The 111033-nt window shown below is 69.5% G+C and carries 113 protein-coding genes, 2 tRNA genes, 1 other RNA gene and 1 pseudogene (2 of these 117 running past the window's edge); 64 read left to right on the plus strand and 53 right to left on the minus strand.

Translation table 11 applies throughout. The annotated features are described in order from the left end of the window. Both Pph01_RS24295 and Pph01_RS24300 read left to right on the plus strand, forming a co-directional pair. Nucleotides 1-1236, plus strand: partial view of a CCA tRNA nucleotidyltransferase gene (locus tag Pph01_RS24295; protein ID WP_204075464.1) — the 3' portion only. The gene continues 201 nt to the left of window position 1, outside the view; only the last 1236 of its 1437 coding nucleotides appear in the window; the start codon falls outside the window, past its left edge; its stop codon occupies nt 1234-1236. A gap of 152 nt (nt 1237-1388) precedes the next feature. Further along, nucleotides 1389-2672, plus strand: coding sequence for an adenosylmethionine--8-amino-7-oxononanoate transaminase (locus Pph01_RS24300; RefSeq protein ID WP_239116970.1), 1284 nt, complete (start codon nt 1389-1391; stop codon nt 2670-2672). Between the two features lie 71 nt (nt 2673-2743). Here the strand turns inward: Pph01_RS24300 and Pph01_RS24305 are convergent, their stop codons facing one another. Further along, on the minus strand, nt 2744-4045 hold the full coding sequence (locus Pph01_RS24305) for an MFS transporter (protein WP_204075466.1): 1302 nt from the start codon (nt 4043-4045) through the stop codon (nt 2744-2746). A 109-nt stretch (nt 4046-4154) separates the two neighbouring features. Here Pph01_RS24305 and idi point away from each other — a divergent pair, with 109 nt between their 5' ends. Continuing rightward, nucleotides 4155-4736, plus strand: a complete 582-nt coding sequence (idi, locus tag Pph01_RS24310; RefSeq protein WP_204075467.1) for an isopentenyl-diphosphate Delta-isomerase — start codon at nt 4155-4157, stop codon at nt 4734-4736. A 108-nt stretch (nt 4737-4844) separates the two neighbouring features. On the opposite strand, the gene Pph01_RS24315 is transcribed toward idi, so the two are convergent. Both Pph01_RS24315 and Pph01_RS24320 read right to left on the minus strand, forming a co-directional pair. Beyond that, entirely contained in the window at nt 4845-5924 is a 1080-nt protein-coding gene (locus tag Pph01_RS24315; protein WP_204075468.1) for an inositol-3-phosphate synthase, read from the minus strand. A 25-nt stretch (nt 5925-5949) separates the two neighbouring features. Further along, a complete protein-coding gene (locus Pph01_RS24320) occupies nt 5950-6597 on the minus strand; it encodes a PadR family transcriptional regulator (RefSeq protein ID WP_204075469.1) in 648 nt (215 codons plus the stop codon). 126 nt (nt 6598-6723) lie between these two features. On the opposite strand from Pph01_RS24320, the gene Pph01_RS24325 reads away from it, so the two are divergent. The 4 genes from Pph01_RS24325 to Pph01_RS24340 all read left to right on the plus strand — a co-directional run bounded on the left by Pph01_RS24325 (nt 6724) and on the right by Pph01_RS24340 (nt 12995). Continuing rightward, a complete protein-coding gene (locus Pph01_RS24325; RefSeq protein WP_204075470.1) occupies nt 6724-7107 on the plus strand; it encodes a DUF5318 family protein in 384 nt (127 codons plus the stop codon). Nucleotides 7108-7436: 329 nt separating this feature from the next. Beyond that, nucleotides 7437-10166, plus strand: a complete 2730-nt coding sequence (locus Pph01_RS24330) for a transglycosylase domain-containing protein (protein ID WP_204075471.1) — start codon at nt 7437-7439, stop codon at nt 10164-10166. Nucleotides 10167-10313: 147 nt separating this feature from the next. Then, a complete protein-coding gene (locus Pph01_RS24335) occupies nt 10314-11621 on the plus strand; it encodes a glycosyltransferase family 87 protein (protein WP_204075472.1) in 1308 nt (435 codons plus the stop codon). 144 nt (nt 11622-11765) lie between these two features. Then, a complete protein-coding gene (locus Pph01_RS24340; RefSeq protein WP_204075473.1) occupies nt 11766-12995 on the plus strand; it encodes a glycosyltransferase 87 family protein in 1230 nt (409 codons plus the stop codon). Between the two features lie 85 nt (nt 12996-13080). Here Pph01_RS24340 and Pph01_RS24345 read toward each other — a convergent pair whose 3' ends face one another. Then, nucleotides 13081-13875 (minus strand): deoxyribonuclease IV, encoded by a 795-nt coding sequence (locus Pph01_RS24345; RefSeq protein WP_239116971.1) that lies wholly within the window; start codon nt 13873-13875, stop codon nt 13081-13083. A 176-nt stretch (nt 13876-14051) separates the two neighbouring features. Here Pph01_RS24345 and Pph01_RS24350 point away from each other — a divergent pair, with 176 nt between their 5' ends. Further along, nucleotides 14052-14231 (plus strand): hypothetical protein, encoded by a 180-nt coding sequence (locus Pph01_RS24350; protein ID WP_203884513.1) that lies wholly within the window; start codon nt 14052-14054, stop codon nt 14229-14231. 68 nt (nt 14232-14299) lie between these two features. On the opposite strand, the gene Pph01_RS24355 is transcribed toward Pph01_RS24350, so the two are convergent. Then, nucleotides 14300-14629: a hypothetical protein gene (locus Pph01_RS24355; RefSeq protein ID WP_204075474.1), complete on the minus strand. Its 330-nt coding sequence runs from the start codon at nt 14627-14629 to the stop codon at nt 14300-14302. Nucleotides 14630-14807: 178 nt separating this feature from the next. On the opposite strand from Pph01_RS24355, the gene rpsF reads away from it, so the two are divergent. The 7 genes from rpsF (at nt 14808) to Pph01_RS24390 (ending at nt 19341) form a co-directional block, all read left to right on the plus strand. Next, a complete protein-coding gene (gene rpsF, locus Pph01_RS24360; RefSeq protein ID WP_203952761.1) occupies nt 14808-15098 on the plus strand; it encodes a 30S ribosomal protein S6 in 291 nt (96 codons plus the stop codon). 93 nt (nt 15099-15191) lie between these two features. Beyond that, complete coding sequence (locus tag Pph01_RS24365; protein WP_204075475.1) at nt 15192-15728, plus strand: single-stranded DNA-binding protein; 537 nt, start codon at nt 15192-15194, stop codon at nt 15726-15728. Nucleotides 15729-15820: 92 nt separating this feature from the next. Then, the gene (rpsR, locus tag Pph01_RS24370) at nt 15821-16057 is read left to right on the plus strand and encodes a 30S ribosomal protein S18 (protein WP_061256131.1); all 237 of its coding nucleotides are present in this window, start codon (nt 15821-15823) and stop codon (nt 16055-16057) included. A 17-nt stretch (nt 16058-16074) separates the two neighbouring features. Then, nucleotides 16075-16521, plus strand: a complete 447-nt coding sequence (gene rplI, locus Pph01_RS24375; protein ID WP_204075476.1) for a 50S ribosomal protein L9 — start codon at nt 16075-16077, stop codon at nt 16519-16521. Nucleotides 16522-16712: 191 nt separating this feature from the next. Next, complete coding sequence (locus Pph01_RS24380; RefSeq protein ID WP_204075477.1) at nt 16713-17585, plus strand: ABC transporter substrate-binding protein; 873 nt, start codon at nt 16713-16715, stop codon at nt 17583-17585. After that, the gene (locus Pph01_RS24385) at nt 17582-18601 is read left to right on the plus strand and encodes an amino acid ABC transporter permease (RefSeq protein ID WP_239116972.1); all 1020 of its coding nucleotides are present in this window, start codon (nt 17582-17584) and stop codon (nt 18599-18601) included. Before Pph01_RS24380 ends, Pph01_RS24385 begins: the two co-directional genes overlap by 4 nt. Next, a complete protein-coding gene (locus tag Pph01_RS24390; protein ID WP_204075478.1) occupies nt 18598-19341 on the plus strand; it encodes an amino acid ABC transporter ATP-binding protein in 744 nt (247 codons plus the stop codon). The genes Pph01_RS24385 and Pph01_RS24390 overlap by 4 nt, the downstream gene beginning before the upstream one ends. Nucleotides 19342-19352: 11 nt before the next feature. Here the strand turns inward: Pph01_RS24390 and Pph01_RS24395 are convergent, their stop codons facing one another. Then, nucleotides 19353-20678, minus strand: a complete 1326-nt coding sequence (locus Pph01_RS24395; RefSeq protein WP_239116973.1) for an MATE family efflux transporter — start codon at nt 20676-20678, stop codon at nt 19353-19355. A gap of 300 nt (nt 20679-20978) precedes the next feature. On the opposite strand from Pph01_RS24395, the gene dnaB reads away from it, so the two are divergent. Continuing rightward, nucleotides 20979-22346, plus strand: a complete 1368-nt coding sequence (dnaB, locus tag Pph01_RS24400; RefSeq protein WP_204075479.1) for a replicative DNA helicase — start codon at nt 20979-20981, stop codon at nt 22344-22346. 138 nt (nt 22347-22484) lie between these two features. Here dnaB and Pph01_RS24405 read toward each other — a convergent pair whose 3' ends face one another. The 3 genes from Pph01_RS24405 to vanY-N form a co-directional block, all read right to left on the minus strand. After that, nucleotides 22485-23480 (minus strand): D-alanyl-D-alanine carboxypeptidase family protein, encoded by a 996-nt coding sequence (locus Pph01_RS24405; RefSeq protein ID WP_204075480.1) that lies wholly within the window; start codon nt 23478-23480, stop codon nt 22485-22487. A gap of 7 nt (nt 23481-23487) precedes the next feature. Continuing rightward, nucleotides 23488-23730, minus strand: a complete 243-nt coding sequence (locus tag Pph01_RS24410) for a M15 family metallopeptidase domain-containing protein (RefSeq protein WP_204075481.1) — start codon at nt 23728-23730, stop codon at nt 23488-23490. 201 nt (nt 23731-23931) lie between these two features. Next, nucleotides 23932-24654 (minus strand): D,D-peptidase/D,D-carboxypeptidase VanY-N, encoded by a 723-nt coding sequence (gene vanY-N / locus Pph01_RS24415; protein WP_239116974.1) that lies wholly within the window; start codon nt 24652-24654, stop codon nt 23932-23934. Between the two features lie 187 nt (nt 24655-24841). Between vanY-N and Pph01_RS24420 the strand changes: the two genes are divergently transcribed. From Pph01_RS24420 to Pph01_RS24430, 3 genes are read left to right on the plus strand one after another with little or no spacing between them, the layout of a single operon-like run. Beyond that, nucleotides 24842-25516 carry a response regulator gene (locus Pph01_RS24420; protein ID WP_204075482.1) on the plus strand — a complete coding sequence of 225 codons (675 nt, stop codon included), beginning with the start codon at nt 24842-24844 and terminating at the stop codon, nt 25514-25516. A 7-nt stretch (nt 25517-25523) separates the two neighbouring features. After that, complete coding sequence (locus Pph01_RS24425; protein ID WP_204075483.1) at nt 25524-27038, plus strand: ATP-binding protein; 1515 nt, start codon at nt 25524-25526, stop codon at nt 27036-27038. Then, the gene (locus Pph01_RS24430; protein WP_204075484.1) at nt 27035-27535 is read left to right on the plus strand and encodes a hypothetical protein; all 501 of its coding nucleotides are present in this window, start codon (nt 27035-27037) and stop codon (nt 27533-27535) included. The genes Pph01_RS24425 and Pph01_RS24430 overlap by 4 nt, the downstream gene beginning before the upstream one ends. Nucleotides 27536-27572: 37 nt before the next feature. Here Pph01_RS24430 and Pph01_RS24435 read toward each other — a convergent pair whose 3' ends face one another. Then, on the minus strand, nt 27573-27881 hold the full coding sequence (locus Pph01_RS24435; RefSeq protein ID WP_204075485.1) for a sigma factor: 309 nt from the start codon (nt 27879-27881) through the stop codon (nt 27573-27575). Between the two features lie 260 nt (nt 27882-28141). Between Pph01_RS24435 and Pph01_RS24440 the strand changes: the two genes are divergently transcribed. Together Pph01_RS24440 and Pph01_RS24445 are read left to right on the plus strand one after the other, a co-directional pair. Beyond that, entirely contained in the window at nt 28142-28576 is a 435-nt protein-coding gene (locus tag Pph01_RS24440; protein ID WP_204075486.1) for an ester cyclase, read from the plus strand. A gap of 157 nt (nt 28577-28733) precedes the next feature. After that, nucleotides 28734-29687: a DUF2637 domain-containing protein gene (locus Pph01_RS24445; RefSeq protein ID WP_204075487.1), complete on the plus strand. Its 954-nt coding sequence runs from the start codon at nt 28734-28736 to the stop codon at nt 29685-29687. A 2-nt stretch (nt 29688-29689) separates the two neighbouring features. Here the strand turns inward: Pph01_RS24445 and Pph01_RS24450 are convergent, their stop codons facing one another. From Pph01_RS24450 to Pph01_RS24470, 5 genes are all read right to left on the minus strand, one after another. Then, nucleotides 29690-30424 carry a metallophosphoesterase gene (locus Pph01_RS24450; protein WP_204075488.1) on the minus strand — a complete coding sequence of 245 codons (735 nt, stop codon included), beginning with the start codon at nt 30422-30424 and terminating at the stop codon, nt 29690-29692. Nucleotides 30425-30459: 35 nt separating this feature from the next. Continuing rightward, nucleotides 30460-30927: an SRPBCC family protein gene (locus Pph01_RS24455; RefSeq protein WP_204075489.1), complete on the minus strand. Its 468-nt coding sequence runs from the start codon at nt 30925-30927 to the stop codon at nt 30460-30462. A 74-nt stretch (nt 30928-31001) separates the two neighbouring features. After that, the gene (locus Pph01_RS24460) at nt 31002-31793 is read right to left on the minus strand and encodes a helix-turn-helix domain-containing protein (protein WP_239116975.1); all 792 of its coding nucleotides are present in this window, start codon (nt 31791-31793) and stop codon (nt 31002-31004) included. Nucleotides 31794-31879: 86 nt separating this feature from the next. Then, entirely contained in the window at nt 31880-32644 is a 765-nt protein-coding gene (locus Pph01_RS24465) for an ABC transporter permease (protein WP_204075491.1), read from the minus strand. A gap of 11 nt (nt 32645-32655) precedes the next feature. Then, nucleotides 32656-33519, minus strand: coding sequence for an ABC transporter ATP-binding protein (locus Pph01_RS24470; protein WP_204075492.1), 864 nt, complete (start codon nt 33517-33519; stop codon nt 32656-32658). 133 nt (nt 33520-33652) lie between these two features. Here Pph01_RS24470 and Pph01_RS24475 point away from each other — a divergent pair, with 133 nt between their 5' ends. The 3 genes from Pph01_RS24475 to dnaN all read left to right on the plus strand — a co-directional run bounded on the left by Pph01_RS24475 (nt 33653) and on the right by dnaN (nt 37000). Next, entirely contained in the window at nt 33653-35158 is a 1506-nt protein-coding gene (locus Pph01_RS24475; RefSeq protein ID WP_204075493.1) for a sensor histidine kinase, read from the plus strand. Then, nucleotides 35149-35796, plus strand: a complete 648-nt coding sequence (locus tag Pph01_RS24480) for a LuxR C-terminal-related transcriptional regulator (RefSeq protein ID WP_204075494.1) — start codon at nt 35149-35151, stop codon at nt 35794-35796. The genes Pph01_RS24475 and Pph01_RS24480 overlap by 10 nt, the downstream gene beginning before the upstream one ends. Before the next feature lie 112 nt (nt 35797-35908). Next, complete coding sequence (gene dnaN, locus Pph01_RS24485; protein WP_204075495.1) at nt 35909-37000, plus strand: DNA polymerase III subunit beta; 1092 nt, start codon at nt 35909-35911, stop codon at nt 36998-37000. A gap of 55 nt (nt 37001-37055) precedes the next feature. Here dnaN and Pph01_RS24490 read toward each other — a convergent pair whose 3' ends face one another. From Pph01_RS24490 to upp, 6 genes are all read right to left on the minus strand, one after another. Further along, on the minus strand, nt 37056-37745 hold the full coding sequence (locus Pph01_RS24490; RefSeq protein ID WP_204075496.1) for a FadR/GntR family transcriptional regulator: 690 nt from the start codon (nt 37743-37745) through the stop codon (nt 37056-37058). A 99-nt stretch (nt 37746-37844) separates the two neighbouring features. Then, on the minus strand, nt 37845-39173 hold the full coding sequence (locus Pph01_RS24495) for a helix-turn-helix domain-containing protein (RefSeq protein WP_204075497.1): 1329 nt from the start codon (nt 39171-39173) through the stop codon (nt 37845-37847). 136 nt (nt 39174-39309) lie between these two features. Continuing rightward, on the minus strand, nt 39310-39837 hold the full coding sequence (locus Pph01_RS24500) for a PH domain-containing protein (RefSeq protein WP_203884531.1): 528 nt from the start codon (nt 39835-39837) through the stop codon (nt 39310-39312). After that, nucleotides 39834-40010 (minus strand): hypothetical protein, encoded by a 177-nt coding sequence (locus Pph01_RS24505; RefSeq protein WP_204075498.1) that lies wholly within the window; start codon nt 40008-40010, stop codon nt 39834-39836. The genes Pph01_RS24500 and Pph01_RS24505 overlap by 4 nt, the downstream gene beginning before the upstream one ends. A 78-nt stretch (nt 40011-40088) precedes the next feature. Further along, entirely contained in the window at nt 40089-40307 is a 219-nt protein-coding gene (locus Pph01_RS24510; protein ID WP_203952782.1) for a three-helix bundle dimerization domain-containing protein, read from the minus strand. Nucleotides 40308-40420: 113 nt separating this feature from the next. Further along, nucleotides 40421-41059 (minus strand): uracil phosphoribosyltransferase, encoded by a 639-nt coding sequence (gene upp, locus Pph01_RS24515; protein ID WP_204075499.1) that lies wholly within the window; start codon nt 41057-41059, stop codon nt 40421-40423. Nucleotides 41060-41200: 141 nt separating this feature from the next. On the opposite strand from upp, the gene Pph01_RS24520 reads away from it, so the two are divergent. From Pph01_RS24520 to Pph01_RS24540, 5 genes are all read left to right on the plus strand, one after another. Then, entirely contained in the window at nt 41201-41689 is a 489-nt protein-coding gene (locus Pph01_RS24520) for a tRNA adenosine deaminase-associated protein (RefSeq protein WP_373315682.1), read from the plus strand. 14 nt (nt 41690-41703) lie between these two features. After that, a complete protein-coding gene (locus Pph01_RS24525; protein ID WP_204075501.1) occupies nt 41704-42186 on the plus strand; it encodes a tRNA adenosine deaminase-associated protein in 483 nt (160 codons plus the stop codon). Nucleotides 42187-42218: 32 nt separating this feature from the next. Next, complete coding sequence (gene tadA, locus Pph01_RS24530) at nt 42219-42653, plus strand: tRNA adenosine(34) deaminase TadA (protein ID WP_204075582.1); 435 nt, start codon at nt 42219-42221, stop codon at nt 42651-42653. Between the two features lie 94 nt (nt 42654-42747). After that, nucleotides 42748-42837, plus strand: a tRNA-Ser gene (locus Pph01_RS24535). A 313-nt stretch (nt 42838-43150) separates the two neighbouring features. After that, entirely contained in the window at nt 43151-44326 is a 1176-nt protein-coding gene (locus tag Pph01_RS24540; RefSeq protein WP_204075502.1) for an acyltransferase family protein, read from the plus strand. Nucleotides 44327-44386: 60 nt separating this feature from the next. Here Pph01_RS24540 and Pph01_RS24545 read toward each other — a convergent pair whose 3' ends face one another. Then, nucleotides 44387-45187 carry a helix-turn-helix transcriptional regulator gene (locus Pph01_RS24545; protein ID WP_204075503.1) on the minus strand — a complete coding sequence of 267 codons (801 nt, stop codon included), beginning with the start codon at nt 45185-45187 and terminating at the stop codon, nt 44387-44389. A 207-nt stretch (nt 45188-45394) separates the two neighbouring features. Between Pph01_RS24545 and Pph01_RS24550 the strand changes: the two genes are divergently transcribed. Beyond that, nucleotides 45395-46420: a methyltransferase gene (locus tag Pph01_RS24550; protein ID WP_204075504.1), complete on the plus strand. Its 1026-nt coding sequence runs from the start codon at nt 45395-45397 to the stop codon at nt 46418-46420. Between the two features lie 71 nt (nt 46421-46491). Here Pph01_RS24550 and Pph01_RS24555 read toward each other — a convergent pair whose 3' ends face one another. The 3 genes from Pph01_RS24555 to ypfJ form a co-directional block, all read right to left on the minus strand. Next, on the minus strand, nt 46492-46791 hold the full coding sequence (locus Pph01_RS24555; protein ID WP_204075505.1) for an MmyB family transcriptional regulator: 300 nt from the start codon (nt 46789-46791) through the stop codon (nt 46492-46494). 60 nt (nt 46792-46851) lie between these two features. Beyond that, on the minus strand, nt 46852-47148 hold the full coding sequence (locus Pph01_RS24560) for a type II toxin-antitoxin system VapB family antitoxin (RefSeq protein WP_203884540.1): 297 nt from the start codon (nt 47146-47148) through the stop codon (nt 46852-46854). A 64-nt stretch (nt 47149-47212) separates the two neighbouring features. Next, on the minus strand, nt 47213-48073 hold the full coding sequence (ypfJ, locus tag Pph01_RS24565; RefSeq protein WP_204075506.1) for a KPN_02809 family neutral zinc metallopeptidase: 861 nt from the start codon (nt 48071-48073) through the stop codon (nt 47213-47215). Between the two features lie 243 nt (nt 48074-48316). Between ypfJ and Pph01_RS24570 the strand changes: the two genes are divergently transcribed. Beyond that, a complete protein-coding gene (locus Pph01_RS24570; RefSeq protein WP_308441917.1) occupies nt 48317-49906 on the plus strand; it encodes a dolichyl-phosphate-mannose--protein mannosyltransferase in 1590 nt (529 codons plus the stop codon). A gap of 18 nt (nt 49907-49924) precedes the next feature. Further along, the gene (locus tag Pph01_RS24575) at nt 49925-50578 is read left to right on the plus strand and encodes a DinB family protein (protein ID WP_204075507.1); all 654 of its coding nucleotides are present in this window, start codon (nt 49925-49927) and stop codon (nt 50576-50578) included. 94 nt (nt 50579-50672) lie between these two features. Here the strand turns inward: Pph01_RS24575 and Pph01_RS24580 are convergent, their stop codons facing one another. From Pph01_RS24580 to Pph01_RS24595, 4 genes are all read right to left on the minus strand, one after another. Next, the gene (locus Pph01_RS24580) at nt 50673-51845 is read right to left on the minus strand and encodes a CU044_5270 family protein (RefSeq protein ID WP_204075508.1); all 1173 of its coding nucleotides are present in this window, start codon (nt 51843-51845) and stop codon (nt 50673-50675) included. Then, complete coding sequence (locus Pph01_RS24585) at nt 51838-52395, minus strand: RNA polymerase sigma factor (protein ID WP_204075509.1); 558 nt, start codon at nt 52393-52395, stop codon at nt 51838-51840. The genes Pph01_RS24580 and Pph01_RS24585 overlap by 8 nt, the downstream gene beginning before the upstream one ends. A gap of 192 nt (nt 52396-52587) precedes the next feature. Continuing rightward, nucleotides 52588-53844: a dienelactone hydrolase family protein gene (locus Pph01_RS24590; RefSeq protein ID WP_204075510.1), complete on the minus strand. Its 1257-nt coding sequence runs from the start codon at nt 53842-53844 to the stop codon at nt 52588-52590. A gap of 168 nt (nt 53845-54012) precedes the next feature. Further along, nucleotides 54013-55506, minus strand: coding sequence for an MFS transporter (locus tag Pph01_RS24595; protein WP_204075511.1), 1494 nt, complete (start codon nt 55504-55506; stop codon nt 54013-54015). 145 nt (nt 55507-55651) lie between these two features. Here Pph01_RS24595 and Pph01_RS24600 point away from each other — a divergent pair, with 145 nt between their 5' ends. The 4 genes from Pph01_RS24600 (at nt 55652) to Pph01_RS24615 (ending at nt 58999) form a co-directional block, all read left to right on the plus strand. After that, on the plus strand, nt 55652-56122 hold the full coding sequence (locus Pph01_RS24600) for a YciI family protein (RefSeq protein WP_239116977.1): 471 nt from the start codon (nt 55652-55654) through the stop codon (nt 56120-56122). Beyond that, nucleotides 56119-57330, plus strand: coding sequence for an RNA polymerase sigma factor (locus Pph01_RS24605; RefSeq protein WP_204075512.1), 1212 nt, complete (start codon nt 56119-56121; stop codon nt 57328-57330). The genes Pph01_RS24600 and Pph01_RS24605 overlap by 4 nt, the downstream gene beginning before the upstream one ends. Before the next feature lie 64 nt (nt 57331-57394). Next, complete coding sequence (locus tag Pph01_RS24610) at nt 57395-58387, plus strand: sigma-70 family RNA polymerase sigma factor (RefSeq protein ID WP_239116978.1); 993 nt, start codon at nt 57395-57397, stop codon at nt 58385-58387. A gap of 198 nt (nt 58388-58585) precedes the next feature. Next, nucleotides 58586-58999, plus strand: coding sequence for an SgcJ/EcaC family oxidoreductase (locus Pph01_RS24615; RefSeq protein ID WP_204075513.1), 414 nt, complete (start codon nt 58586-58588; stop codon nt 58997-58999). Between the two features lie 321 nt (nt 59000-59320). On the opposite strand, the gene Pph01_RS24620 is transcribed toward Pph01_RS24615, so the two are convergent. The 3 genes and pseudogenes from Pph01_RS24620 to Pph01_RS24630 all read right to left on the minus strand — a co-directional run bounded on the left by Pph01_RS24620 (nt 59321) and on the right by Pph01_RS24630 (nt 62054). Further along, on the minus strand, nt 59321-60097 hold the full coding sequence (locus tag Pph01_RS24620) for an ABC transporter permease (RefSeq protein ID WP_204075514.1): 777 nt from the start codon (nt 60095-60097) through the stop codon (nt 59321-59323). Continuing rightward, nucleotides 60094-61034 (minus strand): annotated as a pseudogene (locus Pph01_RS24625) (ATP-binding cassette domain-containing protein). The gene Pph01_RS24620 and the pseudogene Pph01_RS24625 overlap by 4 nt, the downstream one beginning before the upstream one ends. 42 nt (nt 61035-61076) lie before the next feature. Beyond that, nucleotides 61077-62054, minus strand: a complete 978-nt coding sequence (locus Pph01_RS24630) for a hypothetical protein (protein WP_204075515.1) — start codon at nt 62052-62054, stop codon at nt 61077-61079. Between the two features lie 205 nt (nt 62055-62259). Here Pph01_RS24630 and Pph01_RS24635 point away from each other — a divergent pair, with 205 nt between their 5' ends. Beyond that, nucleotides 62260-62949: a MarR family transcriptional regulator gene (locus Pph01_RS24635; protein ID WP_204075516.1), complete on the plus strand. Its 690-nt coding sequence runs from the start codon at nt 62260-62262 to the stop codon at nt 62947-62949. A gap of 267 nt (nt 62950-63216) precedes the next feature. On the opposite strand, the gene Pph01_RS24640 is transcribed toward Pph01_RS24635, so the two are convergent. Next, nucleotides 63217-63302 (minus strand) — tRNA-Ser (locus tag Pph01_RS24640). A 95-nt stretch (nt 63303-63397) separates the two neighbouring features. Here Pph01_RS24640 and ffs point away from each other — a divergent pair. Beyond that, nucleotides 63398-63493, plus strand: an RNA gene (ffs, locus tag Pph01_RS24645) — signal recognition particle sRNA small type. A gap of 44 nt (nt 63494-63537) precedes the next feature. Then, nucleotides 63538-65997 carry a DNA polymerase III subunit gamma and tau gene (locus tag Pph01_RS24650; protein ID WP_239116979.1) on the plus strand — a complete coding sequence of 820 codons (2460 nt, stop codon included), beginning with the start codon at nt 63538-63540 and terminating at the stop codon, nt 65995-65997. 6 nt (nt 65998-66003) lie between these two features. Here the strand turns inward: Pph01_RS24650 and Pph01_RS24655 are convergent, their stop codons facing one another. Next, nucleotides 66004-67410, minus strand: coding sequence for a helix-turn-helix domain-containing protein (locus Pph01_RS24655; protein ID WP_204075517.1), 1407 nt, complete (start codon nt 67408-67410; stop codon nt 66004-66006). Nucleotides 67411-67930: 520 nt separating this feature from the next. On the opposite strand from Pph01_RS24655, the gene Pph01_RS24660 reads away from it, so the two are divergent. The 5 genes from Pph01_RS24660 (at nt 67931) to Pph01_RS24680 (ending at nt 71835) form a co-directional block, all read left to right on the plus strand. After that, nucleotides 67931-68278 carry a YbaB/EbfC family nucleoid-associated protein gene (locus Pph01_RS24660; protein ID WP_203971754.1) on the plus strand — a complete coding sequence of 116 codons (348 nt, stop codon included), beginning with the start codon at nt 67931-67933 and terminating at the stop codon, nt 68276-68278. Nucleotides 68279-68283: 5 nt separating this feature from the next. Continuing rightward, a complete protein-coding gene (gene recR, locus Pph01_RS24665) occupies nt 68284-68883 on the plus strand; it encodes a recombination mediator RecR (RefSeq protein WP_204075518.1) in 600 nt (199 codons plus the stop codon). Further along, entirely contained in the window at nt 68876-69406 is a 531-nt protein-coding gene (locus Pph01_RS24670) for a DUF5063 domain-containing protein (RefSeq protein ID WP_204075519.1), read from the plus strand. The genes recR and Pph01_RS24670 overlap by 8 nt, the downstream gene beginning before the upstream one ends. Nucleotides 69407-69493: 87 nt before the next feature. Then, nucleotides 69494-70768: an aspartate kinase gene (locus tag Pph01_RS24675; RefSeq protein WP_204075520.1), complete on the plus strand. Its 1275-nt coding sequence runs from the start codon at nt 69494-69496 to the stop codon at nt 70766-70768. After that, entirely contained in the window at nt 70765-71835 is a 1071-nt protein-coding gene (locus Pph01_RS24680) for an aspartate-semialdehyde dehydrogenase (RefSeq protein ID WP_204075521.1), read from the plus strand. The genes Pph01_RS24675 and Pph01_RS24680 overlap by 4 nt, the downstream gene beginning before the upstream one ends. Before the next feature lie 67 nt (nt 71836-71902). Here the strand turns inward: Pph01_RS24680 and Pph01_RS24685 are convergent, their stop codons facing one another. Then, on the minus strand, nt 71903-72565 hold the full coding sequence (locus tag Pph01_RS24685) for a hypothetical protein (protein WP_204075522.1): 663 nt from the start codon (nt 72563-72565) through the stop codon (nt 71903-71905). A gap of 166 nt (nt 72566-72731) precedes the next feature. Between Pph01_RS24685 and Pph01_RS24690 the strand changes: the two genes are divergently transcribed. The 4 genes from Pph01_RS24690 (at nt 72732) to Pph01_RS24705 (ending at nt 76177) form a co-directional block, all read left to right on the plus strand. Further along, complete coding sequence (locus tag Pph01_RS24690; protein WP_239116980.1) at nt 72732-73379, plus strand: TetR/AcrR family transcriptional regulator; 648 nt, start codon at nt 72732-72734, stop codon at nt 73377-73379. A 63-nt stretch (nt 73380-73442) separates the two neighbouring features. Further along, on the plus strand, nt 73443-74402 hold the full coding sequence (locus Pph01_RS24695) for an LLM class F420-dependent oxidoreductase (RefSeq protein ID WP_239116981.1): 960 nt from the start codon (nt 73443-73445) through the stop codon (nt 74400-74402). A gap of 61 nt (nt 74403-74463) precedes the next feature. Next, nucleotides 74464-75462 carry a CE1 family esterase gene (locus Pph01_RS24700; protein ID WP_204075524.1) on the plus strand — a complete coding sequence of 333 codons (999 nt, stop codon included), beginning with the start codon at nt 74464-74466 and terminating at the stop codon, nt 75460-75462. Between the two features lie 190 nt (nt 75463-75652). Then, entirely contained in the window at nt 75653-76177 is a 525-nt protein-coding gene (locus Pph01_RS24705; RefSeq protein ID WP_204075525.1) for a GNAT family N-acetyltransferase, read from the plus strand. An 18-nt stretch (nt 76178-76195) separates the two neighbouring features. Here the strand turns inward: Pph01_RS24705 and Pph01_RS24710 are convergent, their stop codons facing one another. Continuing rightward, entirely contained in the window at nt 76196-76945 is a 750-nt protein-coding gene (locus Pph01_RS24710; RefSeq protein ID WP_204075526.1) for a hypothetical protein, read from the minus strand. Nucleotides 76946-77393: 448 nt separating this feature from the next. Here Pph01_RS24710 and Pph01_RS24715 point away from each other — a divergent pair, with 448 nt between their 5' ends. The 7 genes from Pph01_RS24715 (at nt 77394) to Pph01_RS24745 (ending at nt 84068) form a co-directional block, all read left to right on the plus strand. Further along, entirely contained in the window at nt 77394-77927 is a 534-nt protein-coding gene (locus tag Pph01_RS24715; RefSeq protein ID WP_204075527.1) for a YkvA family protein, read from the plus strand. Nucleotides 77928-78217: 290 nt separating this feature from the next. Then, a complete protein-coding gene (locus tag Pph01_RS24720; protein ID WP_204075528.1) occupies nt 78218-78943 on the plus strand; it encodes a DUF1684 domain-containing protein in 726 nt (241 codons plus the stop codon). A gap of 69 nt (nt 78944-79012) precedes the next feature. Next, nucleotides 79013-80539 carry an ABC transporter substrate-binding protein gene (locus Pph01_RS24725; protein WP_204075529.1) on the plus strand — a complete coding sequence of 509 codons (1527 nt, stop codon included), beginning with the start codon at nt 79013-79015 and terminating at the stop codon, nt 80537-80539. 76 nt (nt 80540-80615) lie between these two features. Then, the gene (locus Pph01_RS24730; RefSeq protein WP_204075530.1) at nt 80616-81581 is read left to right on the plus strand and encodes an ABC transporter permease; all 966 of its coding nucleotides are present in this window, start codon (nt 80616-80618) and stop codon (nt 81579-81581) included. Beyond that, nucleotides 81578-82456: an ABC transporter permease gene (locus Pph01_RS24735; RefSeq protein WP_204075531.1), complete on the plus strand. Its 879-nt coding sequence runs from the start codon at nt 81578-81580 to the stop codon at nt 82454-82456. Before Pph01_RS24730 ends, Pph01_RS24735 begins: the two co-directional genes overlap by 4 nt. Then, a complete protein-coding gene (locus Pph01_RS24740; RefSeq protein ID WP_204075532.1) occupies nt 82453-83277 on the plus strand; it encodes an ATP-binding cassette domain-containing protein in 825 nt (274 codons plus the stop codon). Before Pph01_RS24735 ends, Pph01_RS24740 begins: the two co-directional genes overlap by 4 nt. Further along, on the plus strand, nt 83274-84068 hold the full coding sequence (locus Pph01_RS24745; protein ID WP_204075533.1) for an ABC transporter ATP-binding protein: 795 nt from the start codon (nt 83274-83276) through the stop codon (nt 84066-84068). The genes Pph01_RS24740 and Pph01_RS24745 overlap by 4 nt, the downstream gene beginning before the upstream one ends. Here Pph01_RS24745 and Pph01_RS24750 read toward each other — a convergent pair. The 4 genes from Pph01_RS24750 to Pph01_RS24765 form a co-directional block, all read right to left on the minus strand. Beyond that, nucleotides 84065-85264 carry an amidohydrolase family protein gene (locus tag Pph01_RS24750; protein WP_204075534.1) on the minus strand — a complete coding sequence of 400 codons (1200 nt, stop codon included), beginning with the start codon at nt 85262-85264 and terminating at the stop codon, nt 84065-84067. The two genes, Pph01_RS24745 and Pph01_RS24750, sit on opposite strands and share 4 nt — an antisense overlap. A gap of 105 nt (nt 85265-85369) precedes the next feature. After that, nucleotides 85370-85936 carry a putative glycolipid-binding domain-containing protein gene (locus tag Pph01_RS24755; RefSeq protein ID WP_204075535.1) on the minus strand — a complete coding sequence of 189 codons (567 nt, stop codon included), beginning with the start codon at nt 85934-85936 and terminating at the stop codon, nt 85370-85372. Nucleotides 85937-85977: 41 nt separating this feature from the next. Next, nucleotides 85978-86763 (minus strand): SURF1 family cytochrome oxidase biogenesis protein, encoded by a 786-nt coding sequence (locus Pph01_RS24760; RefSeq protein WP_204075536.1) that lies wholly within the window; start codon nt 86761-86763, stop codon nt 85978-85980. 70 nt (nt 86764-86833) lie between these two features. Continuing rightward, nucleotides 86834-87298, minus strand: coding sequence for a winged helix-turn-helix transcriptional regulator (locus tag Pph01_RS24765; protein ID WP_204075537.1), 465 nt, complete (start codon nt 87296-87298; stop codon nt 86834-86836). Between the two features lie 222 nt (nt 87299-87520). Between Pph01_RS24765 and Pph01_RS24770 the strand changes: the two genes are divergently transcribed. The 3 genes from Pph01_RS24770 to Pph01_RS24780 are packed head-to-tail and all read left to right on the plus strand — an operon-like array spanning nt 87521 to nt 90647. Then, nucleotides 87521-88111 (plus strand): TetR/AcrR family transcriptional regulator, encoded by a 591-nt coding sequence (locus tag Pph01_RS24770; RefSeq protein ID WP_204075538.1) that lies wholly within the window; start codon nt 87521-87523, stop codon nt 88109-88111. 52 nt (nt 88112-88163) lie between these two features. Then, nucleotides 88164-89150: an NAD(P)-dependent oxidoreductase gene (locus Pph01_RS24775; protein WP_204075539.1), complete on the plus strand. Its 987-nt coding sequence runs from the start codon at nt 88164-88166 to the stop codon at nt 89148-89150. Nucleotides 89151-89174: 24 nt separating this feature from the next. Further along, on the plus strand, nt 89175-90647 hold the full coding sequence (locus tag Pph01_RS24780) for a DUF7059 domain-containing protein (RefSeq protein ID WP_204075540.1): 1473 nt from the start codon (nt 89175-89177) through the stop codon (nt 90645-90647). Between the two features lie 271 nt (nt 90648-90918). Here Pph01_RS24780 and Pph01_RS24785 read toward each other — a convergent pair whose 3' ends face one another. The 3 genes from Pph01_RS24785 to Pph01_RS24795 form a co-directional block, all read right to left on the minus strand. Next, nucleotides 90919-93912, minus strand: coding sequence for an AfsR/SARP family transcriptional regulator (locus tag Pph01_RS24785; protein WP_204075541.1), 2994 nt, complete (start codon nt 93910-93912; stop codon nt 90919-90921). 273 nt (nt 93913-94185) lie between these two features. Then, nucleotides 94186-94836 (minus strand): GNAT family N-acetyltransferase, encoded by a 651-nt coding sequence (locus tag Pph01_RS24790; protein WP_204075542.1) that lies wholly within the window; start codon nt 94834-94836, stop codon nt 94186-94188. 208 nt (nt 94837-95044) lie between these two features. Then, nucleotides 95045-96319, minus strand: coding sequence for a pyridoxal phosphate-dependent aminotransferase (locus Pph01_RS24795; protein WP_204075543.1), 1275 nt, complete (start codon nt 96317-96319; stop codon nt 95045-95047). 94 nt (nt 96320-96413) lie between these two features. On the opposite strand from Pph01_RS24795, the gene Pph01_RS24800 reads away from it, so the two are divergent. The 3 genes from Pph01_RS24800 (at nt 96414) to Pph01_RS24810 (ending at nt 99263) form a co-directional block, all read left to right on the plus strand. Then, nucleotides 96414-97400 carry a LysR family transcriptional regulator gene (locus Pph01_RS24800; protein ID WP_204075544.1) on the plus strand — a complete coding sequence of 329 codons (987 nt, stop codon included), beginning with the start codon at nt 96414-96416 and terminating at the stop codon, nt 97398-97400. 97 nt (nt 97401-97497) lie between these two features. After that, nucleotides 97498-98256, plus strand: coding sequence for a 3-oxoacyl-ACP reductase FabG (gene fabG, locus Pph01_RS24805; protein ID WP_204075545.1), 759 nt, complete (start codon nt 97498-97500; stop codon nt 98254-98256). A 59-nt stretch (nt 98257-98315) separates the two neighbouring features. Beyond that, nucleotides 98316-99263: an LLM class flavin-dependent oxidoreductase gene (locus tag Pph01_RS24810; RefSeq protein WP_204075546.1), complete on the plus strand. Its 948-nt coding sequence runs from the start codon at nt 98316-98318 to the stop codon at nt 99261-99263. Between the two features lie 406 nt (nt 99264-99669). On the opposite strand, the gene Pph01_RS24815 is transcribed toward Pph01_RS24810, so the two are convergent. Then, the gene (locus tag Pph01_RS24815; protein ID WP_204075547.1) at nt 99670-99822 is read right to left on the minus strand and encodes a hypothetical protein; all 153 of its coding nucleotides are present in this window, start codon (nt 99820-99822) and stop codon (nt 99670-99672) included. A gap of 1 nt (nt 99823) precedes the next feature. On the opposite strand from Pph01_RS24815, the gene Pph01_RS24820 reads away from it, so the two are divergent. The 3 genes from Pph01_RS24820 to Pph01_RS24830 are packed head-to-tail and all read left to right on the plus strand — an operon-like array spanning nt 99824 to nt 102799. Beyond that, the gene (locus tag Pph01_RS24820) at nt 99824-100087 is read left to right on the plus strand and encodes a hypothetical protein (protein ID WP_204075548.1); all 264 of its coding nucleotides are present in this window, start codon (nt 99824-99826) and stop codon (nt 100085-100087) included. Further along, entirely contained in the window at nt 100084-102144 is a 2061-nt protein-coding gene (locus Pph01_RS24825; RefSeq protein WP_204075549.1) for a sensor histidine kinase, read from the plus strand. Before Pph01_RS24820 ends, Pph01_RS24825 begins: the two co-directional genes overlap by 4 nt. A gap of 1 nt (nt 102145) precedes the next feature. Then, on the plus strand, nt 102146-102799 hold the full coding sequence (locus tag Pph01_RS24830) for a response regulator (RefSeq protein WP_204075550.1): 654 nt from the start codon (nt 102146-102148) through the stop codon (nt 102797-102799). A gap of 47 nt (nt 102800-102846) precedes the next feature. Here the strand turns inward: Pph01_RS24830 and Pph01_RS24835 are convergent, their stop codons facing one another. The 9 genes from Pph01_RS24835 to Pph01_RS24875 all read right to left on the minus strand — a co-directional run. Next, the gene (locus tag Pph01_RS24835) at nt 102847-103233 is read right to left on the minus strand and encodes an SCO5389 family protein (protein WP_204075551.1); all 387 of its coding nucleotides are present in this window, start codon (nt 103231-103233) and stop codon (nt 102847-102849) included. Nucleotides 103234-103446: 213 nt separating this feature from the next. Continuing rightward, nucleotides 103447-104379 (minus strand): ATP-binding protein, encoded by a 933-nt coding sequence (locus tag Pph01_RS24840; RefSeq protein ID WP_204075586.1) that lies wholly within the window; start codon nt 104377-104379, stop codon nt 103447-103449. 95 nt (nt 104380-104474) lie between these two features. Beyond that, entirely contained in the window at nt 104475-105950 is a 1476-nt protein-coding gene (locus Pph01_RS24845; RefSeq protein WP_204075552.1) for a serine/threonine-protein kinase, read from the minus strand. A 51-nt stretch (nt 105951-106001) separates the two neighbouring features. After that, on the minus strand, nt 106002-106394 hold the full coding sequence (locus Pph01_RS24850) for an RrF2 family transcriptional regulator (protein ID WP_204075553.1): 393 nt from the start codon (nt 106392-106394) through the stop codon (nt 106002-106004). A gap of 17 nt (nt 106395-106411) precedes the next feature. After that, the gene (locus tag Pph01_RS24855; protein WP_204075554.1) at nt 106412-107377 is read right to left on the minus strand and encodes a sulfate/molybdate ABC transporter ATP-binding protein; all 966 of its coding nucleotides are present in this window, start codon (nt 107375-107377) and stop codon (nt 106412-106414) included. Nucleotides 107378-107379: 2 nt separating this feature from the next. Continuing rightward, nucleotides 107380-108162, minus strand: a complete 783-nt coding sequence (locus Pph01_RS24860) for a sulfate ABC transporter permease (RefSeq protein ID WP_204075555.1) — start codon at nt 108160-108162, stop codon at nt 107380-107382. Then, nucleotides 108155-109015 (minus strand): sulfate ABC transporter permease subunit CysT, encoded by an 861-nt coding sequence (cysT, locus tag Pph01_RS24865; protein WP_204075556.1) that lies wholly within the window; start codon nt 109013-109015, stop codon nt 108155-108157. The genes Pph01_RS24860 and cysT overlap by 8 nt, the downstream gene beginning before the upstream one ends. Nucleotides 109016-109022: 7 nt before the next feature. Further along, entirely contained in the window at nt 109023-110030 is a 1008-nt protein-coding gene (locus tag Pph01_RS24870; protein ID WP_204075557.1) for a sulfate ABC transporter substrate-binding protein, read from the minus strand. A gap of 122 nt (nt 110031-110152) precedes the next feature. Then, nucleotides 110153-111033, minus strand: partial view of an LCP family protein gene (locus tag Pph01_RS24875; protein WP_204075558.1) — the 3' portion only. The gene runs 469 nt beyond the window's last position; only the last 881 of its 1350 coding nucleotides appear in the window; the start codon falls outside the window, past its right edge — the gene reads right to left on this strand; the stop codon is at nt 110153-110155.

Below are 111033 nucleotides of genomic sequence, written 5' to 3' on the forward strand. Positions count from 1 at the left end.
CGCGTACTGGAGATCGTCAAGGACTGGGCGGACGCCGTCTGGACGATCGGGATCGACTTCGGCACGGTCGGCGTCCGCAAGGGCGGCTGGCAACTGGAGATCACCACGTACCGCAGCGAGTCGTACGACCCCGCCTCGCGCAAGCCCGAGGTCTCCTACGGCGACACGCTGGAGGGCGACCTCCGCCGCCGGGACTTCGCGGTCAACGCGATGGCGGTCCGGGTGCCGAGCCACGAGTTCGTCGACCCGTTCGGCGGGCTGCCCGACCTGTCGGCGAAGGTGTTGCGCACGCCGGGCGCGCCGGAGGAGTCGTTCGACGACGATCCGCTGCGGATGCTCCGCGCGGCCCGGTTCGCCTCGCAGCTCGGCTTCTCGGTGGACCCGAAGGCCGTCGAGGCGATGACGGCGATGGCCGGCCGGATCGAGATCGTGTCGGCCGAGCGCATCCGCGAGGAGCTGGACAAGCTGATCTGCGGGGCCCATCCGAGGGAGGGCCTGGCCATGCTGGTGGACACCGGCCTCGCGGCTCACGTCCTGCCCGAGCTGCCCAAGCTCCGGCTGGAGATCGACGAGCACCACCGGCACAAGGACGTCTACGAGCACACGCTGATCGTGCTGGAGCAGGCGGTGGGGCTGGAGACCTCCGGTCCCGACCGGGTGCTGCGGTGGGCGGCGCTCCTCCACGACGTCGGCAAGCCCAAGACCCGGCGCAACGAGCCCGGAGGCCGCGTCTCCTTCCACCACCACGAGGTGGTCGGCGCCCAGATGGCCAAGAAGCGGCTGAGCGAACTCAAGTTCCCCAAGGACGTCGTGGCCGACGTGTCGCGGCTCGTCGAGCTCCACCTGCGCTTCCACGGGTACGGCCTGGGGGAGTGGACGGACAGCGCTGTGCGCCGGTACGTCCGTGACGCCGGGCATCTGCTGGAACGCCTGCACAAGCTGACCCGGGCCGACTGCACGACCCGGAACAAGCGGAAGGCGGCCGCCCTCTCGCAGACGTACGACCAGTTGGAGGATCGAATCTCCCGGCTGGCAGAGGAGGAGGAGCTGGCGAAGATCCGGCCGGAGCTCGACGGCAACGAGATCCAGGAGATCCTCGGCCTGGCTCCCGGTCCGGTGATCGGCAGGGCCTACAAGCACATGCTGGACATCCGCATGGACGAAGGCATGATCGGCAAGGAGGCCGCCAAGGAGGCCCTCCTGAAATGGGCCCACGCCCAGGGCATCCTCCCCTGACCTCGGTCCCCCCAACACCCCCCGCGTGATCATGATCATGCCCGGCGGGTATGCCTGCGAAGCCGTGCATGATCACCACACGGGTTTTTGGCGGATCGCACTCCCCGATCCTGTGCATGATCACGCTGGGGGGCGGCTCTAGGGTGGGGGGAATGAATGAGGGGGAGATCCTTCGGCTGGATGAGGACCATGTGTGGCACCCCTACACGGCAGTGCCGTCCACGGTCCCCGTCCACGCCGTCCGTCGCGCGGAGGGCGTGCGGCTGACCCTGGCCGACGGCCGTGAGCTCGTCGACGGCATGTCGTCCTGGTGGGCGGCGATCCACGGGTACAACCACCCACGGCTCAACGCGGCGGTGCGCGACCAGCTCGACGACATGGCCCACGTCATGTTCGGCGGCCTCACCCACGAGCCCGCCGTCCGCCTGGCCGCGACGCTGGCCGGGATGACGGGCCTCGACCGGGTGTTCTTCGCCGATTCCGGCTCGGTGGCCGTCGAGGTGGCCGTCAAGATGGCCTTCCAGTACGCCTCGGCCACCGGTCGCGCGGGCCGTTCGAAGCTGCTCACCGTCCGCGGCGGCTACCACGGCGACACCTTCGGCGCGATGTCGGTCTGCGACCCGGTCAACGGCATGCACCATCTGTTCTCCGGCCTGCTGCCGCAGCACGTGTTCGCGCCGATCCCGCCAGGGGAGTACGGCTTCCGCCCGGGAGAGGCCACGCAGGCCGGGCCCGACCCGGCCTATCTCGGCGAGTTGGAGACCCTCGTCGCCGCGCACGCGCACGAACTGGCCGCGATCATCGTCGAGCCCGTTGTCCAGGGCGCCGGCGGCATGCGCTTCTATCACCCGGCCTACCTCCGCCGGCTGCGTGAGCTCGCCGACGTACACGGCATCCTGCTCATCGCCGACGAGATCGCCACCGGCTTCGGCCGGACGGGCGAGATGTTCGGCTGCGACCACGCCGGGATCAGGCCGGACATCATGTGCGTCGGCAAGGCCCTCACCGGCGGCTACATGACCCTTGCCGCGACGCTCACCACCGCGGAAGTGGCCGACGGCATCGGCGTCCTGATGCACGGGCCGACCTACATGGGCAACCCGCTCGCGACCGCCGTGGCCGGCGCCTCACTCGAACTGCTGGCCGAGCGGCCGTGGCGGGAGGAGACCAAGCGCATCGAGGCCGGTCTCCTCGACGGCCTGGCGGAGGCCGTACACATGCCCGGTGTGCACGACGTCCGCGTGTTGGGTGCGATCGGGGTCATCGAGACGGTCGATCCCGTGGATGTCGCGAAAATTCAGGACATCGTGATGGGGCATGGCGTCTGGCTCAGGCCGTTCGGGCGCCTGATCTACACCATGCCCCCGTACGCCTGCCGGCCCGAGGAGATCGCGATGATCACCGAGGCCATGGTGTCCGCCGCCGCGAGCCTGTAACCCCGCAACCCCGTGACGCCGCAGACACTGCGACGCCGCGGGGCGCTGTGACGGCACGCGAGCCGACGGGGTCAGTCCGTGGCGACGGCGGGCTCGCGGCCGGCTCCCGTGCCGGAGACGGTGATCCGGTAGATCAGGGCGCCCACCAGATAGCCGAGGCCGATGACGATCAGCACGAAGAACGACTTGCCGTTCGGCGGGAGGAGGAGCGCGGCGATCACCGCGCCGAGCACGGTCATGCCGTTGAAGAGCATGTCGTAGATCGAGAAGATCCGGCCCAGGTAGACCTCGCCGATCTCACGCTGGACCACGGTGTCCGCGCAGATCTTCACGCTCTGACCGGCCACGCCGAGCACGAATGCCGCGAGGTTGAGGCCCACCTCGCTGAAGGTGGAACACAGCAGGAAGCCCAGTACGCCGCAGGTGACGAGCATCACCGGGATCCAGGTCTCGATGCGGTACCGCTGGGTGGCCCAGGGCGTGAGCGGCACGGCGAAGAAGAAGCCGGCGCCCGAGGAGGCCAGCACGATCGTGATGCCGCGCAGCGCCACGTCGGGGTCGGTGGTGAAGTAGTAGCGGTACAGCATGACCACCATCGCGGTCAGCATGCCGTACAGCAGGCGGTGGGTGGCCATGCCGCCGAGCGCGGCGGCCGCCCCCCTCCGGTGCGCGATGTGCCGGGCGCCGTCGACGAGCCCGCTCACGACGTTCCGTACGGCCTCGCGGACCTGGGGGAGCGAAGGGTCGTAGGCGGGGCCGAGCAGGGACCTGCTCATCGTGCGGGCGATCAGCGCGCTCAGGCCGAAGATGACCCCCGAGGTCACCAGCAGAAGGGCCGTTCCGCCGGTGCCGGACCCGAACACCACCCGCAGCACGAACCCGGCTCCGGCGCCGACGAAGGTCACGACGGTGCCGGACGTGGGGGTGACCGCGTTGGCCGTCACGAGCCGTTCTCTGGGGACGACGTGGGGGAGGGCCGCGCTGAGGGCCGAGAGGAAGAAGCGGTTCACGCCGAGAACGCCGAGAGCGGCGGCGTAGAAGACCACGTCGGACGCCCCGCCGGCCACGAGGGCGGCCGCCACGAGGAGAAGGCTCCCGCGGACGATCGGCGCGATGACCAGGATCTGCCGCCTCGACCAGCGGTCGATGAGCACCCCGACGAAGGGCCCGAGAACGCTGTACGGCAACAGCAGCACGGCGAATCCCGCGGCGATCTCGGCCGCCGTGGCCTGACGCTCGGGACTGAAGAAGGCATAGCCTCCGACCGTGAACTGGAAGATCCCGTCTGAGAACTGGGAGACCAGGCGGGTGCCGAAAAGACGGCGGAAGTTCTGCCCCTGCAGAACCACGCGCAGGTCGGAGACAAATGACACGGCGACAGCCTACGCGGGTAGATCAGTCTCGCCATCAGGGTCATCCCTGACCGCCCACTGATCGCGCGTCGGCCTGCCGGAACGCACATGATCACGTACTCTCTGTTGAGTGACCTATGACGAACATGTCGTGCTGGTCGATGGCGAGGGAAACCCGATCGGCACCGCTCCCAAGTCCACGGTTCACGGCGTCGAGACACCTCTGCATCTCGCGTTCTCGAGTTATGTCTTCGACAGGCAGGCCCGTGTGCTGCTGTCCAGGCGGGCGGATCACAAGATCACCTGGCCTGGCGAGTGGACCAATAGTTGTTGCGGCCATCCGTTGCCCGGTGAGCCGCTGGAGTCCGCGGTGCTCCGCAGGCTCGACTTCGAGCTCGGGCTGCGCGTCGACTCGATCGATCTGCTGCTGCCCCGCTTCTCCTACCAGGCCGTCATGGACAACGGGATCATGGAACACGAGCTCTGCCCGGTCTACCGAGTGATCGTGTCCGCCGATGCCGTGCCGAACGCCGAGGAGGTCGGCGCGATCCGGTGGGTTCCGTGGAAGGAGTTCGCCGACGAGGTGCTGAGCGGTGAGATGCAGATATCTCCCTGGGCACGCGAGCAGGTGCCGCTCCTCGTCGCACTCGGCCCTGATCCGCTCACCTGGCCGACGGCCGATCCGGAGAACCTGCCGCCGGCGGCCCGCTGACGCGAGGACGTCCGCCGGATCCGATCACATGTCTGGACGGCAAGATGCCCCGGCTCGCCGTTGAGCCGGGGCATCTTGTGATCAGGAGACTTGCGTACGCGAGTGTCTCTAGCGCTCCACCTGGCCGCGGATGAACTGCTCGACGGCGTCACGGGCGGCGTCGTCGGAGTACTGCTCCGGCGGCGACTTCATGAAGTAGGAGGACGGCGACAGCAGCGGCCCGCCGATCCCGCGGTCCAGGGCGATCTTCGCCGCGCGCACGGCGTCGATGATGATGCCGGCGGAGTTGGGCGAGTCCCAGACCTCGAGCTTGTATTCCAGGTTGAGCGGGGTGTCGCCGAAGGACCTGCCCTCCAGGCGGACGTAGGCCCACTTGCGGTCGTCGAGCCACGGCACGTGGTCGGACGGGCCGATGTGGACGTCGGCCTTGGCCATCTCGTGCGGGATCTGCGAGGTGACCGACTGCGTCTTGGAGATCTTCTTGGACTGGAGGCGCTTGCGCTCCAGCATGTTCATGAAGTCCATGTTGCCGCCGAAGTTGAGCTGGTAGGTGCGCAGCAGCTCGACCCCGCGGTCCTCGAACAGCTTGGCCAGCACGCGGTGGGTGATGGTCGCGCCCACCTGTGACTTGATGTCGTCGCCCACGATGGGAACGCCGGCCTCGGTGAACTTCGCGGCCCACTCCGGGTCCGACGCGATGAAGACGGGCAGCGCGTTGACGAAGGCCACCCGCGCGTCGATCGCGCACTGCGCGTAGAAGCGGTCGGCCTCCTCCGATCCCACGGGAAGGTAGGAGACGAGCACGTCGACCTGGGCGTCCTTGAGCGCCTGCACGACGTCGACCGGCTTCTCGTCGGACTCCTCGATGATCTCGCGGTAGTACTCGCCGAGACCGTCGAACGTGGGCCCGCGCTGGACGGTCACACCGAGCGGCGGCACATCAGTGATCTTGATCGTGTTGTTCTCGGAGGCGACGATCGCCTCGGAGAGGTCGCGGCCGACCTTCTTGGCGTCCACGTCGAAGGCGGCGACGAACTCGACGTCGCCCACGTGGTAATCGCCGAACCGCACGTGCATCAGGCCCGGCACACGGGTGCTCGGATCTGCGTCCCTGTAGTAGTGGACGCCCTGGACCAGCGACGCGGCGCAGTTACCCACACCAACGATGGCTACGCGCACCGAACCCATCGCACCTGCTCCTTTACCTTTTGTCTTACTTATCTGATTCGGGCCTTTCGGCCCTCTCTGAGGCTTCCTGTACCGCCTGTTGCTGATCGGGATCGGCGGTGCCTCCCTCTTCGGGGCGCGGGGCGGCGGTGCTTCGCCGTTCTGAATCGATCAGCTCGTTCAGCCAGCGAACCTCGCGCTCGACCGACTCCAGCCCATGACGCTGGAGCTCGAGGGTGTAACTGTCCAGCCGTTCCCTGGTCCGGGCGAGAGCCGTACGGACACCCTCCAGGCGCTCCTCCAGGCGGCTGCGGCGGCCTTCGAGGATGCGAAGTCGCACCTCCGCCTCTGTGTGGCGGAAGAACGCGAAATGGATGCCGAAGCTCTCGTCCTCCCAGGCGGAGGGGCCCGCCTGGGTCAGCAGCTCCTGAAGTCGTTCCTTGCCTTCGGCGGTCAGCTTGTAGACGATCTTCGACCTGCGGCCGAGGACCGTTTCCTGTGGCGGCTCCTCCTCGACGATGAGCCCGTCGTTGAGCAGCCCCCGCAGGCAGGGATACAGCGACCCGTACGAGAAGGCGCGGAACATCCCGAGCAGGGTGTTGAGCCGTTTGCGCAGCTCGTAACCGTGCAGGGGAGTCTCGTGCAGTGATCCCAGGACGGCGAGCTCCAGCACACCTCCACGAGAGCCCGTCACTGGATCCACCCCCTGTGTCCGACCGATGTATCGAACCGATACATCTGCAGGATACGTCGGGCCGTCATATCACGCAACGGATGAATGGTTGGGCAAGCTTCAGCAAACAGCCGTAATCTGGGTCACATGTGGTCACAGCGGGCGGTCGTGGACTACGGCCTCGCAAGGCGGGCGACGATTCAGTCGATCCGCTCCGGCCACATGGAAGCACGGGACGTCTGCGACGCTCATCCGTACCTGCTGCGCGCCGCGCGGTTCCACGGTGAGCCGACGGAACGCGTCTGCCCCATCTGTGAGCACCGGAACGTGACCAACGTCACTTACGTTTACGGGGACGAATTAGGACGCCTGGCCGGACGCGTCAAGGCGACGGCCGATCTTGCCGATATGGCCCAGGAATACGGTGAATTCCGGGTCTACGTGGTCGAGGTCTGTCAAGGTTGTTCATGGAACCATCTGGCGGTCTCGTTCGTGCTCGGTACAGGCGACCCCCCGGGCCCCTGCCTATAAGGGCGACTTTCAGCTCCAAGAGGTACGCTCACCGGCCTGTCGACCCGATGTCGGCGATTCCCCCAACTTAACGAGGACGCGTGACTTACAGCAGCTACGGCCAAGAGGAACCTTCGGGCTCCGGCGGATCGCCCCGCCCTGGGCGTCGCCGCCGTTCGCCCGGCCAGTACGGGGACAACCGTGACACGGCCCGCGGTGCGCAGCCCCAGCCAGGGCCAGGCCGACCCAATGCCTCTCAGCAGCCGCCCCCCGCGGCGCCCCGGCCGGCGCGGCCCAGTGCCCCGGCCGATCCTCGCCGCAGTCAGTCCGCATTCGAGGACACGGCCGCGATGGGAGCGATGCAGCCGCCGTCCGGCGGCCGCCGCCCCGACCAGCGCCAGCCCGGCCCCGGCCGTGACCCGCGACAGGCCGCGGGACCCGGTGGCCCCCGCGGCGGCGGTCCCCGTCAGCCCGGCGCCCCTGCCGGACCCGGCGCTCCTCAGGGTCCTGGTGGCGCGATGGCCCCCGCCGGGCCCGGCAGGTCCGCGCGCCCCGGTGGTCCGGGAGCACCCGGCGGCGAACGCACGCAGGCTCTGGCCGCGGACGGTCCCGGCATGCGCCGTGGGCCGGACGGCGAAGGCACCCAGGCGATGTCGGTCGGAGGCCGCCGCAGGGCAGGAGGGCCCGGCAGGCGTCGCATGGGCCCCGGAGGTCCGGGCGGCCCAGAAGGTCCTGGCGGCCCCGGTGGCCGGGGCCCCCGCGACCCGTTCGACGACGATGACGACGACAAGCCGCGTAACTGGAAGCGGTTCATCCCCAACTGGAAGATCGTCGTAGCCGGCTTCACGATCCTGGCCGCCGGCGTCTTCGGCATGATCGCGGTCGCCTACGCGAACACCCCGGTCCCCCAGGCCACGCAGGACGAGGCGGTCTCGCAGGGCAGCAGCATCTACTATGCCGACGGCAAGACGCTGATCGCCCGCGTGGGCACCGCACGCGAGATCGTCCCTCTCAGCGACGTGCCGCCGCATGTTCAGGACGCGGTCATCTCAATCGAGAACAAGACGTTCTGGGATGACTCGGGGGTCTCCGTCCCCGGAATGGCGCGGTCCCTCTGGATGACGGCGACGGGCCAGCAGTTGCAGGGCGCGTCCACGATCACCCAGCAGATGGCCCGCAACTACTACGACGGCCTCAGCCAGGACGTGTCGATCAAGCGAAAGCTCAAGGAGATCTTCGTCGCGGTCAAGCTCAACAAGGAGATGGACAAAGACAAGATCCTTGAGCAGTACCTCAACACCGTGCCCTTCGGGCGCGCGTACGGCATCCAGGCGGCCGCCAAGGCCTACTTCAAGAAGACCGCCAAGCAACTGACCCCGGCCGAGGGGGCCTACCTGGCCGCCCGCATCCAGACGCCCGCCCTCGACGCCGACTCCCCCCAACTCCAGAGCCGGTTCAAGGACGTCATCAACGCGATGGCGGCCTACGCTCCCGACAAGTACGGCAACCTCCCGGCGACCGCGAAGTTCCCCAAGGCGGTCAAGGAGTACACCAATACGGACCTCAGCGGCTCCAAGGGCTACATGGTCAACGTGGTGCTCCGGGAGTTGGCGAAGAGGGGCATCCAAGAGGACAAGGTCAAGGCCAACGGCTACAAGATCGTTTCAACGTTCGACCGGAAACTCATGTTGGCGGCGAAGAATGCCGTCCTGGCCACCACCAAGGGCATGGACAAGGACTTCCACGCCGGGCTCGCGTCCGTCGATCCCAAGAACGGGCGCGTCGTCGCCTTCTACGGCGGAGACGACTACGAGCACGACCCGTGGAACGAGCCGTTCGACTCCCGCAAGCAGGCGGCGTCCGCGTTCAAGCCCTACGTCCTCGCCGCCTGGCTCGAGGCGGGATACAGCCTGAACAGCTACGTTCCTGGCAAGGCGACGGTGCCGAAGGTGCTTCCCGGCACGACGAAGATCACCAACGATGAGGTTGTGCCGGCCTCCATCGACGTGACCTACGCGACCGCCCACTCGATCAACACGGCGTTCGCGTCGATGGCCTTCAAGCTGCCGGGCCAGCTCGAGGACGTCAGGTCCCTGGTCGAGCAGGCGGGGATCAGCACGAAGGCTGTCAAGGACGACAAGGAAGGCGTCAACGGTGAGCACGGCCACGGCTACCAGCTCGCCATCGGCAGCATCGGCGTGACGCCGGTCGAGCAGGCCGCCGGTTACTCGATCTTCGCGAACAACGGCCTGCACGCCGACTACCACGTGATCAAGTCGGTCCAGCAGGGCAAGGTGACCGTGCTGCCCGAGCTCAAGTCCCTCCGCCAGGTCATCTCGCCGGAGTCCGCCGCCGACGCCACCTCGGCGATGGAGGAAGTGCTCAAGGTCGGTACGGCCCAAGGCAAGGGGATCGGCCGCCCGGCGGCCGGCAAGACCGGAACGAACAACGACGAGAAGGAAGCCTGGTTCGTCGGCTACACCCCGCAGTTGGTCACCTCGGTCGGGATGTACCGCGAGCAGTGCCGCACCAAGAAGGGCAAGGTCGTCCAGCCGGAGTTCTCGAACTGCCCGCCGTCCGACGGCAAGAAGAACAGCAAGTACTCCGCGGTGAATCCGTACAGCCTGCCTTACGAGGTCTCGTTGGGCTTCCAGGGTGCCAACCAGCCCACCGACATCTGGCGCGACTTCATGATGGCGGCGCTGCAGAACAAGCCGGTCGAGCAGTTCCCGCAGAAGGCCGGAATCGGATCGCCTGAGGACATCGTGCCCAGCCCGCCGCCCCCGGCACCGCCGAAGGACCAGGGCCAGGACTGCAAGCCGTGGGACCACAGCCCGCAGTGCCAGGGGCAGAACGGTCAGCAGTGCCAGCCGGGTGACAACAGGCCGCAGTGTCAGGGCCAGGGTGGTCAGCAGTGCCAGCCGGGTGACACCCGTCCGCAGTGCCAGGGGCAGCAGGTCCCGATCGACCCGAACCAGCCCAACCAGCCGAACAACCCGAACCAGCCCAACCAGCCCAACCAGCCGGGCACGCCGGTGACGACCCAGGCCGAGACCATTCGAAGGTTCACGGGTCGATGACGTCGGGCGCCGGGACCGGATGAAGCCGGTCCCGGCGCCAAGGCGTCTATCAGAGGGACTCCGATCGCGCGGTCATATGGTGCCGGAGCGGAAATCTTGTGCCGGTGGTGTCGCGGACCCCGTGCGTCGAGTGATGCAATACCCACCATGACAACCCCGACCGCGAACGCTTCCAGCCCCGTGCCGGGGGTCGTCCAGCGGGCAGTGCCGTACCTGCCGCTGGGGCTCCTCGCCGGACTCGGCGCCGTGCTCGCCTTCCTGTGGAAGTCCCCCTGCCGATTCGGGGGCGCCTGGAACACCGGGGTCGGGCAGTACACCAACTTCTGCTACACCGACATCTATCCGCTCTGGTGGGCCGAGCACCTCAACGAGGGAAAGATCCCCTACGTCGACTATCCGGTCGAGTACCCGGTCGGCATCGGCGGGATCATGGAACTGGTTCGGCGTCTGGCGCACGGCGACGGCCTGGCGTTCTATGACATCACCGTCGTCCTCATGGGCATCGCGCTGGTCGTCGGCGTCCTGCTCATGGCCGCGCTGGCCGGGCCGGCCCGGAAGTGGGACGCGCTGTGGTACGCCATCGGCCCGGCTGTCATCCTCTGCGCCTACATCAACTGGGACCTGGCCGCCGGCGCGCTCGCCCTCGGGGGCCTGCTGGCCTGGGCCCGGGAGAGGCAGTACCTCGCGGGCGTGCTGCTCGCCCTGGCGGTCGCCACGAAGTTCTACCCGTTGATGTTCTTCGGAGCGCTGTTCCTGCTCACGGTCCGGACGGCCAAGTGGATCCCCTTCGTGAAGACGGCCGGCGCCGCCGCCGGAACATGGCTGCTGGTCAACGTGCCCATCATGTTGATCAGCTTCGACGGCTGGAAGCGGTTCTACACGTTCAGCAGCGAACGCGGAGCCGACTGGGGCGGCCTGTGGTTCTTCTTCCAGAGGAAGGACTGGGGCGTCCTCGCGGATCCGGATCTGCTGAACAGGCTGGCGATGGGCGCGCTGGCCGTGCTCCTGCTCGGCGTGGCCGCGCTCGCGCTCTTCGCGCCGCGCAGGCCCCGGCTCATGCAGTTATGCTTCCTCGCGCTCGCCGCATTCATGATCACCAACAAGGTCTGGTCACCGCAGTACGTGCTGTGGCTGGTGCCGTTCGCGGTGCTGGCCAGGCCCAAGTGGGGTGCGCTGGTGGCCTGGCAGGTGGCCGAGTGCTGGTACTTCTTCTCGATCTGGCTCTACCTCGTCTCCCAGGACCCGGAGCACGCGAACCTCGGCATCGGCGACACCCCGTACTTCCTGTCGATGTGGGCGAGGGCGCTCACGATCGCCGTCCTGATGGCGCTGGTGGTCAGGGACGTTCTGCGGCCGGAGTCGGACGTCGTCCGCAAGAACGGGGCCGACGACCCGTCCGGCGGGGTCTACGACGGCGCACCCGATCGTTTCGTCCTGCCGCCCCGTCTCGCCTGACCCGTTCGTACGGCCAGGCGGGCGGACGGCTCGCCGGCGCAGGCCGCGTGCAGAACGCTCCCCACGGGAGACCAGAGGAGCACACCCTCTGTAGCTGTTTGATTACCGAAAGGCGTTGATCGGATGCCGGAGGTAAGGCGTCAGGTGCGGAACAGTCTCCCGTGGCGGGTGCTGACCGCCTGGGTGGTGACCCGAGCGGTTCTGCTGCTCGCCGTCACCCAGGTCATCCCCGTCGGCCATGCCGGGCATTTCGAGAACGACGTCGCGCTCTACCGGGACTGGTCGCAGGCCCTGCTCGCCGGACACTTCCCGGCCGGTGACGACAAATGGCAGTACCCCCCGCTCGCGGCCTTGCCGATGGTCGTCCCTCACCTGCTGCCGTGGACCTACCATCTCGACTTCTATCTCGTCGCGCTGCTCTGCGACCTGGGGATACTGCTCCTCCTGTGGAGGTTCGCCCACAGGGTCGGCGGCGGCCGCACCGGGCTGTGGGCCTGGACCGTGGGTGCGGCACTCCTGGGACCGCTGCTGCTCTCGCGGTACGACCTGTCGGTGACGCTCGTGGCGGTGATGGCGCTGGCCGCGTCGGCCGACCCCGTCATCCGAGGGATGCTGATCGGAGTCGGCCTCGCCGTCAAGGTGTGGCCGGTCGCGCTGCTCGTGGGGCTCCGGCGCGGTCGTGAGGTCGTCGCCGGCGCCGGATCAGCGCTCGCCGTCGCCGCCGTGGGCTGCGGGGTGGCCGTTCTGCTGATGCCGAACGCCCTCGACTTCCTAGCAGCCCAGGAGGACAGGGGCCTGCAGATCGAGTCGCCGGCGGCGACCCCGTTCGCGCTAGCACGGGCGCTCGGCTGGTGGGACGGCTACACCAACTACCAGCACGGCGCGATGGAGGCGGTCGGGCCCGGGGTGGCCACGGCCGAACAGTTGGCCCTGTTCGCGACCCCGGCGGCTCTCGTGTTGCTGGCCGTGTGGTGGGTGCGGGCGAGACCGGACGCCGCGACGTACTACGACGCGGCGCTCACCGCGGTGCTCTTCCTCGTGGTCACCAGCAGGGTGCTTTCACCGCAGTACATGACCTGGGTGGCCGGCGTCGCGGCGGTCGTCCTGACCGTACGGCCGGGCGGACGCGGCACCGGACAGCGACCGGTCGCATGGCTGGTGCTGTTCGCCACCCTGCTGACGGGGATCATGTATCCGTGGCTGGAACAGGACTACAGCTGGACGGGTGACCTGCCCGGAACGCTCGTGCTCGCCGCGCGCAACCTCGTCCTGGTCGTCGCCGCGATCGTGTCGTTCGTCCGGCTCTGGCGGGGCACCGGGCATTCGAGATGGGCGTCGGGGAGCCTCCGCCGCTACGCCGTCCCGACCGCGTGACGTGCGGTCCGGCCGGTGAGGGCCGGAGGCTACCCCATCCCGCCGGGCGTCAATCCAGAGATTGATCCACAGGCTGTGGATATCCCTACAGGTGCTTGCGGAGGAAGGCGATGTCGTCGGCCTGGCCCTCGGCCGGCGTCTCCACCACGATCGGCGCCCCTGCGGCGCGGCACACGGCGAGGATCGCCTCGGGATCGATCTGGCCGCTGCCGAGGTTGGCGTGCCGGTCGGCCCCCGAGTCGAACGCGTCCCGCGAGTCGTTGCAGTGCACGAGGTCGATCCGCCCGGTGATCGCCATCACCCTGTCCACGATGCCGAGCAGTTCCTCACCGCCGGCGTGGAAGTGGCAGGTGTCGAGGCAGAACCCGACGACCGACGGGTCGGGCGCGCCCGATGTGACCGCGTCCCAGAGGCGGGCGATCCGGTCGAGCTTGCGGGCCATCGCGTTGCCGCCGCCCGCCGTGTTCTCGATCAGCACGGGGACGGGGCACTCCATGCGCTCGAAGACCTTGCGCCAGTTGTCGAAACCCGTCTGCGGGTCGTCCGTCGCGTTCACGTGGCCGCCGTGCACGATCAGGCCCTTGGCCCCGATCGACGCCGCGGCCTTCAGCTGGCCGTCCAGGAGCTTCCTGCTGGGAATCCGGATCCGGTTGTTCGCGGTCGCGACGTTGATCACGTACGGCGCGTGGACGTAGACGTCCACGTCGGAGTCGCGGAGCGCGTCGGCGGAGTCGGGGATGACCGGGCCCTTCCACCCCTGGGGATCGCCGAGGAAGAACTGGACCACGTCGGCCGAGCGGGAAGCCGCGTGCGCCAGGGGATCGTCCTGGTCGACGTGGGCCCCGATCCGCAGGGACTGGTCACCGTGATGCGTTTCCATCCGGTTCCTCCATCACTCGCGTGCCACTCGCCGGGTAATCCGGAAGCAACAGGACTCAAAAAGGAAAGTGCCGAACCCTAGACGTCTTCCAAGAGCGTTTCAAGGGGGCACACCCGGGCAGTCGCACTGTCGCACGCGCCCTGCGACCCGCGCGCCGATGATACAAGGAGACGAGCATGCGATATCGGCTGGGAAGCTTCCTCTTACTCATCTACATCCTGGTCGGCCTCTACGTGGCGTGGGTGCACGACTACCTCACCCCCACCCTGCTGAGGCAGATCGCCCAGGCCCTGCTCGCGATCTTCCTGTGGTTCCTCATCCTCCTCGGCGTGGACCTGCACATCGGCGGAGGGTGACGGCTGACGACGTCGTCATACGCCGGGCCCCGGACCTGCACCGGGGCCCGGTGCGTACCGCGGCCCGATCAGGGGCCGGGTACGAAGCCGCCGTGGTAGATGCCGAGCGCCACCCCGACGAACGACGCCACGATGCCGACGATGATGAGGCTCCGCTGGGCCGTCGTCGCCGAGATGTACTGGGTGTAAAGGCCGCCGAGGAATCCGATCGCGCCCGCCCAGGAGGCGATCATGTGGGCCCTCACGATGAAACCCGTGACGAACGCCAGGAGGCCGATCAGCAGGGTCGCCACCGTCATGACGTTCTCCGCGGGGTGCCTGACCCCGTCGGTGTTGAGCGTGAACCTGCCGGGTGCGCGTCCGGCGGCGTTACCGGCGGGGCCAAGAACGTTTCGCATCGAGGCCACCCCCTCTCCTTCCTCCAGTTTGCCGCGCATGGCGAGGTACGGCCAGGTGCCTGGTAGCCTTGTTCGGCTGCGTCTGATATAGGCCGGGATCATTCCGGGCCTCGCGCAGTGTCCTCCTGTCACGGCAAGGCGTCGTGACCGCAAGAGTCCAGAGGAGGTTGGATTCCACATGCGTCGTTACGAGATGATGGTCATTCTCGACCCGTCCCTCGATGAGCGCACCGTGCAGCCCTCGCTCGACCAGTTCCTCACCGTCGTGCGCAACGACGGCGGAAGCGTCGAGAAGGTCGACGTCTGGGGACGTCGCCGGCTGTCCTACGACATCGCCAAGAAGTCCGAGGGCATCTACGCCGTCGTCGACCTCAGCGCGGAGCCCGCCACGGTCAAGGAGCTGGACCGTCAGCTCAACCTGAACGAGGGCATCCTCCGCACCAAGGTCATCCGCCCCGAGCTTCACTGACCAGTGACGCGAAGCCCGGCGGTTTGTCGGGCGATAGCCGTACTCTGAGCCCCTGAAGGCTCGGCCGGCGGGATAGGAAGGCGAAAGCGACCGATGGCAGCAGGCGACACCACGATCACCATTGTCGGCAACCTTGTCGACGATCCGGAGCTGCGCTTCACCCCGACGGGGCAAGCCGTGGCCCGATTCCGCATCGCGTCCACTCCGAGGTTCCTCGACAGGCAGACCAACGAGTGGAAAGACGGCGAAGGCCTGTTCCTGACTTGCAACGTGTGGCGCCAGGCGGCGGAGAACGTCGCCGAGAGCCTGCAGCGTGGCATGCGGGTCATCGTGCAGGGACGGCTGCGCCAACGGTCGTATGAGACCAAGGAAGGCGAGAAGCGCACGGTCTACGAGGTCGAGGTCGACGAGGTCGGCCCCTCGCTGCGCAACGCCACCGCCAAGGTGAACAAGACCACTCGTCAGGGCGGTCAGGGCGGCGGCGGCGGCGGTTTCGGCGGCGGCCCCGCGGGCGACCCGTGGGCGACGGCCTCCCCGTCGCCTCAGGGCGGCGGCTACAACCAGGGCGGCCAGGGTGGCCAGGGTGGCGGCTTCGGTGGCGGCGACTTCAGCGACGAACCGCCCTTCTAACCCTCACCTGATCTCGCGTCTCTCGTCACATCACCACTAGTAAACCGACCGACCATTCCCGCATCATGCGGGGCTCTGAAAGGAGCACCACGATGGCGAAGCCGGCACTGCGCAAGCCGAAGAAGAAGGTTTGCCTGTTCTGCCACGACAAGATCTCCTACGTCGACTACAAGGACACGGCGCTGCTGCGGAAGTTCATCTCCGACCGCGGCAAGATCCGTGCTCGCCGGGTGACGGGCAACTGCACCCAGCACCAGCGCGACGTGGCCACCGCTATCAAGAACGCTCGTGAGATGGCCCTGCTGCCGTACACGAGCACCGCGCGCTAAGAAAGGAGTCTCAGGACATGAAGCTCATTCTCACCACTGAGGTCTCCGGTCTCGGCACCCCTGGCGACATCGTCGAGGTCAAGGACGGCTACGGCCGCAACTACCTGATCCCGCGTGGTTTCGCGATCCGCTGGACGCGCGGCGCCGAGTCCCAGATCGCCTCGATCAAGAAGGCGCGCGACGCTCGCGAGATCCGCGACCTGGGCACCGCCAAGGAGGTCGCCGGCCAGCTCGGCGCGCTCAAGGTCAAGCTCAAGACCCGTGCCGGCGAGGCCGGCCGGCTCTTCGGCTCGGTGACGACGGGTGACATCGCCGACGCGGTCAAGGCCGCCGGCGGCCCGCAGCTCGACCGTCGCCGCATCGAGATCGGCAACGCGATCAAGAGCCTGGGCACCCACCGGGTCAGCGTCAAGCTGCACCCCGAGGTGGCCGCCACGGTCGAGGTCGAGATCGTCGCCGGCTGATCCGGCAGCGGTTCCACGAAGACCCCTTCCCGGTCGCGGGAGGGGGTCTTTTCGTGTCTCCGGGGAGGATGCCAGGCGATGATGTCAGGCGATGACAAATCCCCCCAGGTAAAGCGGGGTACTACGGAACGCTAGTATCTTCCCATTCAATTTCGCGGATTTCGTGGAAGATCATGCTGGTGGAGGCTGGAATGCGCCGTACTTCGAAGTTGCTGGCATTCGGTGTACTGGCGCTGGCGGCGGCCGCGTGCGCACCGGCGAACGACACCTCCACGGCGAGTCCGGGCGGCGCAAGTCCGGCGGCCTCCGCGACCTGCGCGAAGGACCAGCTGCCGCTGACCACGCCGGGCAAGCTCACGATCGGCACCGACAAGCCCGCCTTCGAGCCCTGGTTCAAGAACGACGATCCGTCCAACGGGCAGGGCTTCGAGAGCGCCGTGGCCTACGCGGTGGCGCAGAAGCTCGGCTTCACCAAGGACGAGGTCACCTGGGCGGTCGTGCCGTTCGACTCCTCGTTCGCGCCGGGGCCGAAGAAGTTCGACTTCGACGTCAACCAGATCTCCATCTCGCCCGAACGTCAGAAGGCCGTCGACTTCAGTCAGGGCTACTACGCGGTCAAGCAGGCCGTGGTCGCCCTCGACGGCTCCAAGTTCGCCGGCGCCACGACCCTGGCCGAGCTCAAGGACGCCAAGATCGGCGTGCAGGCGGGCACCACCTCACTGCAGGCCGTCCAGCGGGTCATCCAGCCGACCTCCGACCCGAGCGTCTACAACCAGCAGATCGACGCGATCAGCGCGCTGAAGAACAAGCAGATCGACGCGATCGTGGTGGACCTGCCGACCGGGTTCTACGTGACCGCGGCCCAGGTGGAGAACTCAAAGATCGTCGGCCAGTTCGCGGCGACCGGAGAGACGCCGGAGGAGTTCGGCCTGCTGCTGCAGAAGGGCAGCGGCCTGACCTCCTGCGTGGACAAGGCCGTCGGCGACCTCAAGGCGTCCGGTGAGCTGGCCACCATCGAGACCCAGTGGCTGACCGGCAGCGCCGGTGCGCCGGAGCTGAAGTGACCGGAGGAGAGGCGTCCCCGGGCGCTCCCACCCCCTCCGACGACTCGGCCGCGTCTGTCGCTCCCGAAGTTCCCACCGGCTCTGACGGCCCGGTCGCGTCCGCCACCTCTGAGGGCCCGGCCGCGTCCGCCGCTGCCTCCGAGGGCTCCGCCGTTCCCCCGGCTCTGGCCGAATGGACGAAGAGCGATCGGCAGATTCGCCGGGAGGCCGACCTGCGGCGGCGCGCGAGGCGGTCGACGTCGGTCGCCACCGCGTCCACCATCGTGGTCGCCACGGTCCTGATCGTGGGCGTGACCGCGTCCCCCGGGTGGCCGCGCGTCCAGGAGACCTTCTTCAGCCCCTCGCAGTTCGTCGACGCGTTCCCCGACGTGTGGCGGGGGTTCCTGCTCAACGTCAAGATTTTCTTGATCGCGGAGCCGCTGATCCTGATCGTCGGCCTCGTCGTCGCGCTCGTGCGGACCTTGCGGTCACCGGTGTTCTTCCCGCTCCGGGCGGTCGCCGTCTTCTACACCGACATCTTCCGCGGCATCCCGACCATTCTGCTGATCTATCTGTTCGGCTTCGGCATCCCCGCGCTGGCGTTGCAGGGTGCGCCGAGCGACCCGGTGACGCTCGGCATCATCGGACTCGTGCTGTCCTACGGCGCATACGTCGCAGAGGTGTTCCGTTCAGGCATCGAGTCGGTCCATCCCAGCCAGCGCGCGGCCGCGCGTTCGCTGGCGCTCAGTCACGGGCAGACGATGAGGTACGTCGTCGTTCCCCAGGCCGCCCGCCGGGTGATCCCGCCGCTGCTCAACGACTTCGTCTCGCTGCAGAAGGACACCGCGCTCGTCGCCGTGCTCGGCCCGCTCGAGGCGCTGCGTCAGGCGTCGATCCATGCCGCCGAGACGTTCAACTACACGCCTTACATGTGCGCGGCGCTGGTGTTCATCGCGCTCACCGTGCCGATGGCCCGGCTCACCGACCATCTCGCCGCGCGGACAGCCCGACGCCAGATGGCGGGAGGACACCTGTGAGCCTGCTGACCGTCGAGGGTGTGTGGAAGAACTACCACCACCACAGCGTGCTGCGCGGGATCGATCTCGAGGTGGCTCCGCACGAGGTGGTCTGCCTGATCGGGGCCTCCGGCTCGGGGAAGTCGACCCTCCTGCGCTGCGTCAACCTGCTGGAGTCGATCGACGACGGGGCGATCTACCTCGACGGCTCGGAGATCACGGACGTGCGGATCGACCCGGACGACGTCCGCAAGCGGATCGGCATGGTCTTCCAGTCCTACAACCTGTTCCCGCACATGACCGTGCTGGACAACGTCACCCTCGCACCGCGCAAGGTGCACAAGGTCCGTCCCGAGCAGGCGGAGGCCGAGGCCAGGGAGTTGCTCGCCCGCTTCGGCCTCGCGGACAAGGCCGGCGAGTATCCCGACCGGCTCTCCGGGGGTCAGCAGCAGCGGGTCGCCATCGTCCGGTCGCTGGCCACCCAGCCGCGACTGCTCCTGCTCGACGAGGTCACCTCCGCGCTCGACCCGACGCTGGTGACGGAGGTGTTGTCCGTCATCCGTGAACTCAAGGACGCGGGCATGACGATGATCATCGCGACTCACGAGATGAGCTTCGCCCGGGACATCGCCGACGCGGTCTGCTTCCTCGAGGGCGGGGTGTTGCTGGAGCACGGATCGCCCGAGCAGATCTTCACCGCTCCTGAGCACCCTCGCACGCGCGGGTTCCTGCAGCGGGTGCTCGACGCCGGTCGGCTGTGACCACTCGCTGATCAGGCCCCGGTCACCAGCCAGGCCCTGCCGTACGCGCGGGTTCCCAGGGTGATCATGCGCGCCACCATCCACGCGCCGAGTGCGAGCCACAACACGAGTAGGTTCCCCGCGAACGCGGCGAACGGCAGGTAGACGAGGGTCGACCACAGCGACGCCCAGGCGAGATAACGCCGGTCGCCGGCTCCGATCAGCACGCCGTCCAGGACGAAGACGACGCCCGCGATCGGCTGAAGGAGTGCCACCGGCCACAACACCGCCATCAACTGGGCGCCGACCGCGGCGTCGGCGTCGAACAGCCCGGGGATGGCCGGTCGCGCCAGGATTACGGCGACGCCGAAAACGACGCCGGACACAATGCCCCACATGACCATGCGTTTGGTGGCCGTCCTCGTGGCCACGACGTCCCCCGCCCCGAGCGCGCGGCCGGTGATGGCCTGGCCGGCGATGGCGATGGCGTCAAGGGAGAACGCCAGGAACGTCCAGAGCCGGGCCGCGATGGTGTGCGCCTCGATCTGGTCCTCACCCATCCTCGTGGCGAGCGACGTCGCGACGAGGAGCACGAGTTGGAGGCATGCCGTACGGATGACGAGGGCGAAGCCCGCGGCGCCGGCGGCTCGCATGCCGGGCAGGTCGGGCCGCAGTGGGGCGCCGTGCCGCCGCGCCGCCCGCACGACGAGCGTGAGGTAGATGGCGGCGGACAGTGTCTGCGCGACCACCGTCCCCCATGCGGATCCGGCGATCCCCCACCCCAGACCCAGGACGAACCAGAAGTTCAGCAGTCCGTTGAGCACGAACGAGCCGACCGACACCAGGAGCGGCGTCCGGGTGTCCTGCATTCCGCGCAGCACACCCGTCCCCGCGAGGACGATCAGCATGCCCGGTGTGCCCAGCAGGCTGACCCGCATGAACGTGACGGCCAGCGCGGCGAGCTCTTCCGTCGCTCCGAACAGGTGTACGATAAATGGCGCAAGAGGCCAGCAGGCCACGCTGATCGCCACACCGATGGCGGCCGCCAGCCAGATGCCGTCGACGCCCTGGCGCATCGCCCGCCGCAGGTCGCCCGCCCCGAGTTGCCGGGCCACGGCGGCGGTGGTGGCGTATGCGAGGAAGACGCACAGGCCCACGAGGGCGGTGAGGGCCGCGCTGGCGACACCGAGGGCGCCGAGAGCCGGATCGGGAAGGTGGCCGACGATGATCGAATCGGTGAGCAGGAACAGCGGTTCGGCCACGAGTGCCCCGAACGCCGGGACGGCCAGCCGCAGGATCTCCTTGTCGTGGACGCGACCCTGCCGGATGTTTCGGCCCATTCCGGTCGTAAGTGGCATGAACCTATTTTGCAACTTACTGGCGTATGCCCAATCGGTATCGGCCGCCGGGGCGGACTTTCTTTCCTCCACAGCCGGTGGACACCAAGGTCCCTGGTCAGCCGGGGTTTCCTCCGGAGAGATCGTGCTCGTCCACAGGCTTGTCCCCAGGGTTCCCACATCTGACCAGCAGAGATCGCACAGGTTGTCCACAACCTTGTCGACAGGTCGAGTTGCCGTCAGGTGGCCGGGGCCGGGAAACTGTCGGACTCGGCCACTACAACTTGGGGATGGTGGGGCCGCTGGGTAGGGGGTGTGAGAATGAGCGTGATCGACTTCCCGGGCGGTCCCGGGGATTCGGACTCGACGTTCGAGCGGACCCCGCCGAACAACATCGAGGCCGAGCAGTCCGTGCTCGGCGGCATGTTGTTGTCGAAGGACGCCATCGCAGACGTGGTCGAGGTGCTGCGGTCCGACGACTTCTACCGGCCGGCCCATCAGATCATCTTCGACGTCATCATCGACCTCTACGGCCGTGGTGAGCCCGCGGACTCCGTAACGGTCCTCGACGACCTGCTCAAGCGGGGTGAGGTCGCCCGCGTCGGCGGCGGCGCGTACCTGCACACGCTGACGGCGATCGTCCCCACGGCCGCCAACGCCGGCTACTACGCCAAGATCGTGCGAGAGCAGGCGGTGTTGCGGCGCCTGATCGAGGCCGGCACCAGGATCGCCTCCTACGGGTACGGCGGGCAGGGTGAGGAGGTCGACGACCTCGTCGACCGCGCCCAGGCCGAGATCTACAAGGTCACCGAGCGCCGCACGTCGGAGGACTACCTCCCCCTCTCGGAGATCATGCCCGCCGCGCTCGACGAGATCGAGGCGATCGGCAGCCGCGGCGGCCAGATGGTCGGCGTCCCCACCGGCTTCCAGGACCTCGACGCCCTGACGAACGGCCTGCACCCGGGCCAGATGATCGTCGTGGCGGCTCGACCTGCCATCGGCAAGTCGACTCTGGGTTTGGACTTCGCGCGGTCCGCGGCAATCAAGAACGGCATGACCACCGTCATCTTCTCGCTGGAAATGTCGCGCAACGAGATCACGATGCGACTGCTCTCCGCCGAGGCCCGGGTCGCGCTGCACACCATGCGCTCCGGAATGATGAGCGACGACGACTGGACCCGGATGGCCCGGCGGATGGGGGAGGTCGCCGAGGCGCCCCTGTTCATCGACGACTCCCCGAACATGTCGATGATGGAGATCCGGGCCAAGTGTCGCCGGCTCAAGCAGCGCAACGATCTCCGCTTCGTGATCATCGACTATCTCCAGCTGATGAGCTCGCCCAAGAAGACCGAGAGCCGCCAGCAGGAGGTCTCGGAGCTGTCGCGTGCCCTCAAGCTGCTCGCCAAGGAGCTCGAGGTCCCGGTCATCGCGATCTCACAGCTCAACCGTGGTCCCGAGCAACGCACCGACAAGCGGCCCCAGGTGTCCGACCTGCGTGAGTCCGGGTCCATCGAGCAGGACGCGGACATGGTCATCCTGCTGCACCGGGAAGACGCCTACGAGCGTGAGTCCCCCAGGGCCGGAGAAGCCGACCTGATCGTGGCCAAGCACCGTAACGGCCCCACGGCCACGGTCACGGTCGCCTTCCAGGGCCACTACAGCCGTTTCGTCGACATGGCCACCCACTGACCGATAATGCGCAGCACGAGCTCAGGAGTCCCTACCGCGCTGATCTGTGGTTAGACCGCTACTTTGCGGCTCGCCGTAGCTTCGGGAGTTCTCGGCCATGTAGATAAGACGCCCGAGAGGGGATGAACGGGCGGGCATTCACGAAATCGGCGTTCTTTGAGGATTCAGGTATCGCCGGGCCGCCACGATCAACTTCCTGCTCGCGACGAACGCGGCCTCCTTCTTCTCCTGGAGCGTGTCGTCGGGGTCGCCCTGGCGTAGGACCACCCCGAGGATCAGCCGGTCGCGGTCCCCGGAAGTGGGACGGACGGCCCACAGCAGCGCTCCGCCCGCCGGCGTGCTGGTGCCGGTCTTGAGACCGACTACCCCAGGCAGCCTGAGCAGCTTGTTGGTGTTGACGATCTCGCCCGCGATGCCCGGGATGGTGATCTTGGCGGTGGCGACGATGTCACGCAGCACTGGGTTCTTCATGGCCTGCCTGGCCAGCTTGAGCTGATCCACCGCCGTGCTGACCGTAGTGGGTTCATATCCGCTCGCGCCGGTGTAGGTGGTGTTCTTCATGCCCAGCTTGGCGGCGGCCGCGTTCATCTTTATGGCGAAGGCCCGCTCCGAGCCGGCGTCCCAGCGGGCCAGCAGACGTGCGGCGTTGTTCCCCGAGGGGATCAGCATCAACTTGAGAAGCTGCCGCTCGGTGAAGCTCTGGCCCTCGGCGATCGGCACCGTGGACTCCTCTCGGTTGCCTGATTCGATCGCCGCCTGCCGGTCGACCCGGATGGACGGCCCTGCGGCGTTCCTGGCGAGCGGGTGGTCGCGAAGAATCACCAGAGCAGTCATCACCTTGGTGACGCTCGCGATCGGCACGGGCCGCTGCTCGCCGTGCACCCTGAGGCTGTCTGCTTGCCCGGTGACCTCGACCGCCGCCTGTCCCCTCGACGGCCAGGGCAGAGCAGACGGCCGAGGCAGAGCAGACGGCCGGGCCGTCTGCCGGGCCGGGGTGCTCGGCGCCGGCCCGGAGTTCGGCAACGACGCCGGCTGGGTCTGCGCGCCGCTGTAGACCAGCCAGCCTCCGGCGGCGAGGACGGCGGACACGACGACGCCGAGCACCCGCGTAGTGGGAGAAAGACGAGACAGCAAGGGCTGTTCACCTCCGGGAGACCGGGGCGCGCTTCTCGCGCCCACCTGGACCGTGCGTAGGGTCGGCGTACATGGGCGGGCAGCTGTCATCGATGGCTGAGGGGCGCAGTTCGTAGTGCCAGGGTTCGTTGCTGTAGATCTGACACAGCCCGTGCTCGGCGCCGTGCTCGGACAGCCACGCCGTGGCATCGAAGGGCCCCATGTCGACCGCGTCCCCCGACACGTGAGCAGACGTGTCCGCGGTGGCCACCCACCGGGCGGCTTCCTGTTCGGATCCGTACTCGGAAACCGCCTCACGAAGAGGCTGATTCTGATACTCCGGGGAACGCCCAGATCTCACGCGATCGACAGCCCGGCGCCGAGGTGACGAGGTGCCTCCGCGGCTGGTTGTGCCGCCATCGGGATCCCGTGCGGCGCTCGGGGCCGCGAGCGCCCCACGGGGTGGGGCGGGTCAGTATCCGGGGAGGTGTAGCTGGAACCGTCGGCCGTCGAGTGTGCCGGTGATCGCCGCGATGACGACTAGCGGGCCGGCGACAAGGATCCCGGGAATCCAACGGGTTGTTGTTCGTGCCGGCTCGCTGTGGCTCATGCCTCCAGTCAGCGCAGTGCGGTGTTGCCAGCACCTTACGTAGCCCACGCCGGGGTGGGGTCGTCGTCGTGGTGGCGTGCCGCCGCTGTCTGGGCGGTGCTCGAAGTGCCACCACTCGTTGTCGTAGATGCGGTAGAGGTCGTAGCGGGCGCCGTGTTCCTCCAGCCAGCGCGCGCCTTCGTGCGGGCGCACGTCCAGCGCGATGCCCTGGACGTGGTTGGATTCCGCCGGTGGTAGCACGAGCAAGCGTGCCGAGGCCGGGGAACCGGAGCGGCGCACCTCCTCGTCGAACATCCGTTGTTGGACAAGGGGATCGCGGTATCCCGAGGTGAGGCCGATGAGCTGGCCGTGACGCCAGAGCGCCTCGGTGCGCGCTGCGGTGAACGCCGCCATGGCGTCGTCGGTGAGCCCGGTGAGGTCCTCGGCCGGGAACCGCATCCCCAACGCCCAGCGGCAGGCCAGTTCGCGGGCGCGGCCGGGACGGCGAACGAACGCCGCAGGCAGCAGGAGCACGGCGAGCACCAGCGTGATCGCGGCAAACAGCCGGTCACGGGGCCGAGGCGGGATCGTGCGTGGCTCGTTCATGACGAATACGATTGGCGCCGAATGTGTGCGCGTTGTCCGCCGCATGTCACCGTTTCTCGACGGCGGCGACCGTCGGTGCGACCGTGACACAACCATGACACGGCGCGGACGAGGCGGGGACACGGCCGGCCGACAGTGGATGGGGTTGACCGGCGGGCGAGTTACGGAGCGTGCTGTGATACGCGGCGTGTCGCGAGTGTTGTTGATCGAGGATGACCCGGCCGTGCGGGAGGGCCTTGAGCTGGCCCTGACCCGGCATGGGCACCGGGTGCGCGCGGTGGAGTCCGGCGAGCAGGGCCTGGACCGGCTGCGTACGGACCTTCCCGACGTCGTCGTGCTCGATCTGATGTTGCCTGGCATGGACGGGTTCGAGGTCTGCCGCCGCATCCGCGCCGTCGGGGAGGTACCGATCATCATGCTGACCGCGCGCGGCGACGACATGGACGTGGTGGCCGGGTTGGAGGCGGGCGCTGACGACTACGTGGTCAAGCCGGTGCAGCCCAGGGTTCTCGAGGCACGCATCGGCGCAGTGCTCCGGCGGATCGGCCGGGACCAGGCGGAGCTGGAGCGGCACGGGGACCTGACCATCGATCGGGCCGGGCTGGTGGTCGCCAAACGCGGCGTGCCGGTCAGCCTCGCCCCGACCGAGCTGCGCCTGCTGCTCGAGCTCTCCGGCACGCCGGGCCGGGTGCACAGCCGCCAGCAGCTGCTGGAGTCGGTGTGGGAGCACGGGTATTTCGGCGACTCGCGTCTCGTGGACGCGTGCGTGCAGCGGTTGCGCGCGAAGATCGAGGACGACTCGGCGGCGCCCGTCTACGTGCAGACGGTGCGTGGGTTCGGGTACCGGTTCGGGCCGGTGTGAGCCGCCGGTGGCACCTCGGCCGAGCCTGGGGCTGCGTGCCCGGCTGTTGTTCGCTTTCGCACTGCTGTGTGTGGTCACCGCGGCGGCGGTGGCCGGCGGGATCTACGTCCAGGCCCGCAACGACATCCTGCAGCGGGCCCAGGATGCCGCGGTTCAGGCGATGAGAGGCCGCGTGGAGGAGCTCTTCCCGCTGCGGACCGCGACGCCGGGCCCGGACGAGCTCTCCGACATGGCCGAAACCGTGTCCGACCAGAGCGGCCTCGCGATCGCCTTCTACAACGGCGTGCACGCGACGGCGGGGAGCCAGAGGCCGCCGGGCCAGAACGCGCCGAATCTGGATCCCGGGGTGATTCCACCGCCGCGGCCGGGCCGAAACCCGCCGGTTCTGGATCCCGGGGCGATTCCGCTGTCGCTGCGGGAGAAAGTGGCCGGGGGCGACATCGCGTGGCAACGCGTGGTGTGGCAGGGCGAGCCGTACCTGGTCATCGGAGCGCCGGTGGTGATCGTCGAGCAGGACGAGAAGACGCAGGTGTCCGGCATCGAGGTCTACGCCCTGCACAGCCTGCTTGCCGAAAAGCACAGCATCGACGGGCTCGCCGTGTCCGCCTGGCTCATCGGCGGGGCGGCCCTGGCGTTCGCGGTCGTCCTGGCGTTGCTGGCCACCCGTGGCGTGCTGCGCCCGGTGCGCGAGCTCGGCCGGGCGGCACGCCTGCTGGGGGAGGGCGAGATGCGGACCAGGATCGCGGTGCGCGGCTCCGACGAGCTGGCCGACGTGGCACGCACGTTCAACAACACCGCCGCGGAGCTGGAACGGCACGTCAAGCAACTCCGCGAGATGGAGGCCGACGCCCGCCGGTTCGTGGCCGACGTGTCCCACGAGCTGCGCACCCCGCTGGCCGCGCTCGCCGCGGTCGCCGATGTCCTCGACGAGGAGGCGGCCCGGCTGCCCGAGCCCGCCGGCAGGGCCGCCAGGCTGGTCAGCCAGGAGACGCTCAACCTCACCGGGCTGGTGAACGACCTCATCGAGATCAGCAGGTTCGACTCCGGCGTCGCGGCCCTCGCGCTGAACGAGGTCGACGTGGCCGAGCTGGTGCGCGCGACCCTGCGTGCCCGGGGCTGGTCGGAGCTGGTGCACACCGAGCTTCCACCTGCGGTGACGGCACGGCTGGACCCGCGCCGAGTGGACGTCATCCTCGCGAACCTGGTCGGCAACGCCCTGCGGCACGGCGAGCCACCGGTGTCGGTACGGCTTTGCGCCGACCCGCACTGGATCGCTCTCGAGGTCCGCGACCACGGACCGGGGCTGGACGAAGCGGTGCTGCTGCACGTGTTCGACCGGTTCTACAAGGCCAGCGCGGCCAGGGCCAGGTCCGAGGGCAGCGGCCTGGGCCTGGCCATCGCGCGGGAGAACGCGCGCCTGCACCGAGGCGACCTCACCGTCGCCAACGCCCCGGACGGCGGCGCCATGTTCACGCTGCGCCTGCCACGCTGGGCACACGATCCGGACGGAGGCCCCGAGTGAGGACCGGGCTCGCCCGCCGCGTGCTCGCCGCGGGCCTCATATCGCTCGTCGCCGTGGCCGGCTGCGGCGTGCGACCCAGCGACGCCATACCCGCCGGCGACCCGCCGAGCGGAGCCGTCGCACCAACCACGACGATCACCCTCTACCTGGTCAAGAACGGCCGACTCAGCGCGGTAACGCGGCCCGTGCCCGGGGCCGGTGGTCGTCCACTGTTCCAAGCGGACACGCTCGCGCTGCTGGCAGCCGGACCCACCGCGAGGGAACAGGCGCACGGACTCACCACCGACGTCCCGCCCGAAGCCGGCCCGTTCTCGGTGACCGCCAAGCCGGCCGGCCACTTGGTGGTGACCGTGTCCACTCCGGTCGGCGAACTGTCCACACTGGCCGTCGAGCAGATCGTGTGCACGGCCGCCGCCGCCCCGGCGCCGGAAAGCCCTGCCCAGGTCACCGTCGTCGGTGCTGGGCAGAGCGTCGGCCCCCGGAACTGCCCGGGGTAACCGGCGGCCTCGGGGAACAGCGGTACAGCCGTTGGCGCTAAGGAAGGATCTTGTGCAGAGGCTGTGGGACTCGAAGTGAATTGGAACGAGATCTGGCGTCAGCGGGATCCATCGTGTTCCATTCGCCCACGTAGCTCTCGCGTCGGGCGCGGGCCGAGCCGAGCAGGTCGAGACAGATGCGACTGGCGACCCTCGTCAGCCGGCCGCCGGGGGATTCGATGGCCTCCCGCTGCTGCTGGGGCATGGCGTACCAGCGGGCATAGGTCTCCTGGACGACGTCCTCGGCCTCGGCCAGGGATCCGACGAGCCTGTACGCGAGACCGATGAGCTGACGCCGCTCGCTCATGATCACGCTCCGACCCGGATCGGATGTGGTGTTGCGGCTCCCCTGATCGCATCCGTGCTCACCGATTCAACGACACAGCCCCTTCGAATGTGGGGTCGGCGTCGCCACCGTCTGCCCACCAACGACGCACCTCGGCGACACACCGACCTCACAGTCCGAGGGGCTATCTCGTTGGTAACTACCGAGACGCCCGGTTTCACGGCCAGGCGTCCCATCGTGAGCATCTATGACCGCATCATCGCGATCTAAGGAGAGGCGACATGTCAACGGCGCAGGAAGCACGCAACAAGGAGACGTACCACCGCTTCCACGAGGCGATCAACAGCCGCGACCTGGAGATCATCTCGAAGGCGATCGACGAGTTCATTCACCCGGACGGGCGGTTCCACGCGGCGGAGCGGACTGACGTGACCGCGGTGCAGGCACAAAAGCGCGTATGGGAGATCCTCCTGCGCGCGTTTCCCGACATTCGCGTAACGGTCGAGGACCTGATCGCCGCGGGTGACAAGATCGTCGCCCGGCAGACGGTCACCGGGACCAACTCCGGTGAATACCGGGGCATGCCCCCGACCGGCAGATCCGTCACCTATAACGAGATCTTCATCGCCCGCTTCGCCGACGGCCGGGTCACCGACGTCTGGGGAGTCGTCGACGTCTACTCACAGCTGCGGCAACTCGGCCTCATCCAGGCGTAGTACCTCGAGCTGCACCTGACCGGCTCGCGAGGGGCCGCTGGACTGCCTTCCGCGGGCCGGATACCCGGCGGTGGCGTCGGTGAAGATGACCATGGAGCAAACTCAGGGGCATCCGAAAGTCATATATCTGACATTACGGCATGACACCATCGTCCCCGTGAGCATCACAGGGCACACCTACAGCGTCGGCGATCGCCTCATCCGCGTTTCCATGACGGTCGTGGTCCTGGGAGTGGCCGCGGTGGCCGGATGGGTCAGCTACTGGCACGCCGTCGCCGTCATCGAGCGATACGGCGCCGAGGATGAGCTCTCGGCGCACCTGGTCCCGGTCACCGTCGACGGCATGATCTATGCCAGCTCGATGGTGTTGTTGTGGTGCGCCCGCTATCAGCTGAAGGTGCCCGCGCTCGCTCGATGGGCGCTCGCCCTCGGGATCGCCGCCACGCTCGCGGCGAACGTCCTGCACGGAATCGAGCGCGGTGCGCTCGCCGCGGCGCTTGCGGCGTGGCCGGCGATCGCCCTTGTGATCGCCTATGAGCTCACGATGTGGGTGATCCGGTCCGGCCGGGAGGTGTCCGAGCGCGTGGCCGTCGCGGTCGAGGAGTCGGTCGCGGCGACGAGACCGCTCGCGGTACCGGATGCTGTGGACGATGTCTCCGCTCCGCAGGCCCCAGGCGAGCGGCCGGTCGTGGGCGATCGTGAGCTGATGGGCAGGGGCGGGCTCGCAGGTCAGGCCAGGCGGGCATTCGCCGCCAGCCTCACCGACTCCTCGGCGGTGCAGGATCGGGTGTCCGATCGCGCCGATCGCGCCGATCGCGCTGAATCGGCCGATCGCGCTGAACGGGCTGAGCGCGGTGAACGGGTTGAGCGCACCGCGGTCCGTGAACACATGCCCTCCGCGATCGGGCCCTGGGACGAGCGGCCCGATCGGCAGGGCAAGGCCGTACCGGAAGAGGAGCAGGCGAGCGGCGATCGCCGTACACAGGTGGCCGCACTGCTCGCGCAGGACCCGCAGATGACCGGGGCGGCGATCGGCCGTGCGCTCGGCCTGTCCGAGCCGCACGGGCGCAGGTTGCGCAGAGAGGTGCTCAACGACACCAAGGACGGCTGAAGTCAGGGCACCGGGCGGTAGTGCGTCGTGACCCGGCCGTCGTCGAGCAGGTGGATGGCGATGGCCGGAGGAAGGGTGAGGTCGACGGGCGGGAGCGCGTCGGTTTCGAACGGCAGCAGCCCCGTGTTGACCACGCCCGGTGCGACGAGGAGCGGCAGTCCGGCGAACGTGGTGGCGGCGGCCGTGTGCGCGTGCCCGGCGAGCACCGCCACGACATGGTCGTGGCGGCCCAGCACCCGGGCGAGCCGCTCAGGCTCGCGGAGCCGGATGTCGTCGACGTACGGGATGCCCAGTTCGGCGGCGGGATGGTGCATGCCGACGAAGGCGGGGACACCCGGAGTGGCGCTCAGCACTCCGTCGAGCCAGTCGAGCGTGTCGTCGTCGAGCCGTCCCTCCGGACGGCCCGGGATGCTGGAGTCGCACAGCGCGATCGTGGCGTCGTCGAGGTTGAGCGCCTGGTTGGCCGGGTGGTCCCCGTCGAGGCCGAGCAGCACCTTCCGCAGGTTGCCGCGGGCGTCGTGGTTGCCGGGACACAGCACGAGGGGGACGTCGTCGCCCTCGATCAGCTCTCGTACGATCTCGTACTCCTCGACCGCGCCGTGGTCCGCGATGTCCCCTGTGAGCAGGATCGCGTCGGGGTGCAGCGCCCTGGCGTAGTCGAGCGCGCGGGCGGCCCGTTCGGTGCTCCGTTCGGATCCGTCGATGTGGATGTCACTCACATGGGCGAGCACGAGCATGGGGGATACCTCCGCTGATCGGTCTCCTCAGACTCTCACGCGACAGGCCGTGTGCCAGAGGCCGCCGCCCCCGACATCCGCTCGGCCAGGATGCGGGCGCGGGCGAGTTGCACCTTGCGCGCCTCGCCGGCGGCGAACCCGACGAGGATCCACGGGGCCGTCATGTCCAGCCGGTCGTGCACCCGCGTGCCCGTGCCGTCCGCCTCGAGGTCGAAGTGGTAGGCCATCCGGATGCGCCCGGGGCTGCGCACCTCGCCGTGCACCGACAGGCCGTCGGTGCGAAGGGCGACCCTGATGGGGTTGTCGTGGGTGATCACCCACAGGAACCGGAACCGTTCGACGGCCGTGTATCTGATGACCCCCGGCTCCGAACGGTCCACGTCGCTGACGGCGACCACGAGCGGCGACAGGCCGATGTAGTTCTCGGGAGTGGTCAGGTGCTCGAACACCTTCTCCGGCGCGGCCTCCACGTGGAATTCGTGGGTCAGCACCCTGTTCGACACTCGGCCTCCTGATTAAGCGTGATATGTCCTGAAATTGTGACAAGATCCGCCGTTTTCGGGGAAGCGCGAGATGATCACAAAGGGGTGTCGCGCAGGAAGGCCGCCGTGTCCGGATCGGCGGGGAAGAACGACTCGATCGCGAGCTCGGCGACCGTGACGTCGAGCGGGGTCCCGAACGTCGCGACGACGCTGAAGAACGACAACTCCCGGTCCCCGAGCCTGACGCGCAGTGGGACGAGGATGTCGCCGGGGCCCGGCAGCTCGACCTCGGGCTCGGGCTGGTCGCAGGGGTAGTCGAGCAGCTCCGCGTACAACTCGCCCAGTTCGGGATCGGCAGTCTGGGTGATCTGCCGCCTGAGCCGTCCGAGCAGGTGGGCGCGCCACTCGCCCAGATTGACGATGTGCGGGGCGAGCCCGTCGGGATGCAGGCTCGCCCGCAGGACGTTCCCGAGCAGATCGGGATCGATCCCTTCGGTGAGCCGGCCGATGCCCTCGTTGGCGTCGACGAGGTTCCAACCGCGGTCCACCACGACGGCGGGGTACGGCTCGTGCGCGGTGAGCAGTTGGCGGATCGCCGCGCAGACGGCGGCCATATGTGGAGAGTCCAGGGGCGATTCGGTGTACACCGGTGCATAGCCGGCGGCCAGCAACAGGTGGTTGCGCTCACGCAGTGGAAGCGACAGGTGCTCACCGAGATGCAGCACCATGTCGCGGCTGGGCTTGGCGCGGCCGGTCTCCAGGAAGCTGACGTGCCGGGTGGAGATCTCGGCCTGAAGCGAGAGCTCGAGCTGACTCAGCCGCCGGTGTTCCCGCCATTGACGGAGCAGTTCGCCGAACGGCCGCTGGTGGAGCTGCGTTGCGGTCACGCCCCAGACGCTATCCATCGACCCCGCTCCCAATCGATTACCTCACAGGTAACCCCCGCGTGATCACGCCCCTGCGGGAGGGGGGGTCATTGCCAGCGGAAGGAGCGGGCGGCCGCGATGACCGCGACCACGGCCCAACCGGCCATCACGGCCAGGTGCAGGGCCGACGGAGCATGCCCGCCCAGCGTGTCGACCAGTCCCTGACCGAACGCCCCGGTCGGCGTGAAGTCGCTCACCCGCCGCAGCGCCTCGGGCATGAGGTCGCGCGGCAGCCACATGCCGGCGAAGAACAGCAGCGGGAAGAGCGCCCCCGCACCCACCCCCTGCACGATCCGCGAATTCGGCGCGACCGCCGCGAGGAACAGGCCGAGGGCGAACATGGCCACCGCGCCGAGCACCACGACCACCGTGAAGCCGAACAGCGCCCGAGGGAACGGCGCGTCCAGGACGAGGTGGCCCAGCACCAGCGTCAGAGTCGTCGCGACGACCGCCACCACCGCGTTGATCCCGAGCTGTACGGCGAGCAGGGCTGCGGGCCGCACCGGAGTGGTGGACATGCGCCGCAACACGCCGCGCTCACGGTAGACGACCAGGGCGGTCGGCAGCGTGCTGAGTGCGAGCGTCGCCACCGACAGCAGGACCATCATCCCGGGGAGCTGCGCGTCGACCGGCCGGAGGCCGCCCAGTTCGGGGCTGGGGTCGCGGAAGCTGGGGATCGCGCTGCCCAGGATCAGCAGGAGCGCGGCCGGAAGACCGATCGCGAAGAACACCGCGAGAGGCTCGCGGAGGAACAGCCGGCTCTCGACGGCGGCCAGGCGGCCGAGGCCGGGGGTACGGATGATCGTCGTCATGGTGGTGTCTCCTAGGAGGCCGGCTGGCCGGTCAGGGTGAGGAAGGCGTCGTCGAGGGTGGTCCGGTCCATGCGGAGACCGGACATCTGGGAGGCGGGCAGCACGTTCACGACTGCGGTCAGGACGTCGGCGGTTCCGGTGACGACGACCTCGTCGCCGTCCACGGTGACCCCCGTCACCTCAGGGAGCGACTTGAGCGGCTCCACGGAGGACGAGGTCCGGAAGACGATCCGCTGCCCGCCGCTCACCTGCGCGACCAGTCCGGCGGGGGTGTCCAGCGCGAGCACCCGGCCCCCGGAGATCACCGCGACGCGGTCGCACAGGCGCTCGACCTCCTCCATGAAGTGCGAGACGAGAATGACGGTCACGCCGCGGTCTCTCATCCGCGTGATGAGCTCCCAGGTGTCCCGCCGTGCCTGCGGATCGAGACCGGTGGTCAGCTCGTCGAGGATCGCGATGCGCGGGTTCCCCACCAGGGCGAGCGCGATCGACAGTCGTTGCCGCTGGCCGCCGGAGAGCTTGGCGAAGGACTTACGCGGATCGAGGCCGACCTCGGCGAGCAACTCACGCCAGTCGGCCGGACGGGCGTAGAACGAGGCGTAGAGCGCCATCGCCTCGCCGACTCGGATCTTGTCGGGCAGCGAGCAGTCCTGCAGCTGGACGCCGACCTGCTGCTTGAGGTCCGCGTCGACGTTGACGGTCCCGGAGGAGGGGGTGCGCAGGCCGGCGATGCACTCGACCGTGGTCGTCTTCCCCGCTCCGTTGCGGCCCACGATGCCGAAGATCTCGCCCTCGTCGACGGAGAACGAGACGTCGTCGACCGCCACCCGCGTGCCGTACGTCTTGTGGAGGTTTTCCACCGTGATGATTGCCATGCCGACGACGTTAGAAATCGCGATCGACGCCGGGAATGCGGTTGAAGACCCACTAGGGGTGCACCTAACCCCACCTCCGCCGGGCGCCTGGCGCCACTGTCCAACGACGCCTCCCTGTCCCAGACTGACGAGCATGAACGAGAGCGGGACGGGCTTGAGAACGGTACGGGCGCTGGCGACGGGCACCGCCCTGTTCGGTGTGGCGTTGTTCGGCGAACTGGTCGCCGCGGTCGCGCTCGTCGGAATGGTGTTGAGCTCGGTGCTCGGCCTGATCTTCCTCGTCCCGCCGGTCGTCCGGCTGGTACGGCGGATGACCAGGCTGAACCGGCGGCTGGCCCACGAGTGGTCCGGTGTCGAGATCGACGAGCCCTACCTTCCCGAGCCCCAACCGCCTGTGCCACTCGCCGACGGCTGGTACCGGGACGGCCGTTCCCTCTACCGGACGCCCAGGATTCCCGCGTTCAACCGCCGGCTGAGCTGGCTGCTGAAGGATTCGGCGACGTGGCGTGACTTCGGGTTCCTCGCGGCGGACGTGTGGGCGGGCGGACTGCTCGCGGGCGCTCCCGCGATCCTCATCGTGGTCGGCGTCGTCCAGGTGGCCGGCGGCAGCCTGCTCGGTCTCCTCTGGCTGCTGCTCGCGCTCGGCTCCGCCCGCTGGTACGCCCCCTGGGCGGTGCACACGCACGGAGTGATCGCCAGGGTGATGCTGGGCTCGACCGAGAAGGCCAGACTCGCGCGGCAGGTCGACCGCCTGGCCCGGGCTCGTACGGACGTCGTCGACTCCCAGGCGGCCGAACTGCGCAGGATCGAGCGCGATCTGCACGACGGCGCACAGGCCCGCCTCGTCGCGGTCGGCATGACGATCGGTGCGGCCGAGGAGCTGATGGAGTCCGACCCTGCCGCCGCGAAGGCCCTGCTCGCCAAGGCCAGAGACGCCTCCTCGACGGCGTTGCAGGAGCTCCGTCAGCTGGTGCGCGGCATCCATCCTCCGGTGCTCGCCGAGCGCGGCCTCGCGGACGCCGTCCGCGCCCTCGCCCTGGACACCCCTCTCCGGGCGCACGTGACCGTGGAGCTGCCCAGCAGGCTCGACGCCCCGTTGGAGTCGGCCGCGTACTTCGCGGTGAGTGAGCTGCTCACCAACGCCGTACGGCACAGCGGTGCGACGCAGGCGTGGATCGACATCAGCAGTGCGGGCGACAAGCTGCGGATCACGGTGACCGACGACGGCCACGGCGGCGCGGACGCCTCGCGCGGCACCGGTCTGGCAGGCATCGAGCGACGGCTGGCCGCGTTCGACGGCGTACTCGCGCTGAACAGCCCGGTGGGCGGCCCGACGACGGCCGTGATCGAGCTGCCGCGGGCGCTCCAGGTCGAACGTCCCCCGCTCACCTGGAAGACGGTGACGATGGGGATATGCTGGTCGCTCTGCTGGCTTCCCCTCTTTCCGCAGGGTTTCGTCGCGATGATCCTCAAGCTGGTGGGCATGAAGGAGAAATCCTGGTTTCTCGCCCTTCACATGCCTCCGTCGCTCCAGTGGCCGACCATCATCGGCATGATCCTTCTGGGCACCGGGATGCTCGCCACCGCGGCCACCCTGTCGGCGCAACACCGGAAGGCGAATGAGGTCGCGTGCGCGTAGCCATCGCGGAAGACCTGCATCTGCTCAGGGAAGGGCTCGTTCATCTGCTGCGCGCCCACAAGTTCGACGTCGTGGCCGCGGTCGAGTCCGGGCCCGAACTGCTCGAGGCCCTGGTCACCGAACGCCCCGACGTCGCGGTCGTCGACGTACGGCTCCCGCCGACGTTCACCGACGAGGGTCTGCAGGCGGCGCTCGCGGCGCGCAAGCGGGTCCCCGGGTTGCCCGTCCTCGTCCTGTCGCAGCACGTCGAGCAGTTGTACGCCAGGGAGTTGCTGGCCGACGGTTCGGGCGGCATCGGCTATCTGCTGAAGGACCGCGTGTTCAACGGCGAGCAGTTCATCGACGCCGTGCGGCGCGTGGCTGCGGGAGGCACGGCGATGGACCCCGAGGTCATCGCCAAACTGCTGGCCAGCAACGCGCGCAACGAACCCGTCGGACGGCTCACGCCGCGCGAGCGCGAGGTGCTGGAGCTCATGGCGGAGGGCAGGTCGAACGCCGCGATCGGCCAGCGGCTGTTCCTCAGCGAGAGCGCGGTCGGAAAGCACACCGCGAACATCTTCGCCAAACTCGACCTGGCCCCGTCGGACGACGACAACCGCCGCGTGCTTGCCGTCCTGGCCTTCCTGAACGAGAAGTAGCGCCGCCTCCGGGGCGCCGCCGGTGGCACACTGGGGCGACGGCTGTTTCTGTCGGTCGCGCGCGTTACCTTCGGCGAGGTACGGCCCGGTGTGGACAGTCGCAGGAGGTCTTGTGAAGTTCCAGGTGAACCGCGATGTTCTCGCTGACGCGGTGGCGTGGACGGCTCGAGTGCTGCCGGGCCGCCCGGCCGTTCCCGCGCTGTCGGGCCTGCTGCTCGAGGCCGGCGACGACCTGCGCATCTCCGCGTTCGACTACGACGTCTCCGCCCGTGCCGACGTCGAGGCGGAGGTGGCGGAGCCGGGGCGGGTGCTGATCCCCGGCAAGGTTCTCGCCGAGATCACCCGGAGTCTGCCGAGCCGACCTGTGGAGATCGTCAGGAGCGGGTCCGAGGCGGTGCTGACCTGCGGAAGTGCCGAGTTCGGCCTGCTCACGCTGCCGGATGAGGATTTCCCGACGGTGCCCGCGATGCCGTCGAGGGTCGGGATGGTCGGCGGCGGGGTCTTCGCCACCGCCGTCGGGCAGGTGGCGGCCGCCGCGAGCCGCGACGACACGCTGCCCATGTTGACCGGCATCCGCATCGACATCGACGGTGTTCAGATGTCGATGGCCGCGACCGACCGTTACCGGATCGCGGCCAGGGAGTTCCTCTGGCATCCGGAGCGTCAGGACGAGAGCCGGGCGGCGATGGTGCCCGCCCGGGTGCTGGTCGAGGTGGCCCGCTCCCTGCGCGGCGGTGAGGTCGTGATCGGTCTCGACGGCAACGTGGCCGGCTTCGAGAGCCAGGGGCGCACCACCACGGTCCGGCTGCTCGACGACCAGTTCATCGACTACCGCTCCCGGCTGTCGGAGCAGTGGGCGATCCACGCCGACGTGGAGGCCGCCCCGTTCGTCGAGGCCATCAAGCGGGTGGCGCTGGTGGCGGAGCGCAACACAGCGGTGCGTCTGTCGTTCTCACAGGGACAGGTGCTGATCCAGGCCGGAGGCGGTGAGATCGGGCGCGGAGCCGAGGTCCTGGAGGCCGAGCTCGACGGCGCCGACATCCAGATCGCCTTCCAGCCCCACTTCCTGTTGGACGGGCTGGCCGGAGTGGAGACCGAGCGCGTCCGGCTCAACATGGACTCGCCGACTCGCCCGGCGTTGATCGCCAACGAGGGGGACGATCCCGACTTCCGCTACCTGGTGATGTCCCTGCGGCTCGCCTGACCCGGCACTCGGCCGGGCCTGCCCGCGGGCGGGGTGGATCAGGCGATGGGGTGGATCAGGCGGTCAGATCCTGCGACTCGGTCAGCGCGATGAGGATGTGCTCCATGCACGCGTGGCCCGCGCGCTCGGCCGCGGTCGCGTCACCCGCGACGATCGCTCTGAAGATCGAGTCGTGGGGGATGTAGTTCTGCTCCAGGGAGCCGCCTGCGGCCGCGATGCTCGCCCGCAGCGCCGCGGAGAAGTCGACGTAGAGGTCGGTCAGCACGCTGTTGTGCGTCGCCTCCACGACCGCGACGTGGAATGCGAGGTCCGACTCGACGAAGGCGTCGGGCTCGCCGCTCGCCCAGGCCTTCTCTCGCTCGGCCAGCGCCGCCTCGATGGCGAGGATGTCCTTCTCGGTGCGCCTGGTCGCGGCGAGCCTGGCGGCCTCGACTTCGAGAGCGCGCCGCACCTCGAGGATCTCGAGTTGCTCGGCGGCACGCAGCCGTCGAGCCATGGCGCCCGACAACTCGCTGGTGGCCCGGACATAGGTGCCGTCGCCTTGACGGCACTCCAGCAGCCCGGCGTGGGTCAGCGCCCGAACGGCCTCACGGACCGTGTTCCGGCCGACACCGAGGTGCTCGGCCAGCACGGTCTCCGTAGGGATCTTGCCGTTCATCGGCCAGGAGCCCGAAGTGATCTGCTCCTTCAGCTGGTCGATCACTTGGTCGACGAGAGACGCTCGCTGCGCCGTCCGCAGACTCACAGTCCGCCTCCTCTTGGGAAACACCAGTCATCCCATGATTGAATGACTGGCCAACCCCAATTATTCCAGAGCCACCGGAACGCCGGAGCTCCAGGGAGGCTAACGGGTGAGTACCGCCGCGGCGGTGGAGCCCGGAATGTTCACGTGGATGCCGACGGCCTCCAGCGCCTTACGATATGCCCCCGCCTGTCGATCAATCGATCCGGCCTGTCCCCACAGGTCGCCGAGCTTGCGCCAGGCCTGTGCGGTCTCCCGGTCGAGTCCTTCGGAGCAGGCGTTGAGCAGATCCTCGGCGCGTTGGAGCGAGGCAGAGGCGTCGTCTGAGCGTGCCATCGTGATCTCGGCCAGAACCAGATGCGCGTCCGCCGTCGCCGCCCCACGGGAATCGGCGAGCACGTCCAATGCCTGACCTGCGGAAACCAGCGCCGCCTCCGCCTCGCCTGCGCGAAGTCGCACGTGCGAGAGCGCCACGAGGCTGCGGCCGTGCTCCAGTTTTTCGTCAGGGAAGACGGCGAAGACGCGGCTCGCCGACAGGGCGAGCTCGTTGGCTCGATCCAAATCGGCGCCTTCGGAACGTGCCGCCGTGAGGCGAGCCCACTGGGTGGCGGTCTTGGCGCTGCGGATGGCCATGCGCGCGGGGCGCCCGGCTGCGAGGGCGTCGTCCGCGAGCTGCACGGCCAGTGCGGAGTCCTCTCCGTCGGCCGCGGTCACGCTGGCCCGCCAGAGACCGAGGGTCTCCGCGGTGCGATCGGTCGCCGCCGGGACTCCCGACTCCGTCAGGACCCGCTCGACGAACGGCAGGCCGGTCTGGGTCTCCACCAGCGCGAGGGCCAGTTCGACCGCGATCTCGCCGTGGACGAAACCGAGCCGCTCGACCTGGGACAGCGCGTGGGCGCCGAGGTCGCGGGCGCGGAGCGTGTCGCCGGCCCTCTGGTAGCACCGGCAGAGCGCCACCGTGAGGGGAAGGTCGGCCAGACGCTCGGGGTGCGCGGCGGCCTCACGGCGGAGCCGCTCGTACGCCTCGACGGCACGGCCGGTCTTGCCCTGTGCGTCGAGCGCACGAGCCCTGCCGAGCCGCGCGTGCGCGGCGAGCATGGCGTTGTCGTCGCCCGCCGCTTTGACGATGTCTCCGAACCGCTCGGCCGCCACGGTGGGATCACCGTGATACAGCTCGAGCTCGGCGTGACGCAGGCCGAGCTCGGTGTCGATGCGCTGCCGAGGTTCGATCCCGTGAAGCAGGAACTCGGTGGTGCATCCGAGGCGCTCGGCGAGCAGCCGCGCGACGACCGGCGTTGGCGTCCGCTTTCCGGACTCGATGAGTGAGACATAACTGTCAGACAGGTCAGGCCCGGCCAACTGGGCCTGCGACATGCGCCTGCTCAACCGCAATCCGCGGACGCGGTCACCGATGGTTCCCTGACTCGGCATTGGTTCTCTCAGGGCGGGGGAATGGTCAATGGTCTCGCCATAATGGCACGAAGCGACCGAATCGTGTAACCCTCCGTCAAGAATCACGACGATGAAGGTTCGATCACGAGACGCTGTGCGTAAGCGGTTCGGCCCGTCAGTCGTCGTCATCCTTGCTGGGGAAGATCATCTGGCAGACCTCCAGGTACAAGGTCTCCGGATAGGGGATGTAGGGGACCGACCGAAGTGCCTGGTCCTGGCCTGCAGACTCCAGGACGAACTCTCCGTAGCCGAGCAGCCGGCCGAGCAGTGACCGCTGGAAGCTCATGTCGGTGACCTTGCCCAGCGGCATCATCGCGACTTTGCGGGTGATGAGGCCGGTGGTGAGGAGCATGCGCTGCGACGTGACGACGAAGTAGTCGACCGACCACTCGGCCACTTTCCAGACGAAACGGATGAGCAGCAGCAGCCAGGCCCACCAGATGATGACAAGGGCCTCGCTGCCCCCCGTGCCGCTCAGCCACTTGCTGAGCAGCCCCGCGAGGATCAGCCCGCCGAAGATCTCGGCCACGGGCCGGAGAAGTACGGCGGGATGACGACGGACCATGATGACTTGTTGTTCGTGGGGGAGGAGGTAACGGTTGACCGACGACGGGGCCGAGTCCCCGTGGGTCACAAGTCTCATGTCAGCTGCGCGAAGAACTGCGCCATCGAGTTGCCCGCGCTCACCAGGCCGTTGTAGGCCCCGTGGACCGTCTGCGCCGCGTCAGCGGGCTTGGACAAGAGGTAGAAGGCCGCCATCCCGATGGCTCCCCACTTGATTACTTTCTTGGCCTGCACTGCCGTCACCACTCCCATGAGCTATACATTACCCAGGCCGCTAGTTCGGTAAAGCGGCAAAATATGAATGTCGGGCCATGTCGATATAGAGCGTCATCACCCCCGCTCCGCCGCCGCGGTCGCGAGTACCTGGAGGTGCTTGCGCGCGATGCGCTCCACCAGGCTCGGAGGGGCGTGGCCCGTCACTTCCACCGCACCGTGGTGCGCGGCCTGGACGCAGCGATTGACGGTGGCCGCCGGGTGAATGCCGGCGAACTCGTCCCTGAGCATGGCCTCGACCTGCTCGTACTGCTCACTGTCCGGAAGCTGACTCATGACTCTCCCCGCTGGCGCGTCCGCTCGCGTGAACGCGAGGCGACGTCGTTGTCACTCTGCGTACCCGAAAGGGCGCGCAGTGTAACTATGGCGCGGGGAGGCGCGAAGGGGGATCAGACCACGCCGTAAAGGCGGTCTCCGGCGTCACCGAGGCCCGGCATGATGTAGCCCTGCTCGTTCAGCCGCTCGTCGAGCGCGGCGGTGACGAGGCGGACGGGCCTGCCGGACCCCTTGAAGGCGTCGTCCATGTGCGCGATGCCCTCGGGAGCGGCCAGCAGGCAGATCGCGGTCACGTCGTCGGCGCCGCGGTCGAACAGGAACTGGACCGCCGCGGCCAGCGTGCCGCCGGTGGCGAGCATCGGGTCGAGCACGTAGCACTGGCGCCCGGACAGATCCTCGGGCAGCCGGGTGGCGTACGTCTGGGCCTTGAGCGTGGACTCGTCGCGGATCATGCCGAGGAAGCCGACCTCCGCGGTGGGCAGGAGACGGGTCATCCCGTCGAGCATCCCCAGCCCGGCGCGCAGGATCGGCACGACGAGCGGCGCCGGCCGGGCCAGCCGTACGCCGTGGGCCGGGGCGAGGGGGGTGTCGACCGTCTGGTCGATGACGCGGACGTCGCGCGTGGCCTCATAGGCGAGCAGGGTGACGAGCTCGTCGGCCAGGCGGCGGAACGTCGGCGAGTCGGTCCGGACGTCGCGAAGCGCGGTCAGCTTGTGGGCGACGAGCGGATGATCGACTACCAGGGTCTCCATGGTTAAAGAAGTTACCGTCCCCTGGTGGAGTCTTCGACGCCGCCTGACTCTTTTGATCACAATTTGGGGAGAGCGCCGGACGGTGGGACTCCGAGTCTGGGACCATTACATGACGTGAGGACCATGCCCGTAGGGATGACGATGACAGACGTGGACGCGCTTGACTTCGCCATCGTGGTCTACCGCGAAGACGATCAATGGGAGGCCGAGATGCTTCCCGTGGCGCTCACCTCCGACCTGCGTGGCTTGATTCACGCCTTGCGGCAGACCCCGAGCATGGGGACCACGATTGGCCTGGTCGCCGTGGGGGATGACTTCTTCGTGGCATTACGGATCTTTGGCGAAGAGGTAGGAATTTTCCTCTCCGACATCACCGCCTCCTGGGACTGGCCGCTCGCGCAGCAGGTGCTCGAGTACCTCGACGTGCCCGTCCCCGAGGAGGAGGAGCTCGACAGCGTCCTTCCCGCGGGAGATCTGTCGATCTTCGCCGACCTGGGGCTGGACGAGATGGAGCTCGGAGCCCTCTCCGGAGATCTCGACCTGCTGCCGGACGAGGTGCTTTCGAGCATCGCCGCCCGGCTGGGGTTCTCCCAGCCGTTCGAACGCGCCGTCGACGCCGCCCTCGGCTGAGTCGGGAGACGGGCATGCCCTCCAGACCGAATCTCTTCTCCGCCGCCTTCGCGAAGATCAACGGTGGGTGGAGCGGGACAGAGGTGGATCTCAGCGATGTCGAGATCGCCGACGATCTGACCGACTCCGTCCAGGAGGCGCTGGGGCTCAACGGCGACGAGCTGGCGCTGCTCTGCGTGGAGATCGAGGACGAGTGGTTCGCGATCGTCCGCTACGACGGAGACGCCGATCCCCGGCTCTTCCTCTCCGACGCGCACGCCGCGCAGGCCGACCCCCTCGGAGAGATCTTCGCCGAGCTCGCCGGCGTGGCCGTGGAGAAGGACACCCCCGATCTCGGGGTACGGCCGGCGGGCGACTTCGAGCTGCTGGCCGACTTCTCGCTGAGCGCCGACGAGCTGCTGGAGCTCAGCATGGAGGAGGGCGCGCTCCCCGCGGACGTCCTCGCCGTGATCGCCGAACGCCTCTCCTTCGCCGACGAGTTCGACCGGCTGCGGTGAACGGCTCGTTCCTGGAGGACTTCGAGCCCGCCATGCGGCTCGCCCTGGCGGAGGCCGTACGGGCCGGACAGCGTGGTGAGGTTCCTGTCGGCGCGGTCGTGGTGGACCGGGACGGCTCGGTGTTGTCGGCCGCGGGGAACGACCGGGAGGCGAGCGGCGACCCGACGGCCCATGCCGAGGTGCTCGCCCTTCGCGCCGCCGCCGAGGCCGCCGGGCAGTGGCGGTTGTCCGGCTGCACGCTCCTGGTCACGCTGGAGCCCTGCACCATGTGCGCCGGCGCCGCGGTGCTCGCCCGGGTCGACCGGGTCGTGTACGGCGCGGCCGACGAGAAGGCAGGGGCCGCGGGTTCCCTCTGGGACGTGATCAGGGATCGCCGGCTCAATCACCGTCCCGAGGTCGTCATGGGCGTGCTGGCGGACGAGTGCGCCGCCGTCCTCAGGGACTTCTTCGCCGACCGCCGTCCCTGACCCTCCCGATCCTCAGGCGGCGCCGCCGTTCGCGGAGGCCGCACCGGTTCAACGGAGGCGCGGGCAGGTGGGTTCGTCCGGTAAGCTGCTGCGCGGTGGAGTCGCCTAGTGGCCGAGGGCGCACGCCTCGAAAGCGTGTGATGGGGCAACCTATCCGTGGGTTCAAATCCCACCTCCACCGCCACCGAAATTGAGCCGCTGACCTGCGTGTACAGGTCGGCGGCTCTTTTGTTTCCCGTGTCGGCGCGGGGCGGTACCCGTGGCGGGGCAGGGGACCGCGAGACGTACGACGACGAAGCCACAGGGGGCCCAGGCGCACCGGCGAGCGCTCGTGGCCTCCATGTGATCATGTATCCGTGGGAACACGGAATTCCCGCAGCTCCCTAAGAGGAGATGTGGGAGATGAGAGACCAAACCGATACGGGAACGATCCAAACGGATCAATAGGCCCCAACTAGGCTGCGGCTCGCACTTGATGTCCAAGACCAGGAGTCCCTGTGCTGAAAGAGGACGGCATGCTCCGCGTGCGACAGGGGCTGGAGACTCCCGCGTCTCCGGATACTCCTCCCGTCGTCGGCGGGTCGGCCAAAGGGCTCCGGCTCGTCGAACTGGACGCGTTACGGTTCGTCGCCGCGTTCGCTGTCGTCTCGTTCCACTTCATGGCGGCCAGTCACGCCCTCTGGGGCGTCTGGCCGGCGGCCGACGTCTTCCCGGCCGTCGGCCGGGTCACGACGCTGGGCATCCTCGGGGTGGAGCTGTTCTTCCTCATCAGCGGCTTCGTGATCCTGATGAGCGTCTGGGGTCGCACCATCGGCGAGTTCGCGATCTCTCGGGTGTCGCGGCTCTATCCGACCTACTGGTACGCGATCATCGTGATCTTCGTCTTGTACCGGTTCAGCGGCGTCGACGTCTTCGATCCTCACCTGACGACTGGGAAATACCTCGTCAACCTGACCTTGCTGCAGGAGGCGTTCGGCGTCGGCCATGCCAGCGGCGTCATCTGGTCACTATGGGCAGAGCTGCGGTTCTACGCCCTGGTCGCGGTGTTCTCCCTGTTCGGGATCACAGCGCGGCGGTGCCTGGTCTTCATGTCGGTGTGGATCGTTCTCGCGGTCGTCGCCGAGATCACCAAATTCGGCGTACTCACCTTCGTGTTCATGCCGCGGCAGGCGCCGTACTTCATCGCCGGCATGGCCTTCTATCTGATCTACCGGTTCCGGTCGGTCGCAGCCTGGGCCGTCGTGGCCGTCGCGTACGGCATGTCCATCTATGTCGCCCTGCTGCGAATCCAGGATCGCGTGGACGCGCTCACCCTCAAGTACTTCCCTGCTCCCCCGGCGGCCGTGGTCATCGCGGTGACGCTGATCTTCACGCTGATGGCCGCGGTCGCCCTTGGCTGGCTCCGGTGGCTGCGCTGGCGGCCCCTCGTCACCATCGGCGCCCTCACCTACCCGCTGTACCTGCTCCACCAGTCGGTGTCCGCCGTCCTGATTCCCACGTATCGGCGTGAGATGAACCATTGGTTGCTCGTCGCCATCACCATCGCCGTCTCGATCGCGATCGCCTACCTCGTGTATCGGCTCGTCGACAAGCCTGGGCAGAAGTGGCTCCGCGCTCGCCTGAGTGGGATCTTCCTGAGCCGGGCACGAAAGAACGCCCCGCAGCTCTCGTAGGAGATGCCGGACGTCGGCGGGGGAGTTCCGCGATCCACTTCACGGCCCCGCCGGTTGAGGTCAGATCCAGCCGGAGGCCATCAGGGACAGCGCCTTCTCCGTCGGCGTGCCGATCTCGGGCTCCAACGTGAAGATGAACATGTCGGCGTCGGCGACGAGCAACGTCTCGCGTTCCAGCGTCAGGTCGCCCAACCCGCGATAGCGCAGGCGCAGGGGGCCGGGCTTGATCAGTCCAACGTCGTAACGCCTCCAAAGTTCGTGGAAGCGCCTGCTCTCGCTCGAGAGCTCTTCGACCAGCTCGGCGGCGAAGGAGTGGCCGGAGACGCCGGTCGTGGCGCGGAGGTGAGCCACGTGGAGGGCGGCCTCCTGATCCCACTCCAGGATGCCCTCGTGTGCCACGGGGTTGAGGAAGAGCATGCGCATGAGGTTGTCGCCGTGCCGCAGTCCCCCGTGGAGGACGGTGGCCATGTGGTTCCTGGCCAGCACGTCCATACGGCGGTTGAGCGCGATCGCCGGCCAGTGCAGCTTGTCCACGAGCCGTGTGGCTCTCGCCTCCGGAGGGTCCGCGGCCGGTGGTTCGCCGGTGCACGGGTTGGCGAGGCGGTGCAGATATCGGGTGGCCTCCGAATCGAGGCGAAGGACCTGTGCCAGAGCCTCGAGCACCCGGTGGGAGGGGTGCGGCACCCGGCCCTGTTCGATCCGGACGTAGTAGTCGTGACTGATGCCGGCCAGGTGGGCGACCTCCACGCGGCTCAGCCCCGACGCGTTCCGCCGGCCGCCCGGCTGGAGCCCCGCCTGATCGCGGGACGTCACCTTCCGCCGCGCGGTAAGGAACGCGCCCAGCTGTCGCCCATCACGCATTTCGCCAGGTTACAGCCGCGAAGTGGACGGCAGGCGCGGCCTCCCGGGCCCGCGTATCAGTACGGGTGCCTTACAGGGGTGGCACACCCCTATGACAAAAAAGTCCACTTATATCCCATATGTGCACGCTGTTAGCGTCCGACCGGAATTTGCTCGGGCCGGTGCCCCCTCTTCGTGACGCCGGAAGACACCTATGAGGAGAAGATGATGACGACGGCTCAGACGCCCGATCCGGCTCCGGTGATGGCGGACTACGGGCGGATGATGTCCATGGTCACCGGTTTCTGGGTGAGCCAGGTGGTACGTGCCGCGGCGGTGTTCAACATCGCCGAGCACGTGGCAGGCGGTCGGACGACCGCGGCCGAGATCGCCGAGGCGGAGTCCGCCGACCCGGACGCCGTCCGGCGGCTGCTGCGCACCTGGGCGTCGCTGGGCCTGCTCACCTCCGGCGACGGTGTGCACTTCGCGGGCACGAGCCTGCTGGCCACTCTGCACCCGGACAGTCCGCACTCCCTTCACCACCTCGCGCTCTCCCAGGCGGCCCCGGGTCACTGGCAGCCCTGGGGCCGGTTCCCCGACGCCGTCCGCTCCGGAGCGACGCAGGGTCCCGCCGCCTACGGAAGCGAAGTCTGGGACTACCTGGCCGGGAACCCGGAGGAGGCCCTCTACTTCACCCGGTCGCTGGCGAACATCACGGCGATGACCAACGCCGAGGTGGCCCGCCAGATCGGCGGGGCCGGCCTGACCGTGGACGTGGGCGGCGCGGACGGCTCGCTCATCCGCGAGCTCATGCGGAATCACCCCGGCATGCGGGGCGTGGTCCTCGACCGGCCCGACGTGGTTCCGGCCGCGCTGGAGGCGGCCAAGGCGGACGGCCTCGATGACCGGTTCGACGTCGTGGGCGGCGACTTCTTCCAGGACGTTCCCCCCGCCGACCTCTACCTGCTGCGGTACATCGTCCACGACTGGGACGACGAGCAGGCCGTCCGCATCCTGGCGAACTGCAGGGGGTCCCTCAACGAGGGTGGCCGGGTGGCCGTGGTGGAACTCCTGGTCGGACCGGTCGGCACCCCTGGCCTCGCGCCGGTGATGGACGCCAACATGCTGGTCATGACCGGAGGGCGCGAGCGCGACCTCGCCGAGTACGACGCGCTCTTCACCCAGGCCGGGCTTCGCCGGACCCGGGTGGCGGAGGCGGGGAACATGGTGGTCATCGAGGCTGTGGCCGTCTGACGAAGCGACCCGATCGCCGCTGCATTCGAGCCGCTGACCTGCGCGGAAGGTCGGCGGCTCAGTTGTTCGGACTATCGCGCCCTCGGTTCGGCGAACGCGTTCAACCTGGACAGCGCCCGCTCGGAGTCGCTGCCGGGCTCCGCCTGGCAGACGACGAGTTTCTGGCCGGGGGCGTTGTCCACGCTGAAGACGTCACAGGAGAGGGTGAGCTCGCCGACGCGGCGGTGGCGGAATCGGATCGTGTCGTGGGTCTTGGCCCTCACGTCGTGGCGTGCCCACATCTGGCGGAAGTCGTCGCTCGCGTGCGAGAGCTCCTCGACCAGTTCGAGCAGGGCGTGCAGCGTAGAAAATATAGATTCAAATCTTCGCAAAGTGGGCTATTTGCAGGCGTCACTCTGCGTCCGGCTCCGGCCTCCGAGGGGCGGGATCGCTCAGGACGGGAGGTCGAGGATCCTGGCGTGCAGGACCGACCGCTGGTGCAGCGCCGCCCGCAGGGCGCGGTGCAGGCCGTCCTCGAGGTAGAGCTCGCCGTTCCACTGGACGACGTGCGGAAACAGGTCGCCGTAGAACGTGGAGTCCTTGGCGAGCAACGAGTGGAGGTCCAGCACCGCCTTCGTGGTGATCAGGGTGTCCAGCCTGACCTGTCGCGGCGGGATCTGCGCCCACTCGCGATGGGACAGGCCGTGTTCAGGGTAAGGCCGTCCGTCACCGACCAACTTAAAGATCACGGTACGTAGTTTAAGAGAGGAATGCCGTCGATTTCCTCCGGGCCGGTTCCTTCGGCCTGCCACATCAGATGCCTCCGGAGAAGGTGTCGCAGCGAGCGGGGTCGCCGGACTCGTATCCGTTCTTGAACCACTTGGTCCGCTGAGCCGACGTTCCGTGTGTGAAGGCGTCGCGGTCGATGCGCCCGGTCGCCTGCTCCTGGATGCGGTCGTCGCCGACCGCCGACGCCGCGTCGAGCGCCTCACGGATGTCGGCGTCGCTGAACGGCTTGGCGTAGAAACCCGTGCCCACCGCGTTGTGGGCCCAGATTCCGGCGTAGCAGTCCGCCTGGAGTTCGAGCCGTACGGAGGCGCCCTCGGCGCCCCGGCCCTGGCCGAACCTCTGCATGGTGCCGAGCAGGTCCTGCACGTGGTGTCCGTACTCGTGAGCGATGACGTAGGCCTGGGCGAACGGCCCGCCCTCGGCGCCGAACCGCGTCCGAAGGTCGTTGAAGAAGCCGAGGTCCAGGTAGACCTTCTGATCGGCCGGGCAGTAGAACGGGCCGACCGAGGAGTCGGCGGTGCCGCATGCCGTCCGGACGGCGCCCGAGAACAGGACGGTCTTGGCGGGGGTGTATCCGTCGATCCTTTGCCCCCAGTAGTTCTGGATGCTGTTGACCACTCCGACGACCCGGCACTTCTCGGACTGGTCGGCGTCGGCCCCGGTACGGCACTGCTGCGTCAGGTCGGAACCCGGCTGAAGAGCGGGCTGCTCGGCTCCGCCGGTGATGTCGCCGGGATTGAGGCCGAAGATGAGGGCCAGGATGAGAGCGATGATTCCGGCGGCCCCGCCGCCGATCGCGATCCCCCCGCGTGGCATGCCGCCGCGCCGCCCGCCGACGTCTTCCACCTGCGACGCGTCGAGTCGCGCATCGTCATCGAAATCCATCTTTGACGCTCCCAAGGTGGGCGCGCTGATCGCGCGGTAGATGTTGTCGCTTCGCGCGTTCTGCCCGCGAAAGGGAAGACCACTCACCTCGGGGAATCCCGGCGGGCGCGGTGGCCTCGGTGCGACACGCGCCTTCCGGACCGTTTCCCGATGAATTGCCAGGCCATGCGGGAATGTCATCGCCCGCAGTGGATCGTTCCGATTATTGGCCATTTATGTAAGGGTTTGTGACACGATGCCGGTGTGGCGCAGACTTTCGAACGGGCGGTTGGAAAACCCGGCGGGAGTGCGCCGCTGTCGGTCAGGGACCGGCTCGTGCCGCCGATGCCCGGGAGCCGTCTGTGGGGATGGCTCGGACCGCTGATCGTCGCGGTCTTCGGAGGGATCCTCCGGTTCGACCGGCTCGGCACCCCGAACGCGGTCGTGTTCGACGAGACCTACTACGCCAAGGACGCCTTCTCCACGATCACCCATGGCGTCGAGCGGCAGTTCGTCGACGGGGCCGACGCCCTGATGCTCGGCGGGAACACGCAGATCTTCAAGACGTGCGCCCAGGCCGAGCAGTGCGGGGCCTTCGTCGCGCATCCCCCTCTCGGCAAGTGGATGATCGGCGTCGGCGAGTGGCTGTTCGGTCTCACGCCGTTCGGCTGGCGGTTCATGGCCGCTCTGGTGGGCACCGCCTCGCTGTTCGTCCTGGCCCGGGTGGCCCGGCGCCTGACGCGCTCCACCCTGCTCGGCTGTCTCGCCGGCTTCCTGCTCGCGCTGGACGGCCTGCACTTCGTCCTGTCGCGTACGGCACTGCTCGACGTCTTCCTGATGTTCTGGGTGCTCGCCGGGTTCGGCTGCCTGGTGGTCGACCGGGACCGCGCCAGGGAACGGCTCGTCGACTGGTACCAGAGCTCCGCCGTGACCGCGCCGTGGCCCCGGCTGGGCCTGCGGCCGTGGCGCCTGGCCGCCGGGCTCTGCCTGGGGGCCGCGCTGGCCACCAAGTGGACGGGCGCGTTCTTCATCCTGGCTTTCACGATCATGACCCTGGTGTGGGACGCGGGCGCCCGCCGGGCGATCGGCCTGCCGCGGCCCTACCGGACGGCGTGGCGCCTCGACTGGCCGCTCGGCGTCGCCTGGACGCTCGCCGTGCCCGTGGTCACGTGGGTCGGCTCGTACGCCGGGTGGTTCGCCACGGACAAGGGCTGGGGCCGCAACTGGGAACAGGCGACGTCGAACGGATGGGCCTTCTTCGTCTTCGACTCGCTCCGGTCATGGATGGGTTACCAGGACCAGGTGCTCGGCTTCCACGAAGGACTGACCGTGCACCACGACTACCAGTCGTGGCCCTGGCAGTGGCCGTTGCTGCTCAGGCCGGTGTCGTTCCACTACCAGACGCCGACCGGCGGTTGCGGCGCGGACACCTGCACCTCTGCCGTGCTGGCGACCGGCACCCCGGTGATCTGGCTCGGGGCGCTGGCAGCGCTGATCGTGCTGGTCGTGTGGTACTTCAACACGCGCGACTGGCGGGCGGGAGCCGTCCTCGGCGCCTATCTGGCCGGGTGGCTGCCATGGTTCTACTTCGCCATGGCCGATCACCGGACCATGTTCCTGTTCTACGCACTCCCGATGGTGCCGTTCATGATCCTGGCGCTCGTGCTGGTGGCCGGACTGATCATCGGCCCTGTGGGCGCGTCCGCGAGACGCCGGATCGCGGGCACCTCGGTGGTGGGCGCGTTCGCGCTGCTGGCCCTGGTGAACTTCTGGTGGTTGTCGCCCGTCTTCACTGCGACGACCATCTCCTATCAGGAGTGGCTGTGGCGCATGATCCCGCGCAGCTGGGTCTGACCGATTACGGTCGTCGCCATGGTCGAATCTGCAGAAACCGGACCCTCCGTCCAGCCCGTGACCGCTGACGACCTCGAGCGGGCCGTCCGGCTCGCCGTCGACGTCCTCACGGACGTTCCGGAGGACTCGTGGGACCGGAGGGCCGGCTCGCTGGAGTGGACGTGCTGGGAAACCGTCGAGCATCTCGCCGACGACCTGTTCGCCTACGCCGCCCAGCTGGGCCCAAGGAAGCCGCCCCAGGACACGCACGTGCCGTTCACCTGGGAGAGGCGAAGGCCGGAAGGTCCCGTGAACACCATCTTCGCCAAGCGCGAGGCCGGGCGTGACGGACTGTTGCAGGTGCTCGAGGCGTGCGGCGCGATGCTGGTCGGCGTGGTGCGCATGACGCCGCCGGGAGTGCTCGCGCACCACGTCTTCGGCGCCTCGGACGCCGAGGGCTTCGCCGCGATGGGGACCGTGGAGACCCTGGTGCACACCCACGATCTGGCCGAGGGGCTCGGGCTGACCTGGAACCCGCCCGCCGATCTCTGCTCACGGGTGCTCCACCGGCTGTTCCCCGGCACAGTGGTGACCGCGGATCCGTGGACCACCCTGTTGTGGGCCACGGGGCGCGCCGAGCTTCCCGGCCGCCCGCGCCTGACCACCTGGCGCTGGTACGGCACGCCCCGTTGAGGTGACGCCGGCGCGCCTCGCCGCCCACGCCCCCGTGGTGCGGACGGACGAGGCGCCGGGTGTCTCGCCTCTGCCTGGAGCCCGTTCGAAGGAATCAGGTGAACGGCAGTTCGGCCGGGGGCTTCGGCTTGGTGTCGGTCCACTGCGCCGAGCGGAGGGTCCAGTAGTTGATGACGAAGCCCGGCTTCATCTCCGCGTACGGGCCGCCGGGCCGCGTCAGCTCCTCATGCTCGGACAGCACCGCTCCGGTGCGCTCATCGAAGACGATCACGGCTCGGGAGCGGTAGGTCCCCTGCTCGGCTTTCGGCGCGCCGAACTCGCCGGTGACCGTTATGGCGCGGTCGTCGGCGGCCAGTGCGACCCCCCGGCGACCCAGCGGGTCGGTCACGCCGCCGATCGAGTGGATGCCCGGCTGGTCGGCCAGCGCCCGCATCAGACCCGCTCGGACCTTCGGCGGCAACGGGCCGGCCAGGAGTGAGGCGACCCTCATGATCTCGGCCATGGGGGTCTGTGCCTGATGGGTGGGATTCTTCGGCGGTTTGCCCGCCCCCTTGACCATCTCCGTCTCGCTCAGGAACCTGTCAGCGAGCTCGGCCGGGTCGGTCGGCAGGTTCCGCAGGTCCTCGGCCGACGTCCCGCCAGGGAACTCCCCGCCGCCGGCGGCGTTCGGCCGGTCCGCCTGCCACTTCGTCGCCTTGGCGGTGTAGGTGTAGTAGTGATCGTTCGACCAGACGCGGAAGCTCGACGGCGACCCCGCCGTGCGCCACCGTGCCGCGTCCCGCGCCGTCGGCGGGCGGGCCGGCAGGTCACGTCCGTAGTACGCCTCACCCATGCCGGGCTTCGCGCCCCACCAGCTGAACATCTCGCTGTGCGCACCGGTGATCGCGTAGGTCCCCGTCTTCGGACGCATGATGTAGGACTGGCCCTGGATCAGGTCGGTGGACCAGTACTTGCCGATCGGCTGCTGTTCCGCCTTCTCCGCTGCCGCGAGGATCGCCGCCTTGCCGTCCAGGTGCAACGGGGCGGGCTGCGCGGGCGCGTTCCCCCCGCCGGGTGTGTTCCCGCTGACGACCGTGTTGCCTCCGGCCAGCGTGATCGCCACGGTCGCCGCCGCGGCCGCCGCGAGCGCACCGCTCAGCCCCCACCGCAGCCGGGGCAGTGAACGGCGGGGCGGCTCGTCCAGCAGTGCCTTCGCCCTGGCGATCGCCGTGGCGGTGGGTGGGGCGGGCTCGGGGTAGCCGTCCCGGACCATCCGGACCTCATCCATGCTGTTCCTCCAAAGTGAGCATCGGATTGGTTCCGCCAAGCGCCTTGCGCAGCGTGGTTCGGGCACGGTTCAGCCGGGAGCCGACCGTGCCATAGGAGATCCCCAGCGCCGCCGCGACCTCGTCGTGGCGGAGGTCGGCCAGGGCCACGAGCAGCAACACGTCGCGTTGCCCTCGCGGCAGCGCCGCGATCGCCCCGGCGAGCTCGCCCCGCAGGCCCTGGGCGCTGACCCGCGCGTCGACCCGTTCGGCGTGCTCCTCGGCGAGGCGGCCCGGGCCGAGGCGCGCGCCCGCCCGCAGCGCGCGGACTTCGGCCCGCTGGTGCCGGCCGATCACCTTCGTCGCGATGCCGTACAGCCAGGTGCGCACGCCCGCGCGTTCCGGGTCGTAGCGCCGGCGCTGCCGGAACGCCTCAAGGAACGTCTGCGCCGCGACGTCGTCGGCGGCGTCCGGACCGAGCCGCTTGGCCGCGTACCGGTGGATCTCGGCGAAGTAGACGTCGAAGACCTCGTCGAAACGCTCGGCCGGGCGAGGCGGGGGGTCCCCTGTCATGTGGTGCCTTTCCATAGAGCGGATGGCGGTCACATGGGTATCAACCGCAGGCCGCCTCTGCTTTCCCGCTCCCGCCGTCGTCGGGGTCGGCCGCCTCGCGTTCCGATCGCGCGCGAGGACGGGGGAACGCCGCCCGACAGACAGTACGTAGTGCCCGTCCGGTGCTCCGGACGGGCACTACGTGTTCTCCCTTCAGTGCTTCTGCAACTGCTGGAACCAGCGCAGGACCAAGGGCAGGGATCGGAAGGCCGAGGTGTTGTGGTCGACGTCGCCCACGTTGGTCAGCGACACGTCAGCGCCGTGGGCGCGCAGGTCTCGCAGGCAGTGTTCGGCGTTGGCGAAGGCGACGTCCCCGTCGCCCTTCGCCCCGTAGAGGCGTACCGGCACGCGGGGACGCCAGTCGGTGCAGGTGGTGTCGTTGACGCGGATGGCCTGAAGCAGGGTTCCGGTGGGCTGCTCGAGCCGTCGGAGGAAGTCCTCGGTGAGCAACTCCCGGGGGTTCGGCGGCAGCCCGGCCGCGATGTCCTCGAACGCGTGGTCGCCGTCGAACAACTTCTCCATCGTCGTGTCGTACGGCGCGCGGTACACCTGGTCGGGGGTGTCGTAGAAGTGATACAGGCGGTTCATCGAGACGATCCAGTAGGCGAGGTAGAACGTCGAGCTGAGCGGGTCCAGGTCACCGGAGAGCGCGGCGGGCAGTTCGGCCCCCTCCACGTCGTAGGGACCGCTGATCGGTGCGAGCGCGGTCAGTCGCAGGCGACCGTCGGCGCCACGCTGCAGCTCGCGGCCGAGGGCCATGGCCGCCTGGCCTCCCTGGGAGAACCCGGTGACCAAAACCTGGCCGTTCAGCCTCTGCCCGTGGCGCGCGGCCATCGTGCGCGCCGCACGCAGGAGGTCGACGGACGCCGTCGCCTCTGACTCGGCGTGCATGTAGGGATGGAACCCCGGGCCGCTTCCCAGGCCGAGGTAGTCGGGGGCGACGCCCGCGAAACCCGCCGAGGCGAAGGCGATCGGTATCGCCTGGCCGTCACTCTCGCCGTCCAGGGACGGTGCGTCGTTCCGCGTGGCCATGGTGCCGTGTTCGTAGATCACTGTCTGGAGGTCGCGCCGACGCTTCTGCGGCAGGGCCACCACCCCGCTGGCCGTCGTCGGCTTCCCGTCGACCGTGACGGTGCCGTACACGAGGGTGTAGAGGTCGACGCCTCCGACGGTCTTGGGGGCGGGGAACCCGGTCTTGTGCAGATAGGCCGCCACCTGCTTGCTCGAAAGACGTCCCACGCCGGTGGCGGACACCACCTCGCCGCGGTCGGGAACGGCCGCGACCGCCTGCGGCCGTGCGGCGGTGGGGGAGGCGGCGGCCATGGCGATCGTCGCGGCGGGGACTGTGAGGAGGGTGGCGGCGCATGCCAGGGCCAGAAGACGGCGGGTGAAGGAAAGGCGTGATCGCATGATCCCGACATTAGGGACGAAGGTGATCACGGCCCCAGCCTGCGCGCACCCATATCCGAGGTAGTGCCTGCCCCACCTCCGCACTGCCCCTCGGCTTCCAACGGCCCCGGTTGTAGACGCGGCCGCCTGCTTCCTCCCTTCGACGTCATCGGTGACGGCTTCTGGCACCTATGAGCGACTCGCCTCGTAGCCGGGGAGTGCGGCCGGGGTGGTGCGGGTCGCCGGGCGCATGCTCAGGATCAGAACGGCCAGCCCGGCGAAGATGACCGCGGCGACGACGCCGGTGACGTGCAGGCCGGCGGTGAACGCCTCCCGCGCGGTGTGCAGCAGTACCGCGCCCTGTTCGGCGGGAAGGTGCCGGCCGGCGTCGACCGCGCCGGCCAGCGAGTCGGACGTGCCGTCCATCCGGCTGCGGTAGACCACCGCGGCCAGCACGCCGAGCAGCGCGAAGCCGAGCGAACCGCCGAGGTAGTTGCCGGTCTCCGACATCGACGCCGCCGAACCGGCGCGCTCGGGCGGGACGGACCCGACGACCAGCCCGGTGCCCAGCGCGAACAGCGGGCCGGTGCCCAGCGCCAGCACGGTGATGCCGATCATCACCAGCGGCAGGGCGCTCGCACCGTCGACGCCGACCAGCAGCAGGCTGCCCAGCGCCGACCCCGCCAGCCCGCCGGCGATCGCGGTCGTCTGCTTCATCCGCCGGGCCAGCGCCGGCGCGGCCATGGTGCCGATCGCCACGCCCAGGCCCATTGGGGCGAACAGCACCGCCGACGCGACCGGCGAGTAGCCCAGCACGCTCTGCAGGTACTGGGTCACCAGCAGGCCCGTACCGGCCATGGCGATGCCTGCGAAGACCAGTGCGATGAGCACGGCCGCGAACGGGCGGTTGCGCAGCAGCCGCAGGTCCAGCAGCGGCGTCTCCAGCCGAAGTTGCCGGCGTACGAACAGGAACCCGATGGCCGCGCCGGCCACGAGGGCAGCAGCCGGCACGACCGGCACGCTCTCGACGGTCAGCTGCTTGATGCCGTAGACCATGGAAAGCACCGCCACGATCGACAGCCCGACGCTCGCCGGGTCCAGCCGGCCGGCCTGGTCGCTGCGGAACTCCGGCAGCAGGACCGGCCCGGCGAGCAGCAGCAACGCCATCGCCGGCACGGCGACCAGGAACACCGATCCCCACCAGAAGTGCTGGAGCAGGAGCCCGGCGAGCACGGGGCCGAGCGCGCCGCCGGTGAACTGGCAGGTCGCCCAGATCGCGATGGCCTTCCCGCGCTGTCGTTCGTCGCGGAACATGTTGGTGATCAGGGCGAGTGTGGACGGCGCCAGGGTCGCCCCGGCGACTCCCAGCAGCGCACGCGCGACGATCAGCATCAGCGGGCTGACCGCGAAGGCGGCCACGACCGACAACACCGCGAACGCCGCTCCGCCGATCATCAGCAGCCGCCGGCGGCCGATCCGGTCGCCGAGCGTCCCCATTGTGATGACCAGGCCGGCCACCATGAATCCGTAGCTGTCACTGATCCACAGCTGCTGGACGTTGGTGGCCCCCAGGTCGGCGCTCAGCCGTGGCAGCGCGAGGAGCAACGCCGTCGCGTCGATCGCGACGAGCAATGTCGGCAGCGCCAGGACGACCAGTCCCAGCCACGCCCGGTTGACTCGCATATCCGAACTTCCTGTTCTCTCGACGTCTCGCCGGTTGGTCGGAGCGGCCGAGAGCTTCTTGACATCGGTGCGGACGAATCTCTCGCGTCTGCCACGGTGGGAGCACCAGAGATGACGACCTCCGGGCGATGCGGCGGCGAAACTCATGCGAGAGTTTTCGGCGGGGGATGTCAAGACGACGGCGGTGGCTCCGACCAACCGGTCGAAGGGCCCGTCCGGGGCTCGCGATCCCGAGGAGTACGAGATGAAGTTCCTGATCAGCCTGCACATCAACCCGGCCGTGCTGGACGCGCTGACCGACGAGGAGAGGGCGGCGATCGGCGACGGCCACAGCAGGTTCCTCGACGCGCTGAAGAAGTCCGGCGAGCTGATCAGTACGCAGGCGCTGGTCGATCCGTCACAGGCCGCCGTGGTGGCCGTACGCAACGGCCAGCCGGTGGTGACCGACGGGCCCTTCCTGGAGGCCAAGGAGTATCTGGGCGGCTTCTACCTGATCGACTGCGAGAACAAGGAGCGGGCGATCGAGCTGGCATCACAGATCCCGGACACCGCGATCGAGGGTCTGGGTGTCGAGGTGCGGCAGGTGATGTTCGCTGACGGACAATTGGAGGCATGACCGCACCAGCCATCGAGGACCTGCTGCGTGAGCTCACGCCGCAGGTCCTCGGCGCGTTGGTACGCCGGCACGGCGAGTTCGAAGGGTGTGAGGACGCCGTACAGGAGGCCGTCCTCGCCGCCACCGTGCAGTGGCCGGCCGAGGGATTGCCGGACAACCCGCGCGGCTGGCTGGTGACTGTCGCGTCCCGGCGGCTCATCGACCAGATGCGCAGTGACCACGCGCGCCGCGAGCGGGAGGCGGCGACGTTCGCCGAGGCGGTGTCCGAGGACGTGCCGGACACCGACGACACGCTCGTCCTGCTGTTCCTGTGCTGCCATCCGACGCTGACCGCGGCCTCCCAGACCGCCCTGACGCTGCGGGCGGTCGGCGGTCTGACCACTGCCGAGATCGCCCGCGCGTTCCTGGTGCCGGAGGCCACGATGGCGGCCAGGATCAGCCGGGCCAAGCAGCGCATCAAGGGCGCCGGCAGCTCGTTCAGCCTGCCGGACGGCGCGGAGCGCGAGGAGCGGCTACGGGTCGTCCTGCACGTGCTCTACCTGATCTTCAACGAGGGTTACACCGCCTCCTCGGGCAGCGAGTTGGACCGCGCCGACCTCGCGCGCGAGGCGATCCGGCTGGCCAGGATGGTGCACGCGCAGCTGCCCGAGGACGACGAGGTGACCGGGCTGCTCGCGCTGATGTTGCTGACCCACGCCCGCCGGGAGGCGCGTACGACGGCGGCCGGCGACCTGGTTCCGCTGGATGAGCAGGACCGCACGAAGTGGGACCGCGGGCTGATCGACGAGGGCACCGAGCTGGTCAAGGCGTCGCTGGCCGGCCCGGCCCTGGGGCCCTACCAGCTGCAGGCCGCCATCGCCGCCACGCACGCCGACGCGGCCACGGTCGAGGAGACCGACTGGCCGCAGGTGCACGCGCTTTACCTGATCCTGGAACGGATCGCGCCCAACCCGATGGTCACCCTCAACCGGGCGATCGCGCTCGCCGAGACCGAGGGCCCGCCGGCCGGGCTGGCCCTGCTGTCCACATTGGACGGTGACGAGCGGATGGCCGGGCATCACCGGCTGCTGTCCGTACGGGCGCACCTGCTGGAGAAGACCGGCGACACGGCCGGGGCGTACGAGCACTACCGGCGCGCCGCGAGGGCCACCGCCAGCCTCGCCGAGCGGCGCTACCTGGAGTCCCGGGCCAGCCGGTTGAGAACGTAGATCCTGGTGGTTCGTAGGCGCCCGATACGGTGGTGCGACGGCAGTGGAGATGGGGCGTGGCGTGATGACGGGGGAAGAAGGCTTCGATCGTCGGATCGAACCGTTCCGGACGGAGCTGCTGGCGTACTGCTACCGGATGCTCGGCTCGGCTCACGACGCAGAGGACCTGGTCCAGGACACGTACCTGAGGGCGTGGCGGGCGCAGGAGCAGTACGACGATACTCGCAGCTCACTGCGCACCTGGCTCTACCGGATCGCGACGAACGCCTGCCTGACCGCCCTGGAGGTTCGCGGCCGCCGCCCGCTGCCGTCGGGGCTGGTGGCCGCGTCGGATCCGCTCGAGCCGCTCGTCCAGGGAGAGCACGCCGCCTGGCTCCAGCCCTTGCCGGACTCGTTGCTGGACGCGGGCGATCCGGCTGGGGCCGTGATCGGCCGCAGCAGCCTGCGCTTGGCGTTCGCCGCCGCCCTGCAGCACCTGTCGGCGCGTCAGCGCGGTGCCCTGATCCTGCGTGACGTGCTCAGCTTCTCCGCGTCCGAGACGGCGGAAATCCTCGGCACCACCGTCGTGTCGGTGAACAGTTCCCTGCAGCGGGCGCGTACCCGCGTGAAGGAGGTCGGGGTCCGGCAGGAACGGGTCGGCGAGCCGTCCACGGCCGAGCAGCGCGCCTGGGTCGAGCGCTACATGAAGGCGTTCGAGCTCGCCGACGTCGAGGGCCTCAAGCGGCTGCTCACCGAGGACGTGCTCATGGAGATGCCGCCGATGCTCAACTGGTTCTCCGGCCGCAGCAACTACGGCCTGTTCATGGGATGGGTCTTCGAGAAAGCCGGGAAGGACTGGCTCCTCAAGGAGGTCACGGCCAACGGCGGCCAGCCCGGATTCGCCGCCTATCGGCGCGTCGGTGGCGGATACGAGCTGCACACGCTCCAGATCTTCACCGTCACCGCCGAGGGCATCAGCCGGAATTCGGTGTTCCAGGGTTCCGAGGTCTTCGCGGCTTTCGGTCTGGCGGCCAGACTCGACGCCCAGGGGCCTGTCGACGTCGGGGATGGTGTTTAGCCGGGCGAGGGGGATGACACCCACTCCCGCAACCTGCGTATCCATTGCTGACGCGGCCACTGCTACGGCAGCTTCTCCCTGTCGAGCACGCCTCGAGATCTCCTGACCGCGGGCGCGATGAGTTCCGGCCCCGCCGCCGGTATGTATCGGCGAGTTCGCCGGAATACCTCGGGCGAGCCGATCACAAGGGAGAATCCGATGTCGAACACTCGTACGGAAGACGAGGCCGCGATCCAGGCCGTGCTGGTTGATTCCTACAAGGCGTGGGAGGCCGGCGACGCCGACGGCATGGTCGCCAACTACACCGCGGACGCGACCGCCATCATGACCGGCTCGCTCCGCGACGGCCGCGACGTGATCCGTCAGAACATGGCCCTGGGCTTCGAGGGGCCGCTCAAGGGCAGCTCGACCTACAACGAGCAGCTCAGCATCCGCTTCGTCGGCAGGGACGGCGCGATCGTCATCAGCGAATCCGCCATCCTGTTCGCCGGCGAGACCGAGGTTCCGGACGACCGGCGTAAGGTGAACGCGACCTGGGTCTTCGAGAAGCGGGACGGCCAGTGGCTGATCGCCGCTTATCACAACAGCCCGGTGCTGGCGCCTGAGCGGTGAGCCGCGGCCGCGCGGCGCGAAGTGAGCCCCGGGACGTTCGATACTGAGCCGGTCGTTGAGCGTTTCGATCACCGATTCCACAGGCCGGCGCAGCCACATCGGTCGCGGTGAGCGACACCGGCGTTAGGCGCCCAGGCGGATCGGTTCTGGCAGGCGAGACCCGGACAGCAAGAAGGGGCCGACTTGGATGGGGTCGGCCCCTGCTGCTTACTGCCTCAACCAGGCGCGGAGGATAGGAGATTCGAACTCCTGAGGGGTTGCCCCCAACACGCTTTCCACGTCTGCGGACTCCCGCGGGTTGAGCAGGACGCTCGTCGGGATCTAGCGGGCGGGGTCGCGGTTGTAGAGCTTCCTGGCCCACAGGTAGCCGACCAGGGCGATGCCGGCGCCCCAGGCGATGGCGACGGTCGCGTTGTCGCCCATCGGGGTGCCGAGCAGCAGGGATCGCAGGGTCTCGATGAGCGGGGTGAACGGCTGGTGCTCGGCGAACCAGCGCAGCGGGCCGGGCATGGAGTCGGTGGGGACGAACCCGCTACCGAACAGCGGCAGGAACATCAGCGGCATGGGGATGTTGCTGGCGATCTCGACAGTGGGAGAGACCAGGCCGAGCGCGGCCGACAACCAGGTGAGGCCGAGGACGAACAGGGTCAGGATGCCGAGCGCGGCGAGCCACTGCAGAGGGCCGGTGGTCGAGCGGAATCCGAGCAGTACGGCGACGCCGCCGACGACGGCGACCCCGAGCAGGGTCTGGATCATGCTGCCGAGCACGTGACCGGTCGGGACGGAGGCGCGGGCGATGGCCATGGTCCGGAAGCGGGCGACGATGCCCTCGGTCATGTCGGTTGCGACGGTCACCGCGGTGGCGGTGGCGGCCGAGGCGACCGTCATCAGGATGATGCCGGGGGTGACGTAGGCGAGGTAGTCGGCGCGGCCGCCGGCCTGGCCGAGCCCCGCGCCGAGGGTGCCGCCGAAGACGTAGACGAACAGCAGCAGGAAGATGATCGGCATGCCGATGATCATGAGGGTGAGGGTGGGGTAGCGGAGCATGTGCCGCAGGTTGCGGCGCAGCATCGTGGCCGAGTCGTGGAGCGCGTTCATCGGGCGGGTTCGCTTTCCTGGGTGAGGGCGAGGAAGACGTCGTCGAGGTCGGGGGCGTGGACGGCCAGTTCGTCGATGGTGACGGAGGCGCCGTCGAGCCAGTCGAGCAGCGCTCGCAGCGATCTGACGCCGCCGTCGCTTGGGACGTGCAGGGTGAGCGTCTCCTCTTCGCGCGAGATCGGGCGCAGCCCTTGGGACGCCGTCTCGAAGCCGTGTGGGTCGGCGAAGCGCAGGCTGACGTGGCCGCCGGGGACCAGGCGTTTAAGTTCTTCTGCGGTGCCCCGGGCGACCATCTTGCCGTGGTTCAGCACGGCGATCCGGTGGGCGAGCTGGTCGGCTTCTTCCAGGTACTGGGTGGTGAGGAAGATGGTGACGCCGTGGTCGGCGACCAGTCCGCGGATGATCTGCCACATGGTGCGGCGGCTGCGCGGGTCCAAGCCGGTGGTGGGTTCGTCGAGGAAGATGATGCGGGGGTCGCCGACGAGGGTCATGGCGAGATCGAGCCGACGTCGCATGCCGCCGGAGTAGGTCGCGGCGGGTTTGCCGGCGGCCTCGGTCAGGTCGAACCGCTCGAGCAGTTCCCGCGCCCGCTCGCGGCCCCGGGATCGGCCCAGGTGGCGCAGGTCGGCCATGAGGCGGAGGTTCTCCTCGCCGGTGAGCAGGCCGTCCACCGCGGAGTATTGGCCGGTGACGCCGATCGCGGCGCGTACGGCCTGCGCTTCCCTGGTCAGGTGGTGGCCGGCCACCCGGACGTCGCCGCCGTCGGCGGAGATGAGAGCGTGGAGAGGATCTTCACCATGGTGGTCTTGCCTGCGCCGTTGGGGCCGAGGAGGGAGAAGATGGTGCCGGCCGGGATGTCCAGGTCGACGCCGTCGAGGACTAGGTGTTTGCCGTAGGTCTTGCGCAGGCCGGTGGCGGAGATCGCCGGGTCGGTCATGATCGGGTCCTTGAGGGTCGGGTGTGGGCTCGGGGCGGCGTTTCAGGCTGAGGTGGAGATCAGCGGGCGAGGCCCCGCGTCGGCGGCCTGCCGTACGGCTCGCCTGGCCGCGATGATCGTCCAGGCGGCGGCGAGCGCGGTGACCAGCGCCGTCGCGGCGAAGGCGGCGAGGGTGGCCGCGTCGGGGTGGATCAGGGACTGGCCGCGTGCGGCCTGCCAGGTCACGACGGCGTCCAGGCCGCTGTAACCGAGGGCCGCGGTGCCCACCAGGCGGGCACGCACCCGCTCGTCCCGCAACCAGGCGTACCGGGTGGCCAGGGCGGCCAGGACCGCGGTGAGGACGAGTAGCACCTGGATGCCGTGCAGGCCGAAGAAGTGCGGGACGCGGAAGTCCCCGCCGGTGACGCTCCAGTTGGTGAGGGGCATGCCGTGGCCGTCGGGGTCGCCGATGCCGTGGCCCTGGAACATGGGGATCCGGGCGCCGTTGGCGTCGGTGACCGTACGGGGGTGGATGTCGGTGGCCAACCAGTAGAGCGGGACGAGCATGCCGACGGTGGCCAGTCCCAGCCCGGCGCGGATCGCGCGGGTGAGTGCCGGGCCGGCGGTGCGCTGGATCAGCACCATGATCCCGATGATCAGCTGCGCGATCAGGATGATCATTACGCCGTAGGTGAGGAACGGGACCAGCGCCACGGTGATGGGATCGCTCTGGTCGGCGTTGAAGTGGCTGATGGTGCCACGCCCCGCCTGCAGGGTGATGACGCCGACCTCGACGGTTGCGGCGACGGCGAACACGGTGCCGACCCACCAGCCCAGCCGCCTGCCCTTGGTCAGCTTCGACAGCAGCCAGGCGAGTGTTCCGGCGTAGAGGCCGAAGGCGAAGCCGAACTTCAACGGTTTGAGCCACACCGACTCGCCCAGCAGCGTGCGGTCGTCGATCAGCAAACCGGCAAGGCAGACGAACATCAGGGCGCACATGAGGCCCGCGCAGATCAGCAGCGGACGATGCCAGGACTTCACAGGAACTCCGATCCAGCTCGTCGTTTCGACATGCGAAAAGCTAGCTTGCATTCAGCTTTTCGTCAACGCTGAATCTGCTGGTTGAGTGGGCAAATAGGAGTCACTTGCAATGGCTTGTCGATGAACGCAAGTGGTTGACTTGCAATGAGGTGGGGGTGGATGCAAGACTGCCCGTCCGCGTAGGCGCGACCAGGAAGGCACACCCATGCCCGGAGGCAGGCTGACCCACCAGGACCGCCGGCAGATCGCCGACGGCCTGGCGGAAGGGCTCACCTATACCGAGATCGCCGCCCGCCTGGACCGGCCGCTGTCCACTGTCACGCGCGAGGTGGCCCGCAACGGCGGACCCGAGGGCTACCGGGCCGACCAGGCGCACGAGGCCACCCGGGAACGCGCCAAGAGGAGCCAGCCTGCCCCTGGGGAACGCGACGTCGAGGCGGTCGACGCCGTGGAGGAGCAGTTCACCGAGATCATGGTCAGCACCGGTCTGTCGCGGATGACCGCCCGCGTGCTCGCCAGCCTCTACCTCACCGACAGCGGCAGCCTTACCGCCGCCGAACTCACCCGGCACCTCCAGGTCAGCCCGGCCTCCGTCTCCAAGGCCATCGGCGAGCTCGAACAGCAGGAGATGGTCCGCCGCGAACGCGACCCGCGCCGGCGCCGCGACCGCTACATCATCGACGCCGACGCGCTCTTCCGCGCCTGGATGGCCGGCGCTCGCCAGAACGCCCTGCTGGCCGACTTCGCCCGCGGGGCGGCTGAGACCCTCGGGGCCGCCTCGCCCGCCGGGGGCCGGCTGCGGGACGTCGGCGACTTCTTCGACCACGTCGGCCAGGCCATGCTGCAGGCGGCCGAGCAGTGGCGCGAGGCCTACAACGCCAAGCAAGAGCTGTGAACGGCCGGTTCGGCTTCATCGGGTGTTGTGACCAGACATGATCATCGGTTCGTTCGTAGTCCGAACCACTCCCGATCACCGTTCCCGCTGTCACCCGATCGCAAGGATGATCCGTACAGACGGCATCGCTGTGGCGGCGAGATGCTGGAAGCCGATCTTCGGCGAGCCGTTGGTGGGAAGGCTTTCCGGCCCACCGAGACCCCGGACAGCAAGAAGGGGCCGACTTGGATGGGGTCGGCCCCTGCTGCTTACTGCCTCAACCAGGCGCGGAGGATAGGAGATTCGAACTCCTGAGGGGTTGCCCCCAACACGCTTTCCAAGCGTGCGCCCTAGGCCAACTAGGCGAATCCTCCGTCGAACAGCTTAGCGGACGTTCAGCTGTGTGGTGACCGTGGTTTTCGCGGGATTTCACGGCCTGCGCACACGCCCGGAGTGGTTAGACTGTGGCTCGGACCCCTCGCGCGGCGTCATCCTGTGAACCTCCCCAGGGCCGGAAGGCAGCAAGGATAAGCGGGCTCTGGCGGGTGCGCGAGGGGTTCTTTTCAGTTAGCGGGACCGCCCGCCGGGTTGAACCCCCGAGGAGACGGCATGAGCCTTGCGCTGTACCGCAAGTACAGGCCCGGGACGTTCGCCGAGGTCAAGGGGCAAGAACACGTAACGGAGCCGCTGCGCCAGGCGCTGCGCAGCGGTCGGATCAACCACGCCTACCTGTTCAGCGGTCCTCGCGGTTGCGGCAAGACCTCCAGCGCCCGCATCCTCGCCCGGTCTCTGAACTGCGAGAAGGGCCCCACGCCCGATCCGTGCGGCGAGTGCGAATCCTGCGTCGCCCTCGCCCCCACCGGGCCCGGTCACCTCGACGTCATCGAGATCGACGCCGCCTCCCACGGTGGTGTGGACGACGCCCGCGACCTTCGTGAGCGGGCCTTCTTCGCCCCGGTCGCCGCGCGTTTCAAGATCTACATCATCGACGAGGCCCACATGGTCACGCGTGAGGGCTTCAACGCGCTCCTCAAGCTCGTCGAAGAGCCTCCGCCGCACCTGAAGTTCGTCTTCGCGACCACCGAGCCGGAGAAGGTCATCGGGACGATCAAGTCCCGCACCCACCACTATCCCTTCCGGCTCATGCCGCCGACCACGCTCCGGCAGCTCATGGAGGAGATCCTCGACTCGGAGGCGGTGCCGTACGAACAGGCCGCGCTGCCGTTGGTGGTCCGCGCGGGGGCGGGGTCGGCCCGAGACTCCCTCTCGATCCTCGATCAGCTCCTGGCGGGGGCCGACGAGGGGGGAATCACCTACCAGCGTGCGGTCTCCCTGCTCGGCTACACCGACGGGGGCCTGCTCGACGAGGTGATCGACGCCTTCGCCAAGCACGACGGCGCGCAGGTCTTCCAGACGCTGAACCGCGTCATCGAGGGGGGACACGACCCCCGGCGCTTCGCCATGGACCTGCTGGAGCGTTTCCGCGACCTGGTGATCCTCGCGAACGTCCCCGAGGCCGCGGGCAACGGCCTTCTCGACCGTCCCGCCGACGAACTGGCGAGTCTGCAGGCCCAGGCCGCCTCGATGGGGCCGGCCGAGCTGACCCGGGCCGCCGAGGTCTTCAACGCCGGGCTGACCGAGATGCGCGGGGCGACGTCCCCTCGGCTGCTCCTCGAGTTGATGTGCGCCCGCGTCCTGCTGCCCGCCGTCGACCACGGCGAGACCGCGCTGCTCACGCGCCTCGAACGTCTCGAGCGCGGCGGAGTGTCCGCGGCGGCCTTCGCCGCACCGGTCGCCCAGCCGGCTGTGCCGCAGGTGCCCGTCCAGACCCATCCCCAGGCCGCCCCGCCCGCCCCGGCTCCGCGACCTGAGCCCTCCGCTCCGGCCATGTCGGTCCCGGTTGCGGTGGCCGCCGGTGCGGAGCCGTCCGCCGTTCAGGGCGCCGACGACTGGCCGGCGCCCGCGGGACCGGCCACCCAGGCGGCGGCGCCCGAGTCCGCGCAGGCCGGGCCCGATCCCGTCGGCGGTGCCGGGGGGCCGGTGCATCAGGCCTGGCCGCGGGTCCTGGAAGCGATCAAGAACAGGCAGCGGGTCGCCTGGATGATCCTCAACGCCCAGGGCCGGTTGCTGGGGGTCGAGGGCAACGTCGTCACCGTGGGCTTCGAGAAGCCGGGCGACGTCCAGGGATTCCTCAAGGGCAAGCGCGACGAGGTGGTGGCCGCGGCGCTCGGGGACGTGCTCGGCGGCAAGTGGCGCGTCGACGTGGTCGTCGGCGGCGCCGGTCCCAGCGGCGGCATGGGTGCGCGCGGTCCCGCGGGCCCGTCCGGTGGAAGCGGCCCGGCGGGCGGCTCCGGAGCGCCCAACGGCCATGGCCCAGGACCGGGCACCGGATCTCCCGCGAGCGGGCCGGCGGACGGCGGGACGGCGGGAGGCCAGGAGCCGGAGGCGCGAGGGTCCGGTCCGGCCTCCGCGGTGTCGCCGGATACGGCCGCTGGCCAGGACGCCGCCCCGGCCGGCGCATCCGCGAACAGCCCGGCACAGAGCGGCCAAGGGCAGAACGGTTCGGCACAGAACGGTTCGGCGCAGAACGGCGCGGCAGAGAACGGCTCAGGGCAGAACGGCTCAGGGCAGAACGGTTCCGGGCAGAACGGTTCCGGGCAGAACGGTTCCGGGCAGAACGGCTCGGGCGCGACGCGCCGGGCGCAGGCCACCCGGAACGGGGCGAGCCAGGCCGCCTCCGGTTCGGCCGGGGTGACCGACGAGTCCTGGCCGGACGAGCCGTCTGACGACGACGAGGGCCCGGGAATGGCCATGGCCGGCGCGAGAGGCGGCCGGGTGTCCAGCCCCGGCCTGGCCGCCGCGAAGTCGGCCGCGAGAGCCGCCGCTCAGGCGGGACCCCGCCAGGCGTGGCCCGAGTCGGTGCCGAGCCGCAAAGGCGCGTCCGCGTCCGAGGCCGACGACGTCGACCCGTTGAACGACGCCAACGCCGAGGCGAGCGAGCTCAGCGGCATGGCGCTCATCCAGCGTGAGCTCGGCGGCCGGATCATCGAGGAGATCGACCACTCCTGACGGGGGTCACTCGTCGAGGCTGAGCCGTACCGACGCGGCGGCGTGGCGCTCGTCCCATTCCGGAAGCGCCGACACGAGGCGTTCGAGCACCTCGACGTCGTCGTGCCCGGTCGTGGTCTGGGCGTAGGTCCACAGGTCGTCGATCGTGCCCCTCGTCAGCAGTCCGATGCGGACCCGGGCCTCCAGCTCGTCTCGCGTCTGCCGGATGGCCGGGGCCTCCGAACGGGGAAGCAGCGGCCCCTGATACTGGCGGGCGACGGTCGCGAGGTCGCCGGCCGCGAGCGCCTGCCGTACGGTCAGGAAATCCCCGGAGACCTCGCAGGTCAGCCTGTACGGCTTGGCGGCGATGGCCCTGGTCAGCTGGGACCGGAGGCGGTGGATCTCGGCCCGGATCGTCACCGGGTTGCCGTCGTCGCCGTACAGCAGGTAGGAGAGTCTCTCGGCGGTCAGGCCGCGCGGGTGGCAGGCCAGCAGCGTGAGGATCTCCGCGTGCCTGAGCGACAGCGGGACCCGGATGCCGTCGAGGTAGGCGAAGGGGTGGTCGGCCCCGAGCAGGTTCAGCGTGAGCCGGGGGACGGGGGACGAGTCCAGGGTGTGGAGCCGGTAGGCGTCCCCGAGAGGCTCGAGGAGGACGACGCGGCCGTCCGGCAGCACCATCCGGTCGCCGTGGTCGGGAAGCCGCACCCGCGCCCCGAGCCGCCGGTCGCCGGCGATGATCCGGCCGGTCAGGGTGACGAGAGTGCCGGAGCGGCCGGGGCGGTGGTAGCGCGCACGCAGCCGCTCGTCGTGCTCGCGCATCCACAACATGAGATGGCTCTCCGCCAGACGGGCCGCAGCGGCGACCAGGGCGACGGACGCGGGGTGGAGGGCGCGGGAGGTCCCGGTGATGTCGAGGCAGCCGAGCACGCCGCCCGAGTCGGGGTCGACGACGGGCGCGCCGGCGCAGGACCAGTCGTGCAGCGCGAGGGCCAGATGCTCGGCCGCGTAGACGTGCGCCGGCTTCTTCATGGCCAGCGCCGTGCCGATGCCGTTGGTGCCCACCGCCTGCTCCGACCAGTGGAAGCCGTCGGCCAGGCCGATCGTGTCGGCCTTCCTGCGGACCTGGTGGTGTCCCTCGCGCCACAGGACCAGGCCGTCGGCGTCGGTGATCACCATGATGTGCGCGGCCTCGTCGGCGATCTGCACCAGCGTGTGGCGGAGCATCGGGAGCAGCCGGCTCATCGGGTGGCTCGCCCGCGCGTCGCCGATCTCGTCGGTGTCGTAGACCAGTGGGGCCGCGTGCCGGTCGGGATCGATGCCGGCGTCGAGGGACCGGCGCCAGGACTCCAAGATGACCTTGCGCGGCCCGTCTTCGCCGGTGCGGTCACCCCTCATCACCGCCTCGTGGAACCGGCGGACTGACAGGTCCGGCATCAAGCACCCCCGGGTCTGTCGGGTGAAGCGTATGGAGGACGTCTCGACAACTGCCTAACATCCGAGACGGCATTTGCCAATCTCCAGGAGTAACCATTTGATCGCAACCTGTATGCAACGTAAGGCCGGTTACGTTTCTCTCGTCACGTCGGACGGCGACGACCAGGCGTGATGGGAAGGGCGACTCCCTGCCGCTGGAGGGGGGACGGGAATCGGCCGGACCAGGATTCCGCATGGATGGGAACTGTGGGGGTAGCGCGGTTCCCATCCATGCGGTTCCTTCTGTCATTTCCGGTTAATGCCTCTTTTCCCGTTCATCGAACCTGTGGGGCGAGGCTGCCGAGAGGCCCGGTTGGCGCGCGTGTTGCGTACCCCTGCCTGCGCCTACGGCTCTTGACCTTCGTTTGTGATTGCGCTGCCGATTGCGGGGAACACGCAGGCGCGCCAGTGCCAGAACGGCCGCGAACCCCGTAGGCTCGTCGCGACGAACACGTCGCAGGACGCTGAGGAGCGCACGATTGTGAACCCAGGGGATGTCAACCTCCAGCAGTTGCTGGAGCAGGCTCAGCTGATGCAGCAGCAGCTCGTCTCCGCACAGCAGGAGCTCAGCGATGCGGAGGTCGAGGGCAGCGCGGGGGGCGGCCTCGTGGTCGCGACCGTGAACGGCAGCGGCGAGTTGCTCGAGCTCGAGATCAGCCCGAACGCCATCGACGCGGGCGACCCGCAGGAGACCGCGGAGACGATCGCCGACCTCGTGCTCGCCGCCGTGCGAGACGCCGTCCGCGCGGCCGCGGAGCTGCAGCAGGAGAAACTCGGCCCGCTCGCACAGGGGCTCGGCGGTGGCCTCGGCCAGCTGCCGGGATTCTAGAAGCCATGTACGAAGGGGTCGTCCAGAATCTGATCGACGAGCTCGGGCTGCTGCCCGGCGTCGGTCCCAAGAGCGCGCAGCGCATCGCCTTCCATCTGCTCGCCGCCGAGCCGGCGGATGTGAAGCGGCTTGCGCACGCGTTGCTCGAGGTCAAGGAGAAGGTCCGCTTCTGCCGGATCTGCGGCAACGTCGCCGCGGAGGCGGAGTGCCGGATCTGCCGGGACCAGCGGCGCGACCCGCATGTGATCTGTGTCGTCGAGGAGTCGAAAGACGTCGTGGCGGTCGAGAAGACCCGCGAGTTCCGTGGTCGCTACCACGTCCTCGGCGGGGCGATCAGCCCGATCGACGGCGTGGGTCCCGATGATCTGAAGATCCGCGAGCTGATGGCGCGCCTGGCCGACGGCCAGGTCACCGAACTGATCCTCGCGACCGACCCGAACCTCGAGGGCGAGGCGACGGCCACCTACCTGGCCAGGCTCGTCAAGCCCCTCGGGCTGAAAGTGACACGACTGGCCAGCGGTCTGCCTGTAGGCGGTGACCTCGAGTACGCCGACGAGGTCACCTTGGGCCGCGCTTTCGAAGGACGGAGGCTGCTGGATGTCTGAAGAGCTGAACAACCTGGCCGAACGGGTTGCCGGACACGCCCAGAACTACATCGACGGGCTGACCCGCCTGGCGGGCGGCGAGGGCGGCGACGCCATCCTGCCCCTGCTCCTGGTGGAGGTGGCGCAGGTCAGTCTCGCGGGCACCCAGCTCGGAGCCATGGAGGACGTGATCCTCAAGGGCAACGTCGAGCCCGCGCTGAGCGACGACCCCGACATCGACCCGCTCCGTACGGCTCTCGCCACGCGCCTCGGGCCGGTGGACGACTACGCCGAGGTGTTCGACCCGTACAAGGACACGGGCGTCACGCCGTACCGGCTGTCGGACGACCTGTCCGCGGTCGCGGCCGACCTGATCCACGGGCTGCGGCACTACTGGGCGGGCCGGCCGCTCGAGGCGCTGTGGTGGTGGCAGTACTCCTACTTCAACACGTGGGGGAATCACGCGGGCGCCGCGCTGCGCGCACTGCACGCGCTGGTCGCGCACACCCGTCTGGACGTGGTCGAGGAGAGCACGGTCGTCTGATCGTCCATATGCTGATCTCGTCTGATCGGGTTTTGGGACCCCCAAGTACACTGTGAGCTCCACGTCCTGATTCGTTCGGAGATTCCTGTGGCGCTCGTTGTCCAGAAATACGGTGGTTCCTCCGTCGCCGACGCCGCCTGCATCAAGCGGGTCGCCCAGCGGATCGTGGCGACGAAAAAAGCCGGCAACGACGTCGTCGTGATCGTCTCCGCGATGGGCGACACCACCGACGAACTCCTCGAGCTGGCCAAGCAGGTGTCCCCGCTGCCTCCGGGCCGCGAACTCGACATGCTGCTCACCTCCGGAGAGCGGATCTCGATGGCGCTGCTGGCGATGGCGATCGCCAACCTGGGTCAGGAGGCGCGCAGCTTCACCGGATCCCAGGCGGGTGTCATCACCGACTCCTCGCACGGCAAGGCGCGCATCATCGACGTGACGCCCGGCCGGATCAGGGGGGCCCTCGACGCCGGGCAGATCGCGATCGTGGCCGGATTCCAGGGCGTGTCCCAGGACACCAAGGACATCACGACACTCGGCCGGGGCGGCTCGGACACCACCGCCGTCGCCCTGGCGGCCGCGCTCGGCGCGGACGTGTGCGAGATCTACACCGACGTGGACGGCATCTTCACCGCCGACCCGCGCATCGTCAGAACGGCCCGCCAGATCCCGCGGATCTCCTACGAGGAGACGCTGGAGATGGCCGCCTGCGGCGCCAAGATCCTCCACCTGCGATGCGTGGAGTACGCGCGGCGGTTCGGCCTGCCGATTCACGTCAGAAGCTCGTTCAGCACCAGGGAAGGCACGTGGGTCGTCTCCGACCCCAAGATCGAAGGAACCGAGATGGAGCAGCCCATCATCTCCGGCGTCGCACACGACCGGAGCGAGGCCAAGATCACTGTGGTCGGCGTGCCGGACAAGGTCGGCGAGGCTGCGGCCATCTTCCGTACGCTGGCCGACGCCGAGATCAACATCGACATGATCGTCCAGAACGTCTCGGCCGCCGCCACCGGGCGGACGGACATCTCGTTCACGCTGCCGACCAACGACAGCCAGACGGCGCTCACCGCGCTGAACAAGATGCAGAGCCAGGTCGGCTTCGAGAAGCTGCTCTACGACGACCAGATCGGCAAGGTCTCGCTGATCGGCGCCGGGATGCGGTCGCACCCGGGCGTCACCGCCCAGTTCTTCGGCGCACTCGCCGACGCCGGGGTGAACATCGAGATGATCTCGACCTCCGAGATCCGCATCTCCGTCGTCGTCGGGCAGAACGATGTGGACTCGGCCGTCAACGCCGCGCACCGGGCGTTCGACCTCGACTCCGACCAGGTCGAGGCCGTGGTTTACGGAGGTACCGGACGATGAGCCGCAAGCCCACGCTGGCCGTGGTCGGTGCCACCGGAGCCGTCGGCACCGTCATGCTCGACATCCTGACCAACCGGTCCGACCTCTCCGAGGCGTACGGGGAGATCCGGCTGATCGCCTCTCCGCGCTCGGCGGGGAAGGTGCTCCAGGTCCGCGGTGAGGACGTCGTCGTCCAGGCGCTGGCCCCCGAGGCGTTCGACGGGGTCGACATCGCGATGTTCGACGTGCCCGACGAGGTGTCCGCCGAGTGGGCGCCGATCGTCGCCTCGCGCGGCGCGGTCGCGGTGGACAACTCCGGCGCCTTCCGGATGGACCCCGACGTGCCGCTCGTGGTCCCCGAGTGCAACCCGGAGAAGGCGCTCGAGCGACCCAGGGGGATCATCGCCAACCCCAACTGCACGACCTTGTCGATGATGGCCGCCATGGGCGCCCTGCATCGGCAGTACGGCCTGCGCGAACTGGTGGTCGCGTCATACCAGGCGGTCTCCGGAGCCGGGATGATCGGCCCCGAGCGGCTCTACCAGGAGATCGAGGCCGTCGCGGGCGACCGGACGATGGGCACCGTCGCGGGTGACGTGCGCAAGGCCGTGCCCGACCTCGAGGGCTCGCCGTTCCCCGCTCCGCTGGTCCTCAACGTTGTGCCGTGGGCCGGCTCGCTCAAGGACGACGGCTGGTCGTCGGAGGAGCTCAAGGTCCGCAACGAGTCGCGCAAGATCCTCGGCATTCCGGATCTGAAGGTGTCGGCGACCTGCGTCCGCGTTCCGGTCGTGACCACCCATTCGCTGGCGGTCCACGCGACGTTCGAGCAGGAGATCACGGTGGAGGGCGCCCGGCAGGTGCTGGACGCCGCTCCGACCGTCGTGGTGCTGGACGACCCGGCGAACGGCGTCTTCCCGACTCCCGCCGACGTCGTGGGAACCGACCCGACCTACGTCGGCCGGATCCGCCAGGCGCTCGATTTCCCGAACACCCTGGATCTGTTCGTGTGCGGCGACAACCTCCGCAAGGGGGCGGCCCTGAACACCGCCGAAATCGCCGCCCTGGTAGCCGCCGAATTCTCGGCGTGATCATGCAAAGATTCGCGCACAAGGGGTGTGACCAGCACACCCCTTGTGTGTGATCACGCTGGATTGGTCAGCGGAAGAGGATGTCCCAGTGGGTGGGTTCGTCGGCGTAGACGTCGAGGGCCGGGCGTGATCCGGGCATCGGGGGCGGACGGAAGAGATCGGCTCCGTCGCCTCTGACCTTCCAGAACCGGTACGTCCTGGTGATGTAGGAGTCGACGCACGCGTTGTGCGCGATGTCAACCTTGAAGCCGTGCCCGTGGCTGAAGCGGCCTCCCGCGTGGCCCTTCTCCGTCCCCCCGGTCACGGTGATCGGGCACCCGCTTGCGTATTTCAGGTCGATCGCCTGCATGAGCGTGCCGTACCTGATGTCCTCCAGCGATGTGCAGGTGCGCCGATCGGCGTCCACGCAGTGCCCGCTCGACTTCCAGCCGAGGCCGGCGGCCAGGAGGTCGTGCATGGCCTCGGCCTGGTCCATCCGCACGGCCGTGGCGGAGGCGTCCCAGGTCTGGATCGTCGCGGTGAACGTGCCCACCAGGGACTCGCTCGGTGGATCGACCCCGCGGGGCAGAGACGGAGGCTGCGGCGCCTCGGCCGTCGCCTGAGGGGCGGCAGCCGCGAGGACGACGGGGGCGGGTGCCGGAGTGCTCGCGAGGCTCGGCTGCGCGAGCAGGAGTAGCGCGAAGACGCAGGCCGCGCCGGCCAGGACCGACCATGACGGATGTATGCCCATGTGCTCCCCGGTGACGGTGTGCTCATCGTGGCGGGGGAGCTCGCCATGATGATCGATGCCACACTCCGCACCCGATCATTCCTGCCCAGGCGGGGAATTTGCCGGCAGCCGTCGATCATGTGGATGGTCGATGACCGGACACGGGTGAAAGCCGTACAGTGACGAAGTGGCCGAGAAGACACGCCAGCTGATCGTCGATACGGCCCTCCGGCTGTTCAAGGAGCGCGGTTTCGAGGCGACCACCATGCGTGCGATCGCCACAGAAGCCGGCATATCGGTAGGAAACGCCTACTACTACTTCGCGTCCAAGGAACAGCTCATCCAGGCCTACTACGACCGGGCCCAGGCCGAGCACGAGGCGGCCTGCTGCGAGGTGCTCGCCGTGGAGAGGTCGTTCGCCGGACGACTGGGCGGGGTGCTCCGGGAATGGGTGCGGATCTCGGAGCCCTACCACGAGTTCGCCGTGAAGTTCTTCAAGCACGCGGCCGAGCCCAGCAATCCCCTGAGCCCCTTCAGCCCGGAGTCGGCCCCGGCGCGGGAGTCGGCGATCGGCATCTACCGTCAGGTGGTCGACGGCTCGGACAGCCGCATCGATCCGGCTCTGCGCGAGGAGTTGCCCGAGCTGCTCTGGTTGTTGTCGATGGGCGTCGTGCTCTTCTGGGTCCACGACACCTCGCCCGGGTGTGAGCGCACCTACCGCCTGATCGACCGTACGGTCTCCCTGGTCGACCGGCTCGTCGCCCTGTCGTACCTGCCCGGCATCAGGGGAGTGACCAAGGATTTCATCGACGTGGTCCGCGAGCTGCGCGCATGATCCTCCCGGCATACCGGCCGGTTGGTAAGGTCGGGTGAAAACGACTCGGTAAAAGAGGTGGCCGTGGACCGCTGGGGCATCACGATTCCTTTCTTCGACGAGACGCTGATCGAGTCCAGGTCCCTCATCGCGCAGCTGCCCGAGCTGGGTTACACCGACGCGTGGTCGGCCGAGGTGAACGGCACCGACGGGTTCGTCCCGCTGGCGCTGGCCGCGGAATGGGCGCCGGCTCTCCGCCTGGGCAGCGCCATCGTGCCGGTGTCGACTCGAGGGCCGGGCCTGCTCGCCATGTCCGCCGCGACGATCGCCGACCTGGCGCCCGGGCGGTTCGTCCTCGGAATCGGAGCGTCGTCCCCCGCGATCGTGGAGCACTGGAACGCCGGCGAGTTCGTCAAGCCGTACGCCCGGACCCGTGACACGTTGCGTTTCCTGCGCGCCGCGCTGGCGGGGGAGAAGGTCACCGAACGCTATGAGACCTTCGCGGTGAAGGGATTCCGGCTGGAGCGGGCGCCGGCGGTCTCGCCGAAGATCGTGCTGGCCGCGTTGCGCCCCGGCATGTTGCGCCTGGCCGCCCGGGAGGCGGACGGCGCGATCACCAACTGGCTCTCGCCCCAGGACGTACGGAAGGTCAGGGCCGAGCTCGGAGAGGGGACCGAGCTGATCGCGCGCCTGTTCGTGATGGTCACCCAGGACGGCGCCAGGGCGCGGGAGGTCGCACGGCGCATGCTGGCGGGCTACCTCACGGTCCCGGTGTACGCCGCCTTCCACGACTGGCTCGGCAGAGGCGAGGTGCTGCGGCCGATGCACGAGGCGTGGGCGGCCGGCGATCGGCGGGCCGCGGTCAAGGCGATCCCCGACGAGGTCGTCGACGACCTGATCGTGTACGGCGACGCGGCCACATGCCGGGCCCGCATCAGGGAGTATGTGGCGGGCGGCCTGGACACCCCCGTCCTCGCGCCGCTGTCCGGCGGAGACGTCCCGCTCGACCAGGTGGTACGGGAGCTGGCGCCCACGCTGGACTGACGGTCTCCCGCAGGAGGCCCGAACGCCCATCTGGGGACGCCGACGAGACAGGGAGGCAGGGATGCGGAGGATCTCGGCCATCCTCGTGGCGATCGGCGTCGTGGCGACCGCGTGCTCGTCCCCCGCTCCCGAACGGCCTGAGCCGTCACAGGCGCAGCCGACGCGATCCGTCGCGGGCCTGCCGTCCACAGGCTGTGGACAGTCGGCGCCGACGGGCGGCAGGATCCAGGTGACGGTGGACGGGAGGCGGCTCGACTATCTGCTGAGCATGCCGGCGGGCTTCACCAACACGACGCCGGCGCCCGTCGTCCTCGACTTCCACGGGCTGGGCTCCAACGCCGCGCAGGAGAACGCGTACACCCGCCTGTCGATCGCCGGCCCGAACCTGGGCTACGTCGTCGTGACCCCGGAGACGGCATCCGGCCTGGCCGGCTGGATCATCCCGGGCTTCGGCGGGGCCCGGCCAGGTGACCAGGACGTCGAGGTGAAGGCGGCCGCCGCGCTGCTCGACCACCTCGAGGCGACGCTGTGCGTCGACCGTACCCGCGAGTTCGCCGCCGGCATGTCGAACGGCGCGGGCATGGCCGCCGCGCTCGTCTGCGGCCTCCACGGGCGACTCGCGGCGGTCGCGCCCGTCAGCGGCATCACGATCGCGAAACCCTGTGCCCGTCCCACCCCCACGACGATCATCACCTTCCACGGGACGGCCGACCGGGTCGTGCCGTTCGAAGGGGGGCGGGTGGGCCTGCCCAGCCGGATCGGCCAGGTCGAGGTGCCCGCGTGGTTGCGCGAGGCTCGCCTGCCCTCATTCGAGACGACCGTCGACCGCTGGGCCGAGTCGATGGGCTGCGGCCCGGGAACGCGGAGCGAGCCCGCCGGGGACGTCGCTCTGCGGACGTTCCGCTGCGCCGGTGGCGCGACCGTCGAGGCGTACGTTGTCGAGGGCGGCGGCCACACGTGGCCGGGGGGAATCCCGCTTGCCCGTCTCGGAAAGACCGCCCGGCTCGACGCGACCGGGCTCATCCTGCAGGCCTTCACCCGCCACCCCGCGAAGCGCTAGCACCCTCAAAGAGGCGTATATCCTCGTGGACACCTTCAAATGAGCAACATCTCTTTCTCGCTCTGTTACAATCGATGCCACGCTAATGTGCAATGGAATATGAGTGAAATTATTCCATTGGATTGCCCGAGCTTTCCGGCTTCTGATGTGCGACCGATTGAGAGTTCTCGTTTCTCCGGGAATGGGTTAAATGGCAAAGGTTACGCTAAGACCGGTCCGTGACGAGGACGTGTCGCTCTTCGAAGCCGAGATCTCAACCCCCGAAGGGGCGGGAGGGTATCAATGGTTCGGATACCGCTCGTTCAACGGAATGCGGAAGAAGATAGCCGAAGAGGGATTCCTGGGGCCTGACATAGGCGGACTCACGGTCGAATCCGAGGGCTCGGTGGCAGGCTGGGTGACCTGGCTGAAACACTATTGGGGACCTGAGACCACTTCTTGGAGCTGGTCCATCGGCATTACGATCTTCGCTGCGTTCCGGGGACACGGCATCGGAACGGAGACGCAGATCCAGTTGGTCGACTATCTGTTCTCCCATACTCGGGCCGAGCGCATTCAGGCGTTCACCGACGCCGGCAACCGTGCCGAGCAGCGCGCACTGGAAAAGGCCGGCTTCCAGCGAGAAGGTGTCATACGCAAGGCGCAGTGGCGAATGGGGGGCTGGCACGACCAGTGGCTCTATTCGATACTGCGGGAGAACTTCAACGAAAAATAGGCCGGATGCCCGGAGTGGCTATGCCAGGGAATCCCGGGAACGGTACGCCTTTATCGCGTCTTCCGTGACGCTGGGGAGGCGATGCATGAAGGGGAACGTGCGTTCGTGTATGTCTCCCAGCCCGTCCACGACCTGAATTCTCACATCGAACCTCTCCAACTCCGCCAGGCCCCTTATGGTGAACCAGGCGACGTAGCCCGAGGCAGACGGGACGGGGGCACCTTTCGTGCTCCATCGAAGAAAGTAGTCTTCACCGTCCTTCAGCCCACGCGAACGCAGTTGATCGTTGATCACGGCCAGGGGTACCCAGTTGCCCGAGTGATCCCTATCGAGTTGCCCGGCATCAGAGTCGCCTCTGAATCTGACGTAATACTCGAACCTCTCGACCACGGCCGTACCGGAACCTGCGTTGTACAACCAGAATCGCCATCGATCGCTGTCGGGCTTGAACAGGGCGTCGGCGTCGTCGATGGCGAATCCGATGACCGGGCGTAGGACCCGGGCGTACTGAAGACGCGCAATGAGAAGTCCGGTCGCCAGCGCAAGTATGTTCGCGGTGGTCGACGTGTCGACGATGCTGAATTTGAACGGCCAGGACATGAGCAACCTCTGGTCCATGTTCCTTCGAGCGACCTCCCATATCAGATTGAGGGCGAACGTCGCGATGGCGATCACCGGAAAGACGAAGAACAATCTCGAACGGCGGACGGTTCTCTGAGTGCCGAAATCGTCATCCCCGGCTTGAGGCGACGGAGAGGTCTTAGTCACCCTTGGTACCTTTCGCGCTGGTCAGGATGGAGTGACGACGCTGTAGCGCGGTTTGAGGGAATCTAGTCATCAAATAAACACATGCGACACATGTCGTCAATATCGACATCGCCCCGAGGCGGCAGACGTCGCTAAATCAAGAAGCGCATCTCAAAACGGGTCATGTCATGCGGCATCCAATGATCGTCAGGGGAACGCGCACGGTTTTCGCCGGACGGCCGCTCGAGCCCACATGGTGGAATCGTGGGTAGATGAAATTCCCCACCCGCAACCGCAGCCCCACATGGCGCCGCTGCTTTGCCGGTCGGCTCCTCCGTCCCTGTCACACCTGCATCGGGGCGCACGTTCGCCACGGAGCGAGTGTCAGGCGCCAATCCGGAACCGCGACGAGAGCCGCGAACGTTAAAGGGGTGGCAAAGGGGGCAGTTCATCTCGTGGAGGTGGCGGCATGGCGAAGGCGGGACGTGCGGCGGCGACGTGGCGGGCTTACCAGGAGGTGTCCCAGCCCGGTTCGCCCGGCCTGCTGACGCGGCTCAGGGCCCTGCCGCGGATGATCCGCGGATCGATGAGGGGCGATTTCCCCGGGCTCTCCCGGGGCCGGCTGGGCATGCTCGGCATGGCCGTCCTCTACATCGTCTCTCCGATCGATGCGATCCCCGAATTTTTCATCGGCATCGGCATCGTCGACGACTTCGGCGTCTTCCTGTGGCTGGTGACCTCACTGCTCGGGGCGAGCGGCGAGTACGTCCAGTGGGAGAGGGCGGGCATGCCCCGAAGCGGTGCCACGCCCAGGGGGAACGCGGCCCACGGGAACGCGGCCCACGGGAACGCGGCCCACGGGAACGCGGCCCACGGGAACGCGGCCCATGGGGGCGCGGTGAACGGTGGCACGGTGTACGGCGGTGCCGACCCGGGTGTCCCCGGTGGTGGTGTGCAGGGTCGCGGCGTGCCCAGGGGGAAAGGCCGCCGAGGAGCCCGCTAGCCGAGGAGTCCGCAAGCTGAGGAGTTCGCGAGCGGAGGAGCCCGCAAGTTGAGGAGCCCGTGAGCCGAGGAGGCCGCGAGCCGAGGGGTTCCCTGGTCGAGCAGCCGCTTGCCCAGGGGCCGCTTGTCCAGGGACTTCAGCAACCGAGGGGATCACGGGACGAACGCCACCGAGGGGGCGAATAAAAACCCACTTTATGGGTCGGGTATGGTTGTAAACCTCGTCATCGGTGCATTCGAGGCATAGAGGCGAGAGATGTCCGCCCCCGATCGAAGTGAGCCGTTTCCGTCATGCCCGCACTCGCCTCGGCATCCATCATCGACTCCGCGCGTGCAGGCTGGGAGACCTGGCGGGCCTCCCGGCTCGCCGCGGTGACCTCGCCTACGGGCAATCTGGCTCTGGTCGAGACCCGCTGGCTGCCGCCCGGCACGGACGTCTCCCTTGAGGAGGCGCTCGACGGGCGCCCGGCCGGCGTGACGGCCACGCGACTGGAGCGCAGGCACATCGGCACCGGCGAACCCGAGCGGGGCATCCGCCTCTGGGACGCGGACTCCCCGGCGATCCGCCACTTCGACACGATCGAGGCCTTCCCGTTCGCGCCCGAATGGGTGGTCGAGGCCACCTTCACGCCGGTCTCCGAGGCTCGCGCGGTGCCCTTCGAGCACATCCGCGACGACGGCGGCACGCGTGACCTGGTCGTCCCCGGCGACATCACCTTCACGCTGAACGGCGTCGCCCGCAACCTGAGCGCCTTCGACGACGACGGGACGTTGCTGCTGGTCTTCGGCGACCCGACCAACGGATCGGTCACCTACGGAGGCGGCCGCTTCCTCCAGGTGCCTCGAGACCCGGGTGCCCGCACGGTGGTCCTCGACTTCAACCGGGCTTACGTGCCACCCTGCGGCTTCTCGGTCCATTACAACTGTCCCCTTCCCCCGGCGCAGAACCGCTTCGACGTTCCCGTCGAGGCCGGCGAGAAGCTCCCGGTCTTCACAGGCGGTTTCCTCCCCCACTGAGCCAGACCGCCCAGGCATTCCCGCACGACACACGGCAGGCGGCCGCATGAGCCGCCACCAGGAGAAACAGTGATCAGGAAGACGACGTCGCTCTTCGGCGCCGCCGCGGCCCTCGCCCTCGCCCTCACCGCCTGCGGCGGCACAGGTGGCACGGCCTCCGGCGGCAGCGCCGCGCCCGCTGGCGCGTACGACAAGGACGCGACGATTCAGATCGGCTCCCTCTACGAGCCGCAGAACCTCGACAACACCGAGGGCGGAGGGCAGGGCGTCACCGAGGCGTTCAACGGCAACGTCTACGAAGGCCTGTTCCGGCTCACCGACGACGGCAAGGTCGACGACCTCCTCGCGAAGGACTACAAGGTCAGCTCGGACGGCCTGACCTACACCTTCACCCTGCGCGACGGCGTGACGTTCCACTCCGGCAAGGCGCTGACGTCGGCCGACGTGAAGTACAGCATCGAGAAGGTCGTCGCGCCCGACTCCCAGTCCGCCCGCAAGAGCAGCTTCGCCGGGATCAAGAAGATCGAGACCCCGGACGACCACACGGTCACGGTCACGCTGGCGAGCAAGTCGATCTCGTTCGTCTACAACCTCAGCTACGTCTGGATCGTCAACGGCCAGGCGAAGGGCCTCACGACCTCGGAGGACGGCACCGGGCCGTACAAGCTGGGCACGTGGAAGCGCGGCTCCACGCTGAGCCTGGACCGCTTCGCGGGCTACTGGGGCACGGCGCCGACCAACAAGCAGGTCGTGTTCCACTACTTCACCGACGCGACCGCGCTCAACAACGCCCTGCTCACCGACGCGGTGGACGTCGTGACCAGCGAGCAGAGCCCCGACGCGCTCGCCCAGTTCAACGGCAACTCGAACTACAAGGTCAACAACGGCCACTCGACGACCAAGCTGCTGCTCGCCTTCAACGACAGGAAGGCGCCGTTCGACAAGCCGCTCGTCCGCAAGGCGATCACCTCGGCGATCGACGACAAGAAGCTGCTCAACTCCATCTGGGGCGACTACGGCACGCTGATCGGCTCCATGGTCCCGCCGACCGACCCGTGGTACGAGGACCTGACGAAGGTCAATCCGTACGACCTGACCCTGGCCAAGAAGGAACTGACCGACGCGGGCTACCCCAACGGGTTCGAGTTCACCCTGGACACCCCCAACTACGACCCGCACCCCACGGCGGCGACGTTCATCAAGTCGGAGCTGGCCAAGGTCGGGATCACCGTGAAGATCAACATCATCACCGCCGACCAGTGGTACACGAAGGTCTACAAGAACCGCGACTTCGCCGCCACGATGCAGGAGCACGTCAACGACCGTGACGTCGTCTGGTACGGGGACCCCGACTTCTACTGGGGATACGACAACCCCCAGGTGACCGCGTGGGTGAAGCAGGCGGAGGAGTCGGACACCGCCGACCAGCAGACGGCCCTGCTCAAGAAGGTCAACGAGCAGATCGCCGCCGACGCGGCCAGCGACTGGCTCTACCTCTATCCCCAGATCGTCGTGGCGTCCTCGTCGCTGTCGGGTTACCCGCTCAACGGGCTCAACTCGCAGTTCTACGCCTACGGCATCAAGAAGAGCGCCTGATGATCCCGCCCCGGCCTCCGTCCCGTACGGCAGGCCGGGGCGGGCCGTTCACCGCCCGCACCACGATCGGACCTCCATGACCGCCTACCTGCTGCGCCGGACGGCGTTCCTCGTCGTCTCGTTGCTGCTGGCCGCGGTGGTGTTGTTCCTCCTGCTCCGGCTTCTTCCGGGTGACCCGGCGAACTCGCTGCTGTCCGTGGGCGCCACCCCCGAGCAGATCGAGGCCGCGCGCCACCAGATCGGCACCGATCGCCCGCTGCCGGAGCAGTTCGTCTCCTGGCTGGGCCGGCTCGCCACCTTCGACCTGGGCGAGTCGTTCGTGAGCACGCTCCCGGTCGGCCCGGAGATCGCCGCTCGGCTCGTCGTCACGGTCCCGCTCACCCTGCTGTCCTTCGTGCTCGCCGTCGTCGTGGCGGTGCCGGTCGGGTTCGTCGCCGCGCACAAGGCGAACACGTGGTACGGCTCGGTCCTCAGCGGGGTTTCCCAACTGGGGATCGCCGTGCCGGTCTTCTGGGTCGGCATGTTGTTGGTCACCGTGTTCTCGCTCTCCCTCCGGGTGTTGCCGGCCGGGGGGTTCCCGCAGGACGACTGGGCCGACCCGGCGAAGGCGCTCACCTCGCTGACGTTGCCCGTCGTCACGATCGCCCTGGTCATGTCGGCCTCGCTGATCCGTTATGTGCGCTCGGCCACGCTGGACGTGCTCGGCAGCGACTATCTGCGGACCTCCCGGGCGCTCGGCTCCTCCTTCGCCCGGGCGATGTGGCGGCACGGCCTGCGCAACGCGGTCGTGCCCGTCATCTCGATCCTGGGCATCGAGCTCGCCAGCACCTTCCTGGGCGCCGTGGTCGTGGAGAGCGTCTTCGCCCTGCCCGGCCTCGGCGGCATGCTGGTGAAGGGGCTGGCCCAGCACGACTACCCGGTCATCCAGGGCATCCTGTTCGTCAGCACGCTCGTGGTGCTGGTCATCGGATTCGCCGCCGACCTCGTTCAGCGCCTCATCGACCCGAGGCTGCGCCACTCGCTCGCCAGGGACGTCCGATGAGTGTCGAGCAGGCCCTCGTCGGCGCCCCGGACGGAGAAGGGCCGAAGGCCGCGACCCGCCACGTGTCCCGATCAGTGACGCTCACGATCGGCTGCGTGCTCGTCGGCGTGATCGTGCTCGTGGCGGTCGTCTCGCTGTTCTGGCTGCCGTTCGCCCCCGAGGACACCTCGGGCGGGCGGCTCATGCCTCCGGGAGCGCCGCACCTGCTCGGCACCGACAAGCTCGGGCGCGACCTGCTGACCCAGCTGATGATCGGCGCGCGGATTGCCCTCGCGGCGGGGGCGGGATCGGTCGTGCTCGGCGGCGCGATCGGGATCGTCGCCGGCCTGGCGGCCGGGTTCGCCACCCGGTGGCTGGACGACGTCGTCTCGGCGCTCCTGGACATCCTCATCGCGTTTCCCACGCTGCTGCTGGCGATGCTCGTGGCCGCGACGCAGGCGGCGTCCCTCACCTCGGCGATCGTCGCGATCGGGCTGGCCATGTCGGCGATCGTCGCCCGGCTCACGCGGGTGCTCGTCAAGCGTGTGCTCGCCCACGACTTCATCACGGCGGCGCGCACGTCGGGGACCTCGTGGCCGCGCGTGGTCCTCGAGCACGTGGTGCCGAACATCTGGCCCACGGTGTCGGTCAACCTCGCCCTCCAGTTCGGCCTGGCCGTACTGGCGGAGGCGAGCCTGTCCTATCTGGGGCTCGGCGCCCCGCCTCCCAACGCGTCCTGGGGCCGCATGTTGCAGGAGGCGCAGGCGAGCGTCTTCATCGCCCCTGTCGGCGTGATCGCCCCCGGCGTCCTCATCGTCGTGCTCGTCATCGGGGTGAACCTCGTCGCGGACGGTTTCCGCGACGTGGCCGACCCCACCCGTAGGAGGCGCCGATGAGCCTGCTGGAGGTCGCCGGGCTGGGCGTGCGCTCGGCGGACGGGCGCGACCTGATCTCGGACCTGTCCTTCACGGTGGACGCGGGCACCCGGTTCGGGCTGATCGGAGAGTCGGGCTCGGGCAAGTCGCTGACGGCCCTGGCGATCATGGGTCTGCTCCCGCCGGGCATGACCGCGTCGGGCAGCGTCACGCTCGACGTCCCCGGCAGGGGGCGGACGGAGATCGTCGGAGCCGGGGAACGGCTGCTGAACCGCCTGCGCGGACGGACCACGAGTGTGGTCTTCCAGGAGCCGCTCACGGCCCTCGACCCGCTGATGAGGATCGGCCACCAGGTCGCCGAGCCGCTCAGACGTGCCCAGGGGCTGCGCGGGCGGGCCCTGAAGACGGCCGTGACGGCCGCGCTCGAGGAGGTCCGGCTGGCCGAGCCGGACAGGATCGCGAGGGCGTACCCGCACGAGATCTCCGGTGGGCAGCGCCAGCGGGTGGCGATCGCCATGGCGCTCGCCTGCCGCCCGGCTCTGCTGATCGCCGACGAGCCGACGACGGCGCTCGACGTGACGGTGCAGGCAGAGATCCTCGCGCTGCTCGACGGCCTGGTCTCCGCCCATTCGATGGCACTGCTGTTCATCGGCCACGACCTGGCGGTCGTCTCGGGGATCACCGACCACGTCCTCATCCTCAAGGACGGCAAAGCGGTGGAGTCGGGCGCCGTCCTCGACGTCGTGAACGCGCCGCGGCACCCCTACGCCCGGGAGCTCGTGGGCAGCGCCCGCGAGCTCGACGCCGCGCTGGACCGGCTGGGCGAGGGAGAGCGGTCATGAGCCGGCCGATCATCGAGGCGCGCGAGGTGGGTTTCGCCTACCGGCGCGCGCCGGCCGTGCTCACGGACGTGTCGATCGAGATCACGCAGGGCAGAGGCGTGGCCCTGGTGGGCGAGTCGGGCGCGGGCAAGACCACGTTGCTGCGCCTGCTGCTCGGGTTGGCGACGCCCACGACCGGGCGGATCCTCTTCGACGGCGACACGCTCGCCCCCGGCGACCGGCGGCGTATGCGGAGCTTCCGGCGCGACGTGCAGACGGTCTTCCAAGATCCCTACTCCTCGCTCGATCCGCGCCAGAGCGTCGCGAGGATCGTCTCGGAACCGCTCCGCTCGCTCGGCCTGCTGAGGGATCTGCCGCGCCCCGAAAGGAGGGCGGCCGCCGGCGAGCGCGTCGCCGCCGCACTCCACGCGGTCGGGCTGCCCGAGGACGCCGCGGGCCGATATCCCCACGAGTTCTCCGGGGGGCAGCGGCAGCGTGTCGCCATCGCCCGCGCCATCGTGAGCGAGCCGCGTGTCCTGCTGGCGGACGAGCCGGTGAGCGCGCTGGACGTGTCGACCCGTGTCCGCATCGTCGACCTGCTGGCCGAGTTGCGGGAGACACGCGGTCTGACGGTCGTGATGGTGTCGCACGACCTCGCCGTGGTGGCGGCGTTGTGCCCGCAGGTGGCCGTGCTGGAGCGGGGCCGCGTCGTGGAGCAGGGCGACACCGCCGCCGTGCTCGGCTCGCCCCGCCACGCCTACACGCGGCGGCTGGTCCGGAGCGTGCCCCGGCTGCCTGCCAGGCCCGCCTAGAGCTCCTCCATCCGGAGCCAGGCCCGGGACGGCAGAGGGTGCCCGAACAGGCGTGCGGCGTTGCCGTACGCCACCCTGGCGACGTCGGCGGGCGGCAGCATGCCGAGGTTGTGTGCGACCGTCTTCTGGGTGTCGGGCCAGGTGGACTCGGCGCGGGGGTACCCGCTCTCCAGCAGGACGTGCTCCATGCCGACCGCGAGCCGTACGCCGCCGAGCGCGTTGTCGTCGAGGGTCCCGAAGAAGAAGTTGCGCCGGAGCACCTCGCTGGGCTTGAGACCGCCCTCCCAGGTCGTCTCGGCCGCGACGGGGTGGTCGAGTGCGTAGTCGGCCCGCTCGGACAACATCGGCAGCCAGCCGACGCCGCCCTCCGCGATCAGGATGCGCAGGCCGGGGAAGCGCAGCGGCACGCCGGACCACAGCCAGTCGGCGCAGGCGAACATCGCGCTCGCCGGGATCAGCGTCGTGATCGCCTCGATCGGGGTGTCCGGCGAGGGGACCGGCGCCCACGACGATCCGCCCGTGTGGAGGCAGACGACCGTCCCGGTCTCCTCACAGGCGGCGAAGAACGGGTCCCAGTGGCCGCTGTGGATCGACGGGAGCCTCAGCCGGGTGGGGAACTCGGGGAACACCACGGCCTTGAACCCGCGGGCGGCGTTGGCCTTGATCTCCTTGGCCGCGATCTCCGGGTCCGGCAGCCAGGGGAGCTGGAGCGCGATCATGCGTTCGGGGTAGGTCCCGGCCCACACGTCCACGTGCCAGTCGTTCCAGGCCTTGACGAGGGCCAGGCCGAGGTCCTGGTCGCGGGTCCTGGCGAACGGCATGCCCGCCTGGGTCGCCAGCATCCCGGGGAAGGACAGGGCCGCCCAGATCCCGGCGCGGTCCATGTCGGCGATGCGCGCCTCGATGTCGTAGCAGCCCGGCCGCATGTCCTCGAAGCGGACGGGATCGAGCGTCCACTGCTCCTTGGGCAGGCCGGCGCCCACGTCGAGCCCCGCGCACGGGTAGGTCGCCCCGCCGTACCGCCACACCTGGTGGCCGGCCTCGGTCTCGACGACCTTGGGCGCGAGGTCCTTGTACTTGTCGGGCAGCCGGTCCTCGAAGAGATCGGCGGGCTCGATCAGATGATCATCGGCCGATATGATCACGTAGTTCCGCCGCCTCGGCTCCGGGTCGGTGTCGGTATGCGGCGTAGTCACAGTAGTAAACCGTAAGGCCATGGGATAACACCGAACAAGCTGCAAGGTCTCCGGTTGGTATCCGTTCGTTCACCCGGAGGCGTCTTCATGCCCAGGCCTGGGCTTTCACCGTACGGCACGGGCCAGTCCGGGGTAGTCGATCACGAGGCCGTCGGCGTCGTAGGACAGGTCGGCGGCGAAACCGGCGCTCTCGTAGCGGACCGATCCCTGGTCGAGGTGGGTGTACCACTGGGGATGACGGATCACCTGAAGATGCGGCACACGCACCCAGGCCATGATCAGAGCGACCCGGCCGCCCCCGTTCAGGAGGCCGTGCCGGAGTACCGGCATCGAGTTGGTGAGAGGCGACAGCCCGAGATCGCAGTCAAGGGCCCCGTCAAGGTCGTCGGCGCAGCCCGGAGGCGGCCCGTCGAGATCGCCCGCCCCCTCCGTGGGGCAGGTCCACTTGCCGGCGTCGTCCCGCCGCAGGTCCAGCGACCGCCACCAGCCCGCTCCCGACGTGCGCACGACGAGGGACTCGGTGACGAAGCCGGGGGTGGTGCGCAGGGAGTACTCCACGCGATAGGGGACGGGGTCGGCGCCGACCGCCGTGCCCGTCGCCGCCAGTCCTTCGGTGAAGTCGACTTCCGCGTACTCGGCGCCTGCGTCTTTCGTCCAGACGAGGGAGCGCATCAAGCCTCCGAAGCTCGGGGAGAGTGCTTCTACGTCCAACCCTACGGAGTCGGGGCGTCCTCGCGTGCGGGATCGTCCTCGGCTGTGCGCAGGTCGTGCGCTTCGCGGCGCATCAGCAGGGCCCATCCGCCCACCGCCACGCCGATGAACAACCACCACTGGACGGCGTAGGCGAGGTTGAGCCCGCCGCCCTCGCTCACGTCGGGCCGGGGGACGGGGTCGGGCGCCGTCGCCGCCTGCGGCTGTTGCCCGGTCAGCTCGATGAAGCCCCCGTACAGCGGATGAGGCAGGGTCTTGCCGATGTCGGCCGTGTTGATGAGCAGGATCTGGCCGGGAGGCAGGCCGGGGCGGTTCCTGATGCCGCTGGAGTCCTCGGTCTCGGTGGGCCTGAGCCGGCCCGTGACCGTGACGTCGCCGGTCGGAGGCGGGGGCACCACCGGAGGCGCGTCGGCGGTCGCTCCCGCCTTGACCCAGCCGCGGTTGACCAGGACGGTCCCCTGGGGGGTCACGAGAGGTGTGATCACGTAGAAGCCCAGGACGCTGTTCTGGGTGCGCCGTCTCACCACGAGCTCATGGGCGGTGTCGTACTGCCCGCCGACGGTGACCGAGCGGTACTTCACCGTGTTGGGCACGGTTCCGCCCACGCGGTCCAAGGTCGTCAGGGGCACGGGAGCGCTGTTCAGGTTGGCGGTGATCAGGTCGCCGGCGGCTGATTTCTCCTCGAATCGTCCGTACTGCCATCGGCCGAGGAAGACGAAGGCGGGGATGAGCACGAGCACGAGCACGTGCAGCCCGAGCCAGCGCGGCGTGAGGAGGAACCGGTACACGTGACCAGCGTAGGCAGCCCGCCGTGCGGTCCCGCCCTCAGCCCGGGCCGGTCCGCCGGATGGGACCGTCCTAGGCGGAGCGGAGCCGGAGCCCCGGGCCCGGCCGGGCGGTGGCCTCGCGGGCGCCGGCGACCTCGTGTCCCTTGGCGCACTGCAACTTCACCTCGACGGGTTCGCCGCAGTCGCGGTGGGTGACGACGACCGCGGGGCCCTCCGGGTCGGCGACGTAGCGGTCGCCCCACTGGGTCAGCGCGATCATGATCGGGTAGAGGTCGAGCCCCTTCTGGGTGAGCCGGTACTGGTCACGCTGCCGCTGACCGGGCTCCTGGTAGGCCTCCTTGCGCAGCAGGCCGTCCGCGACGAGCCCGGCCAGGCGGGCGCTGAGCACCTGCCGGGGCGCGCCGGTGCGGGCCTGGAGGTCGGCGAACCGCCGTACTCCGTTGAAGGCCTCACGCAGGACCAGCAGCGTCCATTTCTCGCCGATGACGGCGAGCGTCCGCTCGATCGAGCAGTTGTCCACTCGAATGTGCCGCATGTCACGCATCGTAATTCCACTGCCTTCCCGTCAGCTAAGTCTACTTGGAGTACCCAGATGACGGCTGTCGCGTACCACGGCGCACAAGGCGGTTCAGTGGGGAGAGGCGGGATGCCGGCGCGCTCCGATGCCTGCGACAATGACAGCGGCCGTGCGCCGGGTCGAGTCCGAAGCCCACATCACATTTGCAGAATAAGGTTCTGTTAGGTCACCATTGACCCTGTGAAGAGCGCAAAGCACGGCCGGGACGGCCGCACCAGGATCATCGAGGGTGCGCTGCGCAGGTTCAGCCAGGACGGTGTGTCCGCAACGACGCTCGCGAGCCTCCGCGAGGAGAGCGGCGTCAGCGTGGGGAGTTTCTACCACCACTTCGCGAGCAAGGAACACGTCTTCGGAGTGCTGTACGCCGAGATCCTCCAGGCGTACCAGGAGGCCTTCATCGGCGAGCTGACCCGTCACGACGACGCCCGGAGGGGGATCGAGGCCATCGTCGCGCTCCACATGTCGTGGTGCGGCGAGCATCCGGAGCGGGCGCGGCTGCTGATCAGCGAGCGGCCGCCCCGGCGCGAGGAGCCGGGCGGGCCGGAGGTCAACGACGCGCGGCGGGCCTTCTTCCGCCAGGTCGCGGACTGGTGGCGGCCGCACATGAAGGAGGGGCTCCTCCAGCCGGTCCACCCGACGATGTGCTACGTCCTGTGGCTCGGGCCGGCCCAGGAGATGTGCCGTCTGTGGTTCGCGGGAGCCCACCAGCCCACGGAGGAAGAGATCCGCGGGCTCGGCGAGGCCGCCTGGAACAGCCTCCGGATGCCGTGAGGGCCGGACCACCCCGACGTAGCCCCTGGTGGGACCGGATATCGTCGCGATTGTGGCAGTAGGACATGATCTCGGACGGCCACGGGCGCTCGTCCTGGCCGAACTTCCCGAGCGTGCCCTCGCCCGTCTGCGGGAGATCGCCGACGTCGTCGAGGAGTCCGAAGGCGTGGCCCGGCCGGTCCGCGGGTTCTCCGGTGAGGACCTGGCCGATCTGATCGTCGCGTCGGAGTCGACGATCCTGGTCGTCGCGGGGGACGAGGTGACGGCCCCCGTCCTGGACCTTCCGCTGACCGTCGTCGCCTGCGTCGGGACCGCGGCCGGAGTGGACCTGCGCCTGGCCGAGCGGCGCGGCATCCCCGTGCTGTGGGCCCCGGAGCGCGACGCGGACGCGGTGGCCGAGCTGACCATCGGCCTGCTGTTCGCCGTGACCAGGCACATCGCCGCCGCCGACCGCGAGATCCGCAGCGGAGAGGTCTTCAGAGGCGGTGTGGCACCCGGTCACCGCCTGCGCGGCCGCCGCATGGCGGGCTGCACGTTCGGCATCGTCGGCCTCGGCCGGGTCGGCCGGGCCGTGCGGTGGCGGGCGGAGGGGCTGGGGATGCGAGTGATCGCGACCGACCCCTTCGTGCCCGAGGCGACCCACGACCTGCGAGACCTGCTGCGGGAGGCCGACGTGGTGTCCGTGCACGTGCCCGTCACCGAGGAGACGCGGACGTTCATCGGCCCCAGCGAGTTCTCCCTCATGAAGCGGGGCGCCGTCTACCTGAACACCTCGACGGCGGCCGTGAACGACCTGACCGCGCTGGTCGACGCGCTTCGCTGGGGACATCTCGGCGGCGCGGGCCTGGACCACTTCGAACGGGAGTGGCTGGAGCCGGGGCACCCGATCACCCGCCTGCGGAACGTCGTGCTGACGCCGCATCTCGGCGAGGCGACCGACGAGACCGAGCTCAGCCAGGCCGAACTGCTGGTCGACGACATCGCCAGGCTGCTGCGCGGGGAGACCCCGATCTACGCCCGCTGGCCGGCGATGGGCTGACGCGGCCGCGATAGATTTCGTTCCGTGCTTCCCCCATCTGACCTTGTCCTGCGGCTTCGCGACGGGTTCGTCGACGCCGGTTACACGATCGACGGCGTCCGCGAGCGGCTGGGCGAGGTGGCCGCGACCGCGCTGGCGCGTGAGGAGACCGTCCCCGCCCTGCGGGCCACCAGGGACGGCGACCCGCTCGCCACGCTCATCCGGCTGTGGTGGCTCGGAGCCCCCGTCGGCGCGTCCGCCTGCACGGCGGCGGGCCTGCCGGTCGACGACCTGGCCGAGGCGGGCCTGATCGTACGGCGGGGCGACACCGTTCACGCCGGGGTCCACCTGCAGCCGTGGGATGCGGCGGACCCCGCCTGGGTGGTCTCCGACCGGAAGGTCAGGCCGGGGGATCCGGCACTGCGGCCTGATCACGTCGTCGGGGCCGGCGGCGCGTCGGCCAACCTCGCCCAGTTCGGCGCAGGCGGGCCGGTGGGCCGGGCGCTTGACCTGGGCACCGGATGCGGCGTGCAGGTGCTGCACCTCGCCGGCCGTGCCGAGGAGATCGTCGCGACCGACGTCAACGGCAGGGCGCTCGAACTGGCCCGGCTGAGCTGGCTGCTGTCCGGAGTCGCCGGCGTCGACGCCCGGGAGGGGTCGATGTACGAGCCCGTGGACGGGGAGACGTTCGACCTCGTCGTCTCGAACCCGCCCTTCGTGATCTCGCCGGCGGGCCGGTTCTCCTACCGTGAGTCGGGCTTCCAGGGCGACGACTTCTGCCGTGATCTGGTCCGGCGCACACCCCGCCACCTCGACCAGGACGGCCACGGCCGGTTCCTGGCCAACTGGCTGCACGTCAAGGGGGAGGACTGGCGCGACCGGGTGGGCGGCTGGCTGACCGAGACCGGTTGCGACGGCTGGGCCGTACAGCGTGATGTGCAGGATCCGGCCGAATACGTGGAGCTGTGGCTGCGCGACTCGGCCGAGCAGGGCACCGCGGCCTACCGGGAGCGCTACGACGAGTGGCTGGCCTGGTTCGAGTCGCTGGACGTCACCGGCATCGGCTTCGGCTGGATCGCCCTGCACAACTCGGGCTCGACGGACCCCGTGGTGCGCGTGGAGGAACTGACCCATCGGGTCGAGCTTCCCGTGGGGGAGTACATCGGCGACGTGCTCGGGGCGATCGGGACCGGGCATCGGATCTCGGACGAGGACCTGCTCGACGCCTACCTCACGCTCGCCGAGGGCGTCGTCGAGGAGCGCTCCGGGGTGCCGGGGGCGGAGGATCCGTCGCGGATCGTCCTGCGGCAGACCCGGGGGCTGCGCCGCACGGCGGCGGTCGGGACGGTGGAGGCCGCCCTCGCCGGAGCCTGCGACGGCGATCTGCCCGTACGGCCGCTGCTCGCCGCCATCGCGGAACTCATCGACGCCGACCCCGGGGAACTGCTGGAACGTGCGCCCGGCACACTCCGCACGCTCGTCGCCGAGGGCTTCCTCACGGTTGCAAACACGCGTTGATCGGACGTTGACCACCACGCCCGACTCTGGTGGTGGGCACGGGTCCGGGGGGGGTCGGGATCCGGGCCGAGTCCGGCCGGTCGTCATGCGAGGCGGCTAGCCGCCACCGGGCGCACCGGAGACAACCGGGCCCCTGCGATCCGGTGGCGGTCAGACGACCGGCCGGGCGCTCCCCTCATTCGCGCGGGCTTCGCAACCGGCCCTCGCCCGACGCCGGAAGCGGAGAGTCACGGTGATCAACCACATCCGGATGACGCGCCTGGACGACGACCTACGTTTCGACCTGGTCGAACTCCCGCAGGAGGATCCGGACGTCCTCGGCCTCCGGGGATCCGAGTCTGCTGAAGATGTCGAGGGCCTTGGTTAGCGCGTCCCGGCCGCGCGGCAACTCACCCGCTCCGCGCAGCGCCTTGCCCAGGGCGGTCAGCGACTGCGCCTCGCCGTACGGGTGAGTGATCTCACGGCTGACGACCAGCGCCTGCTCCGCGTGGCGGGCCGCCTCGGCGAACCGGCCGGCGGAGATGAAGGTCGCCGCGAGGCGGTAGCAGACCCGCTGCTCCCAGACGCGCTGGTTGCTGGCCCGGAAGAAGGACAGGCACTCGGCGTGGTGGACGACGGCCTCGTTGAGCCGGCCGACGTAGGACAGGACGATGCCGAGGTGGTAGCGCGCGCGGGCGATGCCTGCGCCGCTTCCGATCTCGGTGAAGATGGCGAGGCCGCGTTCGGAGACCGCGATGGCGTCCTGAGGACGTCCCAGGCCGAGGTGGTCGCGGGCCGAGTAGCTCAGCGCGAGGGCCTCGCCCGCCGGGTTGCCGACCTGCCGGTAGACCTTGGTCGCGCGTTCGAACCACTCGAGGGCCTCGACATGGCGCCGCTGCCGTCCGGCCACGACGGCCAGGGCGTTGCAGGTCTCCCCGAGCACGATGTGGTCCCCGGTCTCCTCGCCGATCGCCCGCGCGCCGAGGAACCGCTGCTCGGCCTCGTCGAGCCGGTTCGCCCCGAAGAGGACACGGCCGAGCACGTACGCGCAGCGCATCTCGCTGTGCCGGTCGGCGACCCGCTGGGCGGCGGCGAGCATCACGGCTCCCCGCTGCTCGAACTCGCGCTGGTTGGTCCCCGACTCCAGCAGGGGCTCCATGGCGAGCAGCAGGTCGGCCGCGGGCAGCAGGTCGTCCGCCGACCCGGCCGACTCGGCGGCGTGGCCGATGGCGGCGAACAGGTCCTCGGCCTCCGCCGACAACCAGGCCACCGCCTCGTCGGCCGACGAGAACGTGTGACCCCGTGCGCCGGCGTCGACCAGGCTGTCGGCGATCGCGCTGCCCTCGTAGGCGAGCCGGTGCGCCGCCCTGGAGGAGGCCAGGTAGAAACCGAGGAGGCGCCGCAGGGCGAGTGCCTGCTCGGCCGGGCCGTCGGTCTCCTCCGCCTTGCGGCGCGCGAAGAGCTTGAGCAGGTCGTGGAAGCGATACCGCCCGGGAGCCGGCGCCTCGAGCAGGCTGGCGTCGACGAGCGACTCCAGCAGGTCCTCGGCCTCGGACGGGCTGAGATCGAGCACGGCCGCGGCCGCGAACGCGGAGATGTCCGATCCGTTCGGCAGCGACAGCAGGCGGAACGCGCGGGCCTGCCGAGGGTCGAGCTGGCCGTATCCCAGGGCGAAGGTGGCGGAGACGGCGAGGTTGCCGATCTTCATCTCGTCGAGCCTTCTGCGCTCGTCCGCCAGCCGGGGAACCAGCGACGCCACCGTCCAGGACGGGCGTGCCGCGAGCCGGGACGCCACGATGCGCACGGCCAGCGGCAGGAAGCCGCAGGCGGCGACCACGTCCATGGCGGGGGCCCGCTCCGCGGCCACCCGGTCGGGCCCGGCGACCGCCGACAGCAGCGAGAGCGCCTCATCGGGCTCCATCACGTCGAGGTCGATGAGCCGGGCGGAGGGCAGATCGGCGAGCTTGCCGCGACCGGTGACGATCGCCGCGCACCCCGCCGAGCCGGGCAGCAGGTGCTCGACCTGCTCGGCGTCACGGGCGTTGTCGAGCAGCACCAGCATGCGGCGGTCGGCCAGCAGCGAGCGGAACAGCGCCGACCGCTCCGCCAGGCCGTCGGGTATGACGTCGACGGGGATGCCGAGGGCACGCAGGAAGGCCACCAGCGCGGTCTCGGGCGGGGTGGGCTCGTTGCCGTATCCCCGCAGGTCCGCGTAGAGCTGGCCGTCGGGGAAGAGGTCCTGGGCCCGGTGGGCGACATGGACGGCGAGCGTGGTCTTGCCCACGCCGCCGATGCCGGACACAGCGGCGACCGGCACGCCCTCCCCGCCCCCGAGCAGCGTCAGCAGGCGGTTGACCAGGCTCGTGCGGCCGGTGAAGTCGGTGACGGCGGCGGGCAGCTGGGCGGGCTTGGGCATCTCGACGACCGGCTCCGCCTCGGCCTGGTCGTCTTCCGCCGGTTCGGGCGGGCTCGGCCGTACAGGCTCGGCCGGTCGGACGGGCGCCAGTGAGGGGTCGGCCGCCAGGATGCGGCGGTGGAGGTCCGTCAGCTCGGCTCCCGGCTCGATGCCGAGCTCCTCGATCAACGCGTTCCGGGTGTCGGTGAAGACGGACAACGCGTCCGCCTGCCGTCCGCACCGGTAGTAGGCGAGCATGAGCTGGGCCCGTAACCGCTCGCGGAGCGGATGTTGCGCGGTGAGGGCGATCAGCTCCGGCACCACGTCGGTGTGCCTGCCGAGCTCCAGGTCGAGCTCCATCAACGCCTCGACGGTGCCGATCCGGCGTTCGATGAGCCGGTCGCGCTGCTGCTCGGCGTACGGGCCGACGGCCCCGGCGAGCGGCTCGCCCGACCACAACGCGAGGGCCTCGCGCAGGAGCTCGGCCGCGTGAGCGGTCTCCCCCGAACGGCGGGCGGTCTCGGCCGCGGCGGCCTCCCGCTGGAAGACGCCGAGGTCGAACCACGCGGGGTCGACGCGCAGGGCGTAGCCGCGTCCGACGGAGGTGAGCAGCTCGGGGCGGGTGCGCCGGGACCGGTCGGGCTCGAGGACGGTGCGAAGACGTGAGACGTAGGTGCGCAGGGCGCCGAGCGCCCGCGGGGGTGCGTCCTCTCCCCAGACGGCGTCGATCAGCTCGCCCGGTGTGGCCGCCCGGCCCTCCCGGAGAAGGAGCATCGCGAGGATGGAGCGTTGCAGGGGCGTCCCCAGATCGAGCTCGACACCGTCGCGCCAGGCGAGGATGGGTCCGAGCACGGCGAAGCGAAGGCCGTTCTCGGGGGCATCACCTGGCATGTGCTCTTGTCTCTCCCATTAGCAATTTTTCGACCAAATGATAGATCCCAGAGCGGTTGTCCAATAGTGAGGGGGGCTCCCGTTAATCGAAGCGTTGATTCGCCGTCAATCGGGCGTTGAGCACAGATGGGGATGTTGTGACCGTGAGGCGGTGGCCCCTGCGGGGGCGGCCACCGCCTCACGCAGCCGGGCAGGGGGTCGGGCGCATCGTCGCCCGGGGCCGGCGCGGCCCGCTCCTTCCCAACGGAGCCGCGCCGATTCGCAGGGTCGGGATCAGGCCGCTTCCACTTCCACGAGGCCGAGCCTCGCGTGGAGACGTTCTCGGACGGTGGGCCATTCGAGATCGAGGATGGAGTAGTACGCCGTATCTCGGACCGTGTCGTCGGCGCCTCGGCTGTCCGCCCGTCGCACACCGTCGAGGTGTGCGCCGAGGGCCTCGATGGCGGCCCGGGATCGGGTGTTGCGTACGTCGGCCTTGAGGGTGATCCGGTGAACCTGCCAGGTCTCGAAGGCGTGGGAGAGCATCAGGAACTTGCTCTCCCGGTTGACACCGGTTCCCTGGGCCGCGGCCGCGAGCCAGGTGTAACCGATGTCCGCCACGGACGGGACCTCGCCGATCATCCCTTTGGAGCCCGGAGGCCAGGGCATGGGGCCCTGCCAGTACTCCAGGTTCATCAGGCGGGTGGCACCGACGATGCGGTCGGTGTGCAGCCACCGGATGGCGAAGGGCAACGTGCGGCCCTCCGCCTGCTCAGCCAGAGCGGCCTCCACGTAGGAGACCATCTCGTCCCGGCCTGCGGGAACGCGAGTGAAGGCATAGGTGGAGCGGTCTTCATTCGCAGCGGCGACGAGCTCGTCGATCACCGCCAGGCTGAGCGGTTCCAGGCGCACGGAGCGCCCGGACAGGGTGACAAAAGCGGGCATGAGCACATGATGAGGGCTTGGCAAGACGCCTGGTGCTTAATGACACGAGACATCTTGTGGTGCCTCAGGTTAAGCAGCGGGATGGACGGTAAAACCGCAGGTCAGACGGGTGAAATCGAGCCGCCCGCACGGGGGTCCAAGGTAAAGATTTAGGCAAAGATCACGCACGTCCCCGCGGCGCCCTGTGCAGGGGGCCCGACGCCGCCCTTCAGCGGCGTGTCGCGGCGGGCTTTTCGCTGGGCATGCCGCCTCCGGAGCGCCCGCCGCCGCACCGTCCGAGCCCTTCGAGCGCCTCGTCGAGATGCCGGAGAGAGGCGTCGATCCAGGGCAGCCTGACCGGGTCGTCCGCGTGGAGGGCCGCGAGCCGTTGCTCGGCCGACTCCCCGTACAGCAGGCTGGTGGCGACCCTGATCCTGGACACCCGTGGGCGATCGCCGAAGGCCGTGCCCGGCAGGACGGCGACGCCGTGCTTCTCGATCAGCTCGGTGGCGAGTTCGGTCGACGACGAGAAAGACGATATTTCGGGGTACAGGTAGAACCCGCCTTGTGGTGGCTCCACGCAGGCCCCGGCCCGGATGAACCGCTCGGCGACGGCACGGGCCATGATGCCGTGCAACCGGCGGCTGTCGGCCACCCGGCGCACCAGTTCGGCCGGCTCGGCGAACGCGTACGCGGCGGCGTGCTGCACAGGCGCGGGCGGCGTCGACCAGATCTCGCTTGCCAGCGCGAGCAGCCGGTCGCGGAGGGCGGCCCCGGGGAGCCGGGCGGATCCGGTGCGCCAGCCGCCGAGCGCCAGACTCTTGCTGAGCCCGGTCGTGATGACTGTGCGCTCGGGGGCGAACTCGGCGGGGCTGGCGAAGACGGCCGAGGGGTCGTGGACGAGGTCGCGGTAGATCTCGTCCGAGATGATGATCAGGTCGAGCTCGCGTGCCAGGACCGCCAGCCGCCGGACGGTCTCCGGCCGGGCGAGCCTGCCCGTGGGATTGTCGGGCAGGGTGACCAGCACCGATCTGACGTCGCGGCCACGCGACCTGGCCTCCGACACGGCCGGCGCGAGCAGGTCCGGGTCGGGGACGCCGCCCTCTCCGGGAGGCGGAGGCAGCAGGATCGCCCGTACGCCGACGATCTCGGCCTGGGCGGCGTAGCTCACCCAGCTCGGCATCGGGAGGACGACGTCGCCGCCGAGGGCGAGGAGCAGGCCGAACAGCAGAGGCTTGCTGCCGGGCCCGGACACCACCAGGTCCGGGTCGGTGGGCAGGCCGCGCCGCCCCCAGTACCCCGCCGCCGACTCCCTCAGCGCGGCAGAGCCCGCGACCTCGCCGTACCCGTTGTTCCCGCTCGCCTCGGAGAGCCTGTTTCGCAGTGCCGGATGCACCGGCAGGCCGGCCTCTCCGAAGGCGAGGTTGAGGACGCGGAGCCCGGCGCGGCGCCTTCGGACGATGTCCTCGTTCGCCGCCAATGTCGCAGACAGGATGACATTCACTATGCCTCCAGATATCGGCGGAACGTTCCCAGGGTCTCGGGGTATAGGCATCAGCACAAGCGAGGCTTTCAGGTGCCGGGAGTAAGGAAGACCGATGCTCGATCTGCGCCGATTGATCCTGATCTGCGAGTTCGCCCGGCGCGGGAGCATAGCGGCGACGGCCACATCGCTCGGGTACAGCGCCTCGGCGGTCTCCCAGCAACTCGCCGCGCTCGAACGGGAGGCGGGTGCCGCCCTGCTCGACCGGACGTCCAGAAGCGCCGAACTCACCGACGCGGGATGGCGTCTCGTCGACCACGCCCAGCGGATCCTCGCGATGGTCGAGACGGCCGAGTCGGACCTGTCGGCGCACACGGCCACGCCGTCCGGACGGGTGGTGGTCACCGCGTTCCCCACCGCGGCCGTGGCCTTCGCGCCCGCGCTCGCCCGCTCGCTGCGGCGTCACCGGGAGTTGTCGCTGCGGCTGCGCCAGAGCCGGTCCGGGCGCGGCATGCGCGAGGTGGAGTCGGGCGAGGTCGACATCGCCCTGATCGACGACTGGTGGGGGCGGGTGCGCCGTGACACCTCGGTGCGGACGTTTCCGCTGCTCGTGGACCCCTTGGTTCTCGTGGTGCCCCGGCGGCACCCCATGGCCGATCCCGGCGTGCCCATCGACCTGAGCGCTCTTCGTGAGGAGCCGTGGATGGCCACGCCGGACGGCGAGCCGTCCCGGACCGCCGTCGACCGCCTCCTGGCCGCGGCCGGCGGAGCGGCCCCCGTCGCGTGGGAGTTCGAGGGTCTCGGGACCATCCTGAGCCTCGTGGCCCGGGGGATCGGGATCGCGGCGGTGCCCGCACTGGCGCTCGCCGCGGGCGTCCGGGGGGTCGCCGTCCGGGATCTGCCCGGCGAGCCCATCGAGCGGCACGTCTACGCGGTGGCGAGGGAGTCGAGCGTGCACCGGCCGTCCGTCGCCGCGACGCTGCGGGCGATCCACGTCGCCGCGCGTTTCCTGGTGACCGACCTCGGGCACCTGCGCGGGCACCGGGAGGACGGCGACCCGGGAACCGAGCCCTCGGACGACGCCGGAGGATCACCCGTGTGACAGATCACCGGGCGGAGTACGTTGCAGTGACGGGTCCACCCTCCCGAGTCATCCGGCACCACCAGCACCCGACGTACCCCTGACGCAGAGGACGACGATGTCGAGATTCACCGGTAAGTACGCGATCGTGACGGGCGCCGCCCAGGGCATCGGAGCCGCTGTAGCGCGACGGCTCGCGTCGGAGGGCGCGGCCGTGGCCTGCGTCGACTACACGGCCGACCGCTGCTCCTCGACGGTCGAGGAGATCACCAAGGCGGGCGGCACGGCCGTCGCGTTCGGCTGCGACGTGTCCGACAGCGGCCAGGTCGAGGCCCTCGTGCCCCAGGTGATCGGCGAGTTCGGCCGGGTCGACGTGCTCGTGAACAACGCGGGCATGACCAGGGACAACCTGCTCTTCCGCATGTCGGAGGACGACTGGGACCAGGTCGTCGACGTCAACCTCAAGAGCGTCTTCCTGCTCACGCGAGCCGTGCAGAAGCACATGGTCGACCAGCGGTCGGGCGCCGTGGTGAACCTGTCCAGCCGGTCGGCCCTGGGCAACCGCGGACAGGCCAACTACGCGGCGGCCAAGGCCGGCATCCAGGGCCTCACCGCCACCCTGGGGCTCGAACTCGGGCCCTTCGGCATCCGGGTCAACGCCGTGGCGCCCGGGTACGTCGCGACCGCGATGACCGAGGCGACCGCCTACCGCGTGGGGTCCACGCCCGACGAGCACCAGGCCGCCGCCTCCTCGGTGATCCCGTTGCGCCGGGTGGCCCGGCCGGACGAGATCGCCTCCGTCGTGGCCTTCTTCGCCTCCGACGACGCGTCGTACGTCAGCGGTCAGACCCTCTACGTGAACGGCGGGGGCCGCTGACCGGCGACGGGCGCGGCGTCCGCGTCGGCGTCTTCCTCATCGCCGCGGGCTTCCCCGGCATGACGCCCGGCGAGGTCCTGAGGAACACGGTCGAGGCCGTCGTGGCCGCCGAGCGTGCCGGGTTCGCCGACGCGTGGATCGCCGAGCACCACTTCATGTCGTACGGCGTCTGCCCCTCGGCCACCACGCTGGCGGCCGTCGCGCTCGGCCGGACGACACGGATCACCGTCGGGACGGCGGTCAGCGTGTTGTCGACGTGGCATCCCGTCGCTCTCGCGGAGCAGGCGGCGATCCTCGACCAGGTGTCCGGCGGCAGGTTCCGCCTCGGGGTCGGCCGGGGCGGGCCCTGGGTCGACCTCGAGGTGTTCGGAACGGGCCTGGACCGCTTCGAGTCCGGCTTCGGCGAGTCGCTCGACCTGCTCTGCTCGGCGCTCGGCGGTGACGCGGTGTCGGCGGACGGGGCGTTCTTCCGGTTCCGCGAGGTGCCGTTCGTCCCCGCCGTGCGGATGTCGCCCGTCGTGGCGTGCACGTCGGCCGCGGGAGTCCGGCTCGCCGCCGACCGGGGGTTGCCCATGCTTCTCGGCATGCACATCGACGACGAGGAGAAGGCCGCGATGCTCGACGGCTACCGGGCCGCGTCGGGGGAGCCCCGGGAGCCGGGGCACGTCGCGGCGGCCGTCGGCTACGTGGCCGACTCGACGGCCGGGGCCGTACGGGAGATGAAGGAGTCGCTGCCCCGGTGGCTCGGTCCCGGGCTGGCCGGATACCGGCCTGTGGACGAACGGCCGCCCCCGAGCCGCGATATCCACAAGTATGTGGATAAGTTGTGCCGGATTCATCCGGTCGGAACGCCCGAGCACTGCGTGGACACGATCCGGGCCACAGCCGAGCGGACCGGGCTGCGCCATCTCATCCTCATGGTCGAGGGCGGCGGCGACCACGCCCGGACGCTGGAGAACATCGCCCGTCTGGGCTCCGAAGTGCTCCCCGCACTGGCGGCCGTCTGACGCGTCCCGCCCGGGTTTCGGCGCCCCGGGCGGGTGCGGCTCCCCGATGACCCGCCCGGTCGTGGCCGGGACACCGGGCGGATGCGGCCGGGACATGTCCCGGTGGACCGTTCTGTGGACACCCCCACGAACGGAGAGTCCGATGACGACACCAGCCACCCGTACCGCATCGCCCGCCACGTCATGGAGCCGAGGGGCCCGCGCGGCCGGCGCGCTCACGCTCGCGCTCGCCGGGTTGCTCTGGCTCCTGGCCGACCTCGTGGAGCCGTCGCTGGAAGGCGTGGCCTCACAGACCTGGATCGCCGAGAATCCGGGTCCCGCGGGAGTCGCGCTCACGGCCGACATGCTCGCCACTCCCTTCCTCGCCGGTGCCACGGCGCTGTGGTTGCTCCTGGCCCGGGCGCGCTCACCGCGGCTCGCCTGGACGGGGGCGGTCCTGCTGGTCTTCGGTCTGACCGGTCAGGCCGTCATCACCGGTGTCGGGCTGACGGCGTACATGGTCGCGCAGAGCGGCCATCGGGGACGGGCCGGACGCCTCGTTGCCGGGAACCGTCTTCACGGTGATGTTCTTCGCCGGCGCCTTCATCGGTATCGTCGTGATGATGGTGGCCGTGTGGCGCTCACGCGCCCTCCCCCGCGCAGCCGTCCTTCTGCTGGTCGCCTTCCAGGCGGCCGACATCGTCAGCCTGCCGTTCCCGACCACGGTGATCGCGGCCGCCGGCCTGCTGTGGATGGCCGTCTCGCTGCTGCGGGCCCGAGGCGTTCGGGCCGGGCGGCCCGCCGAGGACATGGGCGGCGGGGTCCACGCGGTGGAGCGATCGTGACATCGTCGGAGCCCGCGTCTTCCGGTCCGGCGGAGGTGGCCGCGCAGGCGGTCACCTCTCGCCGTGCCTCCCTTCGTGCCCGCATCAGTGCCGCCCGGCCCGCGATCGCCGTCGCGCTCGGCGTCGCCGCCCTCGTGGAAGTCACGCTGTGGGCCGTCCTCGCAGGGGTGAACGGGCAGAGCCTCGACGGGCTGATCGAGGAGAACGAGGTGACCGGGGCGGTCGTCGCCCTGTCATTCGCCCTGGTGGGAATGGTCGTGATACGCGCGACCCCGGGCCACGCGCTCGGCTGGGTCTTCGTCGCGGAGGGCCAGATCGAGGGGCTGTGCAACCTCGGCGCGCAGTACGCGCAGCGGACGCCGCCGTTGCCCCTCGCCGGCGGCGGCGCGTTCCTCGGAGCCTACGCCTGGCTTCCTGGAGTGATGCTCGGGATCGGCGTCATCACTCTGCTGTTCCCCGACGGCAGGCCCGTCCTGCCTCGGTGGCGTCCGCTGGTGCGAGTGGCCTGCGCTTTCGCCGCGATCGGGACGCTCGCCGTGTTCCTGTGGGCCGAACCGATGCGCGCCACGTCCCCGCGGTGGCGCAACCCTCTCGCCCTGCCCGCCGAGGCGGAGCCCGCCCTGGCCGCGGTCGCCCTGGTCGCGGTGGTCGGCGCCGCGGCGTGCGGCCTCGTCGGCGTGCTCGGGCTGGTGATCCGGATGCGCCGTGCCGAGGGGCCCGAGCGCCGCCGCATCGGCTGGTTCTTCGTCTCCTTCCTCCCCGGGATGCTCGCCCAGGTCCCGGAGGTCTCGCCGGCCGTCACCGCCGCCGCGTGGGGGTTGTTCCCAGTGGGGATGGGCGTCGCCATGGTCCGCCACGGCCTGTTCGGGGCCGACCGCCTGCTGAGTCGCACGCTCGTCTACGTTGCCCTGACGGGACTGGTCGCCGGAGTGTTCGGGTTGTTCGTCGGGCTGGCGTCGAACGTCCTCGGCGGCCAGGGCACGGGCGCGGTGGCCGCGGCGGTGGTGATCGCCCTCGGGTTGTCACCGGCGAGGACACTCGTGCAGCGCGGCGTCGACCGTCTCATCTACGGACGCAGCCGTGACCCGTACGTCGTCCTCACCGACCTGGGACGGCAGTTGTCGGCCGCCATCGCCCTCGAAGACGTGTTGCCGATCATCGCGCGGACGGTCGCCGCCGGCCTGCGCCTGCCGTACGCCGCGGTCACCCTGCGCGGTGAGGACGCTCCGGCGGCGGAGTACGGCGAGCGGCCGGAGCGGCACATCGACCTGCCGCTCCGGCACGGCGGACATGAGGTGGGCCGCCTGACGATCGGCCTGCGCGAGGGGCAGCGCCGGCTCGACCCCGCCGACGAACGACTCCTGCACGACTTCGCCCGGCATGCCGGCGCCGCGGCGGAGGGGGTGCGGCTCACCTTCGATCTGCGCAGGTCCCGGGACCGGGTGCTGGTCGCCAGAGACGAGGAACGGCATCGCATCCGCCGTGACCTGCACGACGGGCTCGGCCCCACGCTGGCGGGGGTCGCGCTCGGGCTGGGTGCCGCGCGGCGCTCCGTCGGGGACCCCGGCCCTGCGGACCTGCTCGGCCGGCTGGAGTCGGAGGTGCTGGGCGGCCTGGAGGACGTCCGCAGGATCGTGGCGGACCTTCATCCGGCGGGTCTGGAGGACGCCGGTCTGGTCACCGCGCTCCGCAGGCACGCCGACAGCCTCGCGCGCCGCACCGGCGGCACTTTGAAGATCGACGTGATGACGGCCGGCGACCTGCCGCCACTGGCGCGGGTGGTCGAGGTCGCCGCCTACCGGATCGTTCTCGAGGCGCTGACGAACGTGGCACGACACGCACGGGCCCGCACCTGCGTGGTCGACCTGGGGGCGGACGCCGACCACCTGCGCCTCGCCGTACGCGACGACGGCGTGGGCGTCGAGCCGTACGTGCCCGCGGGCATCGGCCTTCGTTCGATGGCCGAGCGGGCCGCCGAACTGGGCGGGACGTGCCAGGTGCGCCGCCGGCCGGGCGGTGGCACGCTGGTCGAGGCCACATTGAGGCTGGAGGGCTGACATGCCGATCAAGGTGCTCCTCGCCGACGACCATCCGATGTTCCGGTACGGCCTGCGTGCCGCACTCGCCGACGTGGACGACCTGGTGGTGGCGGGTGAGGCGGCGGACGGCCGGACCGCGACGGCACAGGCACAGGAGCTCGGCGTCGACGTGGTCCTCATGGATTTGGACATGCCGGGGATGAACGGCATCGACGCGATCCGCGAGCTGCGCCGCCGTGCGCCCTCCGTGGCCGTGCTGGTCCTGACCATGTTCGACAACGACGAGTCCCTGTTCACGGCGATGCGGGCGGGAGCCAGGGGATACCTCGTGAAGGGCGCGGAACAGGAGCAGATCGTGCGCGCCGTCCGCGCGGTGGTCGGGGGTGAGGTGGTGTTCGGAGCCGGCATCGCCGAGCGTGCCCTCGCCTACTTCACCGCCGCGCCGGAGAGCGGCCGCGCCGCTCGCCCGCTCCCCGAGCTGACGGACCGCGAGATGGAGGTGTTGCGGCTGGTCGCCGACGGCCTGAACAACGCCGAGATCGCCCGCCGCCTGTTCCTCAGCGAGAAGACCGTGCGCAACCACGTGTCGAGCATCTTCGCCAAGCTCCGGGTCGACGACCGGTCCCAGGCCATCGTCCGGGCCCGGCGCGTCGGCCTGGGGTCGGGGGAGTGAAGGGCTCGGAGCGGCCGGAACCGGTCGGCCGCTCCGAGCGCTCGGGGTCAGCAGTCGACCAGTTCGGGCTTCTGGTTGAGGATCTGGGCGCGGGGGGTCACGAAGTCCTCGTAGGCCTCCGTCGCCGCCGGGTGGAAGACGGCCACCCGGTGGCAGTTCTGGAACGCGAGCCGGATGCCGAAGTGCCGTTCGAGGGCGCCGCGCATGGCGTCGCTCGCGAGGCACCGGAGCAGCTGGCCGCGCGCGGCCTCGTCGGGCGGGGGAACCTGGTTGTCGGCGAATTCGGCGCCCGACCGGTCCCGCTGCTCGGCCAGTTCACTGATCGTCGTCCAGGCGTAGGGCAGCGAGTCGCGGACGCACGCGATGAACGCCGCGTCGTCGACCTCCCCCGTGCGGGCCTGGTCGAGCAGATCGTTCGGAACGGTCAGCGACATGAGACTTTCTCCTCTCGGAAGGAACCTCTGGGAAGGAACTCGGTAGGAACACGGTCTCGGCGACCGGTCCGGGTCCATGGGACGAAGTGCCGTCCCGCGGCCCTGGACGACCACGCCGATCGCACGGATCGCGCGGATCATCCGGAACCGCGCGACAAACTGAGACGCTAGATCGGGCGGAGGGCGCCTCCATCTGGCCTGAAGGCGACAAGTTCATGGGGCCGCGACGGCCGGGCCGTACACGAAGCCGGGGTCGATCTGCGCGGCGAGGTCCTCGCCGGTGGCCCGGTTGGCCCATGCCAGGGCGTTGCGCAGGTGGAACTCGGCCGCCTGCCTCCCGAACTTCTCCCAGTCCTTGGGCTGCGCGTCGAGTCGGTCGGCGAGTGTGGCGAGGGCCCTGCGGTTGGCGGGTTCGAGGTCGGCGAGGGTGAACGGCATGCCCTGCTCCATGCCGCGGACGGCGCGGGAGTGCTCGAACCACGTCAGCAGGTCCTCGCCCACGTGGTCGCGCAGGAAGCGGACGTCGTCAGGCGACTGGATCTTGTTGCCCACGACCGCGACGGGGACGTCGAAGTCGGCGGCGTACTCCTGGTACTGCCGGTAGACGCTCACGCCCTGCCGAGTGGGCTCGGCGACCAGGAACGTGAGGTCGAACCGGGTGAACAGCCCGGAGGCGAAGGAGTCGGCGCCCGCGGTCATGTCGACCACGACGTACTCGCCCGGGCCGTCGACCAGATGGTTGAGGTAGAGCTCGACCGCCCCGATCTTGGAGTGGTAGCAGGCCACGCCGAGATCGTCCTCGGCGAAGGGGCCGGTCACCATGAGTGACAGACCTTCGACCTGAGTGGAGGGGAAGAAGGGGTCGTCCAGGCGCACCAGGCGGGATCCGCGGCCGGGCGGCGTCGTCTTGACCATCGACGCGGCGTCCCTGATCAGGGGGTTGTCGCCGCGGAGGTAGTCCTTGATCTCGGCGACCATGGTCCCGAGCGGCTCCGGCGTCGCCGTCGCCCCCAGGGCCAGGCCGAGATGCTGGTTGATGTCGGCGTCCACCGCGACGAGCGGACCCCGTTGTGCCGCGTATCTGGCGAACAGCGACGACAACGTCGTCTTGCCGCTGCCGCCCTTGCCGACGAACGCCACCCGCACGGTGTCCCCCACTCAATCTGGCTATGAAAACCATTACCGTTGTCTCGACGGCAATGATGACACAGAGTGACGGCGGTCGCCAGTCTGCGGCGGGGTCAGCCCGCCGTGGGGGGCGTGAAGAGGGAGATCGACTTGACGATCGTGGGCCGCAGCCGCTCCCACTGATCGGCCGTCGTGGTCCAGGTCAGCACGCTCGCGGTGGACTCGGTGGCGATGATCCTGCGGTACTGGTGGTAGGTCACGCCCTTGGCGAGGTAGGCCTGCGACCTCCGCTGCGTCCAGGTGAACTCCCAGTCGGCGGCCGTGCCGTACTCGCTGGGGGTCTCCTTGAGCCTGATCTTCCGGTACGCCGTCATGGTCGGGCGCAGGCTCACCTCGCCGCCACGGAGCTCTTGCAGCGGATCGGTGCCGGGCTGCGCGATCACCTCGACGGTGAGCTGCGCTCCGCTCCGGGGGTCGTACCACCGCGTCCCGGCGTCGACGGCCCTGCGCGTCCACCCCCGGGGCGCCGACGCCCGCCAGCCCTCCGGCGACCGGTACGACGTGAGCTTGAGCGGCTTGACCGGCTTCGGCGACGCGGACACGGCAGGCGACCGGGACGCCGAGGGGGACGCGGTGGCCGCGAGCGGGGTCCGCGACGGGGCCTCCGACCCGGGCCGCAGGACGGCCCAACCGCCGACCGCTCCCGCGACGAGCACCGCAGCGGCGATCCCCGCGATCAGTCGGGTACGGCTCCGGCCGCCGGCGCGTGCCGGGACGGGGGCCACGACCTCGAGTTCCGCGAGCGCGTGCTCGGCCGCTTCGGGGGACGACCGCCTGCGCGGTTCCCGCATGAGCAGCCCCCGGACGACCGCGCCGAGCGGGTCGGCGACGTCCTGCGGAGTGACGCCCGGCGGTCTCCCCGTGACCGCGAGATGGATGGTCGCCCCCAGCGACCACAGGTCGGAGGACGCCGTGGGTGCGCCGCCGTTGGCCCGTTCGGGGGCGAGGAAGGCGGACGCGCCGCGGGTGGCGCTGACCGGGTTGCCGTGCGCGGGCGACCGCTCGGGACCCGACCGGCTGAACGCCGGGTCGGCCGCCAGGGCGCCGGTCGCGAAGTCGGCGAGCAGGACTCGGCCGTCGTGGCCGATCAGGATGTTCGCGGGCCGCACGTCGCCGTGCCGCACGCCCGACGCGTGCGCGTAGGTGAGCGCGGACAGGACGTTCCGCGCGACGGTCGCGGCCCGTTCCGGTGTGAGCGGCCCCTCGCTCGCGACGATGCCGTCGAGCGAGCGGGAGCGGACCAGTTCCATGACGAGGTAGGTGGTGCCGTCCTCCTCGGCGACGTCGTGGACGGCGGCGATGTTCGGGTGGCGCAGCCGCTCGGCCTGACGCGCCTCGCGGGCCAGGCGCTGGGTGAGCTCCGCCTTGCGGCTCTCGCGCAGGTCCGGAGGGAACAACACCTGTCGGACGGCGACGGCCCGGTCGAGGAGGGTGTCGTGCCCCTCCCAGACGATCCCCATGCTGCCTTGGCCGAGGGCACGTACCAGCCGATAGCGCTTGACGATCAGTTGCCCCGCAGCACCCATCATGCCTGCCTCTACACCCGGGCAAATATCACAGCATGCGGGAGTCTTCCATAATTAAAGGGGCGGAAGGGAACCACTCGCGATATGCGCGAGAGTGATCTCGGACAGGGTCGACTGCTCGTACTCGCGCAGGGCGACCCACACCTCCGCGAGGGGCTCCGCGACCCCGGGGAAATGCTCGCTGTCCTGCGAGACCCCCTCCACGACGACGATGACGTCGGCGAGGCTGATGTCCGTCGCGGGCCGGGCCAGCCAGTAGCCGCCGTCGGGGCCGCGCTGACTGTTGATCAGCCCGGCGCGGCGCAGCTGAAGAAGAATGTTGTCCAGGAACCTGCGGGGGATGTCCTGCGCCTCCGCGATCCTCTCCGCGGGCACGGGACCCGGGGGCGCCGCCGCGAGTTCGGCGGCGGCGCGCAGGGCGTACTGCGTTCGGGCCGAAAGCCGCATCTGTTATGCGCGTCGCGTCACACGGCGGCCAGAGTCAGCGAGCGGGCTCCGGGGACGGGCCGGACGTTGACGACGTCGCCCGGCGTGAGGGCCAGTTGGTCGGCGAAGCCCCGCGTCACCTGGACCCACGCGTCCCTGCCCTCGACCGTCAGCTCGACCCGCACCTCGAAGCCGAGGCGCACGACCCGGGAGATCGTGGCGGCGGTGCCGCCCTCCACCGGCTCGGCGCTGATTTCGATGTCGTGCGGGCGCACCAGGTTTCCGCCGATCTCCGTGACCGGCCCGAGGAAGCGCATCACGAACGGGTCGGCGGGGTTGTCGTACACCTCGGCCGGGCTGCCGACCTGCTTCACCTCGCCGTCGGCCAGCACCACGATGGTGTCGGCGACCTCGATCGCCTCCTCCTGGTCGTGGGTTACGAACACCGTGGTCACGTGGACCTCGTCGTGCAGCCGGCGGAGCCAGGTGCGCAGTTCCTTGCGCACCTGCGCGTCAAGCGCGCCGAACGGCTCGTCGAGAAGGAGGACCTCGGGCTCGACGGCGAGCGCCCGGGCCAGGGCCATGCGCTGGCGCTGGCCGCCGGAGAGCTGCGACGGGTAGCGGTCGGCCATCTGCTCCAGGTGGACGAGTTCGAGCAACTCCATGACGCGCCTGCGGATCTCGTCCTTGGGGCGCTTGCGGATCTCCAGGCCGAAGGCCACGTTGCGGAACACCGTGAGGTGTTTGAAGGCCGCGTAGTGCTGGAAGACGAAGCCCACGTTGCGGCGCTGCGGGGCCAGGCGTGTCGCGTCCACTCCGGAGATGCGCACCGTCCCGGTGTCGGGCTGTTCGAGCCCGGCGATGACGCGCAGCAGCGTCGACTTGCCGCCGCCGCTCGGGCCGAGCAGCGCGGTGAGCGACCCGGACTCGACGTCGATCGAGACGTCACGAAGGACGGGCGTCGTCCCGAACGACTTGTTCACGTCGCGTACTTCGATGGCCATGGTCAACCCTTCGGGCGCAGGAGCTTGGTCAGGAGCAGGGTGATCACCGCGATCAGGGCGAGCGCCGTGGCGGCGGCGAAGGCGGCCGGCTGGTCGAAGTTCTGGAACCGCTCCTCGACGAACAACGTGAGCGTCTGGGTCTGGTCGACCAGCCGCCCGGAGACGACGGCGACGGCGCCGTACTCGCCGAGGGAGCGCGCGAGGCACAACACGACGCCGTAGGCGAGCGCCCATCGGATGCCGGGAAGGGTGATCCGGAGGAAGGTCTGCAGGGGGCTCGCCCCGAGCGTGTGCGCGGCCTGCTCCTGCTCGTCGCCGAGCTCCTCGAGGACGGGCACCACGGCCCGGACCACCAGGGGCAGCGCCACGAACACCGTGGCCAGCACCATGCCGGGAGTGGAGAAGATGACCTGGACGCCCCAGCTCTCCAGCAGACCGCCGACCGGGGCGAACTTGCCATAGACGAGGATCAGCGCCAGGCCGACCACGACGGGGGACACGGCCATCGGCAGGTCGATGAGCGCGTTGAGCAGCCGCTTGCCGGGGAAGCTGTGCCGTACGAGCAGGATGGCCGTGCCGATGCCGAAGACCGTGTTGGCCGCCACCGCCCACAGCGCGACGGTGAGCGTGACCTGGAAGGCGTGGACGGCCGAGGCCGAGGTGAGCGCCTCGGTGAAGGGACCCAGGCCGTCCCCGAAGGTCCGCCAGATGATCAGGCCGACCGGCAGCACCAGCAGGAAGAACAGGTAGGCGATGGCGATCACGCGCAGACCGTGCTTAGCCACGACGGCTCCCCCAGCGCTGTAAGAGGTCCAGCGAGACCAGGGCGACCAGCGCGACGACGAGCAGGACGGTCGAGATCGCCGCCGCGCCCGTGGTGTTGTCGCCCTCGATCTGGCTGAAGATGTTGACGGCCGCGACCTGGGTCTTGAACGGGAGGTTGCCGGAGATCAGCACGGTCGACCCGAACTCGGCGATCGACCGGGTGAACGCCAGCGCGGTGCCGGACAACATCGCCGGCACCAGGTTGGGCAGGATGATCCGCCGGAAGGTCTGGAACGGGCTCGCCCCGAGGGAGGCGGCGGCCTGCTCCATCTCCTTGTCGAGCTCCAGCAGCACCGGTTGCACCGTGCGGACGACGAACGGGAGCGTGACGAACAACAACGCGAGCACGACGCCGGCCCTGCTGTAGGCCAGGTTGAGCCCGAGCGGGCTCTCCGGGCCGTAGAGCGCGAGGAGCACGAGTCCGGCGACGATCGTCGGAAGGGCGAACGGCAGGTCGATGAGCGTGTCGACCACCGCCTTGCCGGGGAACCGGTCGCGGACCAGCACCCACGCGATGATCGTGCCCATGACGAGGTTGATCAGCGCCACCAGGAACGAGGCGCCCACCGTGAGCGTGAGGGCGGCCCACGCGTCGGGGGTGGTGACCGCCCGCCAGAAGTACCCGGGGCCCTGGTCGACCGACCGCCAGGCGACCACGGCCAGCGGGATCAGCACGATCAGGCTCAGGTAGAGGACCGCGGAGCCCACGCCGAGCGCGGTGCCTCCGGGTACGGACCAGCGCGAACGCGGCCGCGCCCCTCCGCCCGGGGCTCCGGGCGGAGGGGCGGGGCGGACGGCGACGTCGGTGGTCACGCGCGGATCACTTCTCCGTCGCCACGCCGAGCTTGCGCTCGATGTCGGCGACGAGACCGGTCTTGGCGTCGAAGAAGTCCTTGGTGACCTTCGGCCAGCCGCCGAGGTCGTTGATGGTGAACAGCTGCGGCGGGGTCGGGAAGGTGAAGCCCGTCACCCCGTCGATCACCGGGCGGTAGCCGTTCTTCGCGAAGATCGTCTGGGCCTCGGAGGAGTAGAGGTACTTCAGGAAGGCGGCCGCCTCCTTGGGGTGGGCCGAGTTCTTGGTCACGGCGACCGGGTTCTCGATCAGGATGGTCGAGTCGGGCACGGTGTAGTCGATCGGCTGGTTGTTCTGCTGGGCGAAGATCGCCTCGTTCTCGTAGGTGATGATCGCGTCGCCCTTGCCGCCGACGAAGGTCTGCAGCGACTTGCGGCCGCTGTCGTCCTGGACGGGCACGTTCGCGAGGAGCTTGCCGACGTAGTCGAGCCCGGCCGCCTGGTCGGCTCCCTTGCCCGACTTGGCGCCGTAGCCGGCGAGCAGGTTCCAGCGGGCGCCGCCCGAGGTGAAGGGGTTGGGCGTGATGACCTCGGTGCCGGGCTTGATGAGGTCGTCCCAGGTCTTGATGCCCTTCGGGTTGCCCTTGCGGGTCCCGATGACGGCGATCGACTTGGTCAGGAACCCCTTGGTGGCGTTCTGGTTCCAGTCGGGGGCGACGAGGCCGGCGTCGACGAGACGGGTGATGTCGGTCTCGAGCGAGAACTCGACGATGTCGGCCTTGAGGCCGGACGCGACCGCGCGGCTCTGGTCGCCGGAGGCGCCGTACGACTGGGTGAAGGTGATGTTCTTGCCCTCGGGCGTCTTCTGGTACGCCTTGATGATGTCCTCGAACGCCGCCTGCGGTGTGGAGTAGGCGACCAGCGCCAGCTGGATCTTGCCGTCCCCTCCGGCAGAGCCTCCTCCCCCGCAGGCGGTGACCAGGGTTGTGGTCGCCACGACGGCCGCCGCGATACCCCCGAGCCTGCGCACTCTCATGCCCATCTCCCTTATTCCTACTTAATAAGTCGGCTTCGTCGTCATTAAAGAGCCGAAGGTAGATTCCCGTCAAGTCGAGTAGGTTTTTGGTATCGCGCCGATCCCCGGTCACCGGGCGGCGGCTAGCAGATCGCGTCGAGGGCCTGCGGCGTCGTCGCGGAAGTCGCCGCAGGTGGCGGGCTGAGCGTGGGGGTGCGAGAGATCTGACGGGGGCGCGCGGACAACGCCTGGGCGACCCGCTTCTTGATGAGCCACCAGTCCGGGGCGGCCGTGTTGATCAGTGGGGGCACGAACGACAGGCTCCGGATCTCGGCGCCGCGCACCTTCCCCGCCAACTGGACCAGAGCGGGCAGCTGGCGCTGCGGAAGGTCGGTCCTGACGTACTGCTTGGCCGCGTCCGCGATCCGTTCGAACCCCCGGAGCACGGTCATCGCGTCGGCCTGCTTGGCCATGTCGTTGAGCAGGCACTTCTGGCGCGCCATGCGCGTGTAGTCGTCGCTACCGGTCCGCGAGCGTCCGAACCACAGCGCCTGCTCGCCGTCGAGCAGGCGCGTGCCCGCCGGGAGCACCCCGCCCTCCAGCCCGTACGGAATGTCCTGCCTGATGGCGACCCGGACGCCGCCCATGGCGTCGACGACCTGGCGGAACCCCCGCATGTCCACCATCGCGTAGTAGTCGACGGGGATTCCGAGAATCTCGCCGACCGTGCCCTTGAGCAGCGCGATCCCTCTGTCGTGCGCCTCCAGTCCCGGGCCGGTCTCCGGGTGGTCGGCGCCCCATTCGTAGACCTCGTTGAGCAGGCCCGGCGTGGTGGTGCTCGTCCCCTGGAACCCCCAGGGGAACATGTCGCGCGCGGGGCCCGGCGGCAGCGGCACGTGCTCCAGGTTGCGGGGGAGCCCGAACAGCACGGTCTGCCCGGTGCGGGTGTCGACGCTCGCCACGGTCAGGCTGTCGGTCCGCGCGCCGGGACGGTTCTTGGCCGCGTCCGCGCCGACGAGCAGGA

Source organism: Planotetraspora phitsanulokensis (assembly GCF_016863295.1).
Classification (GTDB): Bacteria; Actinomycetota; Actinomycetes; order Streptosporangiales; family Streptosporangiaceae; genus Planotetraspora; species Planotetraspora phitsanulokensis.

Excerpts from the sequence above, each read along its gene's own strand:
- Pph01_RS24670 (WP_204075519.1), top strand. The coding sequence starts at position 68,876 with ATGTCTGAAGAGCTGAACAACCTGGCCGAACGGGTTGCCGGACACGCC.
- Pph01_RS24575 (WP_204075507.1), top strand. The coding sequence starts at position 49,925 with ATGGTCGAATCTGCAGAAACCGGACCCTCCGTCCAGCCCGTGACCGCT.
- Pph01_RS24355 (WP_204075474.1), bottom strand. The coding sequence starts at position 14,629 with ATGCGAAACGTTCTTGGCCCCGCCGGTAACGCCGCCGGACGCGCACCC.
- Pph01_RS24520 (WP_373315682.1), top strand. The coding sequence starts at position 41,201 with ATGACAGACGTGGACGCGCTTGACTTCGCCATCGTGGTCTACCGCGAA.
- vanY-N (WP_239116974.1), bottom strand. The coding sequence starts at position 24,654 with ATGAACGAGCCACGCACGATCCCGCCTCGGCCCCGTGACCGGCTGTTT.
- Pph01_RS24435 (WP_204075485.1), bottom strand. The coding sequence starts at position 27,881 with ATGAGCGAGCGGCGTCAGCTCATCGGTCTCGCGTACAGGCTCGTCGGA.
- Pph01_RS24525 (WP_204075501.1), top strand. The coding sequence starts at position 41,704 with ATGCCCTCCAGACCGAATCTCTTCTCCGCCGCCTTCGCGAAGATCAAC.
- dnaB (WP_204075479.1), top strand. The coding sequence starts at position 20,979 with ATGAGCGTGATCGACTTCCCGGGCGGTCCCGGGGATTCGGACTCGACG.
- Pph01_RS24620 (WP_204075514.1), bottom strand. The coding sequence starts at position 60,097 with ATGAACGCGCTCCACGACTCGGCCACGATGCTGCGCCGCAACCTGCGG.
- Pph01_RS24700 (WP_204075524.1), top strand. The coding sequence starts at position 74,464 with ATGCGGAGGATCTCGGCCATCCTCGTGGCGATCGGCGTCGTGGCGACC.
- Pph01_RS24335 (WP_204075472.1), top strand. The coding sequence starts at position 10,314 with ATGACAACCCCGACCGCGAACGCTTCCAGCCCCGTGCCGGGGGTCGTC.
- Pph01_RS24500 (WP_203884531.1), bottom strand. The coding sequence starts at position 39,837 with ATGAGACTTGTGACCCACGGGGACTCGGCCCCGTCGTCGGTCAACCGT.
- Pph01_RS24740 (WP_204075532.1), top strand. The coding sequence starts at position 82,453 with ATGAGCCTGCTGGAGGTCGCCGGGCTGGGCGTGCGCTCGGCGGACGGG.
- Pph01_RS24440 (WP_204075486.1), top strand. The coding sequence starts at position 28,142 with ATGTCAACGGCGCAGGAAGCACGCAACAAGGAGACGTACCACCGCTTC.
- Pph01_RS24635 (WP_204075516.1), top strand. The coding sequence starts at position 62,260 with ATGCCCGGAGGCAGGCTGACCCACCAGGACCGCCGGCAGATCGCCGAC.
- Pph01_RS24590 (WP_204075510.1), bottom strand. The coding sequence starts at position 53,844 with ATGCGATCACGCCTTTCCTTCACCCGCCGTCTTCTGGCCCTGGCATGC.
- Pph01_RS24655 (WP_204075517.1), bottom strand. The coding sequence starts at position 67,410 with ATGCCGGACCTGTCAGTCCGCCGGTTCCACGAGGCGGTGATGAGGGGT.
- Pph01_RS24495 (WP_204075497.1), bottom strand. The coding sequence starts at position 39,173 with ATGCCGAGTCAGGGAACCATCGGTGACCGCGTCCGCGGATTGCGGTTG.
- Pph01_RS24685 (WP_204075522.1), bottom strand. The coding sequence starts at position 72,565 with ATGGGCATACATCCGTCATGGTCGGTCCTGGCCGGCGCGGCCTGCGTC.
- Pph01_RS24595 (WP_204075511.1), bottom strand. The coding sequence starts at position 55,506 with ATGCGAGTCAACCGGGCGTGGCTGGGACTGGTCGTCCTGGCGCTGCCG.
- Pph01_RS24610 (WP_239116978.1), top strand. The coding sequence starts at position 57,395 with ATGACGGGGGAAGAAGGCTTCGATCGTCGGATCGAACCGTTCCGGACG.
- Pph01_RS24615 (WP_204075513.1), top strand. The coding sequence starts at position 58,586 with ATGTCGAACACTCGTACGGAAGACGAGGCCGCGATCCAGGCCGTGCTG.
- Pph01_RS24330 (WP_204075471.1), top strand. The coding sequence starts at position 7,437 with ATGGGAGCGATGCAGCCGCCGTCCGGCGGCCGCCGCCCCGACCAGCGC.
- Pph01_RS24600 (WP_239116977.1), top strand. The coding sequence starts at position 55,652 with ATGCGAGAGTTTTCGGCGGGGGATGTCAAGACGACGGCGGTGGCTCCG.
- Pph01_RS24745 (WP_204075533.1), top strand. The coding sequence starts at position 83,274 with ATGAGCCGGCCGATCATCGAGGCGCGCGAGGTGGGTTTCGCCTACCGG.
- Pph01_RS24380 (WP_204075477.1), top strand. The coding sequence starts at position 16,713 with ATGCGCCGTACTTCGAAGTTGCTGGCATTCGGTGTACTGGCGCTGGCG.
- Pph01_RS24545 (WP_204075503.1), bottom strand. The coding sequence starts at position 45,187 with ATGCGTGATGGGCGACAGCTGGGCGCGTTCCTTACCGCGCGGCGGAAG.
- Pph01_RS24345 (WP_239116971.1), bottom strand. The coding sequence starts at position 13,875 with ATGGAAACGCATCACGGTGACCAGTCCCTGCGGATCGGGGCCCACGTC.
- Pph01_RS24475 (WP_204075493.1), top strand. The coding sequence starts at position 33,653 with ATGAACGAGAGCGGGACGGGCTTGAGAACGGTACGGGCGCTGGCGACG.
- Pph01_RS24680 (WP_204075521.1), top strand. The coding sequence starts at position 70,765 with ATGAGCCGCAAGCCCACGCTGGCCGTGGTCGGTGCCACCGGAGCCGTC.
- Pph01_RS24300 (WP_239116970.1), top strand. The coding sequence starts at position 1,389 with ATGAATGAGGGGGAGATCCTTCGGCTGGATGAGGACCATGTGTGGCAC.
- Pph01_RS24325 (WP_204075470.1), top strand. The coding sequence starts at position 6,724 with ATGTGGTCACAGCGGGCGGTCGTGGACTACGGCCTCGCAAGGCGGGCG.
- Pph01_RS24785 (WP_204075541.1), bottom strand. The coding sequence starts at position 93,912 with ATGCCAGGTGATGCCCCCGAGAACGGCCTTCGCTTCGCCGTGCTCGGA.
- Pph01_RS24870 (WP_204075557.1), bottom strand. The coding sequence starts at position 110,030 with ATGAGAGTGCGCAGGCTCGGGGGTATCGCGGCGGCCGTCGTGGCGACC.
- Pph01_RS24365 (WP_204075475.1), top strand. The coding sequence starts at position 15,192 with ATGGCAGCAGGCGACACCACGATCACCATTGTCGGCAACCTTGTCGAC.
- ypfJ (WP_204075506.1), bottom strand. The coding sequence starts at position 48,073 with ATGGATTTCGATGACGATGCGCGACTCGACGCGTCGCAGGTGGAAGAC.
- Pph01_RS24855 (WP_204075554.1), bottom strand. The coding sequence starts at position 107,377 with ATGGCCATCGAAGTACGCGACGTGAACAAGTCGTTCGGGACGACGCCC.
- Pph01_RS24765 (WP_204075537.1), bottom strand. The coding sequence starts at position 87,298 with ATGCGGCACATTCGAGTGGACAACTGCTCGATCGAGCGGACGCTCGCC.
- Pph01_RS24735 (WP_204075531.1), top strand. The coding sequence starts at position 81,578 with ATGAGTGTCGAGCAGGCCCTCGTCGGCGCCCCGGACGGAGAAGGGCCG.
- Pph01_RS24350 (WP_203884513.1), top strand. The coding sequence starts at position 14,052 with ATGCGATATCGGCTGGGAAGCTTCCTCTTACTCATCTACATCCTGGTC.
- Pph01_RS24715 (WP_204075527.1), top strand. The coding sequence starts at position 77,394 with ATGGCGAAGGCGGGACGTGCGGCGGCGACGTGGCGGGCTTACCAGGAG.
- Pph01_RS24510 (WP_203952782.1), bottom strand. The coding sequence starts at position 40,307 with ATGAGTCAGCTTCCGGACAGTGAGCAGTACGAGCAGGTCGAGGCCATG.
- Pph01_RS24850 (WP_204075553.1), bottom strand. The coding sequence starts at position 106,394 with ATGCGGCTTTCGGCCCGAACGCAGTACGCCCTGCGCGCCGCCGCCGAA.
- recR (WP_204075518.1), top strand. The coding sequence starts at position 68,284 with ATGTACGAAGGGGTCGTCCAGAATCTGATCGACGAGCTCGGGCTGCTG.
- Pph01_RS24835 (WP_204075551.1), bottom strand. The coding sequence starts at position 103,233 with ATGTCGCTGACCGTTCCGAACGATCTGCTCGACCAGGCCCGCACGGGG.
- Pph01_RS24450 (WP_204075488.1), bottom strand. The coding sequence starts at position 30,424 with ATGCTCGTGCTCGCCCATGTGAGTGACATCCACATCGACGGATCCGAA.
- Pph01_RS24845 (WP_204075552.1), bottom strand. The coding sequence starts at position 105,950 with ATGATGGGTGCTGCGGGGCAACTGATCGTCAAGCGCTATCGGCTGGTA.
- Pph01_RS24605 (WP_204075512.1), top strand. The coding sequence starts at position 56,119 with ATGACCGCACCAGCCATCGAGGACCTGCTGCGTGAGCTCACGCCGCAG.
- Pph01_RS24650 (WP_239116979.1), top strand. The coding sequence starts at position 63,538 with ATGAGCCTTGCGCTGTACCGCAAGTACAGGCCCGGGACGTTCGCCGAG.
- Pph01_RS24395 (WP_239116973.1), bottom strand. The coding sequence starts at position 20,678 with ATGCCACTTACGACCGGAATGGGCCGAAACATCCGGCAGGGTCGCGTC.
- Pph01_RS24550 (WP_204075504.1), top strand. The coding sequence starts at position 45,395 with ATGACGACGGCTCAGACGCCCGATCCGGCTCCGGTGATGGCGGACTAC.
- Pph01_RS24730 (WP_204075530.1), top strand. The coding sequence starts at position 80,616 with ATGACCGCCTACCTGCTGCGCCGGACGGCGTTCCTCGTCGTCTCGTTG.
- upp (WP_204075499.1), bottom strand. The coding sequence starts at position 41,059 with ATGGAGACCCTGGTAGTCGATCATCCGCTCGTCGCCCACAAGCTGACC.
- rpsR (WP_061256131.1), top strand. The coding sequence starts at position 15,821 with ATGGCGAAGCCGGCACTGCGCAAGCCGAAGAAGAAGGTTTGCCTGTTC.
- Pph01_RS24720 (WP_204075528.1), top strand. The coding sequence starts at position 78,218 with ATGCCCGCACTCGCCTCGGCATCCATCATCGACTCCGCGCGTGCAGGC.
- rpsF (WP_203952761.1), top strand. The coding sequence starts at position 14,808 with ATGCGTCGTTACGAGATGATGGTCATTCTCGACCCGTCCCTCGATGAG.
- tadA (WP_204075582.1), top strand. The coding sequence starts at position 42,219 with ATGCGGCTCGCCCTGGCGGAGGCCGTACGGGCCGGACAGCGTGGTGAG.
- Pph01_RS24705 (WP_204075525.1), top strand. The coding sequence starts at position 75,653 with ATGGCAAAGGTTACGCTAAGACCGGTCCGTGACGAGGACGTGTCGCTC.
- Pph01_RS24585 (WP_204075509.1), bottom strand. The coding sequence starts at position 52,395 with ATGACAGGGGACCCCCCGCCTCGCCCGGCCGAGCGTTTCGACGAGGTC.
- Pph01_RS24470 (WP_204075492.1), bottom strand. The coding sequence starts at position 33,519 with ATGGCAATCATCACGGTGGAAAACCTCCACAAGACGTACGGCACGCGG.
- fabG (WP_204075545.1), top strand. The coding sequence starts at position 97,498 with ATGTCGAGATTCACCGGTAAGTACGCGATCGTGACGGGCGCCGCCCAG.
- Pph01_RS24810 (WP_204075546.1), top strand. The coding sequence starts at position 98,316 with ATGACGCCCGGCGAGGTCCTGAGGAACACGGTCGAGGCCGTCGTGGCC.
- Pph01_RS24830 (WP_204075550.1), top strand. The coding sequence starts at position 102,146 with ATGCCGATCAAGGTGCTCCTCGCCGACGACCATCCGATGTTCCGGTAC.
- Pph01_RS24755 (WP_204075535.1), bottom strand. The coding sequence starts at position 85,936 with ATGCGCTCCCTCGTCTGGACGAAAGACGCAGGCGCCGAGTACGCGGAA.
- Pph01_RS24505 (WP_204075498.1), bottom strand. The coding sequence starts at position 40,010 with ATGGGAGTGGTGACGGCAGTGCAGGCCAAGAAAGTAATCAAGTGGGGA.
- Pph01_RS24465 (WP_204075491.1), bottom strand. The coding sequence starts at position 32,644 with ATGACGACGATCATCCGTACCCCCGGCCTCGGCCGCCTGGCCGCCGTC.
- Pph01_RS24800 (WP_204075544.1), top strand. The coding sequence starts at position 96,414 with ATGCTCGATCTGCGCCGATTGATCCTGATCTGCGAGTTCGCCCGGCGC.
- Pph01_RS24580 (WP_204075508.1), bottom strand. The coding sequence starts at position 51,845 with ATGGATGAGGTCCGGATGGTCCGGGACGGCTACCCCGAGCCCGCCCCA.
- Pph01_RS24315 (WP_204075468.1), bottom strand. The coding sequence starts at position 5,924 with ATGGGTTCGGTGCGCGTAGCCATCGTTGGTGTGGGTAACTGCGCCGCG.
- rplI (WP_204075476.1), top strand. The coding sequence starts at position 16,075 with ATGAAGCTCATTCTCACCACTGAGGTCTCCGGTCTCGGCACCCCTGGC.
- Pph01_RS24790 (WP_204075542.1), bottom strand. The coding sequence starts at position 94,836 with ATGCCCGCTTTTGTCACCCTGTCCGGGCGCTCCGTGCGCCTGGAACCG.